We start from the raw sequence: 115,343 nt of genomic DNA, 5'->3' as shown, positions 1-115,343 counted from the left end.
GACCCGACGGACCTCCTCGGCAACGTCGAGCGGGCGCATGATGCCGATGTGGACAGGCACCTGGATGAAATCGGTAAGCCCGTTGATCTGACGAAGTGGCTTATGACACCGCAGACGGTAAATGCTTATTACCATCCAATGCTTAACGAGATCGTCTTCCCGGCAGCTATCCTTCAGCCTCCCTTCTTCAACGCAGACGCGGATGACGCTGTGAACTATGGCGGCATCGGCGCGGTGATCGGTCACGAAATCGGCCATGGTTTCGACGACCAAGGGTCCCAGTTTGATGGCAGCGGCGCGCTACGCAATTGGTGGACGGAGGACGACCGTACAGCATTCGAAGCCCTGACCGCGAAACTGGTTGCCCAGTACGACGCCCTGTCCCCGTACGCTGCGCCCGACCATAAGGTCAACGGCAAGCTGACTCTGGGCGAGAACATCGGCGACCTCGGAGGCCTCACTATTGCCTATAAGGCCTATCTCCTGAGCCTGAGCGGGGAGGAGCCGGAGGTCCTTGACGGCTTCACGGGCTTCCAGCGGTTCTTCATGTCGTGGGCTGCAGGTTGGCGCCAGGTGATCCGCACCGAAGAAGCGATCCGGAGACTGGCTACGGACCCCCACTCCCCCAACGAATTCCGCACCAACGCCATAGCCCGCAACCTTGACGCCTTCCATGAAGCGTTCGCCGTGACGGAAGCCGATGGCATGTGGATGGAACCCGGGGAACGCGTCAGCATCTGGTAGTACCCGCAAGCACAACGGCCGGCCAGTTGAACAACTGGCCGGCCGTTGCTGTGTTCTGCCCTAGGCAGGGGGCCTACTACTGGTCGATGTAGAGGGGATTCACCTGTTGGCACACGGCATCACTGGCCGTTTGATTGACAACATCCGACGGGACGGAGGCGGCACCGTACGCGGTTCCGGTGCCGAAATCCGTGCCAACGTACAACTGCACGCCCGCGACACCCGGGGCTTCCTGGACCTGGGCGGCCGGAATGCCGAACAGTGTGGCCACGTCGGCGGCCACGTCCGCAAAACCCGGTCCGTAGTAAAGCACGGTCTGATCCACAGGATTTGCCAGGTAGGACACTGTCTGCGCAAATCCGTTGCCCGTGAGCACGGTCATGAGCTCCTGTGCCCGGGTAGCGACGCCGCTGCCGTTGGCAACGGCCACCGGCTGTATCGCTTTGTCGTAGGCGGGTACGGCAGGCGTGGTGGCCGTTGGCTGAGGAGCCGGGCTTTCGCTGGGTGCTGGAGTGGACGTCGCGCCGGGTGTTGTGAGGTCGAGGTCTGCACGAAGTGCTGCGAAAAGCTGTGAAGCCTGGGGCTCGACGAGTTCCAACCTGTTGGGGTCAGCCGCCGCCGCCTGTGTTGGCACAGCCACGAACGCCACCTTGGAAACGTCGATATCCTTGAGCCGGCCGCCAATGGTCAATAGCGAAGGAACTGACGCAAGGCCCTCGTCTACTGTCAGGTTCTGCGTGACCACATCCGCGATCTGCAACAGCCGCTGCGGGTTGCCCAAAGTTCCCTCGTCCTTGAGCTTCCGGGTGAGGGATGAGAGGAAGGCCTGCTGGCCCTTGATGCGACCGAGGTCGCCTCCGTCACCGAAAGCGTGCCTGGTCCGGAGGAATGCCAAAGCCTGTTCGCCTTCCACCAGGGAATCACCCTTGGCCAGGCGGAGCCGGGAATCCGGGTCAAAGACCGGATCACTGACACAGACGTTGACGCCGCCCACAGCGTGGGAGAGCTCCTTGACGGCGTTGAAATCCGCCATCATGAAGTGGTCAATTTCCAAACCGGTCAACTGATTGACAGTATCCACGGCGCAGCCGATACCGGCCTCCGCCATGGCTTCATTGATCATCACGCCACTACGGGCGGGAAACGTCTGGTTATTGGTGCGGTCCGTGCACTGCGGCACGTCCACCAACAGGTCTCGCGGGAAACTCAGGACGTTGACGCGTTTGTTGTCCGCGGAGATATCCAGGAGCATCATGACATCGGAGTGCCCATAGCCGGTGGAGTCTTCAGTGCTGCCGTATTCGGCGTTCTTCCCATCACGGGTATCGGAGCCAAGGATCAGGATCTGCAGGCGGTCCGTCTTGTCATCGACCAGCGGATCACCGGCATTGCGTGTCTCGCCCGCACTCAAGGGAGCCTTGGTGATGTTGGTCTGCAACCGGATAAACCAAAAAGCAGCAAAGGCAACGCCTGCAACCAATGCGACGGAGACCACGCCGGTCACGATTTTCAACCACAGCGGCAGGCCTTTGGGCGCCTTCATATGGCGGGGAGTACCGTCGGCATCCTCTCCATGGCGTGCCCCACCGGGGACAGCGGTGCCGGTGCCCTGTGGGCGGGCGTCACGACGTCGCACTATTTGGTTTACCTTTCATCAAACAGCTGGATCCCCGCAATCATAGTTGGCGTTTCTGGGAAGTTCCTTATCGGCCCTGAAGCCACGCCGGATCCAGTGATGCTCATTAGAACCCGAGCTTGACCAGTTGCTTGGGATCGCGCTGCCAGTCTTTAGCTACTTTTACGTGGAGATCAAGGTAAATCCGAGTACCTAGCAGCGTTTCAATGCCCTTGCGGGCGTTGGTTCCCACCTCGCGCAAACGGCTTCCCCCCTTGCCGATAATGATGGCCTTCTGCGAAGGACGCTCGACATAAAGATTCACTCGAACATCCAACAGCGGGTTGTCCTCGGTCCGGCCTTCGCGGGGAACGATCTCCTCCACCACCACTGCCAGTGAGTGCGGAAGTTCATCACGGACTCCCTCAAGGGCCGCTTCGCGAATCAGCTCGGCGATCATCACGGCCTCAGGCTCGTCAGTCAGCTCGCCATCGGGATAAAGCGGCGGCGACGACGGCATATGGCTGATCAGCACATCTGCCACAGTTGATACCTGGAAACCATCGGCAGCAGAAACTGGCACGATGTCAGCCCAGCCTTGCTCACCCAGGACATCGCGTCCCAATGCGGCGACGGCGAGCAGTTGCTCCGTCAACGCCTGACGGTCCACAAGGTCCGTTTTAGTCACCAGCGCCACGATCGGCTTACGTCCGACGGCGGCCAGTTGCGCCGCGATGTATTTGTCGCCGGGGCCGATTTTTTCGTTCGCCGGCAGGCAGAATCCAATGGCATCGACTTCCGCCAAGGTATCTGCCACAAGCTCATTGAGACGCTTCCCCAGGAGGGTCCGGGGACGGTGGAGGCCCGGCGTGTCCACAAGGATCAGTTGGGCATCATCGCGGTGAACGATACCGCGGATCGTGTGACGTGTAGTCTGCGGCTTGGCCGAGGTGATGGCAACCTTCTGGCCAACCAATGCATTAGTCAGAGTCGACTTTCCCGCGTTGGGTCGGCCGACAAGCACCGAGAAGCCAGCGTGGAAGCCACCGAAATCGGCATCGGCATCGAATTTCTTATTTTGCTTGCTCACGTGGAACTCCCTGTTGCGTTGAGTCGGCGTCATCGAGTAGGTCTTCAAAGTCAGTGTCTTCCTTTGGCATGGCTGCCGCAATGATGTGGCTGACCCTGTTTCGGCGACCCTCCAGCCTATCTGCCCGGAGCGATATACCGTTCACTTCAACGGAACTCCCAACAATGGGAACCTGGCCAAGGGCTTTCGCGAGGAGGCCACCTACCGTATCCACTTCGTCGTCGTCGAGATCGATGTCGAACAACTCGCCAAGGTCATCGATGCTCATACGGGCGCTCACGCGGTACGTGCCATCGCCGAGGTCGACGGCTTCCTCGGCGGCGGCGTCGTATTCATCCACAATCTCGCCAACGATCTCTTCTATGAGGTCCTCAAGGGTGACCAGTCCGGCGGTGCCGCCGTACTCGTCGATCACGATCGCTACGTGTGTGGACTCCTTTTGCAGTTCCCTCAGGAGGTCGCTCACTGGCTTGGACTCCGGAACATAACGGACATCCCTTGCAAGTGAGTCAACATCATGGGCTTGCAGTCCCGGTTCGCTGCGATGCATGGCTGCGGCTACGTCCTTGAGGTAAAGAATTCCACGGATTTGATCCGTGTTCTCACCAATGACCGGGATCCTTGAATAGCCCGACCGCAGGAAAAGGCCCATTGCAGTCTCGAGGTCCGAGCCCGTACCGATGCTGACAATGTCCGTGCGGGGAACCATCACGGAACGCACCAAAGTGTCGCCGAAGTCGAAGACTGAATGAATGAGTTCGGCCTCATTGTCTTCGATCATGTCCGACTCCGCGGCTCGATCCACGAACTCACGGAACTCTTCTTCGCTGACGAAGGCGTCGTCACCGCTCGGGGCGCCGGGCGCAACTGCCTGCCCCAAGGCCACCAGCCAGCCGGGGATGGGGCCCAATATCCAGCACAGGAACCGGATCAGCGGTGCAGTGAAGCGAACGACGGGACCGGAGTGTGCCCTGCCCAACTGCCTGGGCGACACACCCACCAGAACGAAGCCAATCACCGCCATGATGCCCGTTGCTGCGAGCCCGGCGAGCCATACGTTGTCCAGCAAACTGTGCAGGACCACGGCGACGGCAACCGCTGCCGCCATCTCGAACCACACGCGCCAAAAGCGCAGGGCGCGCATGTGTGCAATCGGGTTCTTGAGAATGCCCCCCAGCGCTTTGCCCTTGCTGCGGACTATTGATTGTTCGGCCTCATGCCGGGGCAGGAAGTTGAACGCAGCCTCGGCTGCGGTCAGCAGTGCGACGAAGCTAAGGAAAACCAGCGCCATGCCGACCAGGATGATCGAGGTCACTGCATGGTCTCCATGGGGGCATCCTTGCCCAGGAATTCAGACAGCAGTTCCCGCTGCAAGCCGAACATCTCTTCCTTTTCCTCCGGCTCCGCATGGTCAAAACCAAGCAGGTGGAGGATGCCATGGGTGGTCAGGAGAAGCATCTCATCCTGTGTGGCATGCCCGGCGTTGCGTGCCTGCACCTCGGCCACCTGCGGGCAGATGGCGATGTCACCCAGCATGCCCTGGGGCGTGGGCTTGTCAGGAGTGCCCGGCGTCAATTCGTCCATCGGTACCGACAACACGTCCGTGGCACCGGGCTCGTCCATGAGTTCGATGTGCAGCTTTTCCATGGCTGGTTCGTCGACAAGGAGAATGGACAGTTCGGCCTGGGGGTGGATGTACAGACGCTCAAAGATGAAGCGCGACAACGTCACCAGCTGCGCTTCGTCCACCGCTACACCGGACTCGTTGTTTACTTCAATGCTCATTTGCGTTCTCCACGTTGGTACTGTGCGCCTGCGGCGTCGAGGCGGTGTGCGTCGTCCCATGTGCTGTAGGCAGAGACGATGTCGGCAACCAAGCGGTGCCGCACCACGTCAGCGGCCTCCAGGATGGAGAAATTGACGTCGTCAATCCCCTTCAGGATCTCCCTGACGATCCGCAGGCCCGATGTTGAACCGGAAGGCAGGTCAATCTGGGTGACATCCCCGGTGACCACCATTTTGGATCCGAAACCGAGTCGGGTCAGGAACATCTTCATCTGCTCCGGAGTGGTGTTCTGCGCCTCATCGAGAATGATGAAGGCGTCGTTCAACGTCCGCCCTCGCATGTAGGCCAAAGGAGCGACCTCGATGGTCCCCGCAGCCATCAAACGCGGGATGGATTCAGGATCCATCATGTCGTGCAAAGCGTCATACAGCGGGCGAAGATAGGGGTCGATTTTGTCGCTCAGCGTACCGGGGAGGAAGCCCAGCCTCTCCCCCGCTTCCACCGCGGGCCGGGTCAGGATGATCCGGCTGACTTCCTTCGTCTGCAGGGCCTGCACTGCTTTGGCCATTGCCAGGTACGTCTTTCCAGTACCTGCCGGACCAATTCCAAAAATCACGGTGTTGTCGTCAATGGCATCAACATAGTTCTTCTGGTTCAGCGTCTTCGGCCGTATGGTCTTACCCCTGCTGGACAGGATGTTGTGCGTCAGGACATCCGCCGGATTCTGCACGGACTGCGTCCTCAACAGGGATACGAGCTGCTGCAGGATGTCCGGAGTGACCACCGTCCCCTTCGCCACGAGCCCCCGGACTTCCTCCAAAAGACGCATGATACGAGGAATGACTGTGGATGGCCCGGTCATGGAGAGTTCGTTGCCACGGACGTGGAAATTGACGTCCTGGAACTGTTCCTCGATGTATCGCAAGGCTTCGTCGTGGCTGCCCAACGAGTGAACCATCTGGTCGGAGTTGTCGAACGTGACAACTTCCGTGCGCGTACCCGGTAGTGTGTGCGGGAACTCGGTGGGCGGCTGGTTGCCGTTTCCGGTCCTGAGCCGCCCGTTCAAAGATTCACTCATAGTGCTGGCCTTAGGGCCTTTTCTCCTCCGGTTGGGTCGTATTAACGCCATCGATTCGACATTCGTGGCCGCTGAAAGACGCCCGCCCGGATGCCGGAATGTCTTCAATCCTACGCCAGCCCGGCCCGCGGGGAACCTCGAAGGACGGCATCATCAGGGCCTGCCCCGTCATGTCATACATTTTGTCTCAACTCTGCATCAAGCCGGTATCAATCATGTTTCAGTTGGCGCTTGGCAGCCCGATCCCGGCCGACCGCCGTCGACGATGTGCCAAGCTGGCATAGCGGGTGGGATCAGCACCCTGCGGTCCGGCCCGGTGGCTGCGGCCGCCAAGAGACACGTTAAGGCAGGAAGCCCATCACGAAGCCAGTAATCGTCGGGGATGGCGCGCGCAGGCGGACGAGGTCCGTCATCGCCGTGCCAGCGATGTTTGCTGTCCTTCTGCTGACCGGTTGCATCGCCAACGGCGGCGGTAGCCAAGCAAGCGTTAGTTCGCCACCAGTCACCGTCCAGGACGCCCCTGCCAGCCACGCCCCGCTGGAAACCACTCAGGCTTCCACCAAAATCCCGGTGTACTGGATTGGACGCAGCAAAGAGGAGATTTACCTCTATCGCGAATTCAGGGACATTTCGAGCGACGAGAATCCTGTGACCACAGCGCTCCGGATCATGATGGCCGAAAAACCCTTGGATCACGACTTCTTCACGCCGTGGCAGGACCCCGGGAGTCTTGCCACGTCCATCTCGGGCAAGAATGTGATCACTGTTGATATCTCGCGGGACGCCTTCAACTCAAACCTCGACGCCGGAATGGCGCATCGCGCCGTCCAGCAATTGGTCTACACGGCTACGGCAGCAGCCTCGTCGTCCGGCCTCATAAATTCGGGCCAGCAAATCCAGGTTGTCATTTTGGTTGATGGGCACAAGGACTACATGGCGTTCGGGCAGGTGCAGCTCGGCCAACCCATGGAACGGAATGCCTCCTTGGTTGCGCCGCTCTGGATTATCGATCCCCAGGAAGAAACGTCCTTGCCGGCAGGCGTTGTCAAGTTCAACGGCCGCAGTACCGACAGCTCCAGGCCCGTCAGTTGGCAGATCCTCCAAGAGAACGGCAAGGGCGAAAAGACCGGCCTGCTCACCGGTCAAACCAAGGCGACTGGTGAACCCGGCCAATACGGACTTTTCACATTCAGCGCGACGTTGAAGACCGGAAAGTATGAGTTGCGGGTTTCACAAGTCGATGAAGCCGGCGCCACCATCGAAACGAGCACCGACACCCGCCTGTTCAACGTCGGATAGCGTACGGGGTCGGATAGCGTGCGGGGTCGGATAGCGTTCGGCTTGCTACCAGCGGCCCAGGACGTCACTGGCAAGAACGACGGCGGCAGGTCCCGCCGTCGACGACCTCAATACATGGTGGCCCAACAGGGCCGTTACGGCCCCCGCGTCGCTGAGGCGTGTCACTTCACGCGGTGAGATTCCGCCCTCCGGTCCAACGATCAAAAGGACCTCCCGCGGTGGCCCCGCGGCGTCATGTGGCAGCGCATCCGACCGTTCAAGGACAGTCCGCAAGGGGTTCTTGGCGTCTTCATGCAGGATGATGGCCAAGTCAGCGGCCGCGACAGCCTTCGCCAAGTTGGCGGTATCCACGATGGATCGCACCTCAGGAATCCAGGCCCGCCGCGCCTGTTTGGCTGCCGCAGTGACCACCGACTGCCACTTCGCGTGGGCCTTGGCGGCCCTTTCGCCCTTCCAACGCACAATTGCGCGCTCTGACTGCCATGGAATGACGGCATCAATTCCTAGTTCCGTGGCCGTTTCGATGGCAAGTTCATCGCGGTCGCCTTTAGCAAGCGCCTGAACCAGCACCAACCGGATTTCGGGCTGCTCCTCGTGGACCACCTCGGATGCCTTAACGGTCAAGGTGCTGGATCCGGCGTCGCTTACGGTGCCAATCAGCCGCACGCCCGATCCATCCGCTATGTCCACGGATTCGCCCGCGGCCAAGCGTTTGACCGTTACAGCATGCCGGGCCTCAGGACCCTCGAGCACGAAAGTGGAGCCGGGGATCACGTGGCCGAGGCTGCCCGCCGCTGTGAAGAAAACGGGGTTGCTCACCGCTACAGGTTACCGAGCTTGTCCCGCAGCTTCGCGAACATACCGCCGCTTGCCACAAGCTTTCCTTCGGTGAACTGCTCACCGCGCAGCTTGGCGAGCTGCTGCAAGAGTTCTTCCTGGGCGGGGTCGAGCTTGCTTGGCGTCTCCACGTGCAGGTGCACTTTGAGGTCGCCTCGTCCGTAACCACGGAGGTGCGTGACGCCCAGGCCGCGCAGGGTAATGACTTCGCCCGACTGAGTGCCGGCCTTCACATCGATATCCTGTGCGCCATCGAAAGTGTCCAGCTGCAGCTCCGTGCCAAGTGCTGCCGCCGTCATGGGGACGCTCAGGGTGGCATGAAGGTCGTCGCCCTCACGCATGAACATGGAATCGTTGTTGACCCGGATTTCTACATAGAGGTCACCGGCAGGACCACCTGCGGGGCCTGCTTCGCCCTGCCCGGACAACTGGATGCGCGTACCGGTTGCGACGCCTGCCGGTACCTTGATGGTGAGGGAACGGCGGCTGCGGATTCGGCCCTGTCCATTGCACTCGTTGCAGGGGTCCTTGATGACCGTGCCGAAGCCTTCGCAGGAACCACAAGGCGCGGTGGTCATGACCTGGCCGAGAATGGATCGAACAGCGCGCTGTACCTGGCCGCTGCCACCGCAAATGTCGCAGCGTTCCGGGTGGGTGCCCGGCCTGCAGCAACTGCCATCGCAGGTGGGGCAAACTACGGCGGTGTCCACTTCAAGCTTCTTGTTAACGCCGAACACGGCGTCCTTCAGGTCGATCCGCACGCTGATGAGCGCGTCTTGGCCTCGGCGGACGCGGGAGGCCGGTCCACCGTGGCCGCCACCGCCACCAAAGAAGGTGTCGAAGATGTCCTGGAACGCGAAACCCTGACCGGAGTAGCCGCCACCGAAACCGTTGTCGGTGCCGTTCTCATTGCCGGTGGCATCGTAGACCCGGCGCTTCTGGGGGTCGGACAACACTTCGTAAGCGTGGGTCACGGCCTTGAACTGTTCCGCGACATCTTCACCGGGGTTTACGTCGGGGTGCAGTTTCCGCGCCAACTTGCGGTACGCCTTTTTGATCTCTTCCCCGGTGGCTTCCGGCGAGACTCCCAAAACGTCATAGTGGCTGCTCAAAGTCGGTATCTCTTCCTTGTTGTACTGCGGATGTTTCCTCGGACCGGTTTTCAGCCGCCGAGAATGCGGGAAAGGTAACGGGCCACGGCGCGGACGGCTGCCATGGTGGTGGGGTAGTCCATGCGTGTCGGACCGAGAATCCCCACCTTGGCGCCGGAACCATAGCCGGTAGCCACGACAGACGCCTCAGCCAAGCCGTCGTAAGGATTTTCACGTCCAATGCTCACGGTGACGCCGCGAGGGTCATCCCCCATGTCGGACAACAACCGAAGCATGACAACTTGTTCCTCGAGTGCCTCCAGCACAGGACCGATGCTCAGCGGGAAGTCGACATTGGAGCGGGCAAGGTTGGCCGTTCCTGCCATGAGGATGCGCTCTTCGCGGCTGGTGTCACTGAGTGATTGCAGCCCCTGAGCCAATGTCTGCGCCAAGCTGCGGAGCTCTGGCGGACACAGGGCGACCACCGATGGAAGCACCTGCGGCAAAAGAGCCATCTGGGTGGCGGCGATACTGCCCAGGAAGCGGGACCTCAGGAGCATCAGCGCCTCGTCGCTCACGTCGGAGCCGGCGTCGATGACCTTCTGCCCCACGCTGCCCGTATCCGCAATGAGGACCACGAGCACCTGCTTGGGGGCCAACAGGACAAATTCCACGTGCCGGACCAGAGCACGATTGGAATGCGGATACTGCACCACTGCCACTTGGTTGGTCAGCTGCGACAGGAGCCTTACAGTGCGTTCCAGGATGTCATCAACATCATCCGGGCCCTCAAGCAACGAGTGGATCGCCCTGCGTTCGGCCGCCGAAAGCGGTTTGACCTGGGAAATGCGGTCAACGAATAAGCGGTAGCCCTTGTCCGTCGGGATTCGGCCGGCGCTGGTGTGGGGTGCTGCAATCAGGCCTTCCTCTTCAAGGACAGCCATGTCGTTCCTGATGGTGGCACTGGAAACGCCAAGATGGTGCCGCTCCACGAGGGCCTTCGATCCAACAGGCTCCCTGGAATGCACGTAATCCTCAACGATGGCACGCAGCACCTCTAGCTTGCGCGGCTCACTCATTGCTCCACCTCCTGACGACTGTCATGGTCCCTACGACCGGTCAACGCGGGATCTCACTCCGACCACCACACTTAGCACTCAACATGCCCAAGTGCTAACAAGTCTAGTATGAGCCACCCCGTTGCTAGCATTGAAACCTCCCGTGGCCGGCTTCCGCCCGCGCCGTAAACCAGCACAAAAGGTAGGAATTCCTTGGCTTTCGACAATTGGGGCCCGCAGGATCTGTCCGCTCCCGGCAAAAAACAGCTGCCGGAAGTGGCCGTACAGCGGGGAATGGTCCTCGAGGACGTGCAGTCGGGCTGGGTGGGAGAAGTCACCCGCGTTGAGAAATCAGGCGGAATGCACGTTGTCTCCCTTGAAGACAGGCGTGGAAAGACCAAATCATTCCAGTTGGGATACGGGTTCCTTCTGGAAGGGCAGGCAATCCGGCTGATGCCTCCTGCCGCCCGCCCTGCTGCCTCTGCCGCTCCTTCCACCCGGACAGCGTCGGGATCCGTGAGGGTACAGGGCCAACGTGCCCAGGTGGCCAAGGCAAGCCGCATCTGGGTCGAAGGAAAGCACGACGCCGAGCTCGTCGAGAAGGTCTGGGGTGACGATCTCCGCGTGGAGGGCATCGTCGTGGAGCCTTTGCACGGCGTTGACGACCTAAAATCGGCCATCGCTGCCTTCAACCCCGGTCCGGGTCGCCGGCTTGGCATCTTGGTGGACCACCTTGTCCCGGGGTCAAAAGAGTCGCGCATCGCCGCCGAGGCAATGACAGTGCCCGGAGCGGCAGGAAACGTTTTGATCGTCGGCCACCCCTATGTGGACGTCTGGCAGGCCATCCGGCCAAAGGTCCTGGGCATCGAGGCGTGGCCCGCCGTACCCCGGGGGGTCGATTGGAAGACAGGAATCCTCACGGCCTTCGGCTGGCCCCACGAGACCGCGGAGGACGTAGGCTTGGGCTGGCAGCGGCTCCTCGGGGCGGTTCGAACTTATGCCGACCTTGAAGCATCACTCTTGGGCCGCGTTGAAGAAGTCATCGATTTCCTGACAGTTCCTTGAGGCAAGGTCCTTGAAGGAACGGCAACTACCGTGTCAACGGGACGTTGGTCCCGGGAAGTACCTTGGGGCCGGTATTCTGGGACAGCAATACCGCAGCATCTTTACAGCAAAGGGAAGACACCGTGGCAGATAACGCTCCTGAAGAACCGGGTAGCGCCGCAGGCCGGCCCCAGTACCATGGCGCGCCTGCCAACGCACTCCCGTTGACGGCCAGCGAAGACCGGCAATGGGCTACATTGGCCCATTTTGGCGGCATCCTGGGATGCCTGCCATCCCTTCTGATCTACTTGATTTTTCGGGACCGCGGACCGTTCACCGCGCAGGAATCCAAGGAAGCACTGAACTTTACGCTGCCTCCCACCATCGCAGCAGTGCTGGCCAATATCCTGGTGCTGTTACCCGTTGTGGGCAACATCTTCGCCGTCATCGCCACAGCCATCTGGGTGGCCCTCACGTGCTTCTCCGTCTCGGCGGGAATCCGCGTAAACCACGGGCAACCCCACCGTTACAAGGTCAACCTGCGCTGGATTAAGTAGCCCGCCGCCCGCCCTTTCGGGCGGGCGCTGCGGTTAGTCCGGAAGAATCCTGCGGACTACGGCGTCAGCCAACAGCCGCCCCTTCAGCGTCAGGACAAGCCGTCCCTTGAACGCCTGAACGGGGTCCACCAGTTCGTCAGCAATCAGCCCGGCCATCGCATGGCGCCCGATCGCGTCCAAGGCATCCACGGACAGCCCTGTTCCGAGCCGCGCTTCGAGCATGATGCGCTCAACCTCACGGGTCTCGGCGTCGAGGGTTTCCCGGCCGGCAGCCGGCGAGCTTCCTGCAGCCAACCGTCCCGCATAGGCGGTGGGGTGCTTGACGTTCCACCACCGGACGCCTCCCACATGGGAGTGCGCTCCGGGTCCGATGCCCCACCAGTCATCCCCGCGCCAGTAGGCAAGATTGTGCCGGCAAGCCTGTTCCGGCGTTCGGGACCAATTGCTGACCTCGTACCAGTTCAATCCTGCTTGGGAGATCATTTTGTCTGCCAGCTCGTACTTGGCAGCGTGGTCGTCGTCATCGATTCCGGGTACTTCGCCGCGTCGGATCTGGGCGGCAAGTTTGGTCCCGTCTTCCACAATCAACGCGTAAGCGCTGATGTGATCAGGCTGGTATGAGAGCGCGGTTTCGAGTGACAGCTGCCAATCCGCCATGGATTCCCCGGGCGTGCCGTAGATGAGGTCCAGGCTCACTGCAAGGCCGGCTTCGCGTGCCCATTGCACGACCAGAGGCACGCGGCTGGGAGTATGGGTGCGGTCCAGCACTTTCAGAACGTGCGGGACCGCGGATTGCATGCCGAAAGAGACACGCGTAAAGCCGGCATCAGCCAGCACCTTGAGCGACTCTGGCGTCACGGAGTCGGGATTAGCCTCAGTTGTCACCTCAGCACCAGGCTCCAAGCCCCACTGATCGACGGCGGCGCGCAGGATCCGCGCCAAGTCCTCCGCCGGGAGGAGCGTGGGAGTACCACCACCAAAGAAAACAGTGCTGAGGGGACGCCGAGGCAAACCGGAAGCGTCCAAGGCCAACGCCGCGAAGTCGAGCTCAGATACCGCCGTCGTAGCGTAAGCGTCCTGCGAGGCCCCACCGCCGAGCTCGGTGGCCGTATAAGTATTGAAGTCGCAGTAGCCGCAGCGAACGGCGCAAAAAGGGATATGGACGTAGAGCCCGAAATTGCGGTGCTCGACGCCGGCCAACACCTGCGGAGGCAACATGCCATCCGCAGGTGCAGGGTCGCCCAAGGGTAGGACGCTGGGCATTTACTTCTTGGCCTTGTCCTTGGACTCGTCAGTGGTCAGGGCTGCGATGAATGCCTCTTGGGGCACTTCCACGCGGCCCACCATCTTCATACGCTTCTTGCCTTCCTTCTGCTTTTCCAGAAGTTTGCGCTTTCGGGTGATGTCACCGCCGTAGCACTTGGCAAGAACGTCCTTGCGGATGGCCCGGATGCTTTCGCGGGCAATGATGCGTGATCCGATGGCGGCCTGAATGGGCACCTCGAACTGCTGCCTGGGAATAAGCTCACGGAGCTTGCCCGTCATCATCACACCGTAGGCGTAGGCCTTGTCGCGGTGGGTGATGGCGCTGAATGCGTCCACTTGTTCACCTTGGAGCAGGATGTCCACCTTGACGAGGTCGGCCACCTGTTCGCCGTCGGCTTTCCAGTCCAGCGAGGCGTAGCCGCGTGTCTTGGACTTCAGGAGGTCGAAGAAGTCGAACACGATTTCGGCCAGGGGAATCCAGTAGCGGAGCTCCACCCGATCCTCGGACAGGTAGTCCATGCCGCGCATCTGGCCGCGTCGGCTTTGGCAGAGTTCCATGATGGAACCAACAAATTCGTTGGGTGCCAGGATGGTGGCGGACACCATGGGTTCGCGGACCTCGGAGATCTTGCCCGTGGGGTATTCGCTGGGGTTGGTGACGTGGATGACCTTCTTGTCCTCCAGGGTCACCTCGTACTCCACGTTGGGTGCCGTGGAGATAAGGTCCAGGTTGTACTCACGCTCAAGGCGCTCACGCGTGATCTCGAGGTGGAGCAGCCCAAGGAACCCTACGCGGAAACCGAAGCCCAGTGCCGCAGACGTTTCGGGCTCGTAAACCAGCGCTGCGTCGTTGAGCATCAGCTTTTCGAGGGCGTCGCGGAGTACCGGGTAATCCGTTCCGTCCAGCGGGTAGAGACCGGAGAAGACCATAGGCTTGGCGTCCGCGTAGCCGCTGAGCGACTCCGATGCCGGCTTTGCCAGGTTGGTGACCGTATCGCCAACCTTGGACTGGCGGACGTCCTTCACACCGGTGATCAGGTATCCCACCTCACCGACGCCCAAGCCCTTTGACGGTGTGGGCTCCGGGGAGCTGACACCAATTTCCAGGAGCTCGTGCGTGGCGCGGGTGGACATCATCTGGATGCGTTCGCGGGGGTGCAACATGCCGTCAACCACACGGACATAGGTGACCACGCCGCGGTAGGTGTCATAGACGGAGTCGAAGATCATGGCGCGGGCCGGAGCATTGGGATCGCCAACGGGCGCGGGGAGGTCGCGGACAATTTTGTCCAGCAGCGCTTCTACGCCCACGCCGGTTTTACCGGAAACCTTGAGTACATCATCCGGGTCGCCACCAATCAGGTTGGCAAGTTCAGCCGCGTACTTCTCGGGCTGCGCGGCCGGGAGATCGATCTTGTTCAAAACCGGAATGATAGTGAGGTTGTTTTCCATCGCCAAGTACAGGTTGGCAAGGGTCTGGGCCTCGATGCCTTGGGCAGCATCCACCAGCAGCACTGCACCTTCACAGGCCGCCAGGGAACGTGACACCTCATAGGTGAAATCGACGTGGCCAGGAGTATCGATCATATTCAGCGCGTAGCTGTTGCCATCGAGTTCCCACGGCATACGAACAGCCTGGGACTTGATGGTGATGCCGCGCTCACGTTCGATATCCATACGGTCCAGATACTGGGCCTTCATGTCGCGTTGCTTAACGACGCCGGTGTACTGCAGCATGCGGTCGGCCAGGGTGGATTTACCGTGGTCGATATGGGCAATGATGCAGAAGTTCCGGATGATGGCCGGATCTGTTGCGGCGGGCACCGGTGCGGTGCGGGCCATGGGAGACACGCAGGATCCTTACTGTCGACACTCGCGCGGTAATTCCTGCCACTGGGCAGAGACCAGCCGGAACACGCCGCGCATCTGATCCTCTAGTCTCCCATGAACCGGCGCTTCGCCGTACATTGCGTGCCGGGCATTAGCAGGAGCCAGCTGTAGCGTTGTCACATGGCTTTCGACTTGCGCCCTTTGGGCAAACTCATCATGCGGTCCCTCAAGTCGTTGGGAGGCAACAGCACTACGGCGGCCACCCCGGCAGGTGCCCCAAGGACGCAGACCCGGCGAACCGACGTCGTACATCAGCCAGGCCCCTACCCCGGCGATTTTCGCGGTTCAGTTAAGGTCAACTACTCCCCCCAGCCCGATGGTCAACCGGACCCTGGCGAAATTGTGTGGAGCTGGGTTCCCTATGAAGAAGACCATACGCAAGGCAAAGACCGACCCGTCCTTCTGGTTGGTCGGGACCGCGAGTGGCTGTTGGGCCTCATGCTGACGTCCAAGGACCACGACAACGACGCGCGGGCGGGCGAGTATGTCGACATCGGAACCGGCGCCTGGGATCGGCAAGGCAGGCCCAGTGAGATCAACGTGGGTCGCGTCATCCGGCTGAATCCCAAAGCGATCCGGCGGGAAGGCGCCGTCCTGGGAAAGGCGCAGTTCCACGAGGTAGCCCGGGCTCTGCAAGCCCGGCACTAGCCCGACCAAGCGCCTGGTTCTGCGTGACCCCGAGTTTCTGCTATCCTTTATAGCTGTGTGTCCGTGCAGGTCGACGGCCATGCATGGTTGGCTGCCATAGGCATCCCCACGCCGCTCAGTCGATGGCCAACCTGAAAACCCTCTAGACCATTTCCGCATTAAAAAGAGAGTTCATACGTGGCTAATATCAAGTCCCAGAAGAAGCGCATCCTCACCAACGAGAAGGCTCGCCTGCGTAACAACGCCGTCAAGTCCGAGCTGAAGACGGCCATCCGCGCCGTCAACACCGCCGTTGAGTCTGCCGACAAGGATGCTGCTGGAACTGCACTTGTTGCTGCCAGCCGCAAGCTGGACAAGGCTGTCAGCAAGGGCGTTATTCACAAGAACAACGCTGCAAACCGCAAGTCGGCGATCTCCAAGAAGGTCAACGCACTCTAAGGTTTTCCAGTTCGACTGAGCTGATCAAAAGGCCGGCACCCATTGGGTGCCGGCCTTTGGGTTTAAGCGGAAGCCGCGGTGAACGCGCCAGCTTCAGCGGCGGCTGGCCGACGTGGCAATAACCGTGACTGCATGCTCCACAGCGTAGACCGGATCACGCGACTCGCCCTTCACCTGGGCATCCGCCTCGGCGATGACTTGGATGGAGCGGATCAGCCCTTCCGGGGTCCAGCGGCGGACATCGCGCTGGGCCTGCTCCACGAGCCAGGGCTGCATTCCCAAGTTCTTGGCGATGGTGGCCGGCGAACCATTGGCTCCCGCAACTTTTGCCAAAGTGCGCAGCTTGGCCGCCAGCGCCGCAACCAAAGGAACCGGATCCACGCCGGTGGCCAAGGCGTGCCTCAGGGTGGACAATGCCACCGGTCCGTTGCCGGCCATGGCAGCATCGGCCACTTTGAACGCCGTAGCCTCCACCCGGCCACCGTAGTAGCGCTCCACGGTTTCGGCTGTGACAGCCGTGGTGGCGTCTGCAATCAATTGGCTACATGCCGCCGCGAGTTCCGACAGATTGGCACCCACGGCATTGACCAAGGCCTGGACGGCTTCGCCTTCAATGCGGCGTCCCCCAGATCTGAACTCGGAAACGACAAACGCCGTCTTGTCCGAGTCCTTCTTCAGGGGCTGGCAGTCAATGACGGGCCAGCCGGCAGACTTCACGGCGTCGAGCAGCTTCTTGCCACGTACTCCCCCGGCATGGCGCAGGACAAGGACAACGTCCTGGTCCGGATGCTGGAGGTAGGCCAACCCGTCTGCCAGGAAGGCGTCATTCATAGCTTCGAGGCCCTCGACCTCAATGAGCTTGCCCTCGCCAAAGAGCGACGGGGTGACAGTCATCGCCAAGGACCCGGACTCGTAGGCGCCAGCGTTCAGCCGGCTGAGCTCAACGTCCGGAGTACTGGCCCGAACTTGGGTTCGGATCCCATCCATGGCGCGAATTCCGAGGTACTCTTCCGGGCCCATGATCAGAACTACGGCGGCAGGCGCCGCGTCACGCCAGCTGACGGTGTTCGCCGCGACGCTCTTGGCCCGGGTGTTTTGGGCAGCAGCCACTGGTGGTTCCTTCCGGACGTTTATTTGCAGGCTTCAAGTCTGCCATGTCCAGCGACCGTGCGGCTGCCTCCGGCTAGGAGCCGACGACGGCGTACTCACCGTTAACTTTGTCGGCCAAACTTTCGAGGTCCAGTGTTGACGACTGGCCGCCCGCGATGTTGCTGAGGTCCACAACCATCCAGTTGGCGCCATCACCCATAGGAACAACCGGGTTGCCACTAGCTTCAGAATCGCACCCCAGGATCTCATCGACGGCGGCGTACGCCTCATCCATGGAACTGAAAGACTGCAGCTCTTTGCTTGCTGGTTGCTGCCCCGCGCACCCCGCGAGCGAGGCCGCGGGAAGTGAGATCGCTATTGCGATGCCGGCCAAACGTCTACGCTTCATCACTTTCCCCCAAGGTTAATGCTGCTAATGTCCCATCCTTGCTGGGACTCCGGGAAGCCCAATCACTGCCACCGTAGTACCATCTCCATTGCCGCGGCGCACGCTGCGGACCACTAGAGCCTAACCTTCACCCCGACTAGCGCCAGTTAGCGCGCGTCGGCAGTGGATGGCATAGGCGACATTGGCTCCACCGAATTCCACATTGCCTTGATGTGCTTGATTGTCCAGGCGACTGCTCTGGCGGCCTTCCTCATCATCTGCATCTTCCTGCTGACAGTCCGGCAGGCGGGCTGGTACATCAGTCAGCTATGGACCACGCCCGCAACAGATGCCGTACATGACGCCGACGCCCAGCACCGCAGCCGTCACCTAGTGCGGCACGTCTTTCCCGCTCGACAAGAGACGGGCCGGCAACCAGGCAGTTCAGCGCGGCCCAAGCAAATTTCACCTTCGCGGGGGGACCTTCCGCCAGGGACTCTTGGTTGACCGCCGCGGCTCATGGAACCCTCGTTGCGCTTCCTGGGTTGATCCGCGTCGGCACACGCGTTTCCCCGGCCAGCGATCGAGGAGCATCACCACCGCATCATGCAGCCCAACGATGCCTGACATGGCTTGCGTAGGGTGAAGCGCTGCCCAGACAACCAATAAAGTCATCATCGAGAAGGCCACCATGGACACAATCCCGGCCGGCCCTTCGGCCCATGGCAGGGCTGCCCCGGGCAAATGCGCGAAGAACCTGGCCACGCCGGCCACCACGCCCGCACAGGTCCCGGCGACGGCTATGGGAACTGGTGCCAACCATGGCAGACCAACTGCCAGCGGAACGGCAAGGGCCCCGGACACCGTCACCGGGGCCACCAAAATGCCGGCCACCACATTGGCGATGAACGCGTAGGGAGTGAACTGCGGTTGAAGGGCCACAATCACCGGGCCGCACAGCAACTGCGCAGACAACGGAACGGCAACTCCCGCAGCCAACCACCGTGGCACCCACATAGGGATCCACGACGCGACGCGAGTGGCCAGCAGGACAATGCCCAAGGTCGCCAGCACGGACAGCAGGAACCCGACATTCGCCGCCATACTCGGATCAAGGAGCAAGAGAACAATCGTGGCGAGGCAGAGGAATGTCAAGGATCGACCCCGCAGGCCCCCAATTGTGGCCACCAGCCCAACGGTGCCCATCACAGCAGCACGGAGCACGCTCGGTTCCGGACCCACCATCACAACAAAAGCCGCAAGACCACACGCAGCCAAAGTGCCGGCTACGGGGCGTGGCAGCCTCAGGCATCGCGCTAACAGAATGAAGCCTCCCAGCACCAAGCTGCAATTGGCTCCGCTGACCGCGGTCAGGTGTGTCATCCCGGTTGTCTTCATATCCGCCTCCAGACTTTCCGGAAGAGCGCTGGTGTCACCTGTGACCATGCCCGGCATCAGCCCGGCCGGGTCCGGCGGCAACCAACTCGATGCTGCGACGAAGTGCCTCCGCACATCAGACGCGGATTGTCGGACATCAAAAGTCGACGCGACGATAACGGGCGCGGAAGACGCCGACAAAAGAGCCGCCTGCTTTTGTCCCTCCCGCACAGCCTTTACCGTTCCCGAAGTTCTGACCCGCTGCCCGGGCCGCACGTCTTGCCAGCCATTCCCACCCACTATCACCAGGTCAGCGGAACCTTGAATGACCAAACCCTTGGAGGTGACCTCAATCAAGGCTGCATCTACCGACCACCTGTTTCCGCGGGCATGGCCCGGCACGCGGACCTCGGTAGGAGCTCCTGTGATGAGCACGTGGATAAGGACACCACTGCCCTCCGATACCGCCTCAGCGAGCGGCCCCTCTTCTCGTGTGTTTGCCACGGCAGCACAGTGAACAGCCACTGCAGCACCAAGGATGCAGGCGAGGGCAATGGTGGCGGGGATCGTCCTGGCACGGTGCAGGGCGAGCCGATGTTGCCTTCCGCCCACCAGCAGTAGACCCCCACCCACGACCAAAATGACGGCCAGGGCCGCAGACCAGGTTGCCTCCATTAATGCCCCGGCCAAGGCAACGGACCACGTCACCAGCACAGTGGGAACCAGCCTCAGATCCGTGCGTCTCGATAACTTTGAGTCGCCAGCAAGCCTTGTCACCGCCGCCGGCTTAGCCACCCTGGACCGTCACAAGGTCTTTGAGTGATTCCATGAGCTTGGGTCCTATGCCGTCAACGGCGTCAAGTTCGTCGACAGAGGCAAAAGGTCCGTGTTCATTCCGCCAATCAATTATTCCTTGAGCAGTCACCGGCCCAACTCTGGGGAGCGTTCCCAGTTCATCCAAGGACGCCGTGTTGATGTTGACCTTGGCTCCTGCGGCTGCAGGACCCGAGGCACCGCCTGAACTTCCAGCAACTGGAGCAGGCTGCGACACCTCCCCAACTACCGGCACCTGAATTTTGGCCCCGTCAGTCACCACCTCAGCAAGGTTGAGGCCGTTGAGTTCCGCATTGGAAACAACTCCCCCGGCAGCCTCAATCGCTTGGAAGACCCGGCTGCCCACCGGCAAGGAAACAACACCGGGCTTTTGCACCGCACCGGCCACGTGCACGAGCACGAGCACGCTGCCCCCAGCCTCCGTGACCTCTGACTGAGGAGGCTCTGAAGTATCCGGCATCCCGGGCCCCTTCGCCGAGGATGACGTGAGGGGCTCTGTTATTGGTTGCCCCACGGCCGATTGCCACAAGTGCCAGGCCATAATGCCAACTCCTACAACGGCAAGGAGGGCAGCAACCCGCCATGGGGTTCGCCAGCGGGTCCGCGCATAACGCATCCCGGATTCCGGGTCCGAATGTTCAGGCGCCAGGTCCGTTTCGACGGGCAACTGTAACAGCGGAACGGTCCGGGTGTCCGTACCAAGGCGGGATGCAAAACGTTGCCGGACTGCCTGCGCTGCGGCATCTGGGGAGGCATCCCGGTTCCGGCGTGGCATGAAACGAGCCTATGGCTGCCATCCCTGTTACAGCGGGGACGAGGTGCCCTATGTGGATAAGACGGGCGAAGGATCAATCTGTTGGGGTACTGCTCTCCCCCACGATGACTGCAAGAACGCCCAACCCCGCATGTGCTGCCAACACTGCCGGAAGCGCACTGATTTGGGGTGCCGGACAGTCAGGGCATTTTTCGTTCAGGCGGGCTGCCAAGGCTTCGGCCTCCAACTGGTTGCCAAAGTGGTGAACAGCCAAGCGTTGCTGGCCGGCCGGGCGGGCGGCGACGTCCGCGGCGACGATCTCCTCCAGCCGGGCCACGGCCCGCGCAGCGGAACGGACCTTTTCCAGCGGCACGATCCTGCCGCCGTCGACCGCCAGGATGGGCTTGATGGCCAAGACGGTACCGAACAGCGACGCTGCAGCCCCGATGCGCCCGCCTCGCCTCAATTGTTCGAGGCTGGGCACATAGAAGTAGACCTTGGTGCGTTCCATGCGCTTCTCAGCAAAGCCGCGGACTTCTGCCGCTCCTTGGCCATCGGCTGCTGCCACCACGGCGCTCTGGACTCCCATGCCTTGGGCCATCCCCACCGTGCGCGAGTCCACGACTTCAACAGGGATGCTGACGCGTGCAGCTGCCAACCTTGCGGCGTCAGCGGTTCCTGAGAGCTCCGAAGAAATGTGGATGGACACTACAGCCTCGAAACCGTGTCGCTGCGCAGCGAGGTACGCCTGTTCAAACTGGCCAGGCGACGGCCGTGAAGTTTTCACCGAGGCTCCGGAGGCAAGAGCCAGGGAAAGGGTTTGCGTGATGTCGTCTTCGCCTTCGCCGTAGATTTCGTTCCCAACCATGACCGGCATGGGAACAACCGCGAGGCGGCCGTCTGCGGTAAAAGCAGACACCCAGTCCGGCGGTAAGGCGGCGGCGGAATCGGTGACAACCGCAGTTTTAACGACGGCGGCCAGCGGCACGTCAGCGACAGGGACCGTAGCCGTGGGCTGCCGGAGGCGCGCCACTCTTTCCTTGAGCCATATCCATGCGGGTGGTTCTCGCTCAGGCACGCAACCTCCAAAGATGATGGCTGGCCGCCGGCAGAATGCCGGCGGCCGCACTATCCCTGCTAGGCAGGGACGATGTTCACCAGTTTAGGTGCCCGCACGATGACGGTGCGGATGCCGCGGCCGTCCAAGGCACGCTGGACGTTTTCCGAGGCCAAGGCGAGCTCACGCAGCGCGTCCTCGGTGATGTCCGGCGAAACGTCAAGACGGTCGCGAACCTTGCCCTGCACCTGGACAACGGCGGTAACGGTGTCCTGCACCAGCAGTGCATCGTCGTGCTTCGGCCAGCCTGCATTCGCAACGGAAGCCGGGTGGCCGAGCGTGTTCCAAAGGTCCTCGGCCGTATAGGGCGCAAAGAGGCTCAGGATCACGGCTACGGCTTCCACCGCTTCACGAACAGCCGGATCTGCGGCACCTGCACCCGAATCGATGGTCTTGCGCGTGGCATTGACCAACTCCATGAGGCGGGCAACCACGACGTTGAACTTGTTGTTGTCCAGCAGTTCAGCGGCATCGGCGATGGTCTTGTGCGTCACGGTGCGCAAGGCACGGTCACCAGTGGCCGGATCAACGCCCGGTGCGCTGCTGACGTCCTGGCCGAGGCGCCAGGCGCGTGCCAGGAACTTGGCCGAACCCGACGGCGAAACGTCCGCCCAGTCGACGTCGTCCTCAGGTGGGGAGGCGAAGACCATGGTGAGGCGAACGGCGTCGACACCAAACTTGTCCAACTGCTCGCCCAAATCCACGCCGTTGCCGAGGGACTTGCTCATGGCCTTGCCGCCGTTGAGCACCTGGCCCTGGTTGAGCAGCGCCGAGAACGGTTCGTTGGCTTCGATCAGGCCGATGTCCTTGATCACCTTGGTGAAGAAACGTGCGTACAGCAGGTGCAGGATGGCGTGTTCAACGCCGCCCACGTACTGCCCGACCGGCATCCAGTTGTTGATCTTTTCGGGATCGAACGGGCCTTCGGTGTAGTCCGGCGATACGAATCGCAGGAAGTACCAGGACGAGTCCACGAACGTATCCATGGTGTCAGTATCACGCTGCGCTGCACGGCCACAGTTGGGGCACTCTACGTTGACCCACTCGACGGCGGCGGCCAGTGGGGAGGTCCCCTTCGGCGACAACGCCTCACCGCGCAGGTTGTCGGGCAACCTGACGGGCAGCTGGTCATCTGGAACGGGCACTTCGCCACATTCGCCACAGTGGATGATGGGAATGGGGGTACCCCAGAAGCGCTGGCGGCTGAGCAGCCAGTCACGCAGCCGGAAGTTGACGAACTTTTCGCCGGTTCCGAGCTTCTCGAGAATCTCGATCGCTGCGGGAATGCCTTCGGACTTGGAAAGGCCGTCCAACTCACCGGAGTTCTTGAGCGTGCCTTCACCTGCAGTGGCAACGCCGGTCTCTGCGGGGTCCTCGTCACCGGTATCCAGTACCGCACGAACGGGCAGCCCGAAGGTCCTGGCAAAGTCGAGGTCGCGCTGGTCGTGTGCCGGGACGGCCATGATGGCGCCCGTGCCGTAGTCGGCCAGGACGTAGTCAGCGGCCCACACCGGGAGCTTTTCTCCGTTGAGCGGATTGATGGCGTAGCGGCCGGTGAAGACGCCGGTCTTCTCGCGCTCGGTGGACTGGCGCTCAATTTCCGAGAGTGCCTTGACCTTTTCGCGGTAGGCCATGAGTTCGTCGTGGTGTTCTGGCGTCACCAAATCCAGCGCCAGGTGAGCATCGGCAGCAACAACGAAGAAGGTTGCACCGTAGAGGGTGTCCGGCCGGGTGGTGAATACGGTGACTTCGCGCTCTGCCCGGTCCTCCGCGGCTTCGATGACAAAACGCACGTGGGCGCCCTCGGAGCGGCCGATCCAGTTTCGTTGCATGGCCAGGACGCGCTCGGGCCAGTGACCCTGCAGCTGGTCCATGTCCTCAAGGAGGCGGTCGGCGTAGTCCGTGATCTTGAAGTACCACTGGTTCAGGGACTTCTTGGTAACTGGCGTGCCGCAGCGTTCGCAGGCGCCATTGACTACCTGCTCGTTGGCGAGAACAGTCAGGTCCTTGGGGCACCAGTTGACGGGCGAGTCCTTGCGGTATGCCAGGCCACGCTCGTAGAAGCGCTTGAACAGCCACTGAGTCCACCGGTAGTACTCGGGGTCGGAGGTGTGGAGGCGGCGGGACCAGTCGGCGGAGATTGCGTAGCGTTTGAAGGACGCCGCCTGGGTGTCGATGTTGGCGTAAGTCCACTCGCTGGGATGCGCGTTACGCTTGATTGCAGCGTTCTCAGCGGGAAGTCCGAAGGAGTCCCAGCCGATGGGGTGCAGGACATCGAAGCCCTTCTGGCGCAGGTAGCGTGCCACGACGTCACCCATTGCGAAGGCTTCGGCGTGGCCCATGTGGAGGTCGCCGGAGGGGTAGGGGAACATGTCCAGCACGTAGCGGCGTTCCCGCGATCCGTCGTCGGCAGGCGTGAAGACTTTGAGGTCCTCCCAGACCTGCGGCCACTTGGCTTCCATCGCAGCGAAGCTGTAGACGCCTTCTTCGGGCGCTTCGGCTGCGGCTGTTTGTGCTGTTCCGGTCTCTGTCTCCGGCTGAACGCTCACTGCTGCCCTCTTCTGTTCTTCGATGGCGGTTTTGACTCCTGCTATGGCACCGGTAAGTCCCGGACACACAAAAGCCCCTCAACAATGGAGGGGCGGCCGCACGGCTAGTGAAAGCCGAGCGGCTAGATAAGCAGAAGGATCGCACGCATAGATCTACAATAGCGCACGATCCCCCTTCCACTCACCGGCAAATCGTGGTTGGCGACGCAGCGCGCAGCGTCGAAAAAGGGGCCGATGACTCCCCGCCATCGTGTAGCGGGTCCCCCCGTTGGGCCCCCAGCTGCGAGGGCCCACCGCGAGCTTGCGGGCGGAGGGAGCAGCTGGGGACGGGCGGGCGGGAGTCATCGGCCCCTTTTTGAACTACTTAACGTCTTCGTCGACCCAATCCATGGATTTGGTTACGGCCTTCTTCCAGAGCCGCAGCTGACGCTCCTGCTCCTCCACCGGCAGCTGCGGCTCCCAGCGCTTGTCCTCGTTCCAGTTTGCACTGAGCTCACCGAGGTCTTTCCAGAAACCGACGGCGAGGCCGGCCGCGTAGGCAGCACCGAGGGCCGTGGTTTCCACAACCTTCGGGCGAACTACAGGTACGCCCAGGATGTCTGCCTGGAACTGCATGAGTGCCTCGTTGGCCACCATGCCGCCGTCGACCTTCAACTCGGTGAGCGGAACGCCCGAGTCGGCGTTGACGGCGTCGAGAACCTCACGCGTCTGGAATGCAGTTGCTTCCAGTGCTGCGCGGGCAATATGACCCTTGTTGGCGAAGCGCGTGAGTCCGACGATTGCACCGCGTGCGTCTGCTCGCCAGTACGGTGCGAACAGGCCGGAGAAGGCCGGCACGATGTAGACGCCGCCATTGTCCTCGACGGCGGCAGCCAAGTCCTCAACCTCAGGAGCGGAGCTGATCAGGCCGAGGTTGTCACGGAGCCACTGGATCAGGGACCCGGTGACGGCGATGGAACCTTCAAGGGCGTAGTGCGGCTTGGCGTCCCCCAGCTTGTATCCAAGGGTGGTGAGCAGGCCGTTCTTTGAGTGAACGATCTCTTCGCCGGTGTTGAAGATCAGGAAGCAGCCGGTGCCGTAGGTGTTTTTGGCTTCGCCGGGCTGGAAAGCGGCCTGCCCGAAGGTTGCTGCCTGCTGGTCTCCGAGGATGCCGGCTACCGGCGTTTCGCGGAGCAGCTGCGAGGTGTGCACGTGGCCGTATACCTCGGAGGACGACTTGATGGCAGGCATCATGGAGGCCGGCACGCCGAAGATGTCCAGGATCTCCTGGTCCCACTGCAGGGTCTCGAGGTCCATGAACAAGGTGCGGGAAGCGTTGGTCACGTCAGTGACGTGCACGCCGCCGTCCACGCCGCCGGTCAGGTTCCACAGAACCCAGGCGTCAGTGTTGCCGAACAGGAGGTCGCCGGCTTCGGCTCGTTCGCGGGCGCCGTCCACGTTGTCCAGGATCCATTTGATCTTGGTCCCAGAGAAGTACGTGGCCAAAGGCAGGCCGACCTTCTGTTTGAAGCGCTCCACGCCCCCGTCTTGAGCCAGTTCATCCACGATGGACTGGGTGCGGGTGTCCTGCCAGACGATGGCGTTGTAAACGGCCTCGCCGGTGTTCTTGTCCCAGACGACCGCTGTTTCGCGTTGGTTGGTGATGCCGACGGCGGCAATGTCGTGGCGTGTCAGGTTCGCCTTGGACAGGGCGGAGCCGATCACCTCGCGGGTGTTGTTCCAGATTTCGGCGGGGTTGTGCTCCACCCAGCCGGCCTGCGGGAAGATTTGCTCATGCTCCATCTGGCCTGTGGACACGATGTTGCCCGTGTGGTCAAAAACGATGGCGCGGGAGCTGGTGGTGCCCTGATCGATGGCGATGACGTATTGATTCATGGTGACGTCCTTGTCTTTGTTGTTAGCTTCTCAAGTGTTTTATCTGCAAACGTGCGGAGAGGTGGTGCGAGGTCGTGCAGGACTAGCCGGCAAGTGCAGGCATGATGTCCGGCACCCAGAGGGCTACGAGTCCCGCAAGGGCGCCGCCAACCAACGGTCCTACGACGGGGATCCAGGAGTAGGCCCAGTCGCTGGTGCCCTTGCCCTTGATGGGAAGGATTGCGTGGGCGATGCGGGGGCCAAGGTCACGTGCAGGGTTGATGGCGTAACCGGTGGGGCCACCGAGGGAAACACCGATGCCAACAACGAGCAGTGCTACAGCCAGCGGGCCGAGGCCCGAGGGGGTCCCGCCGAAGGTCAGGATGACAAAGACCAGGACGAACGTGCCGATGATTTCCGTGATGAGGTTCCACGGGGTTGAGCGGATGGCCGGCCCGGTGGAGAAGGTGCCCAACTTGTTCGCTGCGAGCGGCTCTTCATCGAAGTGCTGCTTGTAGGCGAGCCAGCAAACAACGGCACCCAGGAAAGCGCCGAGCAGTTCAGCGCCGAAGTACGTCAGGGTGGACGCGAAATCCACGGGAACGCCGGGGGCGTATTCTGCTTTGCCGTTGACAAGCAGGCCCAGGGTGACGGCCGGGTTCAGGTGCGCACCGGACTTTGCGGCCACGAAAACGCCCGCGAAGACCGCAATACCCCAGCCCCACGTCACCATCAAGAATCCACCGTTGTTGCCCTTGGTGCCTTTGAGCGCAACGTTTGCCACGACGCCGCAACCCAGCAGGGTCAGCATCATGGTTCCGAATACTTCGGAAAGGAAAACAATTCCAAGAGACATCTTTGACTCCTCATTTTTCTGTTGTCAGCCTCCTCGCGGGTGAAGAGGCTGTTGGGACGGTTCCGTTGTCTCCGGAACCGTCCCGGTGTGGTGGTCCCCTGGCGGGCCCACCTACCCCCTTCCGCCCCTGCCGCACGCTGGGACGGTCAAGCTGTTTCCGCTGCTTGGTGTCAGGCTACGAGACTGTGCACGTCAACCTTGTGGAACCGTTGCAGTACTTCCTGGGCGTGGCGGATTTCTGCTTCGCGGGCAGCAGCATCCCAGCCGAGCGGCTCGGCCAACGCTGCTGCTATTTCATTGAGCAACTCCCCGGTGACCAGGCCACGGAACGCGAGCGATGTCCTGCGGATGAGGACATCCACCAGATGCCCGATCTGCTCGTGCTCGGCCATGAATGCCAGCTCCCGGACGCTCAATTCACGGGTTGAGCGCAATGGCGCGTCGTGTCCGGCGTTCAAATAGTCGATGACCGCATCTGCACGCGTTCCGTACCGGGTCAGCAGCACGGCTACGCGGTCAGCATCCAGCCCCGGCCCCATGTGCTTCTTGATCCATTCCTGCTCGCCTTGTTCAGTTGCAGGGAAGCCTGCGCCGCCGCCGATGGCGAGTTTCGCCGTCGAGACTTTGCGCTCCATACCCAGTTCGTGGAGGACGTCATTGGTCATGTGCTCGGCCAGGGCGCGGAATGTGGTCCACTTGCCACCCACCAAGCTGAGGACGACGGCGGCCTTACCGCCTGGCGTTGCGACGGAGTCGCTGCCGGTGCGGACGCTGCGTTCGATGCGGTAGTCGCGTGAGACGAATCCAGGCTGGGTTTCGTCGTGGCGGGGCAACGGACGGACGCCGGCGAAACTGTAGACGATCTGTTCGCGCTCCACCTTGATGGTGGGGAAGACGTGGCCGACGAGGTCGAAGAAGTAGTCGATTTCTTCTTCCGTGCACACGGCATCTTCGGACATGTCAGCGTCCACGTCCGTGGTGCCCACCAGTACCCGGTCCCCCATGGGGTAGATCAGGACGATGCGGCCGTCTGTGTGTTCGAAGAAGATTTCGCGGCCGTTGCACGCAGCCAGCAGTTCCGGGTGGTCGAGGACGATGTGCGATCCCTTGGTGCCGCCCATGAACTTACTGACGGCGCCCATGGCCTGGTTGGTGAGGTCCACCCAGGCGCCCGTGGTGTTGACGATGACGTCAGCCTGGAAGTCGAATTCCTTGCCGGTCAATTCGTCACGAAGCCGGACTCCGTCCGATCCCATGGACACGAGCGAGACATAGTTGCTGGCGCGGGCGCTGCCTCCCGGCAGTCCCCCGCCACGGCCTGCTTTCTCGCCGTCCTGCAGGACATCGAGGGTGAGTCGCTCCGGGTTATGGACCGAAGCATCAAAGTACGTAGCCGCGTACTTGATGCCGGAGTGAAGTTTCGGAAGCTCGGCCAGGGCCTTTGTCCGGCCACGGAACTGGTGGCGGGGCACGCTCCCGCCGTCGCGGGAGAAGAAGTCATACATGCTCAGACCAGCCTTGATGAGGAACGCACCGCGCTCCTTGGGCTTGCCCTGCTTGTGGGTGAGGAAGCGCATGGGTGCGGACAGGATGCCGGAGAACGTGCTGAAGATCGGGATGGTGGTCTGCAGGGGCTTCACGTAGTGCGGCGCGATCCTCAGGAGCCTGTTGCGCTCGACCACGGATTCCTGGACCAGGCGGAACTCGCCGTTTTCGAGGTAGCGGATGCCGCCATGGATCATGTGGGAGGAAGCGCCACTGGCGCCTTGGCAGTAGTCACCGCGTTCAACAAGTGCGACGTCGACACCCTGGAGGGCGAGATCGCGGAACGTTCCGACGCCATTGATGCCACCGCCGATGATGAGTACCTTGGCCGAAGGCCGCTCCTGCAGTGCAACGACGGAGTCGCGCTGTGTGTGCTGTGAGGTACCGGAAATCCTGTTGTGTCCCAAAACTGCTCCCTTGGGCTTGGTTCGTGCGCCGCGCCACTCGCTGCTGCACCGTTCACCACTAATCTGGCGAAGGTGGAAAATGGAGTCAAGCTATTTGCACAAACGTGCAGGAAGGAAATGAGATGGGACGATCACGTCACTCGGATGCGCTCCGTGCTGCACAGATGTACTACCTGCAGGACCTGACCATGGATGCGATTGCCCGGGAGCTGAGGACATCCCGGTCCACGGTATCCAGGCTGTTGTCTTCGGCGAGGGAAACGGGCCTGGTTCAGGTCCAGATTCGAAGCCCTTTCGATACCGGCCCTGAGCTGGAAAGCCAGATCCGGAACCAGTACGGCGTGGATGTCCACGTGGTTCCAGTACTGGACACGCTCAACGAAGCGGAGACCCTGGACCGCGTAGCCATGCAGGCTGCACGGACAATCGGACCCTTGGTTGACTCGAATGCCATCATCGGAGTGGCCTGGGGTGCGACGCTCAGCGCGGTCAGCAGGCACCTCACGCGCAAGGTGACACACGACAGCATCGTGGTCCAGCTCAATGGCGCCGGCAACATGCAAACCACCGGTATTACGTATGCCAGCGACATCATGCGCCGCTTCGGCAGTGCGTTCGGTGCCCGCGTGGAACAGTTCCCTGTTCCGGCGTTTTTTGATCATGCCTCCACCAAGACCGCCATGTGGAATGAGCGCAGCGTTCAACGCATCCTGGACCTGCAGGCCCGGATGAGCATCGCTATCTTCGGCGTCGGGTCTGTGGATTCGGATTACCCGAGCCATGTCTATGCCGGTGGTTACCTCGATGAGCACGACCTCACCATGTTGGCCGCCGACGATGTGGTGGGCGACGTAGCCACGGTCTTCTTCCGGAGTGATGGTTCCTCTGACGGCATCACCTTGAACGAAAGGTCAACCGGTCCCAGCCATGAACAATTGCGGCAAGTCAGGCGGCGGATCTGCGTGGTCTCCGGGGCATCGAAGATCAACGGCCTCCAAGGAGCCCTGGCTGCGGGGCTGGCGACGGACCTCATTCTGGACGAAGCCTCAGCCCGACGCCTGGTGAGTTTCAATGGCCATTCCTGAAGCAATCGTGCAAGGAATGGGTAGAGTCGTTGCTATGAGATCCCCATCCAAGCTGACATCAAACAGGCTGGCACTAAACAACGGCGTACAGATGGATCGCATGGGATACGGGCTCTATAAAGTTCCCGCCAAAGACGCAGAAGCCTTGGTTGCCACGGCTTTGGGCGAGGGCTACCGCCGGTTCGATACTGCCGCGATGTACGGGAACGAAGTCGGGGTGGGCCGGGCCCTCGGCGGTGCCATCGGTGACGCCGCGGAAGCCAACAGAGGTACCGGTGGCTCCGGCGAGTCGGTACACGCACTAGCCCGCGAGGACGTCTTCGTTACCACCAAGGTCTGGAACGATGATCAGGGCTACGACGCGACACTACGGGCGTTCGACACGTCCATAGCGAACCTTGGACTTGATTACGTGGACCTCTACCTCATCCATTGGCCGTGCGCCGGCCGGGGATTGTTCGTGGAAAGCTACAAAGCGATGGAAACCCTTTACAGGGAGGGCAAAGTCCGAGCCATAGGTGTTTCCAATTTCCAGCCAGGACACCTCGACGAGCTCATGCAAAAGGCAGAGGTTGTTCCGGCGGTGAACCAGATAGAACTGCACCCCTGGTTGCAGCAGACAAGATTGCGGACGTTGCACGAGCAACTCGGAATCCGCACCGAGGCCTGGAGCCCCCTCGGCCGCGGGCACGTCCTGGCTGACCCCGCAATCGTCTCGCTATCAGAAAAGTACGGCCGGACTCCGGCCCAGGTTATTCTGCGCTGGCATCTTCAGCTGGGGAACCTGGTCATTCCCAAAGCAAGCTCGGCGGGACGGATCAAGGAAAACATGGCCGTCTTCGATTTCGAATTGGACTCCGGGGATATGGACGGCATAGCCGCACTCGAACGCCACCATCGGACCGGGTCCCACCCGGACAACGTGAACTAGGAATAGACGAATGGACAACGTGGACACCGCGCATTCCCCGCAGGGTGTGCAGGCCCCCAGCGAATTCTTCAGCGAATCCTTGCCGGGGCGGACGCATGCCTCGGACGTTGAGGTGGATGGCAGGAAGGTGGCGTACTGGACCTATGAACCGGTCACCCGCACTCCCATGACCCGCACCATCCTGGTGATCCATGGTTTCCGGGGTGACCACCATGGCTTACTGCGCGTAGCCGACCAACTTCCCGAGATGCGGATCATCATGCCGGACTTGCCGGCCTTCGGAAGCTCGGAGCCCTTCGTCCAGGATGAACACACCGTTGAGCGCTATGGAAAGTTCATCTCCGGTTTCATGGCCGCGCTCGACTTAAATGACGAGACTGTGCTGTTGGGCCACTCCTTCGGCTCAATCGTCGCCAGCCACTTCGCCGCCACGAATCCCGGAGCCATTTATCCGCTGATCCTGATCAACCCCATTGCTGCGCCCGCGTTGGAGGGCCCCAAGGGCATCATGACCAAACTTGCGGTGCTGTACTACCAAGCGTCTGCCAAGCTTCCCCGCAAGTTTGGACTAGCCGTGCTTCGGAATCGGGTGATCGTTCGCATCATGAGCATCACCATGGCCAAAACCAAGGACAAAGCCCTGCGCCGTTTCATCCATGGCCAGCACGACGCCTATTTCAGTGCCTTCGCAGACAGAAAAAGCCTGCTCGAATCGTTCAGGGCCTCCGTCTCAGGCAACGTGGCCGAAGTCGCCGGGCAACTAACACTTCCCGTACTGCTGATCGCTGGCGAAAAAGATGAGATCGCCACTCTTCCCAACCAGCACAAACTTATGAAGCGGCTACCTGACGCACAGCTGGAAGTGATTCCCGACGTCGGGCATCTCATCCACTATGAGACGCCGGTTCCGGCCGCTGAAGCAATCCGTACCTTCCTGAAGGAACATCCCGCGTGAAAATTGTCATCGACGCCCGCTTTACCCGAACGGACCATCACGATGGCATTAGCCGCTACGGTTCCAGCCTCATCGCCGCAACGTCCAAAATCGCCGATGTCACCATGCTCATCAGCGACAAGCGCCAACTGGCCCTTCTGCCCAACGTCCCGTACGTCATGCTCAACAGCCCGCTGTCCCCCATGGAATTGTTCGTCGCCCGCAAGGTCAATCCCCTTGGTGCTGACGTGGTGGTATGTCCCATGCAGACCATGGGCACCCTGGGGCGCCGTTACGGCCTGGTGCTAACCCTCCACGACCTCATCTACTATGAACACCCGACTCCCCCGGGATTCCTGCCAGCCCCTGTGCGCCTTCTCTGGCGGCTTTACCACAAGGCGTTCTGGCCGCAGCGCGTCCTCCTTAATCGCGCGGATATCGTGGCCACCATCAGCCGTACCACTGAAGCCCTCATGGCCAAGTACCAACTCACCAAGCGTCCCGTGCGCATCGTGGGCAACGCACCCCAACCCGGCCAAACGCCCCGCGACCCTGAAGGAGGCGCAGACAAGTCCCTCCTCTACATGGGTTCGTTCATGCCCTACAAGAACGTGGAAACCATGATCCGGGGCATGTCCGAACTGCACGATTACACGTTGCATTTGCTCAGCCGGATCACCCCTGAGCGCAAAGCTGAGTTGGAGGCATTGGTCCCCAATGGAGCCAAAGTCCTGTTCCATAACGGTGTCACTGACGCCGAATACGACGAACTCCTCCTGAAGGCAACGGCTCTCATCAGCCTGTCACGGGCCGAAGGGTACGGTTTGCCTTTGGTGGAGGCCATGGCGTTGGGTACGCCAGTTATCGCAAGCGATATTCCGATTTTCCGTGAAGTGGGCGGCGAGGCCGTCAGCTACGTCCACCCTGAATCACCGACGGAATTCGCGGCCGCCGTCACGGCCCTTGGTGACGGCGCGCTTTGGCGGCATCGCTCCCGCAAATCAGTGGAACGCGCTGCTGAATTCAACTGGGACGAATCGGCGCGGCAGCTCGTGGCTGCGGCGGAAGAAGTCGTGGCCCGGCGCGCACGCAAGACCCGGGAACGCGCTTAGCGCACTCCCGGGTCCAATGGGGCGGCACCCTGTCATCCGGTAGTCGCTCTTGACGCAGGGTGGTTGGTTGCGGAGGACGCGTTCTCTTCGTAGGGCCGCAGCCGGAACAGGGCGACGGCCGCGAGGAGGACCACCACGGCCACTCCGATGTAGAGCTGGTGGGGGTTCCATCCGCTGTCGAGCAGCGCGCCGACCGCAATGGGAGCGAGAATGGCACCGGCCCGGCCGATGCCAATCCCCCAGCCCACACCTGTGGTGCGGACACCAGGCTCGTATGTCATGGGAGCCACGGTGTAGAGGCCAGCGATGCAACCGTTGACGAGCATCCCGACGACCACGCCGGACGAGAACGCCAGCAGCGGCAGGGGGCTCGTGGTGATGAACAGGACGAGGGTCACGGCCGAGAGCACGGTGAAGACCATAAGGGTCAACCGCGCGTCCCACCGGGTGGTGAGCACGCCGTAGAGCAGCGAACCGAAGGTTCCGCCCATGGTGAGCATGAGTCCCCCGATGATGCCCTGCTGCTCCGTCATCCCTGATTCCACGAGCAGCCGGGGCGTCCAGGAGTTGGCGAAGTAGAAGCCGAACATGATGACGAAGAAGGAGATCCAGAGCAGGATGCTGGCCGTGCGGTACCGCGGGCTCAGGAGCACGGCCACACTGCCCTGCTGCTTACCGGCGACCACAGGGGCAGGGCCGGGATTGACCTCGCCCTGGAGACCCAGACGGCCGGCGATGCGCTGGAGCTTCCCGGCCGCGCCTTCCGGTCGCCGGGTGCGGAGGTAATCGACGGACTCTGGCATGAGGACAACCACCAGAGCGATCGCCAAGAGAGTCAGCAGGCCGCCAACGAGGAACACGGAGCGCCACCCGAAGGCGGGGATAAGCTGGGTAGCTCCCATGCCACCGAGCGTGGCACCTACTCCATAGCCCGCGGTGAAGATGCTGACGGCCATACCGCGACGGCGGGCATTGGCGAACTCACTTGTGATCACAGTCGCGGAGGCGAGGATGCCGCCCACACCCAGTCCTGTGACGACGCGCCATAGGCCGAGCTCGAGCGCGGAGTTCGCCGTTGTGGACAGCAACAGTCCGACCGCGTTGAGCGCCAGTGCCACGATGAGGATCTTGCGCCGGCCGTAGCGGTCCGCGAAGGGCCCGAGGACGAGCGAACCCACGGCCATACCGATGAGGCCCGCGCTGAGCAGCCACCCAAGCTGGGAACCGGAGAGTCCGAACTCCTTGGTCACGGATGTGGCTGTAAAGGCCATGGCCAGCACGTCGTAGCCGTCGAGGGCGTTGAGGAAGGTGGTCACCGCGATGATGAGCCACTGGTAGGACGACATCTTGGATGCGTCGATCTGGTGTCTGATGTCCATGGTGATGATGCCTCTCAGGGAACGTCGATGGTGAGGATGGTGGGACGGGGCGTTGGGTCTGTGCCCGGTTCGGCAGCGACCACCCGCGAGACGCAGCAACACATTTTGGTGTTGGGTTCCTTCTGGCGGTCCGAGTAGAAAACGTCGCGGTGGTCGATCCGTCCGGCGAGCTCAAGGACCTTGACCTGGCACAGGCCGCACTCGCCCTTGCGGCAGTCCGACATCATGTCCACACCATCGCGCTCGAGGGCCTCCAGCACGGACTCATCGGAGCCGACATGTGTCTCTACCCCTAGCCGCGGTATCCGCACGGTGAATGGTTCTGCCTCGTACCAGCCGCTGTTGCCGAAAGTCTCGTAGCGCAGGTTCGTGGGCTCGAGCTCCCGCTCGGTCCATGCACGGCGGACAGCGTCCATGAGCCGAATGGGCCCGCACATGTAAAACTCTGCGTCCTCGGGGGCTGAGCCCACGAGGGCCCGGACGTCAAGGGAAACCCCCTCCGCGTCGATGTGCGCCTCGAAGCGGTCTCCGTGCATGGCGGCGAGGTCATCCAGGTAGGCCATCGCATCCCGGGAGCGGGCCACATAGACGAGGCGGTAGTCGGCGCCGAGGCGGCGCAGCAACGCGGCCATCCCGGCGATTGCAGTGATGCCGATGCCCCCGGCAAGCAAGACGTAGGAGGGGGCTCCGATCCGCAGCGGGAAGTTCTGCATCGACTGGGTGATCTCCAGGCTCTGCCCGGGCTGGAGAGAGTGCATGAACACGGATCCGCCCCGGGAGGTGGGGGTCCGGAAGACGCTCAGGGCGAGGTGCGTGCCATCGTCGGCGGCATTGACCACGGAGTATGAGCGGACGTGCTGCTCGCCTTCGATGGTCGTGCGGACATCCACGTGCTCGCCGGGACGAATGGCGCAGGGACGCTCCGGACGCAGGACGATACGGCGGATGTTCTCGGCCACGTCGGATACGGCGTCGACGACGGCCTGCTGCCAGAGGATGTGATGGGAATCGGCCACGGTTTTCTCCCCCTGCTCAGCTGCCCGGCAGGGCGGCGAGGCGGCCCTCGGCTTCGAGCGCACGCTCCAGGAGCCGGCGCACCCACATCCCGCCCATGTCGATGTTGAGGTTGTAGAACTCGTAGTCGGGGTTGGCGTCGATGGCCGCCTGCTGCGCAAGGAGCATGGCCTCGTCTTCGCCGAAGACCCCGTGCACGCCGTTGCGCAGCTGTGTGGTGATGAGCTGGCTCTCCAACCGGTAGTTGCGCATGAACGCCCAGAAGTAGTGGCAGGAACGTTCGGTCTCCGGAGTGATGGTGTTCATGACGTAGCCGTTCACCCCGCGGGAGCGGTCGCCCTCGGGGGCTCCGGTCCCGGCCTCGGCGACCCCGACGTCGATGCAGATGGTGGACGGGAAGTAGTAATGGATGATCTGCCAGCGGTCCACCTTTCCCTCGAAGTCCGGGAACTTGTCCCGCATGTTCTTCAGCCAAAACGGCGGCGCGTCAATGTTGCGCATCCAGCGGGTGACAGTGACGGATGACTCGTCGTGGGTCACCTCAAACTCGGACTCGGACAGTTCCTCTTGCCCGATCGAGGAACTGTGCACGAACTCCTCATGGGTGAGGTCCATGAGGTTGTCGAGAACCAGCTGGTAGTTGCACGGGGCATGGATGGTCTCGCCGTCTCCCGCCCACTCGGGGCTGTCCAACTGGTGCATGTCCGGCACCAGGCCCGGGTCGGCCTTCGTAGGGTCACCCAGCCACACCCACACGTAGCGGTAACGCTCCACCACAGGGAACGAGGGAACCGTGGCCGAAGGATTGAGTGTTTCCTGCGCAGGCATCGAGGTGCAACGGCCAGCAGCGTTGTAACGCAGCCCGTGGTACGGGCACTGGATCTCGTCGCGGCCCACGAGCTTACCCTGGGACAGCGGGGCAAGACGGTGCCAGCAAGCGTCGGCCAGTGCGACGGCGCGGCCGTCTCCTGTTCGGTAGAGGGCCAGAGGGCGGCCGGCGATGGTGCGGGCCAGAATCCCCTTGGCGGAAATCTCATGATCCCACCCCGCCACGAACCATGCGTTGAGCGGAGAGGGCAGGAGCTTGGCGGTGGATGTGGTCTTTGTTGCGGAGACGGTCATGAAGCGGTCCTCATCTTTGAGCGGGCCAGACAGAAAATAACTATCATCATAGGTATTTGGTGACGTGGCACACATACTATCTATCTCGATAGTGGTTTGCAAAGCTCTTCTGAAGCTAAGCTGTGAGGGCCCGCATTGCCGACCTGAAAGGAGTACCTGTGACCCTTCGCTCAGCCCTGCTGGCACTGCTGTCCTCAGGTCCGCTGACGGGCTACGACCTGGTGAAGCAGTTCAGCTCCTCCGTGGGCCACGTCTGGCATGCCCCCGACTCCCAGATCTACCCGGAGCTGCGTAGGATGCACGCCGAGGGCCTACTCTCCAGCAGGCCTGTACCATGGGGCACCCGCGGAGCGACAAAGACGGAGTATGCCCTCACGCCGGCAGGCGAGGCGGCTCTGATCGAGTGGCAGAATCAGCCGCTGACTTACGTCAGGGACCGGGATCCCGCCCGCCTCAGGGCCGCTTACTTCGAGTGGGCACCGTCCGGCGTGGCGGCTGCGCAGCTGCGAGCTCACATCGCCCATTACGACGAACAACGCCTCCAAACTCTGCACATGATCCAAGCCCTCGAGCAGCGCACCCATCCCACGCTTGCCCGGCGCCTCACCCTGTACTCCGAAGAGGAACGAGAGCATATTGTCCGCTTCAAGGTCTTCGCCTATGAAGGTCAGCTTGCGCATGCCGAGCAGGAAATCGCGTGGGCGAAGCGGGGCCTGCAGATACTTGAGGATATGGAGAACCCCGGAAAGTCCGGTCCGGTGGATGAACCATCAATAAGGCCTAGCCCCCCGGCCACTCGGCCCTAATCAGACGGCAAGCAACTAAAGAACGTCTACGCCATCCAAGCGCAATTGCACAGGTCCAGCGGTGCGCTTGGCGGCATTTGCTGCTTTGACGGCCCGCATGGCGCGCGTGGTTTCCGCGGCATCGGTGTAAGGAATGAAATAGAGCGTCCTGACCTCTGCATCGCTCTCAGCGGCTGACGGTTGGGCACCGCCGAACAGCTGCACGGGAGCGGGTCCGGCTTTGCGAAGTTTCGCTGCCGATGCCAGCTCGGCGTTGGCTTCCAGCGCGTCACTGAAATGCACGACGTCGGCCCTTGCGCCGGTTACGGAAGCCACCCTGACCGCTGGGGGCAGCTGGAGTTCCTTCCGAAGGGCCAGTTCCCTTGATGCGTAGCCGGAAGCGTCCCACCTCAAGAGTGCTCCCGTCGCAGCGGTATCGTCCGCGGTAATCACGACGAGTCCACCTTGGCCTGCCGGCTTCACGAGGGAGGCGGCATTGAACCACCGGCGAACAGTGTCCTCCCCCGCCCGCAGGTTCTCCCGTCGGAGCAGCGAGTTGCCGTCCAGCAGCAAGGCGGCCGCATAACCGTTTGGCGCAACCGGCTCGGCACCCACCGTAGCGACAACCAACGCGGGCGCGTCGGGGACAGTTGCCTTGACGTGTTCGCCTGAGGACGTCACCACGGCCTTACCGGGGAAGGCCCGCCCCAGCTCCTCGGCAGTCCGCATGACTCCAGCCGCACCACGGCGCAGCTTTGTCCCACTGCAGTGGGTGCAACGCCATTGGGGAGCCGGGGTAGAGCACCACCGGCATGCCGGCATCGCGGAACTGCTGGACACGGCCAGGGGTCCCTGGCAGGCGTTGCAGCGCGCCAGTTCCCGGCACGTCTCGCACACCAAGGATGGGGCGTAGCCTGCCCTGGCCACCTGAACCAGGACAGGCCCCCGTTCCAGGCCGTCCTTGGCCGCCCGCCACGCTGCACCGGGCAAACGGGCAATGCGGGCCAGCGGATCACGTTCCTGCTCGAAGCTGTCAGCCGTGTTGAGAACCCTGGGCACCGTGGCGCGGACGATAGTGCGCGGCGCTTCAATGGGCACCGCCCACTGCATTTCGACGAGGCGTTGGAGTTCGGTGCTGCGGCTATGGGCCGCCATAAGGCAGGCGGCGTTCTCCTGCTCGGCCCTCAGCAGAAGGACCTCCCTGCTGTGTGCATAGGGAGCCCTTTGTTCGATGTGCAGGTCGTCTCCATCGTCCCAGCACACCACCAAGCCAAGGTCGCGCACAGGAGCATATGCCGCCGAACGGGTGCCAATAGCAACTCCTGCGGCACCGCTGAGAAGCCGCAGGAAATTCCTGTAACGGGGGGTTTGTCCATCATCCGCCGTTAGCCGGGCAACGTCGGACGTCGGAAGGACCTTGGCCAGTGCATCCTCCAACTGTTCAAGATCCCGATAGTCCGGTACTACCACCACTGCTCCGCGCCCGGAGGCCCGCACAGTAGCTACAGCAGACGCCACGAGGGCCGGCCAACCATCAAGTCCGAAACCCTGCAGAGCCGTGAGGACAGCTTTGGGCGAACCTCCGCTGGCCAGGTGCTGCAGATAAGCCGCCCCGTTGGCGTATGAAGCCCAAGCATGGGCATCCGTGGCCGGCTTCAGGTCCGCTATGTCAGCATCAAAATCTCCAGCCAGCAGTTCCTTCTCCACCTTCGCGACCCGTGGAGGGATAGCCGTCCTGAGGACATCGCTCAACGTTCCGGCGTAACGTGCAGCGACAGTCCCTGCAAGCTCCAAAGTGGCCGGAGTCAGGACCGCCACGGGAGAAACCAGTTTATGGAGCGGAGTCAGAGGGTGGGCCACATCGGAATCCGCGCGGCGCTCAGCAATATAGCCATTCAGTTCCTGGCCGTTGAACTTCACCTTCACGCGGACGCCGGCGACCGCAGTTTCGGCGAGGTCGGCGGGAACACTGTAATCAAAGGGCCTGTCGAGGTGCGGCACGGATGACTCCAGCACCACACGGGCCACCGGATTCTCCGGCGCCAAGGGCGGTCCGTTGACGGGTGCCCGATCGGGAAATCCCTGAAGCAGCGAAGGCTGAAGCAAGGACGGTTGGGCCTCGTGTCCTACCATGCTCGTCACCTCCCAGTCATTGCACAAGCTCATTCCAAGAGAACGCTTCTACATACCTCAACGCAGGATGCCCACAGCGGGATCGACCCGCTGCGGGCATCTCTCTGGCACCAGCCAATCACGGGCCACCGACAAAACAGAGGCCAACGACAGAACAGATCAGGCGTTGAAGTATTCCTTCAGGTCGGCCACCCGGTCCAGGCGTTCCCACGTGAAGTCGGGTTCGTCGCGACCGAAGTGACCGTGCGCCGCCGTCTTTGTATAAATGGGCCGCTTGAGGTCAAGGGCATCGATAATGGCGCGGGGACGGAGGTCGAACAGTTCGTCAATGGCTTCGCTGATGCGCGCCGGGTCAACAGTTTCCGTGCCGAAGGTCTCAACGTACGTTCCAACAGGGCGTGCCTGGCCGATTGCGTAAGCAATCTGGATTTCAGCGCGCTTGGCCAGTCCCGCGGCTACCACGTTCTTGGCAACCCAGCGCATGGCGTAGGCGGCTGAGCGGTCCACCTTGGACGGATCCTTGCCGGAGAACGCGCCACCGCCGTGGCGTGAGAAGCCACCATAGGTGTCCACGATGATCTTGCGGCCGGTGAGGCCTGCGTCGCCAACCGGGCCGCCGATAACGAAGGCACCGGCAGGATTGAGGATGTTCGCCGTGCGGGCAATGTCCAAGTTGGACGCCGACATCACGGGGTCGATCACGTAGCTGGCAAGGTCTGCACGAAGCTGCTCAAGGCTTGCCTCTTCTGCGTGCTGGCTGGAAATGACCACGGTTTCCACCGAAACCGGCCGGTCGCCGTCGTACCCTACAGTAACCTGGGTCTTGCCATCCGGGCGGAGGTAAGCCAGCTCTCCGTTCTTGCGGACTTCGGTGAGGCGTTCAGACAAACGGTGTGCCAGCCAGATGGGCGTGGGCATGTACGATGCCGTCTCATCGCTGGCATAACCGAACATGATGCCCTGATCGCCTGCACCCTGGAGGTCGTAGTCGTCCTCCTGGCGGCCTTCACGGGCCTCGAGTGAGTTGAACACGCCACCGGCGATGTCGTTGGACTGCTGGCCTATGGAAACGGACACGCCACAGCGGGCACCGTCGAAGCCGTTGGCAGAAGAGTCGTATCCAATGCCGAGGATGGTCTCGCGGACAATCTGCGGAATTTCCACATAAGCGTCGGTCGTGACCTCACCCGCAACGTGCACCAGGCCGGTGGTGGCCATGGTTTCAACGGCCACGCGGGATTCGGGATCAGCTGCGAGCAGCGCATCCAGGATGGCATCGCTGATTTGGTCGCAGATCTTGTCCGGGTGTCCTTCAGTGACCGACTCGGAAGTGAAGAGCCGGAGCTTGGACGGGGTGCCATGGTGTTCATGGTGCAGCGGTAAAGTCACTCGTCCACCTTACTGGGTTGCGGGACGGCGGCATCTGCCGTGTGTCCCTTTGCTAAGAATTCGGGTGTGGGCTCAGTTACACAGCCGGGAAGACCCGCGTGAGCTCGGCACCCACCCGATCAATCACGGCGGCGGCGACGTCGGCTTTGGAGCCGGCACTGGACTGCGGTTCGGCTCCGTGGCCGGAGAGGATGACCACGGAATTGTCATCCTGGCCGAACACCCGGCCAATGCCCACCTGATTCACCACCAGGAGGTCGCAGCCCTTCCGCTTGAGCTTTGCTGCCGCGTGTTCCAGGACATCACCCTGGGCGTCGCCCGTTTCGGCCGCGAAACCAACAATCAGCTGGTGGCCGCCCCCGGCGTTGCGTCGCTCCACGAGCTCATGCAGGATGTCCGGGTTGCGGATCAACCGCACAACAGGCGCGTCCTCGCCGTCGACCTTCTTGATCTTGGTGTCCGAAACCTCTGCCGGACGGAAGTCTGCAACAGCAGCGGCCATAATGACGACGTCGGAGTCCGCCGCCGCTTTCAGCGCAGCCTCGCGCAGTTCCAACGCTGATTCAACGTGGACCAACTCGACGCCGGCGGGCGGCTCGACGTCCATGTGGGCTGCGAGGAATCTCACAGTTGCCCCGGCCGCCAGGGCTGCGGCAGCGAGAGCGACCCCCTGCTTTCCCGAGGACCGGTTGCCCAGGAAGCGGACAGGGTCCAGCGCTTCCCTGGTTCCGCCTGCGGAAATGGTGATGGTACGGCCTGCCAAGGATGCGTGCGTGGCGGGCTGTGCCTTCGCTTCGCCTTCCACAGTGGCCCCGGCCAACGCCATGGCAGCAGCAAAGATCGCTTCCGGCTCGGGCAAACGGCCGGGACCTGAGTCAGCGCCCGTCAGGCGACCCGAGGCAGGTTCGAGTACCGTGACGCCACGGCTGCGCAACGTCTCAACGTTGGCCTGGGTGGCGGCATGTCGCCACATTTCGGTGTGCATCGCAGGCGCGAAAAGAACCGGCCCATGGGCCATGAGGAGCGTGTTGGTGAGGAGGTCTCCGGCTTGTCCGGTTGCTGCCTTGGCTAAGAGGTCAGCCGTGGCAGGAGCAACCACGATCAGGTCAGCCTCATGTCCCAACCGGACATGGTTGACCTTCTCGACGTCATCGAAGACGCTATTGCTTACGGGGTTGCCGGAGAGGGCTTCCCACGTGGCCACTCCGACGAATCGGGTTGCGGCTTCGGTGGGAACGACCGTCACCTTGTGACCGGCTTCAGTAAAAAGCCGGAGGAGCGATGCAACCTTGTAGGCTGCGATCCCTCCCCCGACTCCGAGGACTATGCGCACGTGACCTCCGTCAACAGGCAGTCTTTGTTATTCGGCGGGCTCGATCGGCGTGGAAACCAGAAGGCCTTCGTTGATCTCGCGGAGTGCGATGGACAGCGACTTCTCGTTCAGCTTGGTGTCGACCAACGGGCCGACGTACTCGAACAGGCCCTCGTGCAGCTGTGCATAGTAGGCGTTGATCTGGCGGGCGCGCTTGGCGCCGAAGATGACCAGGCCGTACTTGGAATCAGCAGCCTCAAGCAGCGAATCGATCGGCGGGTTGATGATGCCTTCAAGGTTCGTGGACACGAATTCTCCAAATTTTAGCGGGCCAACAAATGCAAGCGCTTAGCGCTGGTGCGGGGTAAGCCCCATGAGTGAAACAAGCTCGTCCGCTGCCCGGCGAACGTCGTCATTGATGACGGTGTGGTCAAACTCCGGTTCAGCAGCAAGTTCCAGTTTAGCGGTTTCCAGCCTGCGCTGCTGTTCCTCGGGAGTTTCCGTGCCGCGACCCACCAGGCGACGGACCATTTCGTCCCAGCTGGGCGGTGCCAGGAACACAAAATTCGCGTCCGGAACGGCAGCTTTGACTTGTCGGGCGCCTTGGAGGTCGATCTCCAGCAACACTGACTTCCCGTCGGCGATAGCTGCGTCAACGGTACTGCGGAGCGTCCCATAGCGGTTCTGCCCGTGGACCACAGCCCACTCCAGCAATTCACCCTCAGCTACCAGGGAGTCGAACTCCTCGGCGGACTTGAAGAAGTAGTGAACGCCATCCTTTTCGCCCGGACGCGCAGCCCGGGTGGTTGCCGAGACCGAGAGCCAAACCTCTGGATAGTTGTCCCTGATGTAGGTGGATACGGTTCCCTTGCCAACGGCAGTGGGGCCTGCAAGGACAGTCAGTCCGGGTTTCTTGCTCACGGATTCCTTCGGGAGATGCGTCAAACGTTTTGCTGGGTATCCATAAAATCTACCAGCGCCCGGGCCTGATGAATTCCCAGGCCCCTGATGCGCCGGGATCCCGCGATGCCAATCTCCGCCATAATCCCTGCCGCCCTGACGGGCCCAATGCCCGGCAGGGCCTCCAGCAACTCCACCACCCGCATGCGCGCAATCGCTTCATCCGTTGAACCGGAAGAAATCAGCTCCGCAACGCTCACTTCGCCGCGCTTGAGCTTTTCCTTGGCAGCGGCACGCACGGCCCGCGCCTTGGCAGCCTTTTCAAGCGCATCGGAGCGCTCCTGCGGTGTCAGCTCTTTAAGGCCCACTGCCAAACCCCTGTCAGATCGCAATTGTGATCCAGATCACGCGGACTGATCCTGAACCTACCGGCAGGGGCCGCGTTGCGCAATGAGGGTAGCCAACTTACTCCGAGCGAAGCCCGGCCAGCGTCTCTTCCGTTGCGGCACGAAGGCCGGCCAGCGACGGCCCAGCGGCCAGGATCCCCCGGCTGGAGGTCGCCAGGACACTGGGATACGCGGCGCCGAACGTCGCTCGAAGATCCGCCGGAGTTGCGCCCTGGGCACCCAGTCCCGGGGCAAGGATCGCCCCGCGGACAGGGTCGAGGTGGATGTCCAGATCCTCAAGGGCGGAACCGATAGTGGCTCCAACAACCAAGCCAACAGACCCAAGGGAGCCCTCGTACCGCTGGTTCTCGGCTGCAGCTGCGGCCACGATCCTGCGCGCCACGGAGTCGCCTCCGCCGACATGCTGGACAGACTTTCCCTCGGGGTTCGATGTCAGTGCAAGCACAAACACGCCCCTGCCGTAGTGCGCAGCGAGATCCAAGGCGGGGCGCAGCGACTCAAAGCCAAGATAAGGGCTCAGTGTCACGGAGTCAGCAGCCAGGGACGAACCATCCCGCAGCCAGGCATCGGCATACGCAGCCATGGTGGAGCCGATGTCCCCACGCTTGGCATCAGCGATGCTGAGCACGCCTGCCTCCGAGGAGGCTGCCAGCGTGCGTTCCAGGACTGCCATGCCGGCGGAGCCGTGACGCTCATAGAGCGCCACCTGCGGCTTGACCGCGGCAGCGAGGGAAGCCACGGCCTCCACCACTGTCAGCGAAAAGCGTTCCAGTCCCGCGGCGTCGTCGTTCAATCCCCATTCGGCCAGGAGCTGCGGGTGCGGATCGATTCCAACACACAGCGGACCGCGCGAGGCCATGGCCGCTGCCAGCCGGGAGCCAAAGGACTCCCGGGCTGGCTGCTGCACTTGCTGTGGTGAAGCAGACTCAGGCATTGGCTGCTTCCATTGCGGCTGCCAGGTTTGCTGCGTGCTCCTGCAGGCTGGTCACGGACCATTCGTAGGTACGTAGCGCCTCAATGGCCTGCACTGCGGCGTTGAACTCGGCAACGGTGGTGATGCAGGGAATGCCGATGGACGTTGCCGCGGCACGGAGTTCGTATCCGTCGCTGCGGGCTTCGCCTCCGGAGGGCGTGTTGAAGACCATGTCGATCTCGCCGGCGATGACCAGATCCGCAATGGTGCCTTCGCCTTCGGCGCTGCTTCCCTCGGCCACCTTGCGGACCGGAGTCGCCTGGATGCCGTTGCGCCGCAGGACGTCAGCCGTGCCGCCGGTGGAGACGATCTCGAAGCCGAGGTCTGACAGGCGCTTGACGCCCATGATGACGGAGCGCTTGTCACGGTTGGCTACCGAGACGAAGATCTTGCCCTCGGTCGGCAACGCGTTGTTGGCAGCGGCCTGGCTCTTGGCAAAGGCGGTGTCGAAGTGCTTGTCGATGCCCATGACTTCGCCCGTGGAGCGCATTTCCGGGCCGAGCAGGGAATCTACAACCTTGCCTTCAGGAGTGCGGAAGCGGCTGAACGGAAGGACCGCTTCCTTGACGGCAACCGGGGCGTCCAACGGGAGGGTGGAACCGTCACCGGTTTCCGGCAGCATCTTGTAGGCGCCGCGCAACTGGTTGATGGTCACGCCCGTACCGATGAGGGCAGCCGCCTTGGCCATCTGCACGCCCGTTGCCTTGGAGACGAACGGAACTGTGCGGGAAGCCCGCGGGTTGGCTTCAAGGACGTACAAGACGTCGGAAGCCAGTGCGAACTGGATGTTGATGAGGCCGCGGACACCCACGCCTTCGGCAATGGCACGGGTTGCCGTGCGCACGCGCTCGATCACGTTGTTGCCCAACGTAATCGGAGGAAGCACGCAAGCGGAGTCACCGGAGTGGATACCGGCTTCTTCGATGTGTTCCATGATGCCGCCGAGGTACATGTCAGTGCCATCGAAGAGAGCGTCGACGTCGATTTCCACCGCGTCTTCGAGGAACCGGTCAATCAGCACCGGGTGGTCCGTGGTGATTTCCGTGGCGTTGGCGATGTAGCGGGAGAGGTTCGCTTCGTCGTACACGATCTCCATGCCACGGCCGCCCAGAACGTAGGACGGCCGGACCAGTACCGGGTAGCCGATTTCGTCGGCGATCTTCTTGGCGTCGTCGAAGGAAACGGCGGTGCCGTTCTTCGGGGAGGTCAGGCCGGCTTCGTCCAGGACCCGGGCGAAGGCGCCACGGTGCTCAGCGAGGTCGATTGCTTCCGGCGATGTGCCCAGGATCGGAACACCGGCGTCGGCAAGCTGCTGTGCGAGCTTCAGCGGGGTCTGGCCACCGAGCTGCACGAAGACACCCATGACGCCACCGGTGCGCTCTTCAGCGGCGATGACCTCGAGGACGTCCTCAAGGGTCAGCGGCTCGAAATAAAGGCGCGTGGAAACGTCGTAGTCCGTGGAGACGGTCTCGGGGTTGCAGTTGACCATGACGGTTTCGTAGCCGGCTTTGCGGAGCGCCATGGAGGCGTGGACGCAGGAGTAGTCGAACTCGATGCCCTGGCCAATGCGGTTGGGCCCTGAACCCAGGATGATGACGGAGGGCTTGGCGTGCAGGCCTACCTCATCTTCCTCGTCGTAGGACGAGTAGTGGTACGGGGTGTAAGCGGCAAACTCTGCGGCACAGGTGTCCACCGTCTTGTAGACCGGACGAATGCCCAAGGCCTGGCGGACGCCACGGACCACTGCCTCGTTGTTGTGCGTCAAGGCACCGATCTGCTCGTCGGAGAAGCCGTGGCGCTTGGCGTTGCGCAGCATTTCTTCGGTGAGCACGCCGGCCTTGCGGATCTCCTGCGCGGTCTCATTGAGGAGCTGCAGCTGGTCCAGGAACCAGGGGTCGATCTTGGTGGCTTCGAAAAGGTCTTCCACCGTGGCGCCACCCAGGAGCGCGCGCTGCACCTGGTGCAGGCGGTCCGTCGTGGGTCGCTTGGCCTTCTCGATGAGTTCGGCAACCTCGTATTCCGGCACGGAGCTGAAGTCCAGCTGCGAGCCCTTCTGCTCCAAGGAGCGAAGGGCCTTCTGCAGGGCTTCGGTGAAGTTGCGGCCCATGGCCATGGCTTCGCCAACGGACTTCATGGTGGTGGTCAGCGTGTTGTCGGCTGCCGGGAACTTCTCGAACGCGAAACGCGGAACCTTGACCACTACGTAGTCCAACGTGGGCTCGAAGGAGGCCGGGGTCTTCTGGGTGATGTCGTTGGGGATCTCATCCAGTGTGTAACCGAGGGAGAGCTTGGTTGCGATCTTGGCAATGGCGAAACCTGTTGCCTTGGATGCCAGCGCGGAGGAACGGGATACGCGCGGGTTCATTTCAATAACCACGACGCGGCCCGTGGCGGGGTCGATGGCGAACTGGATGTTGCAGCCACCGGTGTCCACGCCCACTTCGCGGATAACGGCGATGGAAACGTCGCGGAGCTTCTGGTATTCGCGGTCCGTGAGGGTCAGTGCCGGAGCAACCGTGATGGAGTCACCAGTGTGGACGCCCACGGGGTCGAAGTTTTCGATGGAGCAGACAACAACGACGTTATCGTTCTTGTCGCGCATCATCTCAAGCTCGTACTCCTTCCAGCCGAGGATGCTCTCTTCGAGCAGGACCTCGGTGGTGGGGCTGTACTGGAGGCCCTGGCCGACGATGCGGCGGAGGTCGTCCTCGTTGTAGGCCAAGCCTGAGCCCAGGCCACCCATGGTGAAGGACGGCCGGACCACCATGGGGTAGCCGAGGTCTTCAGCAGCAGCGAAGGCCTCTTCCATGGTGTGGATGATGTGGCTGCGTGCGGACTCCGCGCCGCAACGCTCCACCACACCTTTGAACTTTTCGCGGTCTTCCCCGAGCTCAATGGCAGCAATGTTCGCGCCAATGAGTTCCACGTTGTACTTCTCCAGCACACCGTTCTTGTCCAACGCGATGGCAGTGTTCAGGGCCGTCTGGCCACCCAAGGTGGGCAGGATGGCGTCCGGACGCTCCTTGGCGATAATCTTCTCCACCACCTCAGGGGTGATGGGCTCAACGTAGGTGGCATCTGCGAACTCGGGGTCCGTCATGATGGTGGCCGGGTTGGAGTTTACGAGGATGACCCGCAGGCCCTCTTCCTTGAGGACGCGAAGCGCCTGGGTTCCGGAGTAGTCGAACTCGGCCGCCTGGCCAATGACGATGGGGCCGGAACCGATGACAAGGACGCTCTTGAGATCTGTACGCTTGGGCATTACTTCTTGTCCTCAGTCTTGGAGTCGGTGGAGTTGGCGCCTGTGGCCTTGGACTTCGTATCGGCCATGAGGTCGATGAAGCGGTCGAAGAGGTAGGCAGCATCGTGCGGTCCGGCCGCAGCTTCGGGGTGGTACTGGACCGAGAACGCCGGGATGTCGAGGCAGGCGAGTCCCTCTACGACGTCGTCGTTCAACGAAACGTGGCTGACTTCCACGCGACCGAAGCGCTCTTCCGGCGCCACGGTGGAACCGTTCAGCGGCGCGTCAACAGCGAAGCCGTGGTTCTGCGAGGTGATTTCCACCTTGCCGGTCCGGCGGTCCATCACCGGCTGGTTGATGCCCCGGTGGCCGTAACGGAGCTTGTAGGTGCCGAAGCCCAGGGCACGTCCCAGGATCTGGTTACCGAAGCAGATGCCGAAGTACGGGAGTTTCTCGTCCAGCACCGAGCGCAGCAAGGAAACCTGGTGGTCTGCCGTGGCGGGGTCGCCGGGTCCGTTGGACATGAAGAAGCCGTCAGGCTTGACCGCGTTGACGTCCTCCAAGGTGGAAGTGGCGGGCAAGACGTGCACCCGCACGCCGCGCTCAGCGAAGCGCACCGGGGTCATTGCCTTGATGCCAAGGTCAACGGCAGCGATGGAGAAGCGCGGCTCGCCTTCCCATCCGTGGTCCTTGGGCTCCACGACGTAGGCCTCGTCAATGGAGACTTCCTCAGCCAGTGCTGCACCTTCCATGGGAGCGCTGGCCAGGACAGCGTCCAGCAGTTCCTTGTCCGTGGACTGCGCGGCCTCGCCGGAGAAAATACCTGCGCGCATGGTCTTGTGTTCGCGGAGGTGGCGGGTGATGGCGCGGGTGTCTACGCCCTGGATGCCAACGATTCCCTGCTCAACCAGTTCATCATCGAGGCTTCGTTCGGACCGCCAGTTTGAGGGACGGCGGGCGGCGTCGCGCACAATGTACCCGGCCACCCAAATGCGGCGGGACTCAGCGTCTTCGCTGTTGACGCCGGTGTTGCCGATGTGCGGCGCAGTCTGCACCACCAGCTGGCGCGCATAGGAGGGGTCGGTGATGGTCTCCTGGTAACCGGTCATGCCGGTGGCGAAGACGGCCTCACCAAGAGCGGTTCCCTGGGCTCCGTAGCTGCGGCCGCGGAACATGCGGCCGTCTTCGAGCACGAGTACTGCTGCTGAGGGGGTGGGTGTGGTGGCTGCTTTACTATCCGTCACTTTATTACTTTCCACTATCGGCATCTGCCTGAGGGGCTGCGGAGATCAAATCCTGGAGGGCTTCGAGGAGGAGCTGTTTGTCGGTTGCGTGCCTGGAACGGAATCCGGTGTCGAGTTCCCGGGCTCCAAGCTTCCAGTTGACAACCAGGAGTCCGTCCTTTTCGACGAATTTCCCGGCCATACCGTTGGCTTCGCGGCTGTCCACCAGCGCGGCTCGCGGGATGAACACAGGGGCGGCACCGGATCGGTCGAACAGCACGCCTTCTGCGTGGATGCTCAGTTCCGCATTGGTCCGGATACCCAGGCCCTGCACTGCGATCCGGTCCAGCCAGTCCCCCGCCGTGGTGGTGGCCACGTATTGGCCATCTGCGACCACCGTTGCCGGCGTCAGCTGCTCCGGTACTTCGGGAAGGCGTTCGACGTCGGCTTGTCGCCTCAGCCGGTTGCGCCATCCCAGCCAGATCATCGCCAGGACGACGACGATCAGCGGCACCGTGATGAGCACGGTCAGTGTTTGGTTATCCATTAGCTGCTGCTGACTGCCGGGTACCTGTACGGCGTGTTGAGCTGTCCGCCGAGGACGGTTGGGTGGCCCTTGAAGAAAGTAGTCACCACGGAGCCGGGCAGCTCTTTGCCCTTGAACGGTGAATTGCGGCCCATGGTTGCCATTTTATGGGGGTCAACGGTCCAACGCGCAGCCGGGTCCACCAGGATGACGTTGGCAGGCTCGCCAACCTCAAGCGGGCGGCCCTGATCGGCCACACGGCCAATGACTGCCGGCGTGAACGAGGTAACCCTGGCGAAGTCGGCCCAGGTCATGAGCCCGGTTTCGATCATGGTCTCCTGAACCACGGAGAGGGCGGTTTCAAGGCCGGTCATGCCCATGGCTGCCTGCGCCCATTCGCATTCCTTGTGCTCGCTGGGGTGCGGAGCGTGATCGGTTCCCACGACGTCGATGGTTCCGTCTGCCAAGCCCTCTCGGAGGGCTTGGACGTCGGCGTCCGTACGAAGCGGCGGGTTGACCTTGTAGACGGGGTCGTAGCTACGGACCAGCTCATCAGTGAGGAGCAGGTGGTGAGGGGTGACCTCGGCTGTGACGTTGATTCCACGCGCCTTCGCCCAGCGCACGATTTCCACGGAACCCGCCGTCGAGACGTGGCATACGTGGAGACGGGAACCAACATGCTGGGCAAGCAGGACGTCGCGGGCGATGATGCTTTCCTCGGCGACAGCCGGCCAGCCGGTGAGCCCCAGCACCGCGGAAACAGCACCTTCGTTCATCTGTGCACCAGCGGTCAGGCGCGGCTCCTGAGCATGCTGGGCCACCACGCCGTCGAACGCTTTGACGTATTCCAAGGCCCGGCGCATGAGGACGGGATCGTGGACGCAGATGCCGTCGTCGGAGAACATCCGGACCTGCGCACGGGAGTCCGCCATGGCCCCGAGCTCGGCGAGCTGCTCCCCCGCCAAGCCCACCGTCACTGCACCGACGGGGCGCACGTCAACCCAGCCGGATGCCCGGCCCAGGCTGTGGACCTGTTCGACGACGCCTGCCGTGTCAGCAACGGGGTTGCTGTTGGCCATGGCGTGGACCGCGGTGAAGCCACCAAGTGCAGCGGCCCGGGTACCGGTTTCCACAGTTTCGGCGTCTTCGCGGCCGGGTTCACGCAAGTGGGTGTGAACGTCCACCATGCCGGGCAGGGCGACGAGGCCCTGGGCGTCGATGACTGTTGCGTCGTCAGCTGACAGGTCCTTGCCGCGTGCTTCGATAACGCCGTCACGGATCAAGAGGTCTTCAGCTTCGCCGCCGAGGATGGCGGCCCCACGAATCAGGTAGGTGTTCTCGGCCATCAGTTGGTCTCCTTGCTGGACTGGCTTACGTTCGGGGCGGCTTCGCGGGAGTCCCCGGAGAGCAGCAGGTAAAGGGCGGCCATTCGGACCGAGACACCGTTCCGCACCTGCGCGAGCACGGTGGAACGCGGTGAATCTGCGGCCGCAGAAGATATCTCCAACCCCCGGTTCATGGGGCCTGGATGCATGATGATGGTGTCCTTCATGCCGAGGTCGTCCAGCATCCGGAGCCTGGCGTCATCGAAACCCCAGCGGCGCGAGTACTCGCGGGTCGAGGGGAAGAAGGAGGCGTTCATGCGCTCACCCTGGACACGCAGCATCATCATGGCGTCGATGCCTGCTTCCAACGTCTCGTCCAGGTTGTAGCTGACCTTGCAAGGCCAGTGCTCGACGCCGATGGGCAGCAGAGTAGGCGGCGCCACCAAGGTGACCTCGGCGCCAAGGGTCTTCAGCAGCCAAACGTTGGACCGGGCGACACGGGAGTGCAAGACATCCCCGGCTATTGCTACCCGCATGCCCTTGAGGTCTGCTCCCGTGGATTCGATGCCGTTGACCTGGGACCAATGCCGACGCATGGTGAACGCGTCCAGCAGTGCCTGGGTTGGGTGCTCGTGGGTGCCGTCGCCGGCGTTGATGACAGCTGCATCTATCCAATCCGTGGCAGCAAGCCGATGCGGGGCACCGGAAGCCCAGTGGCGGATGACGACGGCGTCCGCCCCCATGGCTGCGAGTGTCTGCGCAGTGTCCTTGAGGGACTCACCCTTGGAAACCGAGGACCCCTTGGCGGCGAAGTTGATGACATCGGCCGACAGGCGTTTGGCCGCGGCCTCAAAAGAGATACGGGTACGGGTGGAGTCTTCGAAGAAAAGATTAACCACGGTTCGGCCGCGGAGCGCCGGTAGTTTCTTTACTTCACGCTCGCCGACGGCAGACATTTCCTCCGCCGTGTCCAAAACACGAACGGCGTCGAAGAGACTGAGGTTTTCGGTGGAAAGGAGGTGCTTCACTTGCCAGCCTCAATTACTACCTCGTTGACGGGCACGCCGTCCACGGAGTCGATCTCCTCGAGGTGGACCCGGACTTTCTCGGATGAGGAAGTGGGCAGGTTCTTGCCCACGTGGTCTGCGCGGATGGGAAGCTCGCGGTGGCCCCGGTCCACGAGCACAGCCAAGCGGACGATCCTCGGGCGGCCAAGGTCAACCAAGGCGTCCAGTGCGGCGCGAATGGTTCGGCCCGAATAGAGAACGTCGTCGATCAAAACAACAACCTTGTTGTCGATTCCGGACAACGGGAGCCGTGTGTGGCGTGGGGGCCGCGTGGGCTGATGGGAGAGGTCGTCACGAAACATGGTGACATCCAGCTGGCCGACCATCGTCTCGGCGTTCACCGTGGGGTCGGCGGCTGCAATTTTGTTGGCAAGCCGCACTGCCAAAGGATAGCCGCGGCTGGGAATGCCCAACAGGACAAGGTCCTGGGAGCCTTTATTGGCTTCGAGGATCTCGTGGGCGATACGAGTGAGCGCACGATCAATGTCCGCCTGATTGAGAACAACCCGCGACGGCACGTGCGCTGAAGTGACTTCAGTCATCGCTCGTCTCCCCTTTCCCCGCCTCACGGGACGGAATTAAAAAAGGAATATTTGCTTTTCAAAACTACCACAGCGCCTCTTTCCCACCTCATCGGGGACGGTGGCGAAGCGTGAGTTTAAGCTCACACTCCGTGCTGTGGAATAGGCTCTTGCCCATGACCATGAACCACCACGGCCAACCCTATCCGCGGCCATATCTCGAGCCTGGTGCCAACCCCACCTGGATCGGCCGCGTGCAGCCGAGCAACTATCAGCCGGCTCCTGGTAATCCCACATCCCTCCCCCGGCAAACCTGGGCGATGCCACCCGCACCGCAAGCTCGCAGGACCTGGGGCATGCTGCCGCTACTCATTGTGGGAACCGTACTGGTCCTCGGCAGCCTGTTGCTGGTGGTGCCGTTCCTCCTGGGCAATACGGGCATTGCCGGTTTTGTGATCGGATTCATCGCCTCCCTCATTCCACTCTCCGTGGTGCTGTTGACCGTCCGCCTGATCGATCGCTGGGAACCCGAGCCAAAGAGGCTCTTGTGGTTTGCGTTCACGTGGGGCGCCGCGGTCTCCATTGCCGGCACGCTGCTCATCCAGCCGATCTTCGCGCTTGCAGCACCAACCTCCAGCGAAGAAGCTTTCACCTACTTCATGGCCACGGTCCAAGCCCCCATCGTTGAAGAGTTCACCAAGTCCCTGGGGTTGTTGGTCCTGATTCTGGGAGCACGCAAGTACTTCGACGGACCGGTCGACGGGGTCGTCTTCGCCTTCACCATTGCCGCGGGCTTCGCCTTCACGGAGAACATCCTCTACTTTGGACGCGAAATAGCCTCATCCACCGATCCAGGCACCGACTTGGTCCGGATTTTTATCCTCCGCGGCGTCATGTCACCGTTCGCCCACGCAGTGTTCACGGGGACAACCGGGCTGATCATGGGCTTCGCAGCCCGGAAATGGCACTCAGGCTATGCCGTCCTGGCGTTCTTCATCGGTTTGCTACCCGCAATATTCCTACACAACCGCTGGAACAGCATGGGGCAGAACTTCCTGGTGGAGTACTTCGTGGTCCAGGTTCCGATCTTCCTGATCGCTGCCGCAGGCATCATCCTTCTCCGTGTTGCCGAAGGAAAACTTACCCGACAACGGCTCCTGGAGTACGCCCGGGCAGGCTGGTTCACGCCAGCCGAAGTGGAGATGCTGGCCACGTCACGAGGCAGGCGGCAGGCTGTTCGTTGGGCGTCGTCGCGCGGACGCGGGAACCAGATGAAATCATTCATCAAAGGGGCCACAGCATTGGCGTTTACCCGGCAGCGGATCCTCAGTGGCCGCGACGTCCACGTTCACCAGCACGATGAACTGGAACACTTGCGCAGCATCCCCTCCCTCAGGGCGGCGGTGCTTCAGTAGCGCAACGGACCCACAGGTAAGACAAAAGGACCCGCATCCAGTGGATGCGGGTCCTTTTCCTCATGAATGCCTAAGCCAGAAGCGACGGCTTGAGCTTCTGCAAGCGGCCAAGCAGCCCGTTGATGAAAGCCGGTGACTCGTCCGTGGACATCGTCTTGGCAAGGGCCACAGCTTCGCTGACAGCTACGCCGTCCGGAACTTCATCATTGTAGAGAAGTTCCCACGCGCCGATACGAAGGATGATGCGGTCTACGGACGGCATACGCTCCAGCGTCCAGCCCTGGGCGTAGGTCTGCAGGAATTCATCGATGGTTGCCTGCATGGAAACAACACCCTCCACGATTTCCACCGTGTACGGGTTGATGACAAGATCGGTCTTCTCCCGGCGCGCTGTCATCGCGTCGAAAGCCGAAACGGAGCGCTGCTCCGCTTCGAAAAGTACTTCGAGCGCCCTGCTACGGGCTTTACCGCGTGCGCTCACTAGTCGTTGACCCGGCCCAAGTAGCTGCCATCGCGGGTGTCTACTTTGACCTTGGTGCCCTGCTCAACGAACAGCGGAACCTGGATTTCGTAGCCCGTCTCCACAGTTGCGGGCTTGGTGCCTGCCGATGAGCGGTCGCCCTGAAGGCCCGGCTCCGTGTAGGTGATTTCGAGGACAACGCTCGGGGGCAACTCGATGTACAGCGGCGTGCCTTCGTGGATGGCAATGTTGACCATCTGGTTTTCGAGCATGAAGTTGGTGGCGTCGCCTACAGTGGCACCGGACACTGTGATCTGGTCGTAGTCCTGGGTATCCATGAAGACGAAGTCTTCGCCGTCCTGGTACAGGTACTGGTAGTCACGGCGGTCAACCGTTGCGGTTTCAATCTTCAGGCCGGCGTTGAAGGTCTTGTCGACCACCTTGCCGGACATGACGTTGCGCATCTTGGTTCGGACGAAGGCACCGCCCTTGCCCGGCTTGACGTGCTGGAACTCAATGATGTTCCAGAGCTGGCCCTCGAGCTTCAGTACGGTCCCGTTCTTGATGTCGTTTGTGGTTGCCACTCGTATCCTCTGGTTTCTCTCACTGGTTCAAGCTGCCAGTTTGTCTATGCCAAGCAGGCATGCCAAACGGCCGGCCAGCGCGTATTTATCAAAAATCCAAGAACCATTCTACCGGCAAATACGGCTACGGCTTGCGAGCTGCGTTTCCCGGGCCTTCAGGAAGCCAGTTCAAGTACATTCCGGGCCCTCTGCAGGGCAACAGCCGAAGAGTAGATCAGCGCCGCATCGGCGGCCATGGCTACACGCAGGTCCAGCGCCTTTGCGAATTCCTCGGATGCTGCCAGCGCATTGCCGCTGACGAAGTACGCCCTGCCCAGGTACTGGTGCACGATCGCCTCCTTGGAGCTGCCCTGGACATCCTGCAACAGGTGCCGGAACAACTGCACCGCACGGTCCAGCCGGTTAGTTGCCCGGTGGACTTCCGCTTCAAAAATCCTCAAGCGGAAGGACTCCGGATCCTTATATCGCGCCTCGGCCAACAGCTCAGCCGCCTCGTTGGGCTGGTTGTCCAGCAGCAGGGCCATGATGCGATCCGCAGGGTCTTCCGAGGCAGCGAGGGCGGTCTCCATGGCTTCCTCATTGACAACCACAGGAAGCAAAGTGTCCGGGTTCATCCGGACTCCGGGGAAACCTGCAGTAGGCCAGTCGCTGACGCCTTCCCGAAGAGTGACGGTCATGATGCGATCTCCTGGTAGGCGGCAAACAGGAGTGAAGTGTCAGGGACCTCCAGGATGCCCGGCTTGGCAACGCCGTCGAGGACAACGAACCTCAGGAGATCGCCGCGCGACTTCTTGTCCCGGCGCATTCCATCCAAAAGACCCTGCCAGCGGTCCCTGCGGTACGTGATGGGCAGCCCAAGGCTCTCCAGGATGGTGCGGTGCCTGTCGGCATCAGCATCGGACAACCGCCCGACGCTTCGCGACAACTCGGCAGCGAACATCATTCCAACGGAAACGGCGGCGCCGTGACGCCATGAGTAGCGTTCCACGAGCTCGATCGCGTGGCCCAGCGTGTGGCCGTAGTTCAGGATTTCGCGGAGGCCGGATTCCTTGAGGTCCTGTGAAACGACTTCAGCCTTGACGGAAATCGCGCGTTCAATGAGCTCCCGGACTACGTCGGATCCCGGATCCATGACTGCGTCTGTGTTCTTTTCCACGAGGTCGAGGATTGCCGGATCAGCAATGAAGCCGCACTTGATGACCTCGGCCATCCCGGAAATGAGTTCATTCTTCGGCAGGGTCCGGAGCGTGTCCAAGTCAGCCAGGACCGCGGCCGGGGGGTGGAAGGAACCCACAAGGTTCTTGCCTTCGGCTGTGTTGATGCCGGTCTTGCCCCCCACTGAAGCATCCACCATGCCGAGCAAGCTCGTGGGCATGTGGATGACTTTGACGCCACGAAGCCAGGTGGCGGCAACGAAGCCGGCGAGGTCCGTTACAGCGCCGCCGCCAACAGCCACGATGGCGTCGGACCGCGTGAAATCGTTCTCGCCCAGCACTTGCCAACAGAACGCGGCAACCTGGATGTGCTTGCCCTCTTCAGCATCCGGGATTTCGGCTGTGAGTGCCGTGAACCCAGCAGCCTCCAGCTCGTCCCGGACGGTATCACCGGTCAGGCGGAGGGCCCGCGGGTGGATCACCAGAACCCGTCGTACGCGTTCGCCAAGCTTGGCCGGCAGGGTGTCCAACAGCCCGCGGCCCACCACGACGTCGTAGTTCTCATTAACCGACTGGCCGGTCACCTTGATGACAGTTGCTTCGTTGCTCACTTTTCAACTTCCTCTTTCAAGGCTGCATGCTGGAGCAGCCGCTCCTCCAAATGGAGGCCGATTTCTGCCACGGTTCCGGAACGGACATCCATGACGATGTCCGCGAGACGCTCATAGACGGGACGCCGGGTGGCAAACAATGCTTCCCAGCGGCTCATGGCGTCACCCTGCAGCAGTGGCCGCCCTGTGTTCCGCGCAATCCTGTCCGCGACGGTCTCCGCATCGCATTCCAAGTAGACAACGGTGCACTCCCCCAGCAACTGCTGGGTTCCGGAGTCAAGCACAGCCCCGCCGCCCAGGGAAATGATGGCCGGCTCTGCCTTGGCAGACTCGATGGCCTTCGCCACTGCCCGCGCTTCAATCTCGCGGAACGCGTGCTCTCCCCTGCCGGCGAAAATGTCTGCGATGCTGCCGTGGGCAGCTACCACCACCGCGTCAGTGTCCACGAACGGGACACGTAATTGATGGGCCAGTTGCTGGCCGATCGCCGATTTTCCGACGGCCATGGGGCCTACGAGAACAATGGGGCGGCCATCCGGGATAGCGCGAACCACTACCGGCCGACCGAGTCCAGGGTGGCCGGGATGCTCTCCAAGTAGCTCTGCAGGTTCCGTTGGGTCTCAGCGACGGAGTCGCCTCCGAATTTCTCGGCTACAGCCTCGGCGAGAACCAAAGCCACCATGGCTTCGGCCACCACGCCTGCTGCCGGAACCGCGCAGACATCCGAGCGCTGGTGGTGTGCCTTGGCAGGTTCGCCGGTGCTGACATCAATGGTGCGAAGCGCCCGTGGGACGGTCGCAATTGGTTTCATGGCAGCCCGAACACGAAGAACTTCACCGATGCTCATGCCACCTTCGATGCCACCGGCCCGGTTGGTCTGGCGAACGATCTTGCCATTCCCGTCCTTGAGGATCTCATCGTGTGCAGCAGATCCCCGGCGTGCAGCCGTAAGGAAGCCGTCGCCCACTTCCACACCCTTAATGGCCTGGATGCCCATGAGTGCGGCCGCGAGTCGTGAGTCGAGGCGACGATCCCAGTGAACGTAGCTGCCGAGCCCTGGGGGAAGCCCGTATGCCAGGACCTCTACCACGCCGCCCAAGGTTTCGCCTTCCTTGTGGGCGGCATCCACCTCGGCCACCATCGCATTGGACGTCTCGCGGTCAAAACAACGCAAGGGATCGGCGTCGAGGGCTATGACGTCCTGCGGCAACGGCAAAGGCCGGCCTTCGGGCACGGTCACGCTGGCAATGGAAACGGTGTGGCTTACCAACTCGATGCCCAGTTGCTTCAGGAACTGTGCAGCGACGGTACCAAGGGCCACGCGTGTAGCGGTCTCACGTGCGCTGGCACGCTCAAGAACCGGGCGGGCTTCGTCGAATCCATACTTCTGCATACCTGTGAAGTCGGCGTGCCCCGGGCGAGGCCGCGTCAGAGGCGCATTGCGGGCTTGGTCGGCGAGGACCGCAGGGTCCACGGGATCAGCAGACATGATCTGCTCCCATTTCGGCCACTCTGTGTTGCCGACCTGGATGGCTACAGGGCCACCTTGGGTAAGTCCATGCCGGACGCCACCCATGATGGTGACCTCGTCCTGCTCAAACTTCATGCGGGCACCACGTCCATAGCCCAGGCGGCGACGCGCCAGCGCGTCACGAATCTGCCCGCTGGTGAGTTCAACACCGGCAGGAACGCCTTCAACAATTCCGATCAGGGCCGGACCATGGGATTCACCGGCAGTCAACCAACGCAACATATAACCAATCCTGCCATGTAAGGCTTCTAGAACACTCGCCGGGGAAGCCCGACTGAGTCGCACATCACATCTATGACGGCGGCATCGACGTCACAGCCGCTGAAGCGCCTGATCTGCTCGGCCGCCTGGTACATCAACATCTCCAAGCCCGGGACTACTGCTCCCCCGTGACCATGCCACACTTCCGCGAGGCGGCTGGGCCAAGGATCGTAAGCCACGTCCAACAGGACTCCAGCCCCGGTGGCGGGCAATGCCGCAAGTTCCTCCGCCAACGAGTCGGCGGCGCGGGGTGGAAGCGTGGAGATCACCAGATCCGTGCCGGCCACGGCAGTTGCCGCTTCCGTCAGGGGCCGGATGGCCAAGGAAATTCCGACGGCGGCCGCGGCGGCCTGCGCATCGCCGGCACGTCCCGCGTCGCGAACGAAAACGTCGACGTGACGGGCACCAAGTTCCTGCACAGCGGCGACGGCCGCAGCCGAAGTCCCACCTCCACCAAGGATCGCTGCGTGGGGTGTGGCGACGACGCCCGCATAGCGGACCGCCTCCACGATACCGGCAACATCAGTGTTGTAGCCCACCCGACGGACCTGCCCGGCGTCGTGCTCGAAAACCACCGTGTTGATAACGCCCAGATGGGCGCCGGCGCCGCGGACTTCATCCACTTCCTTGACCATGGCCGACTTCAGCGGCATGGTTACCGAGAGGCCACACCAAACGTCATCTCCGCGGATCGAGTCCATGAATGAAGGAAGGAGTTCCACAGTGACGTCGATGGCCGAGTACTCGATATCCACGCCCAGTTTGGTGTAGGCAGCAGAGTGCAGTGCCGGAGATTTCGAATGCGAGATCGGGTGCCCGAGTACTGCGGCGCGACGACTCACACACACCGTCCCGCGTTGGCCTGGCACCACGCGTTGTACTGCTCAACATAGGTGTTGTGCTCAGCCAAGGTCTTGGAGAACTTGGTTTCCTTGCTGTCCAGGTTGATGGTCACCCAGTAGAGATATTCGTTCTGCGTCGGCTTGGCTGCAGCATCAATCGCTGTCTTTCCCGGCGAGCCAATAGGTCCTACCGGCAACCCGACATTGGCGTACGTGTTGTAGGCGTTGGACTTGTCGGCCTTTTCTTCCTCGGTGAGGTGGAACGACTTCTTGCCCAAGCCATAGGTCACTGTGGCATCGGACTGGATGAGTCCGCTGGTTTCCACATTGTTGGGCTTGAGCCTATTGTAAATGGCTCCGGCCACGTTCCCGTAGTCTGCCTGGCCACCTTCGGCCTGCACGATGCTGGCGATGGTTACGGTGTCGTACTGCTTGGCGGGGTCTGTAACACCCTGGGCTTTGAGTTCATCAAGGGTGGTGGTTACCAGCTTCTGGATGATGTCCTTGGCGGACGTGCCCAGCTCAAAGCGGTATTCGCCCGGGGCAAGGAAGCCTTCCAGGTTTTTGGCCTTGGCAGGAACTCCGAACTGCGCCGGCGCCTGGTTCAAGGCGTTGAGCTGCTGTATGGGGATGCCGGAACCCTTGGAAATGGCCTCCAGGGACTCATTGATGCGCAAGCCGGCACTCAGCGCGAAGTACATCACTTTGCCGGCGTCCTTGTTGACGAGGACAGCCACGGCGTCGGAATTCTTCATTTCGGTACGGAACGTGAAGTCGCCCGGAGACAGTTCCCCACCTTCACTCAGGAAGGCCTCAACAAAGGCATCGGAGTCTGCAACCACGCGGTTTTGTACGAGCTCGTTGGCTACGGCTTTGGGACCGGATCCCTCGGGCACGGTGATGGTCACCGACCCCGTTCCGGGGCCCGGGTAATCGGTAACCCTGTCCATACCCAGCAAGGGCTTCAGGAACTGCGCACCGATCGCGATGGCGGCGACGAAGACACCCAGCGTGATCAAGAGGGCCAGGACGCGACGACGGCGACGGGCCTTCTTCGCGGCGGCCTTGGACGCCGGGCTGGCAGCAGGGGCAATGAAGTCATGGTGGTGCTCATCATGCAGATGAACGTCATCGTGGAGTTCTTCATGGATGTCCAGCTGGTAGTGGTCATCATGCGCAGCGAACTCATGCTGGTCATGAACGTCGTGAATATCACCGTGATCTGCCGCGGCGTGGTCACTGTGGTCGTGTTCGTTGGTCTCGTGTTCACTGACCTCGTGTACGTGGACGTCTTCCTTGTGCAGGTCCTCGTGATGACCTTCCGGCCCACCAAGCACCTGGGCTGCGTGAACCTCAGGGTCGACAGGCTCACCGGCAGGACTTGGGGTTGCCGCGGGAGTCGGGGGGGCCACAGGCGTGGGGGGCGCGATGGGAGTCGGGGGTGCCACGGGTGTGGGGGGCGTCGCGGGCTCAGGTTGAACGGCCGGGATCGGTCGGGGCAATTCCGGCTCAACTTCCGCTGAGGGAGCCGCCTCTCCTGGAGTCGCTTCAGGAACGGGTACCACATTGTGGTTCTGCGTGGCGAGGAATCGTTCACGCGCCCGCAGCTCTTTGCGGGTTAGCGACATACCGCCGCCGGCGGTACCGCTGGAGGGGTCGTTGTTGACCGGGCTCACAGTTGCAGTCCCCTCTTAGAAGAATCGGATTCACGGCCTGAGGCAGCCCGCAGCGTTGGGGCACTGCTGGGTTTCTCGGACTGCGCCGGTGCCTGCACTCGGCGGCCAACGTCCGTTCCTCTGGCTTTTTGCATGTCGATTGCGTGCTGAAGTATTCCAGCAGCAGCAACCTGATCAACCACTTTACGGTGGTTCTTGCTGCTCATGCCAGCTTCGTGCAGGTTGCGGTGTGCCGTAACAGTGGAAAGTCGCTCATCGACGAGGTTTACGGGAACGTCCAAACCGACGCGCAGAAGCTCACTGGTAAGAAGGTCGGCGTAGTCCATGGCCATTTGCGCAGACGCGCGTTCCTCGCCCCTCATGGTCCGTGGAAGACCCACGAAAATCTGGACCGCCGGCAACTCCGCCGCGTGCTTGACCACGACGCGAACATCGGAATTCTTCTTGCTGTCCCGCCCTACCGTCTTGAACGGCGTGGCCAATATCCCGTCGGGATCACAAATGGCCAGGCCTACACGGACGGTACCGACGTCTACCCCCAGCTTGATGCCTTGGGGGTAGACGCCACTGTCAGTACTGGAATTCACCGTCAGCGCTTGGCTATCGCATCCACCACCGCTGTGAGGGCCTCGGAGACCTTCCCAGCGTCGGTGCCGCCGCCTTGGGCGACGTCGTCCTTGCCGCCACCGCCGCCACCGAGGATCCCGGCGGCCAGGCGGACAAGCACGCCGGCCTTTACGCCTGCTTCACGGGCAGCCTCGTTGGTAGCGATCAGAATGACGGGCCGGTCATTGCTCACACCCGCAACAGCCACGGTGGAGGCTTCCGAACCAAGGCGATTGCGCAGATCAAGGGCAAGGTTACGCAGATCGTCAGCTCCACCCACCTGACCGGCGTCGTGAGCTACAACCCGAACACCAGCGGCATCCTTGGCGGTACCAACAAGGTTTGCGGCCGCTGCTGCAAGCTGTTCCTTGCGGAGGCGATCGAGTTCCTTCTCCGTGGCCTTGAGCTTGTTCAGGGTGCTGGAGATGCGGTCTGCAAGTTGTCCGGACGGAACTTTCAACAGTTCCGTGAGCTCGGAAACCAGAGCGCGCTCGGCTGCCAAGTGACGGAAAGCGTCCAAACCAACAAAGGCCTCGACACGGCGGTTGCCGGAGCCAACAGACTGTTCGCCCAGCAAGGAAAGGCTGCCGATCAGTGAAGTGTTGGAAACGTGGGTGCCACCGCACAATTCGCGGGACCATGCGCCGTCGATCTCCACCACGCGGACTTCGCTGCCGTAGTTCTCACCGAACAGAGCCATGGCGCCCAGGGCCTTGGCTTCAGCGAGCCCCATCACCTTGGTATCCACCCGGAAGTTGTTCCGGATGGCGATGTTGGAGACCTCTTCGATTTCAGACCGTGTGGCAGTGCTCAAACCCTCGCCCCAGGCGAAGTCGAAGCGAAGGTAGCCGGCCTTGTTGTAGGAACCGCGCTGAGTGGCTTCCGGCCCGAGGATCTGGTGCAAGGCGGCATGCACAATGTGCGTGCCGGTGTGGGCCTGCTCGGCAGCGTGCCGACGTTCACGGTCGACGGCGGCGCGCACCAGTGCGTCGGAAGCGATCTCACCTTCACGAACAATTGCCTTGTGAACGCTCAGGCCCTTGATGGGACGCTGCACGTCCAGGACCTCCACCACGAAACCATCGCCGGTGATCAGGCCGGTGTCAGCTGACTGACCGCCGGCTTCTGCATAGAACGGGGTTTCGTTGAGGACCAACTCAATCTCGTCGCCGGTGGATGCGTGCGCTACAGCACGGCCGCCGCTGACGATACCGCGAACCTTCGCCTCGCCCTCAAGTTCGTCGTATCCCGTGAAGACGGTCTCGCCCTTGCCCAGGAGCTCCTGGTAGGCGCTGAGGTCGGCGTGGCCGCCCTTCTTGCCCTTGGCATCGGCCTGGGCACGCTGGCGCTGCTCAAGCATGAGCGCACGGAAGCCTGCCTCGTCCACCTTGAGCCCGGCCTCTTCTGCCATTTCCAAGGTCAGGTCAATCGGGAAGCCGTAAGTGTCGTGCAAGGCGAAAGCGTCCGCGCCGGACAGGGGAACGCCGGCAGCCTTCGATTCGGCTACTGCATCCTCCAGGCGGGCCGTGCCGGAAGCAATAGTGCGCAAGAACGCCTTTTCTTCGGCGTAGGCAATACGGCTGATGCGGGCAAAGTCAGTCTCCACCACCGGGTAGACACCCTTCATGGCGTCGCGGGAGGCGGGAAGGAGGTCGGGCAGGCAAGCTTTTTCAACGCCGAGCAGGCGCATGGCGCGTACAGCGCGGCGGATAAGCCGGCGCAGCACGTAGCCGCGGCCCTCATTGGAGGGTGCGACGCCGTCAGCGATGAGCATCAAAGCAGAACGAATGTGGTCCCCAACGACGCGCATGCGGACATCGTCCGTGTGGTGCGGGTCTTCCGGAGATTCAGCCGAGGTGTACTCGCGCCCGGACAATTCAGCAGCTTTGTCGATGACCGGACGGACCTGATCGGTCTCATACATGTTTTCGACGCCCTGGAGGATCATCGCGAGACGTTCCATGCCCAAGCCCGTGTCTATGTTCTTCTGCGGCAGTTCGCCAACGATGTCGAAGTCCACCTTGGAGCGGACGTTCTCAATCTGGTACTGCATGAACACGAGGTTCCAGATTTCGATGTAACGGGTCTCGTCGGCCAGCGGGCCGCCTTCGATTCCGTAAGCAGGGCCGCGGTCGTAGTAGATCTCCGAGCAGGGGCCGGCCGGGCCCGGCTGGCCTGTAGACCAGTAGTTGTCAGCCTTGCCCATGCGCTGGATGCGCTCGGCGGGAATTCCGGTGTTCTTGAGCCACAGTTCCTTGGCTTCGTCGTCCTCTTCGTAGACAGTCACCCAGAGAAGTTCGGCCGGTAGTCCGTAGCCGCCGTCGTCAACGCTGGTGGTGAGCAGTTCGAAAGCGAACTTGATGGCGTCTTCCTTGAAGTAATCACCAAAGGAGAAGTTGCCGCACATCTGGAAGAACGTGCCGTGGCGGGCGGTCTTGCCCACTTCCTCGATGTCTCCGGTGCGGATGCACTTTTGGACGCTCGTTGCACGGCTGTAGGGAGGCTCTTCGCGCGCGGTCAGGTAAGGAATGAAAGGTACCATTCCGGCCACAGTGAAGAGAAGTGACGGGTCGCTGGAAACGAGCGACGCGGAGGGAACGGCGGTGTGGCCCTTGTTGACAAAAAAGTCCACCCAGCGCTTGGTGATCTCCTGCGACTTCATTAGCTGATTACTTACCCTTCTCAATTCACTGCACACGATGTGCGCGGTACCGGCTGGTGCCGTTCCGCAGCTTTCCATTCTGCCCTGTTGAGGGCGTGGGGGCGAACCGCTCCCGCTAGCGCCGGGTGGCTCCGGCGTCGTCGATCCCCAACGCTGCCCGCAAATCCTCTTCGCGTTGGTGCATCCCCGTACGCACGGCGTCTGCAAAGTCGAACAGTCCGTCAGCCATCCGGCCGACGGCGCGGTTTAGGCCCTCCGGCCCCAGGTTTGCTTGGGCTTCGGTGATCTTACGGAAGGCAATGACGCCGATGGCGACGCCGATGCCCATCCAGACAATTCTCTTCATAAGGTTCCAGTCTCCCTGTAATTCAGCAGTTGGCTTGGTCAGCGGCTGACGTGGTCAACGGCTGCGGCGGCCGGAGGAAGGCGTACGGCGTCCAGCGAAGGCAGAACGGACGCCATAGCTGAAGGCAGCCACCTTAATCAGCGGCGAGCCTACCGTGGCTGCAACGAGCGAGGACAACGCGGAGATGTTGGCCGACGCATCGGAGACGTTGGAGGCGATGCCGTCAACCTTCTTCAACTGCTGGTTGGTGGTGGTGACGGTTGCAGTCACCTCATCCATCAGGGGCGTGGCGCCATCGCTGATGGAACGGATTGAGGTCCGCACCTCGTCAAAGACGCCGCCAAGCTTCAAAATGGGCACGGCCAAAAGCAAGACGAGGAGCGCGAAGACTCCTGCTGCGATGAGGCCGGCGATGTCGCCACCAGACATAGAACTCTTCTCCTTGGATCGTTTCGCTGCCTCGCACCAGCCGGTTCACGGCTTTGGCCGAAGCCTCCCCAAGTACCTTACCTATATTGGACCGGTACCTTACAGACAAAGAAGCCCGCGGCGTGTGCCACGGGCTTCCTTGTATGCGCTGCTTGAATTTAGCGAGCGTAGAATTCGACGACGAGCTGCTCTTCGCAGATCACGGGGACCTCGGAGCGCTTCGGGCGACGAACCAGGCGGGCCTGAAGGGCGTCGATCTTGACGTCCAGGTACGCCGGCACGTTGTTGAGGACGTGCGCGCCAGCGGCTGCCACCTGGAACGGGGGCATAACCTCGGAGCGGCTGTGAACGTGAATGAGCTGGCCTTCGCCAACGCGGAAGGACGGGCGGTCCACGCGGATGCCGTCAACCATGATGTGGCGGTGCACAACCAGCTGGCGGGCCTGTGCGATGGTGCGGGCGAAGCCTGCACGGAGCACGAGGGCGTCCAAACGCATTTCGAGCAGCTCAACCAGGTTTTCACCGGTGAGGCCCTTGGTGCGGCGTGCTTCTTCGAAGGCGCGGGTCATCTGGGCTTCGCGGATGCCGTACTGGGCGCGCAGACGCTGCTTTTCGCGCAGACGTACAGCGTAGTCGGAGTCCTGCTTCTTGCGGGCACGGCCATGCTCACCGGGGCCGTAAGGGCGGCGCTCCATGTACTTGGCTGCCTTGGGGGTCAGAGCAATGCCGAGTGCACGCGAAAGGCGTGCGGTACGGCGAGCACGAGTGTTGTTAGCCACTTGTGTCCTTCCAATTACTGCGGTGTGTCAGTGTTACTGGCCTCCATCAGGGAGAGCATCGGCCAACCGCTGCCTCTTGCTACTAGCCCGGGCGCACAGCACTATTGAAGAAATCTTCAGAGGGATTGTGCGTCGGGCCATGCCAGACAAGCAACTATCCTACCACGCGCAGGGCCCGGTGCCGGAGCTGGCATGATCGTGCCGGCTACTCCCCGCGTACGATCTTGCGGAGCCGTTCCAGCCTGGCGGCAATATCCCGTTCAGCGCCGTTATTGGTTGGCTGGTAATAGTCCTTACCCACAAGGTCATCCGGCGGATATTGCTGGGTTGCCACACCGTGCGGTTCGTCGTGTGCGTACTTGTAGCTCTTGCCGTGGCCCAACTGCTTGGCGCCGGGGTAGTGCGCGTCACGCAAATGCATGGGAATGCCGCCACCAAAACCGGCACGAACATCGGCCACCGCTTTGTTCAAACCCATGTAGGCGGCATTGGACTTGGGCGCTGTGGCCAGGTGGACCACGGCTTCGGCTAAAACAATGCGCCCCTCCGGCATGCCGATCAACTGCACTGCTTGCGCCGCAGCCACTGCGGTCTGCAACGCCGAGGGATCGGCCATGCCGATATCCTCGGCTGCGGAGATCACGATCCGCCTCGCCACGAACCTCGGGTCCTCCCCGGCCTCGAGCATGCGTGCCAAATAGTGCAAGGCAGCATCCACGTCGGAACCCCGGATGGACTTGATGAACGCACTGGCCACATCGTAGTGCTGGTCGCCGGCACGGTCGTAGCGAACGGCGGCAGCATCCAATGCGCGCTCGGTGTGACGGAGTTCCACCAGCACCGGCGCGTCAGGCGGGCCATCGTTCGCGAGTCCGGGTTCGCCGTCGTCAGCGCCTTTTTCCCCCTCGACTGCTGTTGGGGCGTCGACCGAAGTATCGACGGCGGCAGAGTCACCGAAGGCGACTCCGGCAGCTGCTTCCAGTGCTGTCAGCGCCCGTCGGGCATCACCTCCGGATAGCCGAACCAAGTGGTCCAATGCCTCAGGACTAAGCTCCACACGACCGGCCAGGCCGCGGGCGTCGGCCACTGCCCTCTGGAGCAGACCCGAAATGTCGTCATCGGTGAGCGGCTTGAGGGTGAGAAGGAGTGAGCGTGACAGGAGCGGCGACACTACGGAGAAGGACGGATTTTCCGTGGTTGCAGCTACCAGTACAACCCAGCGGTTCTCGACACCGGGCAGCAGTGCATCCTGTTGGGCCTTGTTAAAGCGATGAATCTCGTCGAGGAAGAGAACCGTGGTTTTCTTGTACAGGTCCCGGGCCGTCAAGGCCTCGTCCATGACGCGCCGAACGTCCTTGACCCCGGCGGTGATTGCCGACAACTCAACGAACTTACGCCCGGGTCCTCGCGCGATCACGTGGGCGAGCGTGGTCTTCCCTGTTCCGGGAGGCCCCCAAAGGATCACCGAGCTGGGACCCGCCGGGCCGGCAGCCTCAGCACCCGCTGCCAGTTGCCGCAAAGGTGAACCTTGCCCCAGCAGATGCTGCTGCCCCACCACCTCGTCCAGCGACCGGGGACGCATTCTTACCGCCAGTGGACTGCGTTGGGAAGCCATCCAATGAGCATCGGAGGGGCCCCCTGACGCGGACAGATCCTCCGACTCGTCGTCGTCAACTGCACCCGCACCAAAGAGATCTTCCACATGGATAGGCTACTCATAGTTTCAGCAAAGGAGACATTGACGTGGATCGCCGAGCATCTGCCCCGCACCAGCCTTCCGGCAGGCGGACTGCTTTGGTGCCCGCAGCCAGGTTGCAGGGTTGGGCCGACCGGTTCGCGGCCAGCCACGGCGCCGTTGTTGAAGACCTCGACGACGGTGGGCTGCTCCTGCGGGCAGCCGACGGTGCGACTGCAACGTTGAAGGCCCCTTGGCCGGCTGACGGACGTCCGGGACGGGGAGGAACGGAGCTGGAACGCCTGGCTTCGCTTGCGAACCAGGAACGGGGGCTTGGCTTGCTCCTTGTTCGCAGGGGCGGCTACGCCATAGCTGCTGCCAGCGGTTCCACGATCCTGGCTTCGAAGAGTGGCAGTCGCTTCCTCGAAGCCAAGGCCACAGCAGAACAGGCCTTCCGAATCTTCAACGAACACCGAATCGAGTACATCGTCCCTGGCGGCGACCGCGTCCTGGTGGATCAGCTTCTTGCCCAGCCGTTACTCAAAGCCGTAGCAGGACGAACCCGCTTAGCCTTCCTGGACATTCAAGGGCCCAAGACTGCCGTGCTGGCGAAGGCGGCTGCCGACGCCTGCTCCGTGCGCATCACAGTGACTGATCCGCCCTCCTAGCAGCCGCTGGACGCACGTCTCAGGGGTGCCTGCCGATACAGGTAAGTGCCGTAGTCGGCGAAGCCAGCTTGTGAGTAAAGTAGCTGCGCTCCACGATTGGCCTCAGTGACAAGTAGCCAGAATCCCTTGAGATCCCGCTGGGTCCCGGCATTCAACAATGCAGTCAGCGCCGCCGTGCCGTATCCGCGCCTGCGGTGCCCGGCCGACGTCGCCATGCTGTAGATGCCGCCCCAACCGTCCACCAAGGCGAGACGCCCGACGGCGGCGGGCACGCCGTCGTCGTCCCTCACCATTGCGTACAGGGCCGGACAGCCGGTGAGGATCCTGCGAGCTACGGACTGCTCCGCGTCACCACCACGGCCGTCCACGGACCACCACACGTCCAGCCATTCTTGGGAGGGTTCCCCAGCCATCTCAACGTTCCGGCCCGAACTGCGGGCCGGCAGCCCGTCCATGCCGCGGACCATGATCCTTGTTGCCGATTGCCTCGTGAAGCGTTGCTCATCCAGGACAGCATTGAGTCCCGAGCTGCGGGAGTCATCGAACACCTGGAAGATTACGGGAAGGCGACGAAGGCGATACCACTGCGCCGCTGCACGCACGGATCGCGGCATGCCCGGGGTGCCGTGCGGGCCGCCCGAATTCCTGGGCCACACGGAATTGGCCCTCTGGGTCACTCCGCCCGAAGCACGGAGGACCCACTCCCCCGCATGTCCCAAGTCAAGGTTTTCGCGCTCAAGCGCAGGCCAGGCCTTGTCCATGAGCGATTCCAGAAGTGCTTGCTCCATCATTCGCGGCTCCTTTTGTGGCTGGAACGCAAAAAGCTCCCCACCTTAGTGAGGAGCCTTTTGGGCAGAAACTTATTCGGACGTCGTTTCCGGCTTGGCTGCGGGCTTGACCTCCGGTTTGAAGTCGACTCCCGCTTCCTTGCGCTGCTGCGGCGTGATCGGTGCCGGCGCCGCGGTCAGGGGGTCGTAGCCGTTGCCCGACTTAGGGAAGGCAATGACGTCGCGGATCGACTCGACGCCGGCCAACAAAGCAACAACACGGTCCCAGCCCAGTGCCATTCCGCCGTGCGGAGGTGCGCCGTACTTGAAACCTTCGAGCAGGAAGCCGAACTTGGTTTCGGCATCTTCCTTATCCAGGCCCATGAGCTGGAAGACGCGTTCCTGTACTTCGCGCTCATGGATACGGATTGAACCGCCGCCGATTTCGTTGCCGTTGCAGACGATGTCGTAGGCGTATGACAGCGCCGATTCGGGGTCCTTGTCGAAGGTGTCCAGGAACTCGGGCTTCGGCGAGGTGAAGGCGTGATGCACAGCCGTCCATTGCCCACCGCCCACTGCAACGTCACCGGAGGCGACAGCCGCGGCCGCGGGTTCGAACATGGGAGCGTCCACAATCCAGACGAAAGCCCAGTCCTTGGGGTCGATCAGGCCGGTGCGGTGACCGATTTCAACGCGGGCAGCACCGAGCAGGGCGCGGGCTGCGGACTTCTCGCCGGCAGCGAAGAAGATGCAGTCGCCGGGCTTGGCGCCAACAGCGTCCGCCAAGCCTTCGCGCTCGGCTTCTGTAAGGTTCTTGGCCACCGGGCCAGCCAACTCGCCGTCTTCCTTGAAGAGGACATAGGCCAGGCCCTTGTGACCGCGCTGCTTGGCAAATTCCTGCCACCCGTCCAAGGTACGGCGCGGCTGTGAAGCTCCACCGGGCATCACGACGGCACCCACGTACGGCGCCTTGAAGACACCGAAGTTGGTGTCCTTGAAGAACTCGGTGAGCTCAGTAAGTTCAACACCGAAACGCAGGTCCGGCTTGTCCGAGCCGTACTTGGCCATGGCGTCCAAGTACGTCATGCGACGGATCGGAGTGGGGATCTCGACGTCGATCAGCTGCCACAAGGCCTTGACGATCGCCTCGCCGAGCTCGATGACGTCATCCTGGTCCACGAAGCTGGCTTCGATGTCCAGCTGCGTGAATTCGGGCTGGCGGTCCGCGCGGAAATCCTCATCGCGGTAGCAGCGGGCAATCTGGTAGTACTTCTCGAAGCCGCCCACTTGGAGGAGCTGCTTGAAAAGCTGCGGCGACTGCGGGAGGGCGTACCAGGAACCGGGCGCCAGACGGGCCGGGACCACGAAGTCACGGGCGCCTTCCGGCGTCGAACGCGTCAGCGTGGGGGTTTCGATTTCGACGTAGCCCCGCTGGTGCAGAAGTTCGCGTGCCACACGGTTCGCCTCGGAGCGCAGGCGCATGTTGCGGGCGGGGCCGGGGCGGCGGAGGTCAAGGTAGCGGTGCTTAAGACGGGCTTCCTCGCCAACCTCCACGTGTTCGTCGATCTGGAACGGCAGGGGTTCGGAGGTGTTGAGGATGACCACCTTGTCCGCGATGACCTCGATCTCGCCCGTAGCTAACGCAGGGTTCTCATTGCCTTCAGGACGCTTGTTGACAGTACCTGTCACCTGCAGGACGTACTCGTTCCGCAAGCCGTGGAAGACCTCTTCCTCACGGACTACCACCTGGGCTACACCGGACGCATCGCGCAGGTCGACGAATGCAACGCCACCGTGATCACGGCGGCGCCCCACCCAGCCGGCCAGGGTAACGGTTTGTCCAATGTGCTCGGAGCGAAGAGATCCGAGGTCATGTGTGCGCAGCACAGCATTCCTTTCAGCATGAAATATAAGGGGACCGTTGCAAAGACGATCCCGTCCGAGTTTACCCGCCCTGGCCACAGCTCATGCGACGAGGACGGAACAATAGATGGTGCTTAGCCCGCGGTGGTGACGCGGACGTACAAATCCTCTTCAGCGGGCGTCCAGCTGGCGGGATCGGCGTCAACCTGCTCGCCTGAACGGATGTCCTTGACCTGGTGATTGCCGTCGTCGTCGGTGAACCATACGAAGGGGATGCCACGGCGATCAGCGAACTTGATCTGCTTTCCGAACTTCTCGGCCTTGGCCGCCACTTCCGTGGCAATCCCCCGGCCCCGCAACTGGGCTGCGATGTCCTGCGCCGCGGACCAGCTGTCGTCAGAGTTCAGGGCAACCAGGACCGCCGTGGGCACGGAACGCGACGCTGTGGCCAGTTCCTGGCTGAGGATGCGGGAAACAAGCCGCGTCACGCCAATGGAAAGTCCGACGCCGGGGAACTTGCGGTTGCCTTTGCTGGCCAGTGCGTCGTAGCGGCCACCGGAACAAATGGAACCCAGCTGCTCGTGTCCAACCAGCACCGTCTCAACAACAGTCCCCGTGTAGTAATCCAGGCCGCGGGCGATGCTGAGGTCTGCCACTACCTTGCCGGGAGCGCGCTGGACTGCCGCCTGAATGACCTGCTCGAGCTCATTGAGGCCCTCTTCAAGGAGATCATCCTTCACTCCGAGTGCGCGGACCTGGTCCACGAATGAAGTGTCTTCCGTACGGATGGTGGCCAATTCAAGGGCGAGGCCGGCCTGTTCATCAGTAGCCCCAAGCTCGCTCTTCAACAGACCGGCCACCTTCGCGGCGCCGATCTTTTCCAGTTTGTCGATGCTACGCAGCACACCGGCCGTGTCCGTCAGTCCAATGCCGCGATAGAAGCCCTCGGCCAGCTTGCGGTTGTTGATCCGCAGCCTGAAGTCCGGGATCGGCAGGGCGCTGAGGGCTTCAGCGATGACCAGCGCGATTTCGACGTCGTAACGGAACGGCAGTTCGCCGTCTCCCACAACATCGATGTCTGCCTGGGTGAACTCACGTGCCCGGCCTTCCTGCGGCCGCTCGCCCCGCCAGACTTTCTGGATCTGGTACCGGCGGAAGGGAAATGCCAGGTAGCCGGCGTTTTCCACTACGTAGCGGGCGAACGGGACAGTCAGGTCAAAGTGGAGGGCCAAGGCGTTCGGGTCAGCCTTGTCGGGTTGGGTCTGCTTCTCAGCCTCGCCCTCATCGTCCTGGAGCCTGCTCAGGCCATAGACCTCTTTGTCTATTTCTCCCTTGCGGAGCAACTGGCCCACTGTTTCAACGGCGCGGGTCTCAATGGAAGAAAAACCGTGCAGTTCAAAGGTCTTCCGGAGCGTATCCAGAACATGGAGCTCCACCAACCGCTCCTGGGGAAGCCACTCGGGGAATCCGGACAGGGAGGCGGTACGTGCCATGGTGGAAAAGTCTCCTCGAAGAAAGCTGACGCTGGCATTGCACCGCAGCTTTAAACACCCTTTCGGCGTTTACAGGGCGGGCGTCCAGCCGGTCATGCATAAACTATGTGCGGCAGCCAGTTTATGCTTTCCGCGCGTGCACATCTAATGCAGCATGCCCGGTTCCTGTCGGCAGCCACCGAAAGTGGACACAATCAGGAGGACTCTTGGCAACAAGGTCGCGGGATGACCGTGAAGCGAAACGGCGCATCAGGCAGATGGAAGCCAAGCGTGCCCTGCGGCAGGAACAGGGCAAGCGACGCAAACGTGACAACACCATCGCCGTGAGTGCAGCTGCCGCAGCCGTGGTTCTGGCCGCCGTGCTGCAACTAACGGTCTTTGGCTCCAACCCCACCGAGGCCGAGTTCGCAGCCGCGGAGGCGGGGCTCAGTTCGCCGTCGGCGTCCCCATCCGCCTCCAACAGCGCCGACATTCCCAGCCCGGACACGGCCGCTGGAAAGACGTTCACTGGCGAGCTCGCGCTGAACAGCGGCGTTGTTGGCGTAGAGCTCAACGGAACTGCCGCCCCACAAGCTGCTGCCGTCTTCAAGTCCCTGAGCGACGCCGGCTACTACAACGGAGCATTCTGCCACCGGCTGACAACGTCCGAAACGTTTGGGCTCCTCCAATGCGGAGCCAAATCCGAAGACGGCTCGGACGACGCAAATTATCGGTGGGGGCCGCTGGAAAATACCCCTGCAGACAACAAGTACCCTGCGGGAACGATTGCAGTTGCCCGCACCGGCAACGATGCCTACGGCAACGGCCACCAATTTTTCATCGTCTACAAAGACACCACCATTCCGGCTGATACCGCAGGCGGATACACCGTGGTGGGCAAGGTGACCAGTGGTCTGGACGTGGTCGCCAAGATCGCCGCGGCAGGCCTTAAACCCGGTGAAAACGCCAGCGACGGCGCCCCTGTGGCACCTGTCACGATAGACTCGTTTTCTCTGAAGTAACCAGCTCCAGGCCCGGCCTGCGGTGCATTACCTGAGCAGTTCCCTCCAAGCGAAAGACTTTTAGCGGTGACAGACAGTCAGAAATCCGACGAAACAGCAGTAGTGGCCAACCAAGACGCAGTCGAGGAAACCGGCACCAACGGTACCGAGGCACCAACTCCGGCCGAGCCCACTCCAGCCAACGAAGCAACTCCGGCTGCCGAATCAGGCCCGGTGGAAGCCACCCCAGCCGCCGACACAGCTACGGCTGCCGCGGAAACACCGGAAGAATCACCGTCAGCAGCGCCCGCAGCACCGGCCGCTCCTCGTCCGACGCCGTCCGCAGCGCCATCCCCCGCAGCCTTCGCGGCCCGCCCCAAGGCCCCTGCCGCCGTCGTACCTGCGGCCCCGGCGGTCTCCGCTGCCTCACTCGCCGAGGCAGCCAAATGGGGACGCGCTGAAGGTGATGGCCACGTCTTCCTGACGTTGGATGGTGAAGAGATCCCTGTGGGTCAGTACCCGGGTGTCAGCGCCGACGAGGCACTTGGCTACTTTGCCCGTAAGTTCGACGACATCATCGCGCAGGTGGTTCTCCTGGAACACCGCGTGGAGTCCAAGGCTCCTGCCACGGACATGCAGAAGACGGTCACGCACCTCCGTGAGCAACTCGCGGAGCGCAACATGGTGGGTGACATCCGTGCTGCTGAGGCCCGCTTGGACGTCCTGTCAGCCCAGATTGTAGAACTCGAGAAGTCCGAGAAGGCTGCCCACGAGGCGGTGCGCGCCAACGAACTCGCGGCGCGCGAAGCAATCGTTGCTGAAGCTGAGACCATTGCCGGCCAGGACCCCGCTCAGATTCAGTGGAAGACCTCAAGCGCGCGCATGAACGAGTTGTTTGAAACGTGGAAGGCCGCACAAAAGAGCGGGGTCAGGCTTGGCCGCAGCAACGAAGACGCACTCTGGAAGCGTTTCCGCTCTGCACGGACGGTTTTTGATCGTCACCGCCGCGCGTACTTCTCGCAGCTTGACAGCAACAACTCCGCTGCAAAGTCAGCCAAGGAGGCTTTGATCGCGGAGGCCGAGGCGCTTTCAACGTCTACCGACTGGGGATTCGCGGCCGGCGAGTACCGCAGGCTGATGGACCAGTGGAAGACAACTCCACGTGCAAGCCGCAAGGACGATGACGCACTCTGGGGCCGGTTCCGTGCCGCCCAGGACGTCTTCTTCAGCAACCGCCAGGCCGCCAACGAGCAAATCGACCAGGAGTACACTGCGAACCTGGCCGTCAAGGAACAGTTGGTGGCTGAGGCGCAGGCGCTCCTGCCCATCAACGATCTCAGCGCCGCCAAGAAGGCCCTTCAGTCCATCAGGGACCGTTGGGAAGATGCCGGCAAGGTTCCCCGCGCCGACATGGGCCGGATTGAGGCCGGGCTTCGCAAGGTCGAAGATGCGGTTCGTGAAGCCGAGGAAGAGAAGTGGCGCCGGAGCAACCCGGAAACCAAGGCCCGCACCAACAGCGCCTTGTCACAGCTTGAATCGGCCATTGCAGGTCTCAAGGACGATCTCGAGAAAGCCGAGAAGGCCGGCGACCAGCGCCGTATCAAGGCTGCCCGCGAGGCGCTGGAGGCCCGTCAGGCATGGCTTGACCAGATCCAGCGCTCGGCAAGCGACCTCGCCTAGAGACCCTGGCCAAGATCATTCTTGCAGGCTCCGTTCCGGTTATCCACATAACCGGAACGGAGCCTGTACTCGTAGGGCGGCCGCACGGAATGATCGATGAATGGTCCCCGCTGTCAACGCCCCGCATTTGCTGGAGCCGGTCATCTCCGAGCTCTACTCCCCGAGTCGCATCTTTACGTGGAACGAACTGCAAAGTATGGCGTTCGACGGCATCCTGCTGCCCCTGTACGGGAAGAGTTATGCCTCCCCCGGTGTGGCTGTTACCCACCGACTGAGAGCGCGCGCAGCGGCCCTCACCGTCCCGGAAAGAATCCGGACCAAGGTGGTCGCCGGCAGGCTCACAGCAGCATGGATCTACGGTTGCGCCAATCCGCCCGAGCACCTGTCCCTGCTCGTCGATTCAAAACATCGCATATCCAGCCTGCGGGGATCCACGCCATGCAGCCTTCATGAGGTCCGGCTGGGTCAGATGGATGTCGTCAGCCTCGGAGGAATGCTCGTCAGCAGCCCACTACGTACCGCGGCGGACATCGCCCTCCATGTCGAAGCCGATCGCGCTTTGCCGGCGTTGAAGCGACTTCTGGAACGCGAAGAACTTGGCATCAGGTTGCGGCTGCTCACCCTGGCCGTGGAGTCGGCTCCCCGGGTGCCACACAAGAAACGCGCCTTGGCAACACTGGGCCAGCTGGCTTCCCCACATCCGGGCTAGCTGCGGCGGCGGTTGCCAGTAGTCCTATACACGTCAAAGACGCCATCAATTCGGCGAACCGCGTTCAAGACGTGATGCAGGTACTTCGGATCGCCCATTTCGAAGGCAAACTTCGAGATCGCCACCCTGTCACTCGACGTATGAACCGACGCGGCCAGGATGTTCACGTGGTTCTCGGACAGGATACGGGTCACGTCGGACAGCAAGGACTTCCTGTCCAAAGCTTCCACCTGAATCTCCACGAGGAACACACTCGACTGGGTGGGTGCCCACTCAACCTCAACAATTCTGTCCGGCTGGTCACGAAGACCCGAGACATTGGTGCAGTCCGTCCGGTGGACGGAAACTCCTGATCCACGCGTTACGAAGCCCAGGATGGGGTCCGGGGGTACCGGGGTGCAGCACCGGGCCAGCTTGACCCAGACATCGCCGACGCCGCGCACAATGACACCCGAATCCGAGAACTTCGACTTCGCAACCTGGGTAGGAATACTGACTTCATCGAGGTCTTCATCGGGTGTTTCATGACCGCCCAAGTGCTCCACGAGCTTTTCCATGACGGACTGGGCCGAGGTGTGCCCATCGCCAACGCCCGCGTACAGCCCCGAGATGTCTACGTAGTGGAAGTCCTCCGCCACGGCAGACAAGGCGTCGTGCGTCATGAGCCGCTGCAAAGGCAGGTTCTGCTTCCGCATAGCCCGGGTCAACATGTCCTTGCCACGTTCAATGGCTTCTTCGCGGCGTTCCTTGGTGAACCATTGGCGGATCTTATTGCGTGCCCGCGCCGACTTGACGAAGTGCTGCCAGTCCTGGCTCGGGCCGGCGCCTTCCGCCTTGGAGGTGAAGATCTCTACCCAGTCGCCATGGTTCAGCTCGCTGTTGAGCGGAACCAACTTGCCATTGACGCGGGCACCTATGGTTCGGTGGCCCACCTCCGTGTGCACGGCGTACGCGAAGTCCACGGGGGTTGATCCGGCCGGAAGGGCCATGACTTCACCCTTGGGAGTGAAAACAAACACTTCCCGGGCATTGATCTCGTAGCGGAGCGAATCCAGGAACTCTCCGGGATCCGAGGTTTCCTGCTGCCAGTCCACCAGCGACCGCAGCCAGCCCATGTCCCCGTCACGCGGGCTGCCTGGGCCTTGTGCCGTCCGGTTGGGCTGGTCCTTGTACTTCCAGTGGGCTGCCACACCGTATTCTGCACGTCGATGCATTTCGTGGGTGCGGATCTGAATTTCCACAGGTTTACCGCCAGGGCCAATCACTGTTGTATGCAGGGATTGGTACATGTTGAACTTGGGCATCGCGATGTAGTCCTTGAACCTCCCCGGAAGGGGGTTCCACCGTGAATGCAACGTCCCCAAGGCTGCGTAACAGTCACGAACCGAATCAACCAGGACACGCACGCCCATGAGGTCGTTGATGTCGTCGAAGTCTTTATCCCGGACGATCATCTTCTGATAAATCGAGTAGTAGTGCTTGGGCCGTCCAGTGATGGTCGCCTTGATTCGTGCTGTACGAAGGTCATCCGCTATCTGGTTGCGGATGACGCTCAGGCTCTTTTCCCGCTCCGGGGTGCGGTCGCCCACCATGCGCACGATTTCCTCGTACACCTTGGGGTACAGCGCGGCGAAGGAGAGATCTTCCAGTTCCCACTTGATGGTGTTCATACCCAGGCGATGCGCCAACGGTGCGAAGATCTCCAGCGTTTCACGGGCCTTGCGTGATGACGATTCCGCGGAAACGAACCGCCAAGTGCGCGCGTTGTGGAGGCGGTCTGCCAGCTTGATCATCAGGACACGGATGTCCTTGGCCATCGCGACCACCATCTTGCGGACGGTTTCCGACTGCGCAGCTTCACCGAAACTGACTTTATCCAGCTTGGTGACACCATCCACCAACATGGCGACTTCGGGTCCAAAGTCGCGCGTCAGGTCAGCCAGCGTGTAGGGGGTGTCCTCAACGGTGTCGTGAAGCAACGCTGCTGCCAGGGTAGTCCCGGTCATGCCGAGTTCAGCCAGGATGGTGGCCACGGCCACGGGATGGGTGATGTACGGATCACCGCTCTTGCGCTTCTGCCCCTGGTGGCTCTGCTCCGCCACTGCGAAGGCGCGTTGAATCAGGTCGAAGTCCTCTTTGGGATTGTTCGCCCGAACCGTCCGCAACAGTGGCTCGAGAATCGGCGAGTACGGGGCGATGCCCCTTCCCGTCAGGCGGGCAAGCCGGGAACGTGTCCGCTCCCGCCGTCCCGGGAAGGTGGGACGCGCACCGGGAGCATCGACCGGAACCGCAGCCGCAGTTCGTCCGGGCACACTCGTTGCCGGAACTGCCACAGTCTTGCGGCCGTCATCCCCGCCCGCCGGTGGTGCCGACGTCGCACGTTCTTCCACAGAAGTACCCCTCACAACCGATTTAATTCTCCCAGTCTATTCCCGCAGGTGAATGCTTCTGCAACCGGGCAGCACATGACGATGACGCAGGCAAGTCAAAGAGCCGGCCTCCGCAGTGGTGCGGAGGCCGGCTCCCGGCGAAACAACGGTACTGAACAGCCCTAGACCGTGGCTTCAGTCCTGCGGTGGGCAACCTTCTTGGCTTGCTTCACCAGATCAGGCTCGCTCTGGCGGAGCCACGCGTACAGCGGCGCCGCAATGAAGATCGTAGCCGCGGTACCGATGAGGATCCCCACGAACAACGCCAGGGAAAGATCGCGAAGAGTGCCCGCGCCCAGAAGCCCGGCACCAATGAAGAGGATTGCCGCAACCGGTAGGACGGCCACCATCATGGTGTTGATGGAGCGGACCAAGGTTTGGTTGACGGCCAGGTTGACCTCTTCACTGAACGTGCGGCGGGTGGACGTGGAGATGTCCGAGGTGTTTTCACGAATCTTGTCGAAGACCACCACGGTGTCGTACAACGAGTAGCTGAGGACCGTCAGGAAGCCAATGATTGCCGAGGGCGTGACTTCAAAGTCGCTCAGGGCGTAGACGCCCGCTGTGGTGAACATGGTGACCAGCATGCCGACGAGTGCCGACAAAGACATCTTCCAGGTCCTGAAGTACAGCGCCATCAGGACAGCTGCCAAGGCAACGAAGACCACCAGGCCGATGAGGGCCTGGCGAGTGACGTCCTGGCCCCAGGTTGGGCCAACGAAGTTGGACGTCACTTCGTTCTCCGTGACCCCGTAGGCGCTGGTGAGGCCATCCTTGATCCGGTTGGTTTCGTCATCGGTCAGCTGGTCCGTCTGGATCCGCATGGTGTTGCCTGCCACGTTGGCTACACGGGGAATGGCATCGGGCACGACGTCGTGGACAGCCTTTTCCCCCAGGCTTGCATCAGTGGTGCTCACATTTGAAACAGTGAACTCGGAGCCGCCACGGAATTCGATTCCGAGGTTGAAACCGCCCTTGACCACCGGAATCAGGATGGAGAGTGCCACGGCGACCGCCGCTATGATGAACCAAATTTTTTTGGAATTGACGAAGTTGTACGAGCGCTTGCCCGTGTAGAGCTCGTGGCCGAAGGTTGCGAAGCTCGTGGTCATTACTTCTCCTCCTTGGTGCCGTTGGAAGTACCAGTGAGCTGGCCCTTCTCGGCAAGACGCCTCTCGGCGATGGTCATGCGTCGTTCAGCTTCGGCTGCCGCGCCGGTGTTGCGCGCGCGCACCACGGCAGGCTTTTCCTCAGGCGTACGGACGCGGCCCGCGCCCCGGTAAAGGGGAACTGCGCCGAGACGGTCAGGGGAAAGCCCTGAGAAACGGTGCCCCTCGCCAAAGAACTTGGTGCGGGCAAGGATCTGCAGCATCGGATGGGTAAACATGAACACCACCAGCAGGTCAGCCAGGGCCGTCAGGCCGAGGGTGAAGGCAAAGCCACGTACGTTGCCGACGGCTACGAAGTAGAGAACCAGGGCAGCAAGGAGGTTGACGGCCTTGGAAGCCAGCACGGTGCGCTTTGCCCGCTTCCAACCATTCTCGACGGCGGACACCAGGCCACGGCCCTCGCGCAGCTCATCCCTGATGCGCTCGAAGTAGACGATAAACGAGTCAGCAGTCTGGCCAATGGCCACGATCAGACCCGCCACGCCTGCCAGCGAGAGACGATAGTTTTCCGTCCATCCAAGGATGGCAATGGCGAGATAGGTCAGCACACCAGCCACCACAAGTGAGGCGATGGTGACAAGGCCCAACGCGCGGTACTGGAACAGGGAGTACACAACCACGAGCAACAGACCGATCATGCCTGCCAGCAAGCCGAGGCGAAGTTGGTCGCCACCGAGAGTGGCCGAAATCTGCTCTTGTGATTGGATCTCGAAACTGATGGGCAGTGCGCCATAGCGCAACTGGTCCGACAAAGCCTTCGCAGACGCCTGGGTGAAGTTACCCGTGATCTGCGGCTTGCCATCAGTGATGACAGCAAGGGCTCGCGGGGCGGAAAGTACTTTGTCGTCCAGGACGATCGCAAACTGAGACTTGGGATCGTCAGTACCCTGGGCCTGCGCTGCAGCATAGAACTGGTTGAGGCGTTCGGTTACGGCCTTGAACTTTGCCGTTGCATCCGAGTTGAAGACGATGTTCACGCCCCAGGAGTTCGTCACGGAGCCCTGGGCACCCTGGACCTGGGTAAAGGTGGAATCGCTGATGTCCTGGCCTTTGACCTCAACGGGCCCGAGGATGTACTTGATCGCAGGAGTCGTGGCAGTGGCCGCCTCGCAGGTTACCAGCGGTTTGGCAGGATCCGACCGGTCGCGCTTTTCCGGTGACGGATTCACACAATCGAGCGCTTCAAATTCCTTCTGGACTTCCGGGGTAATCCAGTTGACATCACTCGCGTTGGCCGGCTCCGCTGTCGGCTTGTTCAGCTGATCCTCAGGGGTGCGCTGCTCGGCCGGGATAGCCGCAGGATCGCCGTAAGTGATCACCGGGCGGAAGTTCATGTCGGCCGAAGCCTGGATCAGGTCGCGGGTTTCCTTCGACGGTGTTCCCGGAAGGCTGACCACCACGTTGCGGCCGGACTGCGTGCTGATTTCGGCTTCAGCAACACCGGAGCCATCGACTCGCTGCCGAATGATGGCAACTGCCTGGTTGAGTTGCTCCTCATTGATCTCGCTGGAACCCTCCACCCGGGGTGCCAGGATCATCTGGGTTCCGCCTTCAAGGTCCAGAGCAAGCTTCGGAGCCCAACTGGCGTTGCCAGTCACCACTCCGCCAGCAAGGACAGCGGTTAATACAACGAAAATTGCGCCAAGCCAGGTCAGCACCCTGCGGGCTGAGTTTTTGGGGCCGGTCCGTGCCATTATCGATCTTCCTGTTATCGCCGGACAGCCGCCGGCCGACGCTGGTGAGCGTCTGCCGGCGGCTCTCCGCTGCCGTAGAAGTTGCCTTGCGCGGTGTCGCCGCGACTGACGGTGCTAGTTGTCCTTCTTGTCCTCTTTGTTGAGGCGCGCGATGGTTTCTTCCGGTGTCTCGACGGCGGCAGGAGCCTCAGTCTCCGCGGCTGTCAGGGAAGAAGCGTCATCCGGGACAACCGGTGCTTCCTCGGGGGTGGTTTCGACCACCTTGGTGACTGCCTGGCGGTGAACCGTTGCCTGGTTACCCGGGGAAAGTTCGATGACGACCTTGTTCTCAGCTTCGTCGATGGACACGATGCGGCCAAAGAGACCGAAGCTGGTCATGACGTCGACACCAGGAGCGAACTTGGACTGCATTTCAGCCTGCTGCTGCTGGGTCTTCTTGTTGCGGCGGAACATCATGAAGACAAAGAGTCCAAGCATGACGAACAGCAATATGGTCATTGGATCCACAGGGAAGTTCCGTTCTGTACTTACGTTTTGGTTCACGGCAACGTCCCTGGCAGATCCGCTGAGCGGGCATGGATCAAGGACTCGAACGTGCCGAGCGTCATACCAGTCTAGTGGGAAAAGCTGAACAGAGCGTGTTAACCGACCGTATCTATGCTTTCGGCGTGGTTTTCGTCCTCACCGAACAAGGCGAGGGTCTCTTGACCAAACACTCCGGCCGGTACGGCGAAGCCGAGGTGGGTCCAAGCGGACGCCATCGCGATTCGACCCCGTGGAGTACGTCCCAAAAGTCCCTCGCGTACCAGGAACGGTTCAGCCACGGTCTCCACCGTTTCGGGTTCCTCACCGACGGCAATGGCCAACGTGGACAAGCCAACAGGGCCACCATTGAACTTGGTTATCAGGGCTTCAAGAACGGATCTGTCCAGCCTGTCCAAGCCACGCTCGTCTACTTCGTACATATCCAAGGCAGCTGACGCTGAACGAGCATCGATTTGCTCGATGCCATGAACAAGCGCCCAGTCACGGACACGGCGCAGCAGCCGGTTGGCGATACGCGGTGTTCCCCGGGAGCGGCCGGCGATCTCGGTGAAACCTGCGGAGTTAACCTTCAAGTCCAGAAGCCCGGCAGAACGGCGGAGGACAAGTTCGAGTTCGGCCACCGAATAAAACTCCAGGTGCCCGGTGAAACCGAACCGGTCCCGCAGGGGGCCCGGCAGAAGTCCTGCGCGCGTGGTGGCACCTACCAGGGTGAAGGGCGGGAGCTCGAGGGGGATTGCAGTTGCGCCGGCTCCTTTGCCCACGACGATGTCCACGCGGAAATCCTCCATGGCCATGTACAGCATTTCTTCTGCCGGCCTGGACATGCGGTGGATTTCGTCAAGGAACAGGACCTCGCCCTCCGAGAGCGAGGAAAGGATGGCTGCGAGGTCCCCGGCATGCTGGATGGCCGGTCCGCTGCTGATACGCAATGGTGCGTTCATTTCCGCGGCAATGATCATGGCAAGGGTGGTCTTGCCGAGTCCCGGAGGCCCGGACATCAGCACGTGGTCGGCGCTGCGGCCACGCATCTTCGAGGCCTCAAGCACCAAGGCCAACTGCTTGCGGACCCGATGCTGTCCTACGAAGTCGTGCAGGTTCTTGGGGCGGAGAGCGGCCTCAATGACCCGCTCTTCCGGTTCCTCTCCCCCGCTGACGAGTGACTGCTCAGCCACGGCTGCCTACGCGGTTGCCTGCGCGTGCCCCGTCCTGACCAAGCCACCGCAGTGTAGCCCGAAGTATTTGGGCTACGTTTCCTGCGTCCACGAGTTCCGGCGAGTCCGCCATGGCTTTGTCGATACTGCCGTTGGCGTCCTTCTCGGACCATCCCAAGCTTGTCATGGCTGCGACTACCTGCGGCTTCCATTCTGCGTTCGGGGCTGCGGCTGGAGCGCTCCCAGTACCGGTTCCGTGCGGAACCAACTTCCCGGCCAGCTCGAGGACAATACGGCCGGCCACCTTGGGACCAATGCCCGGCACCTTGGTGAATGCCTTGCTGTCACCAGTGTGGGCCGCCACCCGGATGGCTTCCGGTTCGTGCACGGCCAGGACGGCCAAGGCTAAACGGGGGCCAACCCCGCTGACACTGAGCAGGACGTCGAAGACTTCACGTTCGTCGTCGTCGGCAAATCCGAACAGCGTGAGTGAATCTTCACGGACGATCATGGAAGTGAAGAGCTTGGCTTCTGTTCCTGTTTTGAGGTGGCTCAAGGTCTGCGGTGTGGCGAAGACACTCATACCCGCACCGTTGAGGTCAATAACAGCGGTGGACAAACCAACGTGGGCTACCGTTCCACGGAGAAAACTGATCAAGACCCGGCTCCTGAATTACTGCCTGCTCCGTTACCGTGAAAACTGCGGCCAAAGCGGACTATCCGAACATATCTACGAATACCCTAGCAAGGGCGGCTGACAATCATCGTTTGCGGCGCGCTTTTGCTTCGGCTTCGGCCCACGCTTTCTGCGCGGGGGTGAGGCCGCCCTTTCCGTTGGCGCCCCCCACGGACCCCATGCCACTGCCTGCGCGCCACGCGTGGGTGAGGGCCAGGGCGAGGGCGTCGGCAGCATCAGCCGGCTTGGGCGGAGCATCCAGGCGCAGAATCTTGGTCACCAATTTGGTGACCGCATCCTTGTTTGCGGTGCCGCTGCCGGTCACCGCGGCTTTCACCTCGGAAGGCGTATGCAATGCGACCGGTATCCCACGGCGTGCTGCCGCCACAATGACGACGCCCGACGCTTGGGCTACGCCCATCACCGTGCTCACGTTCATCTGCGAGAAAACACGTTCGACGGCGACGACATCCGGCTTGTGCAGATCCAGCCACTCGTCAATGGCCTGGGCAATGACCAGCAAACGCTTGTCCAAAGTCAGCTCGGCGGACGTGCCCACCACACCGACGGCCACCATGGTGGCCCGGCGGTTCCGCTCAATGTCCACCACACCGATGCCGCAACGGGTAAGGCCCGGATCGACTCCCAATACACGAAGAGTCAAGTCCGGGCCTTCCTGATGGCTGTAAACCTGCTGGTTGTCAAAGTTGTTGCGCTGCGCCCCACCCGACTACTCGGCGTCGAGGGCAGCCTGCACTTCCTCGCTGAGGTCCGCATTGCTGTAGACGTTCTGGACATCGTCCAGGTCTTCCAGTGCATCCACGAGCTTCATGAACTTCTTGGCGCCGTCAACGTCCAGCTCAACCTGCATGGACGGAACGAATTCGGCTTCGTCGGTTTCGTAGTCGATGCCGGCTTCCTTCAAGGCGTCACGGATGGCCTGGAGGTCGGAGGGCTCGGAGTGGATTTCCCAGTTTTCACCACTGTCCTTGACTTCCTCGGCTCCGGCCTCAAGGACAGCCATCAGAATGTCGTCTTCGCTGAGGCCGTTCTTGGGCAGGACAACAACACCCTTGCGAGCGAAGAGGTAACTCACGGAACCGGGATCGGCGATGGTGCCTCCGTTGCGCGAGATCGCCAGACGCACCTCGGAAGCGGCACGGTTCTTGTTGTCGGTCAGACATTCAATCAACAGAGCCGAACCCTGGGGACCGCGGGCTTCATACATGATCTCGGTGTAGTCCACCACTTCACCGGTGAGGCCCGCACCACGCTTGATGGCACGGTCGATGTTGTCGTTGGGTACTGAAGTTTTTTTCGCCTTCGTGACTGCGAGTTCAAGGCCCGGGTTGCCGGCAAGGTCCGGTCCACCCATGCGGGCAGCAACTTCAATGTTCTTGATCAGTTTCGCGAACGACTTTGCACGCCTGCCGTCAATGATGGCTTTCTTGTGCTTGGTGGTCGCCCATTTGGAGTGGCCTGACATGCTTTACGCTTCTCCTCTGATCATTCGAATAAAGAGTTCATGCACGCGTTTCTCTCCCGTCACTTCCGGGTGGAAGGAGGTGGCCAGCAGTTGGCCGGAACGCACTGCAACAATTCTAGCCACTCCATGCAAAGTCGCCGTGTGGCTGGCGTGGTCGGGATCAACCTGGGCAAGGACCTCCACGTCCGGACCAACACGTTCCACCCAGGGGCCGCGGATGAATACCGCGTGAACGGGATCCACACCGGAATCCCCTGCACTGAAATCCAAGCCCTTGAAATCGAGGTCGGTTTCAAAGGATTCGCGTTGCCGTCCGAAGGCGTTACGGCGGACCGTAATATCCAGGCCGCCAAAGGTCTGTTGGGGATTTCCGTCCAGGTCCGTAGCCGGGTCCGCAATTTCATTGGCCAGCAGGATCATGCCGGCGCAGGAGCCATATACGGGAAGGCCGTCCGCGATGCGCTTTTGAAGGGGGTCGCGGACTTCGAAGATCCGGGAAAGCTTGTCTATGGTGGTGGATTCGCCGCCGGGGATAATCAGGCCGTCGATGTCGTCGAGCTCTGACGGGCGGCGAATACCCACGCCGGTGGCTCCAGCGGCCTCAACAGCGTGGATATGCTCACGGAAGTCGCCCTGGAGAGCCAGCACGCCGATTCGGAGTCCTGAACCCACGCGTGACGAAGCGTCGGAAAGGGGGTTGGTCATTCGTCCATCATAGTGGCCCAAGACCTCAGCAACCTTGCCTCCGACCGCGGGGCGCCGCCGCCAGTCAGGGTTCCATGCCCTGACTGGGATATATTACAGAGCATGCTTTCCTTCAGTGTTCCCCTCGGCAAGCTGGTCCGCACACTGTCCCGGCTCCGGGGCGGAGGCTCAGCTTTTCCCGGCCTGGTGGTCGAAAAAATCGACCCCGGCTTCATGCAGCGAACGCTGGCATCGCTCCCCCTCGGTGTAGCCGTGGTCAGTGGCACCAACGGTAAAACCACGACCACCAAGATGGTGGTGGAACTCCTTGAAAGCCAAGGCCTGAAGGTCTTCACCAACCGCAGCGGCAGCAACTTCACCCGAGGCGTGGCAGCCTCGCTCCTGGGCGATGTGGATTGGCGTGGGCGACTCGACGCCGACATCGCCATTCTGGAACTTGACGAAGCCCACGCCGTGCACTTCGTCAATAAGGTGGAGCCACGCTTCAGCCTCCTGCTGAATGTCCTGCGCGACCAATTGGACCGCTTCGGTGAAATCGACAAGACAGCCCGCTTGCTGGAGCACATCGCCTCCAAGACGACAGACACCGTGGTCCTCAACCGCGAAGACCCCCGTGTAGCCCGGATTGCCGCTGCCCTCAACACCCTCGACGCCGTTCACCACCCCGAAATCAGGTACTTCGGACTCGACGAATCGTTGCGCAGCACTTTCCCGAACGACGACGAAATGCGCACAACGGGCATCGGTCCATCCCCGTCAGGCACCTCTGTTGCCGCAGAAACCGGTGACGACGTAGACCTGCCGGCTGCCGACGTCGTACTCCGCCGGGTAGGTGCCCAGGACGCCGACTTTGAGTTCGACGACGAAACCGTCACCACATCGATGAAATTGCGTGGTGTCTACAACATCTTCAATGCCGCGGCAGCTTTGTCGCTGGCGCGGGCCATCCTGGGAACCGGGCCGGTCGACACGCCCAAACTCGTGAAGGCCTTGGGAGAAGTTGCTCCCGCGTTCGGCCGCGGCGAAAGCCTCACGGTGGACGGCCAGCCCCTGGAACTGGTGCTCGTGAAGAATCCCAGCGGTTTCCGACTCGGGCTGAAGTCCTTCCCTGCCGGTGGATACGCCACCATGATTGCCATCAACGACAACTACGCCGATGGCAGGGACATGTCATGGCTCTGGGACGTTGAGTTCGATTCCTTGCGGGAAGACGGCGTGGAAGTCCTCACTGGAGTCCGCGCCTACGACATGGCGCTCCGTCTCCAGTACGACGATGTGCCCTTCGGAGTCGTCGAACCGGACATCACCGCAGCACTGCGGACGTTCATTGACGGCTCTCGAGGCAAGCCCAAGCGCATTTTCTGCACTTACACCTCCATGCTCGCCATTCGCCGTGAACTGGCCAAAATCACCATAGTTGAGGTGGTCTCATGACCTCGGAAACACAGCCCCACCCGGAAGCGCAGTCCCACCCGGAAGCACAGCCCAGCAAGGGAACACTCCGCGTGCTCCAGCTCTACCCTCGGGAAATGAACATCTACGGCGACTGGGGAAACGCCCTGGTCCTGAAGCAACGCATCAAGTGGCACGGCTATACACCGGAGTTGCTCGAATACAACGTGGGCGACGAGTTCCCGGACGACGTCGACATTATTGTGGGCGGAGGCGGGCAGGACAGCGGTCAACTGGTCATCCAGGACGATCTCCAGGCGCGTGCTGCGCAGTTGAAGCAGCTCGCGGATGAAGGCGCCCCCATGTTGGTGATTTGTGGGCTGTACCAGCTTTTCGGCAAGTTCTTCAAGACCAGCACCGGGCCCATCATTCCCGGCATCGGCATTCTTGACGTCGAAACCCACGGAACGGACGAGCGACTCATCGGCAACGTAACCATGAAATCTGCCGAGTTCGGCGACATCCTGGGCTACGAAAACCACAGCGGGCAGACCACCTTGGGTCCCGGCGTCGAGCCCCTCGGCACCGTCACGAAGGGCGCTGGCAACAACAGCAAGGACGGGCACGAGGGCGCTCGCTACAACAACGTCGTAGCGAGCTACTTGCACGGTTCATTGCTGCCGAAGAACCCGGCCATTGCGGACTTCCTGATCCGAACGGCAGCCGAACGCAAGTTTGGTACGTTCGTGCCGGGAACTCCCGACGACGGTTATGCCCGCCTTGCGCGCGAGCACGCCGCACGCCGACCGCGGTAGGCGCTACTTTTCCTTGGTGATCAGCAGTTCATGCGCGCCTGCCGTTGCTGCGCCCATGGACTCAACCACCGCTTTGGTTCGCTGGTAGGTCTCAGCATCGGCCGCGGGGGTAGCGCAGACTCCCTGCGGTGCATCGCTGGCCACGGAGCACCAGCGATAGGGATCCCGGACGATCACCGACGGAGCCCAAGCGAGGTCCGAGGCAGTCCAGACACCTGCGGCGTTCTGGCTGAACTGTGCCCTGACCAGCAGCCCTTCATTGTTCAGGACGTACCAGGGGGACAGTTCGGTGACACCGTTGCCCAGCCCGTACACGATCCAGGTGCCTTTGTAACTCTCGATCGGCAGTACCGAGTGGGTATGGTGCCCGTAGATCATGGTGAACTGGCCGCTGTCCACTAATGCGTGAGCAACCTCCTGCTGCTGGGCATTGGCTTCGCTGGCGTACTCGTCACCGGCGTGCATGACGCCCAGGACAATGTCGGCTCCCAACGCCTTCGCCTGTGTTGCCTTCGCAATCATGGCCGCGGGATCCAGCTCGTCAACCAACCACGGGTATTCAGGGATCTGCCCGTTATGGCCATACGTTCCAATGATGACCGCAACTTTGGCAGCGTCCGTTTGGAGCATGAGTATCTCTTTGGACTCGGCCTCCGTCCGGTAGGAACCCGTGTGCTTCAGGCCCGCCGCGTCCAACGCATCCAGCGTTCGGAGCAAACCTTCGGTACCGCGATCAATAGTGTGGTTGCTTGCCGTTGTGCAGGCCTGGTAGCCAACGTCCTTGGATGCTGTGATGATCTGCGGTGGCACGTTGAAGGACGGATAGGCCGAGAAAGGCCCTTCCGGGGTAGCAACGGGGGTTTCCTGGTGGCATATGGCGAGGTCGCTGTGACGAATGTAGCGACGCTGCCCCTCGAGAAGCGGAACAAACGTATAGCCGGGCTGACCAGCTGCCGCAGCGTCCGTCCTCGCTTGTTGCCAGAGCTGGGTATGCACCAACATGTCGCCCGTCACCACGATGGAGGTGCAGCGCAACTCGGGGCAGGCGGGCCCCTTGCCTGGAGTGGGGTTCGGTGCGGGTGTTCGGGTGGGGCTTGGGCTCTCGATGGCCGGGGCGGAAGTGGCGCTCCCGCGGTTCGAGTCATCATTTTCCGCGATGACACCGCAAGCATTAGCCAAGAGGGACATGGCCACGGCACTCACTATCAGTGCCGCCCTGCGGGGACGGAACCATCTCCCGGAAAATGTGATTTTGCCCATGGCTTTCATCCTACGGCGGAAGCTTTGAGGAAGCCGGGCGTGCCGCTCTTGAGGACACGATTCTTACGTGAAAGAGTCACTTCATGACTAATCCACTCCTGAGCCCCAGCCACCTGCCCTATGGGCTGCCGTCCTTCGCCGGCATCTCAGCAGAGCACTACGCGGAGGCCATCGAGGAGGGTTTGGCATCGCACCTCCAGGAAATCTCCCGGATCGTGGCCACTCAAGAGCCAGCTACGTTGGAGAATACGGCAATGGCCATGGAGCGGTCAGGGCTTCTCCTCAACAGGGCGGCTGCGGCATTCTTCACGCTGGTTTCCGCGGATGCTTCCGACGCCATCAAGGCGCTGGAGACGGAGTTGTCACCGAAGTTCTCAGCGCATCAAGATGCTGTTTACATGAACCGTGCGCTCTACCACCGGTTCGCCGACATTGACACAACCGGCCTGGATGAAGAATCGTCCCGACTGGTGCAGGAATACCTCAAGGAGTTCCGGCAGTCCGGAATTCACCTGGATGACATCGGGCAACAACGCTTGCGTGAAGTTAACGCCGAGCTGTCCCGATTGGGCACCGAATTTGGCCAGCGCGTCAAGGAGGCCATGAAGTCGGCCGCCCTGCTTCTTGACGACGCCGGTGATCTTGCCGGGCTGCAGCCCGAAGTGGTCACCGGCGCCGCGGAAGCAGCCAAGCTTGCCGGGCATGACGGCAAGTACTTACTGACCTTGATCCAACCCAGCAACCAACCCGCCATGGCGTCCTTGGAAAACCGGACCATCCGCCGTCGCCTGTTCGAAGCGTCCGTGGCGCGCGGCACCGATGGCGGCGACCTGGATGTCCGTGACCTGGTGAAGGCTACCGCACGTTTGCGGGCCGAGAAAGCAACTCTCCTGGGGTTTGCCAACTTCGCTGAGTTGGTCGTGGACCAACAGACTGCGCCCGGTTTCAGCGAAGTACAGGCCATGCTGGGCCGGTTGGCACCCGCTGCTGTGCGTAACGCCCGGAAGGAGGCAGACGCCTTAGCGGAATCCGCCGGACACCAACTCGAGCCGTGGGATTGGGCCTACTACTCTGCACTTGTCCGAAAGGAAAAGTTCGAGGTGGACGAGCAGGCACTCCTGCCCTACTTCAGCCTTGAAACCGTGCTCAAGGACGGTGTCTTCCATGCGGCAACGCAGCTTTACGGGGTCACTTTCCATGAGCGCGAAGACTTGGACGGCTATCACCCCGACGTCCGAATCTGGGAGGTCCGGAATGAAGACGGCAGCGGCCTCGGCCTCTTCCTGGGCGACTACTACACGCGGGAATCAAAGCGCGGAGGTGCCTGGATGAATTCCCTGGTTGAACAGTCCAGCCTCCTGGGAACGCGCTCCGTGGTCATCAACAACCTCAACATCACCAAGCCGGCGCCCGGCGAGCCTACACTGTTGTCCTTGGACGAGGTCCGTACTGTTTTCCATGAATTCGGCCACGCCCTGCACGGCCTCTTTTCCGATGTCACCTATCCGCGGTTCTCCGGCACGTCCGTGCCGCGCGACTTCGTGGAGTACCCCTCCCAGGTCAACGAAATGTGGATCATGTGGCCGGAGGTACTGGCCAACTACGCACGTCACTACTCCACCGGGGAAGCTCTCCCCCAGGACACGGTGGACAAACTCAATGAGTCGTTGTTGTGGGGAGAAGGTTTCGCAACCACCGAATACCTCGGCGCGGCCCTCCTTGACCTGGCGTGGCACGTGCTGTCCGAGTCCCAAGTTCCGGACGACATTCCCGCCTTCGAATCCAAGGCTTTGGCCGACGCGGGAGTCGCGCACCCACTGATCCCGCCGCGGTATCGGACCGGCTACTTCCAGCACATCTTCGCCGGCGCGGGCTACGCAGCCGGCTATTACTCCTACATCTGGAGCGAGGTGCTGGACGCGGACACCGTGGAGTGGTTCAGGGAAAACGGCGGCCTTACCCGCTCCAACGGGGACCGGTTCAGATCCGAGCTGCTATCGAAGGGTAACAGCCGCGATCCGCTGGAATCCTTCCGCTCATTCCGAGGCCGCGACGCCGAGCTGGACCCCCTGCTAAAGCGCCGCGGCCTCAACTAACTCACACACCCCAAAAAAACGAAACGGTGGGCGCTGATCCGGCAGTGTGCGTAAAAGGGCCCCCGCCTCGGCCACCGCCAAAGTGGCGGCGGCGGAAGCGGGGAATAGCACACAGAGGATCAGCGCCCACCGGGCGCAATGAGACCTACCAGCCGCGTTCTGCGAGGCGGTGGGGCTGCGGGATGTCGTCGACGTTGATGCCGACCATGGCTTCACCGAGGCCGCGGGAGACCTTGGCGATGACGTCGGGGTCATCGTGGAACGTGGTGGCCTTGACGACGGCGGCGGCGCGCTCTGCCGGGTTGCCGGACTTGAAGATCCCCGAACCAACGAACACGCCGTCGGCGCCGAGCTGCATCATCATCGCAGCGTCAGCCGGGGTCGCGATGCCACCGGCGGTGAACAGCACCACGGGGAGCTTACCGGTCGCGGCGACTTCCTTGACCAGCTCGTACGGGGCCTGCAACTCCTTGGCCGCAACGTACAGCTCGTCCTCCGGCAGTGCTGCGAGCTTGGCAATCTCAGAGCGGATCTTGCGCATGTGCCCGGTGGCGTTGGAAACATCACCGGTACCGGCCTCGCCCTTGGAACGGATCATCGCCGCGCCCTCGTTGATGCGGCGCAGCGCCTCACCAAGGTTGGTGGCACCACAGACGAAGGGAACGGTGAAGTTCCACTTATCAATGTGGTTGATGTAGTCGGCCGGGGTCAGGACCTCGGACTCGTCGATGTAGTCAACACCGAGGGACTGCAGGACCTGGGCTTCGACGAAGTGACCGATGCGCGCCTTGGCCATGACCGGGATGGACACGGCAGCGATGATCGCATCGATCATGTCCGGATCGGACATGCGGGACACCCCGCCCTGGGCGCGGATATCGGCCGGGACGCGCTCGAGCGCCATGACGGCAACGGCACCGGCATCCTCGGCGATGCGGGCCTGCTCGACGTTAACGACGTCCATGATGACGCCGCCCTTGAGCATCTCCGCCATGCCCCGCTTAACACGGCTGCTGCCCGTGACGCTGTTCGCGGACGAACCGGCTTCGTTGCTTACATCTGGTGTAGACACAAAAACCCCTATGGGTAGATAAACGACCTTCTTGCCGGAGGCGCGCGCAGCCACACGACCGCAATCAGCGCACACCGGGTTTCAGGTCAAGGTGACCAAGTACTAGTAATAGTAGTCGCACCTTGCGTGCTGGCAGTACATTCATTACCGCATCGGCAGGCAACAAAGCGGGCTGTAGTAGGGCAGGTGCACAACCATGAACGAGCCATTTTGGTCGCTTGCCAGTTCCACTGGCAAGTATTGCCTGCTGGTCCTTTACGCTGCGGCGGTTCCATCAGCTTCAGCCATGGCTTGCCGACGCACTGCGGACATTCGCTGGACGATCGTCACCAGGCTGGCCAGGGCAAGAAGGATCAGGGTCCCGAACAACACAACCGGCGGGAGCCCCAATCCCGTGAGCCCCGTAATAAGCAGCACCGAAGCCAAGCGTTCTGCTCGCTCTGCGATCCCCACGCTGGCCTGGTAGCCCAAGGACTCCGCTTTGGCCCGCGCATAGGAAACAACCATGCCAAGAACAAGGCAGACGACGGCGGCGGCGCCGATTGCCGGATCCTCGCCTCCGGTGAAAAACCAGATAGTGAGGCCGGCAAAAATCGCGCCATCGGCAAGACGGTCCAAGGTGGAGTCCAGGAAATTACCCCAACCACCGCTCCGCCCCTGCAGCCTTGCCATGATTCCGTCTACGACATCCGAGAACGCAAAAAGGGCGACCACGACTGAACCCCACCATAAGAAGCCCAGCGGGTAGAGGATGAGTCCCCCCAGAATGACGCCGACGGTCCCTGCAATGGTCACGGCGTCCGGGGACACGCCGATCTTGAGGAGCCAACGCGCTAGAGGAGTAAAAAGTGAAGTAAAAAAGCCGCGCGCATGCCTATTGAGCATTCGACTCCCCCGGCCAGGCTTCGGCCACAAGCTTGCGGACCTCGTCGAGGGTCTGCGTAATGGCCTTGGTCTGGGCGATGATCGGGAAGAAGTTTCCATCCCCGCCCCAGCGCGGAACCACGTGCTGATGGAGATGCGCGGCGATGCCTGCACCGCCGGTAACGCCCTGGTTCATTCCCAGGTTGAAGCCGCTCGGATTCGAAACCTTCCGCAGCACCCGCATTGCGGTCTGGGTAAGATCGGCGAACTCTGCCGTTTCCTCCACTGTGATGTCCGTGTAGTCGGGAACGTGCCGGTAGGGACAGATCAACAGATGGCCGGGGTTGTATGGGAACAAATTCAGGACCACGTAGCAGGTCCTGCCCCTGTGGACGATGAGGGATTCCTCATCCGAGCGCGTGGGTCCTACACAGAACGGGCAGTCGTCCTTGTTCTTGAATTGATCCTGCCCGCCCTTGATGTAGGCCATACGGTGCGGAGTCCACAGGCGCTGAAACGCGTCCGGTACGCCCGCCAATCCGAAGTCATCGGTTACGCCTGCGTCGCCCGGAAGGTCAGCTGCCGCGCCTGGGTTCTCCTGCACCGTCAATGTGTCCGTTCCGTCAGCTCTCGCGGTTCTTGACGGCGTCTACGATCCTGCGGACCGCTTCGGCCACGGGAACCCCGTTATCCTGGCTGCCGTCCCGGAAGCGGAACGACACCGCACCGGCTTCTGCGTCCTCACCACCGGCAATCAGGACGAAGGGGATCTTGTCTTTGCTGGCCGTACGGATCTTCTTCGGGAACCGGTCCGAGGAGATATCAACCTCGGCGCGGATTCCCGCAGCTTTGAGCTGGCCAACGACGTCGAACATGTAGTCGTTGAATGTCTCGGCCACAGGAATTCCCACCACTTGGACAGGAGCGAGCCAGGCCGGGAACGCCCCGGCGTAGTGTTCGGTGAGTACACCCATGAAGCGTTCCACGGAACCGAAAAGGGCTCGGTGGATCATGACCGGCCGCTGGCGTGTGCCGTCAGCTGCCTGGTACTCCAGTTCGAAACGCTCAGGCAGGTTGAAGTCCAGCTGGATGGTGGACATCTGCCAGGTCCTGCCGAGTGCGTCCTTTGCCTGGACGGAGATTTTAGGTCCGTAGAATGCTGCTCCACCCGGGTCCGGTACCAGCTCCAAACCGGAAGCCGCAGCAACCTCGGACAGAGTGCGGGTGGCTTCCTCCCACGCGGCATCGTCACCGACGAACTTCTCTTCGTTCTTAGTTGAGAGTTCCAGGTAGAAGTCGTCCAGGCCGTAATCCTTGAGCAGGCCCAGGACGAAGTTCAGCGTGGTGGTGAGCTCGTCCTTCATCTGTTCGCGGGTGCAGTAGATGTGGGCGTCGTCCTGTGTCATTCCACGGACGCGGGTCAGACCGTGCACAACCCCGGATTTTTCGTAGCGGTACACAGAGCCGAATTCGAAGAGGCGCAGCGGAAGTTCGCGGTAGGACCGGCCCCGGGAGCGGAAGATCAGGTTGTGCATGGGGCAGTTCATCGGCTTCAGGTAGTAATCCTGCGCCGGCTTACGCACGCTGCCGTCTTCGTTGAATTCGGCGTCCACCTGCATCGCCGGGAACATGCCGTCCTTGTACCAGTCAAGGTGTCCGGAGACCTCGTAGAGGTGTCCCTTGGTGATGTGCGGGGTGTAGACGAACTCGTAGCCTGCGTCCACGTGGCGCTGGCGCGAGTAATCCTCCATCGCCTTGCGGATGATGCCGCCCTTGGGGTGGAACACAGGGAGGCCTGAGCCCAGTTCATCGGGGAAGGAGAAGAGGTCAAGTTCGACGCCCAGCTTGCGATGATCGCGGCGCTCAGCTTCAGCGATGCGCTCCTGGTAGGCCTTGAGGGCTTCCTTGGTGGGCCACGCGGTGCCGTAAATGCGCTGCAACTGCTGGTTGTTCTGGTTGCCGAGCCAGTATGCGGCGGACGAGCGGGTCAACGCGAAGGCGTTGGAGATGATTTTGGTGTTCTGCAGGTGGGGACCACGGCAAAGATCGCACCAGATGCTCTCGCCGCTCTTTCGATCCACATTGTCGTAGATCGTGATGTCGCCAGCGCCTACCTCGACGTTGACGCCTTCCGCCGCGTCGCTTGAGTCGTTCTTCTTGCCCAGCAGCTCCAGCTTGTAGGGCTCGTTGGCCATCGCTTCGCGGGCTTCTTCTTCGGTGACCACACGGCGAACGAATTTCTGGTTCTGGTTGATGATCTTTTGCATCATCTTTTCCAGCGTGCGGAGGTCTTCCGGGGTGAACGGCTCAGCGACGTCGAAGTCGAAGTAGAAGCCGTCAGTGATGTACGGGCCGATGCCCAGCTTGGCATCGGGGCGCAACTGCTGGACAGCCTGTGCCATGACGTGGGCTGTTGAGTGGCGGAGAACGTTAAGCCCATCAGGGGAATCGATGGTGACGCCCTCGACGTCTGCGCCCTCGGTGAGCACCTGGTCAAGGTCCTTCAGCACACCATTGACACGGGCTACAACGACGTCGCGGCGCTCGAAGAAGAGTTCCGCGCCGGTAGTCCCTTCCGTCACCTTGGTCTCTTCGCCATCGACGATGAGGGTGATCTGTTGGGCATCTGACACGGGTGTCTCCTATTCATAGTTAAGGCTTCATAGCTTGTGGCGTACGGGGACCACAGCCAGCCACCGACAATCGTATCCGCTTCAGCGAAGGCGGCCAAAGCAGCGCGCCGGGACCGAGTTGGGCTGGCCGGGGCAGGATTCTGCCGCAGGTTCAGCTTCCCAGACCAGTGATGGCAAGGTTCCTGGAGATGCCGTGGAGCGGCCCATGGTGGGTGTATCCCTCCGGTAGCCCGACTTCGGCAGGCAGGAGTTCGGCATATGGCAACGCTTCGGGCCGGCTGAGGTCCCAGGCTTTGCTGGCGCTCAGGCTGATTCCCTTGGGACCGGTCCTTCTGGTGGTTCCACGGATCAGCAGCAGGCGGGTACCAAACAGCAGTGGCCCGGATTCTTGCTGCGCTTCATGGAAGAAGACCGAATCCACACAACCGGTTCCGTCGTCGATGCTGATGAAGACGACGCGCCGCCCGCCTCGCATGGGTGGGGTCTGCGTCGCAATCCGGACCCCTGCCACCAGGACTTCGGTCCCATTGCGCAAGCCCAGGAGTTTGTCAGCCGTTGTAACTCCCAGTTTGTCCAACAGCGGCCTGTGGCTATCCATCAAGTGCTCGCTGACATCAACAGCCATGAGATCAAGCTCCGCCCTGACGTTATCCACCATGGAAGGCTCGGGAAGTTCAGGGGCGAGGTTCCTCAACTCAATATCACCCAGGGCAAATGACAATTGACCATCAATGACATCCGCAGCTTTCTTTGAGGGGCTGCTTTGGAGCGCCTGCAAATGGTGCACGAGGTCAGCCCGGTTAGCTTTTCCGCCGGAGTCTTTATGCAAAGCATCGAAGGCGCCAAGTTGGGCAAGTCTTTTGATATTTGGTTTGCTCACCCTTGCCCGCGCCCGTAGGTCCGCCAGGGAATCATAAGGTTGCCCGGCCACGATCCGCTTCAGTTCCGCGCCTGAAAGTCCGTAGATTCCTGTAAGGCTCAAGCGGATGCCGAGCTTGCCCTGATCGGGGCCCTGCTGGATTTTCTCCACCCTGTATTCTGCTTGGCTCCTGTTGATATCCAAAGGAAGGATGGGTATGCCGAGCCGGCGGGCTTCAGCTACCAGCAGGCGTTTGGGATACATCCCGGGGTCGTGTTCCCACAGACCGGCCAGAAAGGCCTCAGGATGATGGGCCTTAAGCCAGGCAGACTGATAAGTGGGCACCGCAAAGGCAGCACCGTGGGCTTTGCAAAAACCAAAGCTGCCGAAGGCTTTTAAGGTTCCCCAGACCTTGTCCACCACTTCTGGAGAGTAATTCTTGATTGCTTCCTTGCGGAAATACTTCTCCACTCCTGGCTCACGCACTTCGTCGCCCAAAGCTCTGCGGAACTCATCAGCCCTGTCCAAGCCGCAGTTGGTCATGACATGGAAGGTCTTCAGGATCTGTTCATGGAAAACTGTCACCCCGTGAGTTTCTTCCAAGACCGGTTTGAGGTCCTGATGGGGATAGATCTCAGGAGCAAAGCCATGCCGGTGTTCCAGGAAGGGCCGCACCATATCGGATTTCATGGGTCCGGGCCTGAAAAGTGAGATATCGATGATGAGGTCGTTGAATTCCCGGGGAGCCATCTTTCCAATGAGCTCACGCTGCCCCGGTGATTCAATCTGGAAGCAACCAAGTGTGTGGGTGCTGCGGATCAGCTCATAGGTGGGCTCGTCGTCGAAGGGTACGGCGTTGAGGTCAATCCTGCCGTCAGGGGCGATGTAGTCGGGACCTGCACCACCTGGCTCCACTGGATGCCGCCCGGCTGCAACAACTTCAGCTTTGGAAGGATGCAGCCTGATTACCTCCCGAACCGCGAAGGCCATGGCGCTTTGCATGCGTACTCCCAGGACATCCAGTTTGAGCATGCCCATGGGGTCCATGTCGTGTTTGTCGAACTGGCTCATGGGAAGGCCCAAGCCGCTGGGCTGAACGGGGGTTCGGTCCAGGAGTGTGGCATCTCCCAAAATCACTCCACAGGGATGCATGGAGATATGCCGGGGCAGCCGATCCAGCCTTTCGGTAAGATCCACCAACAAATCCAACTGCTGGTTCTCCTCCATGGCACCGCGTTCCACGCGCCCGGCAAAATCGCGCAACTCGGGCTTCTCCACCAGGGCTTCGCGGAATTTGCGTGCAGAGAATCTCCACAGTTGCTTGGCGATCTCACCCACTTCTTCGTCGGGCATCCCCAAGGCCATACCGGCATCACGTACTGCACCACGTGCCCTGTAACCGTTTTGCATGCTCATCAGGGTGACGCGTTCGGCACCGAAGCGGTCGAAAATCTTTCGATAGACGGTGTGCCTTTCAGCACTTTCCACATCAATATCAATGTCAGGAAGCGTGGACCTACGGCCGGAGAGGAAGCGCTCGAAGATGAGGTCATGGCGGATCGGGTCAACCTGGCTGATATCGATCAAGTAATTGACAAGGCTCGAGGCACCGGATCCCCTCGCAGCTACCCTGACCCCCATATCAAGGATCATTCTTGAGACTTCTGCAACTGTCAGGAAGTACGAGGCAAAGCCGAGCCTGCCGATGATTCCAAGCTCGTGCTCCAGCCGCGTGCGCAGATGTTCTCCTGCATCTCCCTTGATGCCCGGGAACCGTCTGTTGATTCCGGCTTCGCAGCGTTGGGTGAGCTCAATCATGGGGTCAGCGTCGATGCCGATGATGGAGGCCTCGGGAACTACCGGCTTTTTCCATCCCATATCCAGGACGGGGTCGATGCGGCATTTATCTGCGAGCGCTTCTGTGTTTGTGAGGAGTTTGGTGAGGTCGGCTTTTCCCAGGCCCGCTGCGTTCATGATTTCTTTGCTGAGTTGGAGCATCTGGTGCGGGGTCTTTAGCCAGCCCTGGCCTGTTGGTTGGAGCGTTCCTGTTGGTTGGAGCAAGGGTGCCGTTGAGAGTTCAGGGAGGGATTTGAGGGTTCGTGCGGAGTCGAGGACGTCTGCGGTGGCGGCGCCGTCCTGGGCGCAGTAGCGGACCGCGTTGCTGAGGATTGCCGGAATGTTGTATTCGAGTGCGAGCTTGAGCATGCGCACGGCATGGGCTGTGCTTAGCGGTTCTCCGGGGGCGCTGAGGTGGGAGACGACTTCAGCGACCATGGTGCCCGGTGGCATGGCGTCGATCCATTGCTTGAAGAGGGTTCTGGGCCTGAGGTATTTGCGGCCTCCCATGGCTTGGCCGACGTCCGAGTCGGGCCCTATGAGCACGGTCAGGACTGGTTTGAGGGTTTTGGGGTCCAGGGTTCTTGAGGCGAGTTCGCCGCGGGTGACTGCAGCGGGGATTGCTCCCCCGGCTTTCCCTGACGTGCGTGCATGGGCGTCGGAGATAAGGCGGCACAGTGCCCTGTACCCGGCGCCGTTGTTGTTTCCGTGGGCGAGTACGACGACGCGGCCCGCGACTTGGGTGCGGTGGTCGCCGTCGTCGTCGAATACCGCCAGGTCCACCCCTACGATGGGGTCGATGCCTGCGTCCATGCATGCTTTGAGGTGTTTTATGGTGCCGTAAAGGCCATCCCGGTCTGTGCAGGCGAGCGCTGTGGCTCCGCCTGCTGCGGCTGTTTTAGCTAGCTCCTCCGGCCAGGAGACGCCATAGTGTGCGCTGAAGGCTGTGGAGACGTGCAGGTGGGTGAAGCTCAATGTTTAGGCCGCTTCTTCGGGTTCCACGGCGCGTGCTGGTGCGGCGTCGTGGATGCGCAGGAGTCTCCAGCGTCCGCTTCCTACGTGCCGGACCAGGTCGAGGGTGATGGGGTGGCTGGTTTCCGCGTCAGCTGAGGTTGGCAGGAGTTGTACACGCCAGATCTCGTGGTCAACCAGGCCAGCTCCGCTTCCAAGGGGGGCGCGGCTTTCTTCAAGCCACCATTGGCGCCGTTCGTACCATCGAACAGGTTCGTTGGTGACCGTGTACCGGGTGCCTTTCCATTGGACTTCCCGCGGGTGGCCTGTGTCAGTGCAGATAACTCCGACAGATTCACTGAACAGCCCCATGCCCTCACCTCTTACGCCAGGAAACCATATTCGAAAGTATGTTCGAATAAATCCAGTTTACGCCGACGCTCCGACAAAACCTACTTCGAAGTTCCAGCCCTCTCCCGGGTTCCCGCCACTCGTTTACCTACCTGCTTCAGCAAGGCGTCACGCCACGGTTGCGCACCTTGGGCGAGCGCAACCCTCCCCATGGCCGAAGATGCCAGGCGGAGTAATTGGGTGCGCATGACCCGCTTCCTGGTATAGGTGGCGAGCGCTTTGTCCATGGGTTGCTCGTTCAGCAGTTTGCCCAGGGTTACGGCATCGATGAGCGCCTCGCAGGCGCCGCGCCCCAGGTTTGGGGTCATGGCGTGTGCGGCATCTCCCACCAGCACGACACCCCTGCCCGCGTAAATGCCCAAGGGCGGGGTGGTCCAAATGCGTTGCGCCAGGGACGTATCCGCGGTGGCCAGGTCGAGTACATCCCGCACTGAGGACGAGTAGTTGGCATAGCGTCGACGTGTCACCTCGAGCGCCCCTGCAACGTCCACTTTGTCCGGGCCCAGCTCCGAGCGGAAGGAGGCGTACCAATTGCTTCCACCTATGGCAGGGGCCAAGCCGAAGATTTCACCGCGTCCCCAGTATTCTCCAACGTCCCCAGGGGACGGGGTTGCGGGAACGACTCCCCGTACTGCCAGGAACGGCGTGGGCCTGGCCGCGCTTCGCTTGCCCCAAGTGCCCCGCCGAACGATGCTGTTGACTCCATCGGCACCCACGGTCAATGCAGCTGCGCCGGAAAGGTGATCCACCCTCCCCACCATCCGGCGCACGGAGGCTGGCACCGCAGTGTCCAGCAGCCTCAGGAGTTCGGGTCGGGATACTCCCAATAACCCCTCGCCTTCAATAGCCAGCAGGGCTTCTCCCGAGGGGCGTCGAAGTGCGCCGGCCTTGATGATGGCCCCACGGTTCCGCACGGCCCCGAGAATCCCCAGCCTGGATAATGCCTGCTGGGCTTTGGGCCACATGGCCAGGGTTGTGCCGACTGCCGGAAGCTCGGTCCTCTGCTCAAAAACAGTGACGTCAAACCTTTCGGGGTCGAGCATTCCCGCGAGCGCCAGCCCGGCGATTCCTCCACCAATGATGTCCACTTTTTCCATGGCCACACTGTACTACTACATTTGTAGTGCAGGTAGGGGTTGAAGCTAGACTTTCGCCATGCCGGACCGCCGAACAGAACTTGCCGACGCAGCGCTCGCAGTCGTTGCTGCCAAGGGCCTTAAGGGACTGACTCACCGGGCCGTCGACGCCCAAGCAGGCGTCGCCGTCGGAACGACCTCCAACTATTTCCGCAACCGTGCAGCACTGATGGCGGCCGCCGTCGACCGCGTTGAAGAACGGGACCGCCTCCTGCTCCAGCAGGGTGGACTGGAAATCCCGACGTCGGTAGCCACCCTGGCCGAGCAGATCGCCGGAGCGGTCATGGGACTCGCGCATGAGAACGCGGAACTGACCCTGGCCCGTTTCGCCTTCGCCCTTGACCAGCCCGATGTTGTGGCTGCCGGGCACGAGCGGCTGGTATCGGCTTTGGCGCAACTGCTTGAAGCCATGGGCATACCTGAAGCAAGGGCCCGGGCCGAAGCCGTTTCCGATTACAGCGACGGCTTGGCCATGCACCTGCTGACCGCCCGCAAAGGCCAGGACATGGACAGGGCTACGGTGTCACGGAGCGTCCGGCGCCTCCTGGAGGGATAAGGGCGAGGATGACGCCCAAGGGGTGGACGGCAGCCGGTCCACAGAGCAGGATTGTGGCATGAGCACCAATGACGCACTCCTGAAGCAGGTCAGCATCTCCGCCGAAGACGACAACCTCGTGGCACGGTTCGAAATCGATGGCAACATACCAGGCTCCGGCGCTTACGTCGTGGGCCTTGTTGCTGCCAGCGAGGACTATTCCTCACAGCGCAGGCTCGGCATCGAGTTCATGAACGGCGAGGCAATCTCGTTCTACTCGTTCAACCACTCCCTCAGCGCCGAGGAGAACTACGACATCAAGGGCGTGGAGCATTCCGGCAACGTCATCACGGGGAACTTCCCGATGTCAGCCATCCACGGCCTCAGCAAAGGCCATGTCATGACGGGCTTCAGCGAAGCCGATGGCCGTGAGTTCCAATCCGGCGTGCCGGTGAACGAAGCCCTCTGACTCCTAAAAGAGACCTTCCACCGGTTCGATGAGTTCCGGTGAGTTGTTGCGGACGTTACCCACCGCGGCCCCCACCGGGTCCAGCGTCCAAGCTGCGGCGGCGTCGTGTGCCCGGGACCGGACCATGTCCACCAACCCCTGGGCGTCCTTCTCCCGCGGATCCAACCACGCTTCCATCGTCTCAGTGCTCATGGGCAACGGAACCCGGTCATGGAGGGCAGTCAGTTCGTCAAACACCGAAGCGCTGCGCCGGGTCCGCGCCTCATCCACCGTCGGGGTGTCGGCGGTCAGGATGGACATCGACAGCAACCAGCGGCCCGGATCATCAGGGGAAGCTGACTGGTCCCGCCACCACTCGTACAACCCCGCAAAAACCAGGCCATGGCCGTCCGCAGGATGCACATAATACGGTTGTTTGTTCTTGCCCTCGCCCTTCTTCCACTCGTAGTAGCCATCCGCCGGAACCGCACAACGCCTCGCCACAGCGGCTTTCTTGAAGGAAGGCTTCTCCAACAACGTTTCGCTGCGGGCGTTGATAAGCCTGGCACCACCCTTGGGATCCTTCGCCCATGAAGGCACCAGCCCCCACTTCGCGACGTGAAGCTGCCGCCTAACGTCGTCGTCAATCAACCTCTCCAACACAATGGGAACAGCATCCGTCGGAGCCACATTCCACGATTTCTCAAGGGCAATCTCGTTCTCAAGCTCGGCATCAAAATCGGCAAGCAGGTCCCCCACCGCACGGGCCATCACATAACGTCCACACATGGCAAACAGTCTGCCCCCTCCCCGCCGAACGCACCAGCGCAGGCATGTGACGTAACCCGGCTTCGCCACCGAACGGGAATTATTCGGACGCGGGTTACCGTTGATAACAACGAACCATCCCGTGCAAACGATTAATTACTGAGGAGAGCTCTGTGGACTTCACTCCCGACTCCGGCACCATCACCATGTTCTCGACCACCTGGTGCGGCTACTGCAACCGCCTGAAGAAGCAGCTGGACGCCAAAGGAATCGGCTACACCGAGATCAACATCGAAGAAGTAGATGGCACTGCCGAACTCGTCGAGCAGCTCAACGGAGGCAACCGAACAGTCCCCACCGTGCTGTTCCCCGACGGAACCGCGGCCACCAACCCCTCGGCCTCCGAAGTCGAAAACCGCCTGGCTGCCTAAGCTTCCTCCGCTCGGCTACTGCCTGGGCCCGCACGGAACAATCCACACACTGTCTGTCACCTGTGATAGACAGAATGGAAATCCGTAGCGGGCCCTGCTGCATTAATGGGCCTGCTCTCCGAGAGCCCGAAGGGAACATCTCCATGGTCCACGCAGTCAAAGGTGTCGTCGTCCGCTCCAAAGGCGCACCCGCAACCCTAGAAACCATCCTGGTTCCCGAGCCCGGTCCGGGAGAAGCGCTGGTGGACATCCTCACCAGCGGCGTCTGCCACACCGACCTCCACTACAAACTGGGCGGCATCAGCGACGATTTTCCCTTCCTGCTCGGCCACGAAGCCACCGGCGTCGTCAGCGCAGTAGGCCCCGACGTCACCGATGTAGCCCCTGGCGACCGCGTCGTCCTGAACTGGCGCGCAGTCTGCGGTAACTGTCGCGCTTGCAACCGAGGCCAAGCCCAGTACTGCTTCAACACCCACAATGCCACGCAAAAAATGACCCTCGAAGACGGCACGGAACTCTCGCCCGCCCTGGGCATCGGCGCGTTCACCGAAAAGACCCTGGTCGCCGCCGGACAATGCACCAAGGTAGACCCCGACGCCGATGCCGCCGCTGTAGGGCTGCTCGGCTGCGGCGTCATGGCAGGATTGGGTGCGGCACTGAACACCGGCGGCGTCAAACGAGGCGACTCGGTGGCCGTCATTGGTTGCGGCGGCGTGGGCGTAGCAGCCATCGCCGGTGCCGCGCTCGCAGGCGCCACCACCATCATCGCCGTCGACATCGACGCAAAGAAGCTCGAGCGCGCCAAAGAACTCGGCGCGACACACACCGTGGATTCATCCGCGGGAGACCCCGTCGAAGAAATCCGCGCCCTGACAGGCGGCTTCGGCGCAGACGTGGTGATTGACGCCGTCGGACGTCCCGAAACCTATAAGCAGGCGTTCTACGCCCGCGACCTCGCAGGCACCGTGGTCTTGGTTGGTGTCCCCACTCCGGAGATGACCCTGGAACTGCCACTTCTGGACGTCTTCGGCCGCGGCGGAGCACTCAAGTCATCCTGGTATGGCGACTGCCTGCCCTCCCGGGACTTCCCCATGCTCGTGGACCTCTACAAGCAGGGCAAGCTGGACCTGGACGCGTTCGTCACCGAGCGCATCACCATCAACCAAGTCGAAGAAGCGTTCGACAAGATGCATCAAGGTGCCGTCCTGCGATCGGTGGTTGAGCTGTGAGCGCCGGCAACCTCTCAATCGATCACGTCGTTACTTCCGGGACATTCTCCTTGGACGGCGGAACCTGGGACGTGGACAACAACGTCTGGATCATCGGCGACGACTCCGAATGCATCGTCATCGACCCCGCCCACAACCCCGAAGCGATTCGTGAGGCCGTGGGCGGCCGCACTGTCAAAGCCATCTTGCTGACGCACGGCCATGACGACCACATCAGTTCCGCCGGTGCGTTTTGGGAGCTCGTCAAAGCTCCCATCCACCTGCACCAGGACGACTGGATGCTATGGCGGGCAGTGTTCCCCGAACTTGATCCCGATGTGGCAATCGTGGACGGCGACGAGTTCACCGTTGCCGGTGCAACACTGAAAGCGATCCACACTCCCGGACACTCGCCCGGGTCTGTCTCGTTCCACCTGCCCAGCGAAGAAACACTCTTCAGCGGGGACACACTCTTCCAAGGCGGACCCGGTGCGACGGGACGCTCATACAGCGACTTCCCGACCATCATCGAGTCCATCCGGACCAAGCTCCTCCCCCTGCCTGAGGCAACCGTGGTCCGCACCGGACACGGCGATTCCACCACCATCGGCGCGGAGAAGCCGCACCTGGATGAATGGATCGCAAGGGGTCACTAGCTCCAGTGCGAGCCAGCCCGGCGGCATTCGTTCGCGTCAGCCGGCTGCCGACCCGTATACCGGGGCGGCAGCCGGCTCAAGCCTGATAATCACCGACTTCGAGGCCGGAGTATTACTCTCCTCCGCCGTCGAATCCAACGGCACCAGGACGTTCGCCTCCGGATAGTAAGCAGCTGCGCATCCCCGCGCACTGGGGTACGCGACCAAACGCAACTGAGGCAGGACACGGTCAACGCCGTCGTCGGCCTCGCTGTGTACGTCCACGTAGCCCCCGTCCTCGAAACCCAACCCGGCCAGGTCCGACGGATTCACCAGGAGGACCATGCGGCCTTTCTTTATGCCCCGGTACCGGTCGTTCATGGCGTACATGGTGGTGTTGAACTGATCATGTGACCGGATCGTCTGGAGAAGCAGGCGGCCTTGGGGAATCGTCATTGTCTCAAGCCCGTTCACGGAGAACATGGCCTTGCCCGTTGCTGTGGGGAATGTCCTGCTGTCCCTTGGCCCGTGAGGCAAGACGAAGCCATCCTCCTCGCGGATGCGGGCATTGAAATCCTCAAACCCCGGCACGACGCGGGATATGTGATCCCGGATGCCGTCATAGTTGCGTCCCAGCCCGGCCCAGTCAACCGGCACTTTATCGCCCAGGACAGCTTGGGCCATGCGGCTGACGATGGCCACCTCGGACAACACGTTCGGGGCTATTGGCTCAAGCGGACCCACAGAGCGATGTACCGCGCAGACTGTGTCCTCCACGGTGACAAACTGCGCCACGCCGCCCTGCCTGTCTATCTCCGTCCGTCCCAACGTCGGCAAGATCAGGGCCTGCTCACCTACCACCACATGGGAACGGTTGAGTTTGGTTGAGATTTGTACAGACAGACGCGTCTTCCGTACCGCCGCTTCAGCAACCTTGGTGTCTGAAATCGCGTGGACCAGGTTACCGCCCAACGCGATCAGGACTTTGATCCTGCCATCCCGCATTCCCCTCACGCTGTCCACCGCATCGACGCCGGGATTCCGTGGCGGGGCGAAGCCGAACTCCCGCCTGATTGCCTCCAGGAACCGTGGCGGCATCTTCTCCCAAATACCCATGGTCCGGTCACCTTGGACGTTGCTGTGTCCACGGATCGGGCACGGCCCTGCGCCGGGCTTTCCGATGTTGCCGCGTAACAGGAGCAGGTTGATGATCTCCTTGATGGTGGGCACGGCCTTCTTATGCTGCGTAATACCCATGGCCCACGTGATGATGACTTTTTCGGCACGGAGGTACCTCGCGGCCAGTTCATCAATGTCCGCGCTGCTGAGCCCCGTGGCAGTGAGGACATCGCGTTCATTCAATGTGGCGAGGTGGGCTGCAAAACCGACGAAGCCCTGGCAATGCTCATCTATGAACGTACGGTCCAGCACCGTTCCGGGGGCTGCGCTCTCCGCATCGAGGACCCGCTGTGAAAGTGCCTGCAGCAATGCCATATCCCCGGCAATGCGGATTTGCAGGAACTGGTCTGCCAGATCCGTGCCCTTACCTACCAATCCCCGAGGCCGTTGCGGGTTCCGGAAATTGATCAAACCAGCCTCGGGTAACGGATTCACGGCAACAATCTCCGCGCCCGCTTCTTTCGCTTCCTCGAGGGCCGTAAGCATCCGCGGATGGCAAGTTCCCGGGTTCTGGCCCATGATGATGATCAGGTCGGCCTTGGCAAAGTCCGCATAGGTGATGGCAGACTTCCCCACCCCGATGGTTTCCCCCATCGCAACCCCTGTGGATTCGTGGCACATGTTGGAACAGTCAGGGAGGTTGTTGGTTCCGAATGCCCGCACGAAGAGTTGATAGAGGAACGCTGCCTCGTTGCTTGTGCGTCCGCTGGTGTAGAACGTCGCTTGGTCCGGGGTCCCAAGCCCGTTCAGCTCGTGGGCGATGACCTCAAACGCCCGGTCCCAAGTAACAGGTTCATAATGGTCAGAGCCCGCAGCCTTAAGGACGGGTTCCACCAGCCTTCCCTGCTGTCCCAGCCAGTACTCGGACTTGGACTCCAAGGAGCCCAGGTCATTGGCAGCCCAAAAATCCGTTGGGATCCGCAACGGCTCCGCCTCCCACCCGATTGCCTTGGCGCCGTTCTCGCAGAATTCAGCAGCCTTACGTTCCGGCGGGTCAGGCCAGGCGCAACTCATGCAATCGAAACCGTCCTTTTGGTTGACGGCCCGTAGTGTCTTCCACGCCCGGGACGGGCCCATGTCGGCCATGGCATGCGGGAGTGTTTCGCTCAGACTGGGCAAACCCGCAGCGGATCTCCTGGGTGCGCTGACGCTGATGTCTACGTCAGAATCCTCAATAGGGTGCTTCTTCCGGCCCATTGCTCCACCGCGATCCGCGTGCTTGGGTAACCTGTCTACCTCAGACTAAACCCCGGTACACGCAGGCTCAACGGCGTGGTCCGCTAGCCCAGCAAAGTCTGGAAATCGCCGTCGATGATGTCTGCATAACCGCGGTAAGCCTCAATCACGGCGCCTTCCACCGTTGCTACGTCCACATGGGGCAGCAAGTCATTCGCAGCCCCGGCGGTGGCGGTGTCCCACTCAAGGCCGAGCGCAGCGTAACTCGCCGTCAGGACCTCGCGAATAGGTTGGGAGTCCTCCACCACGATCACGGAGCTGAACAGCCAACCTCCGGAGACGACGCGCTGGGCCGTGCCGATGAGCTTGATGCGGTGTGCAGGAAAATCAGGGTCCTCGCCGTGAACACTGAACTCCCCCGGACAGTACTCCCCCGGAATTTCGCCGACGGCGGCATGGACGCCGACACTGCGAAGCGCCCCGGCCAGCAGCTCACCAAACTCCGAGAAACGGGCTTTGGCACGCACGATCGCGTCGGGATGCGGCTCAATGTGATCTATCACCAAGGTCCCTTGGTGATACGCCGCGGCGCGGCCTCCGGCCTTTCGTATCAGGGGCTCGAAACCGAGTTCCCGGCACGCCTCCTCCGCTGCGTGAAAACCAGGAAGGTTTGCGTCGCGCTGGCCGAAAGCCACGGTAGGCTGCGGACGATACAGGCGGAGAGAGGGGCCAAGCTTGCCGTTGCGGGCACGCTGAAGCAGCTCCAAGGCGAAATCGAGGTCTCCCGCCGCGCCCATTGACTCCTTCTGGCGATAAACCGTGAGCTGGCGTGCTCCTGCTTCCGAGCCGACCATCAGCTCTTCCTCAACGTCAGGATCTGTTCGGCCCGTCCGAAAGGTCCGTTGACGTCATGGAGCACAGTGGATGTCAGGCCGATGCCGTCGGCTCCGAAAGAGACCTTGTTGTCCAAGCCCAACCATTCACCCGCCGGAGCACGATACATGTGAATCTGAAGATCGACGTTGGGAAAAATGTAGCTGTTTTCGCCCGGCGGAACGCGGGCCGCGATGCCGTTCGCGGTATCCACCAAGCCCATGAGGCGGGCAAGATCGGTACTGTCGCGTTGGTCCGTGAGCGGGTGGGACGTTCGGATCCACACCTTGCCGGATCCTGGACGGTGGTCCTCGGCAATGCGCATCTCCAAGGACCGGATGTAACCCCCGGGCCACACGCTGGCGCCATCCCATGGCTTGCATTCGTCGGGGGCCGGCATCACCTCATCTTCCACTGCGGCTACAGCGCTTGTGTCGCTGGTGACCATGCGCCAGGCGGCAGCACGGATGGCCACGCGGCCTCCCGCCGAAAGCTCTGCCTGGATAAGTTCGATGGTCCTTCCCGGCCTCAACGTCGAGGTGGCGACCTGGAACTCGCCGCCTGGTATCAGCCCGAGGATTTCGTAGCTGATCCGCGCCATGCGGACGTCGTCCCGTGGCTCATGGCGCGCCAGGGCATCGGCAATGATGCCCGAGGCGGGGGCCATGTGTTGTTCGTGGGGATTCCATGCGCCTTGGGCATGGATGGTGGACCGGTAGCGGCCCTCGCCCAACGATTCGTAGTAAAAATCGCCGTCCGCCAGTTCCGGTAATGCAGTAGTCAACCCAGGCCTTTCGCCGATCCAGCTGTAGAACTCAAACCACTGTATCCGCTGATTTGGCCCTGGCCCGACGCCGACGGAACACGACAACCCAGACGACGATGGCCGTCAAAGCTGCTACTCCCACCGCAGCACCAACTGGCGACGCTGCCGCTACCGCAAGCCACGCCTCCAAAGCAGCGAGACCAATGGTTGCGTAAAGCAATGCCCAGATGACAGAACCTGCCACAGCAGCGGGCAAGTACCGACGGAGCGGCATGCGGGCAGCGCCCGCTGCCAGGTTGATAGCCGTTTGGAGGCCGACGGTTAGAAAAGAGAGTACGACGGCGTAAGGACCCCACCGCTGGATCAGGGCCTGGGCACGGGCTGCTTTCGGCCGCTCCAAAGAACTGCTAAAGCGGGTGTGCGCGAGTCCGGCAACGGCTCCCCGCCCAATCCAGTAGGTGGCATTGACACGGATCATGACAATCGCGAAGAGCGCCGCAAGTGCGATGCCGAAAGGCAAACTCATGATCTGGTCCACTCGACTTAGGCTACCCTAAGCAGCGCACCAATGAAGACATCGGTCTCATGGGCTGCCCAGCAAACCCTCTGACGAATCCACAACCCTAGGATGGGTGCATGGACCTCCGCGACGCTGCCCACGAGCTGTATGCCGTGACTCCCCGTGATTTCACTGCGGAACGAACTGCGCTGGTCGGCAAAGCGAAGGATGCCGGCAAAAAGGACCTGGCCAAGGAGATTGGCAGCCTCCCAAAGCCAGCCGCCGGCGCCTGGGCCATCAACATGCTGGCCCTTCATAGGCCGGAGGTGATTGACGGCGTCGTGCGCTTTGGCGTTTCGCTTCGAACCGCCCAAGAGGAAGGCGACGCAGAAGCGTTCCGCGATCTCGGGCAGCAGCGCCAAGGCCAACTGACATCTGCCGTGCATGCGGCCAAGGATCTCGCATCCGAGCTGGGCGCTCCACTTAGCGCTGCCGCAGCAGCCGACGTTGAGCAGACATTCAGGGCAGCAATGGCCGACGTCGGGGCCGCTGGCGCTGTAGGAACGGGCCGGCTGGTGCGAGGGCTCAGCGGCAGCGGCTTCGAGGCAGTGGACCTTACAGGTGCCATCGCTGCGCCAGGTCCGGACGACGAGGCTGGTCCGGACGACGAGGCTGGTCCGGACGACGAGGCTGGTCCGGAAACCGGGAAGGCCCCTGTGAAGCGTGCGGCCAAGACGGAACCGGCGTCACCTCCCAAGCCCGCCACGACCTCCAAAGAGAAGCAGTCCAAAGAGAAGACACCCAAGGACGAAGCGACGTCCCTGGCCGAACGGCGCGCAGCCAAGCAACAAGCAGCACTGGAAGGGGCCCGCCGCGACTTCGAAGCCGCCGACAAGGAGGCCAGGGAAGCAGAATTGGCAGCATCCGACGCGTGGGAAACCGTCAAAGAGCTGGCCGACCGAAGAACCAACCTCAAATCCGAGATCGACGACATCAAAAAGCGTCTGGCCGCCCTTGAAGCCGAACTCATTGGGACCACCCGTGACGCGGAATCCGCGGAATCAGACAAGAAGCGCGCCGTGCGGGCCGCAACCCAGCAACGACGCGCCGCGGACCAAGCCCAGCGACGCGTTCAACGGCTGAGCTAGTCCTTTTTCTTGACCGGCGACTTCTGCAGGTGATGCGTGGCCGGGCCTTCGAGATACTTTCCCTCCGGGGTGAAGCGCGAACCGTGCAAGGGGCAGTCCCACGATTTTTCAGCGTCGTTCCAGGTCAACAATCCGCCCAAATGCGCGCAGCTGGCGGACACCATGCAGACCTTCCCGTCCACGGTGGACACCGCCGCGGGCTCGCCCTTGTAGAGCCCGACGACGCCACTGCCTTCCTGCGGCTGCGTTTCGTCAGTGATTTCAGGGTTGCTCCTGACCTTGGCTTTGTCCTCGATCATCCGTTTGGCAGTGCTCGCATTGAGGCGAATGGCTTGGATGGCACCTTGGGGTGATGTGACCCGGTGATGGATCGCCGTGGCCCAGTCGGACTGGCCACCCAGGATATCCGAGGTGATGGACAGCGCAGCGGCCACCCCGTTGCTCATCCCCCATTTGTTGTAGCCGGTGCCGAAGAAGATCCGTCCGTGGCCACGGGGAAGCTTGCCGAAGAACGGCATGAGGTTTGTGGCTTGATAGTCCTGCGCCGACCAGGTGTGGGTCACCTCGGCGCCGGGGTAGTGCTCATTGGCCCATCCCAGCAGGTCATTCAGATGCTGTTGCGGCGAAGTGGCCCGGCCACCGGTATGCCCGTAGCCGCCAACCAAGAGCAACTCGCCCTCGGGAGTGGGATAGGTCCGCTGGGATCGGGTTGGCGCGTCGATGGAGAGGTACATTCCTTTCGGAATGTCCCCTGCCACGCGAAGGGCGGCGGCGTAGGAACGGTTCGGTTCGAGCTTCGCGAAGTACAGGCCGCGGTCCAGGATGGGCGTTCCTGTGGCAACCACCACGGTGTCCGCGGTGAACGTTCCTTTGCGGGTGGCCACTTCCAACGGCAGTTCTGAGCCCACGTTCTGGACCTGCACGCCCTCAACGATCAGGCCGCCGTGTTCCCGGGTGTCGCTGGCGAGGGTCTCAAGGACATCCATGGGGTGAATCTGCGCTTGGTCTTCCAGTTCCAAAGCTTCCGCAACAGGGAACGGTAATCCGGGGTCCCGGCTGAAATGGACGTCCAAACCTGCGTCCCGGGAAACTGCAGCTTCCTTGCGGAGCCGCTGGCCGCCGTCGTCCGTGGTTGCGAAGGTGACCGCGGTCCTGCGCTGGAAGGGGACGCCTTGCTGCTCCATGTACTGCGCAAGCCAGGCCTGTCCGGTCTTGTTGGCTTCCACATAAGCCTGGACCACCTTCAGCGAGTACTGGCTGCGCAACGCGGAAAGCACACCGCCCTGCAGAAGGCTCAGCTTGCCAGTGGTGTTTCCCGTAGTCACAGCGCCTAGTGTTCGGGCCTCGAAAACCACCACGCGCTGGCCGGAGCGGGACAAGAGCAAGGCTGCGACCATTCCGGTGAGGCCGGCGCCCACCACAATCGTGTCAAAGTGCTGCTCAGCGGGGATTGCGTCAGACGTGAAGTGAGATTTGCGGTCAAGCCATAGCGATTTCATCGAACGATCTGCCTCTCAAACTCACTGGCATGTGTTGAGGGAAACGCTAGGCGGGTCGCCGATCCTTATCAAGGGGTGGCGGAGCCTGTCGCCAGGGCCGCTGCATGCTGTAGTTCGGGGTCCGGATCAGTCGCCCAACGTTCCAGGACGCGTTCTGCGCGTTCCTTCGCGAGTCCCTCCAGCCGCGCAACTAAAGGCCGCACAACGTCAGCAGCCAGAGGATCCACCAGCTCCCGGGTGCCGGCCCGCCTGATGAAGCCTTCGATACGGGTGAGGTCGGTGTTGACCAGGACGCCTACCTTGGTCTGAAGCAAAACCACCGCTGCGAGGCGGCGTTCGAAGACCGGCTCCTCCCACAGTTCCGAGCTTAGGGCGGTGATGTCGTCATGGTGGAGATTCTTGTACCGCTTCAGCGCGTCCCGGACTGTGCCACGCACCGCGCCCACGGACGCGCCATACACCTTCAAGGCCTCGCCGAGACGCTCGCTGGCCTCATCGGCCTTCTCCCAGGACGACTCACGCTGCAGCGTGTAGTCCACGAATTCTCCGGCTTCACTCACCCGTCTATTTTGTCAGTGCGTCCCCATAGCGTCATGCCAACAGCAATCGACAGGAGACACATGCCGTCCCAAGAGCTCGCAACTGAAGCTTCGTTCCCGGGCGTCCCGGCTGCTTCATCCATGCCCGAGTGGTACCCCACCCTCCTCAGCACTGTTGCCCAGCAGGTCCGGACCGGCCGGACCAGGGCGGTGGCTGCTGCCAACAGCGAACTTCTCAATTCCTACTGGAGCATCGGCCGGGAACTCGCCCAGCGGGAGTCCGAGCAAGGCTGGGGCGCCAAAGTGGTCACCCGTTTGTCCGCCGACATCCGCACACGGTTCCCGGAAGCAAAAGGCTTCTCCCCCAGGAATCTGAGGTACATGAAGAGCTTCGCTCAGGCCTGGCCGGACTTTCCAATGTTGCAAGCGCCGCTTGCAACATTGCCCTGGTACCACCAGATCGCACTGCTGGAAAAGCTCGACGACGCCGCCACGCGCCTTTGGTACGCAGCGGCGGCTGCCCAACACGGATGGTCGCGCAACGTTCTGGCCCACCAGATCTCAACGCGCTTGCACGAGCGCTCAGGGCAGGCCATCACCAACTTCAAAACCACCATGGTCCCTGCCGATTCGGACCTCGCGCAGCAGGCAACCAAGGACCCCTACGTCTTTGACTTTCTGTCCATGAGTGATCGGCATACCGAACGGGACCTGGAGCTGCAGTTGGTGAAGCACGTGGAGAAATTCCTGCTGGAGCTAGGCCAGGGTTTCGCCTTCGTTGGTGAGCAGGTGCGGCTGGAGATTGCCGGGGACGAGTTCTTCGCAGATCTGCTGTTCTACCATCTCAAGTTGCGCTGCTATATGGTCATCGAACTCAAGGCCGTGAAGTTCGAACCTGGGTTCCTCGGACAATTGGGGATGTACATGGCCGCCGTAGACGACCTCATGGCGCACCCCGACGATAAGCCCACCATCGGCCTGCTGTTGTGCAAAGAGAAGAACAGCGTGGTGGCCGAGTACGCCTTGCGTGGGTTCAACGCTCCTGTGGGCATCGCGGAGTGGAAAACCTCCCTTGCTGACTCCTTGCCTGATGAGTTGGTGGCGAGCCTGCCGAGTATCGAGACCTTGGAGGCCGAGCTGGCGAGCGAGGCTGCACGGTTGCAGGGCTAGGGGTGTTTAGACGTTGTCCTTGAACCATGTCAGGGTGTCGTTCCAAGCTGCCGTCGCCTGGGCTTCCACGTAGCGCTCACCTGTGTCATTGTGGAACGCGTGGTCCACGCCGGGGTACACCTTGAGCTGGTGCTTGACGCTGGTTTTATCCAGTGCCTCTTGGAGTTGGGGCATAGGGCCGGTGATGCGGGCATCGTTCTCGGCGTAGACGCCAAAGACCGCCGCCTTGATGGTGGGGACCTTGGCAAGGTCAGGCGCGGGGCCGTAGAAAGCGGACGTTGCTTTGAGTCCTTGGATCTCGGTGCTTGCCTGCCATGTGATGCCGCCGCCGAAGCAGAAACCCACCATGGCGATCCGGCCCTCTTCGACGAATTCCTGGCCGTTGAGGTACTCGAAGGCGGCTTTGAAATCGTCCACGTGCCTTTGAGCGCCAGCCTGCGTCAGAGCGCCAGGGACAGCGTCCGGATCCATAGTCGCTGTGCCGCCCTCCCTGCTCACGAGGTCCAGTGCCAGCGCCGCGTACCCTTCCTTGGCGAAGCGCCGGGCGACGTCCTGGATGTGCGGGGTGAGGCCTCGGTTTTCGTGGCAGATCAAGACACCAGGACCTTTTTGGCTCCCCTCGGGCCTGGCCAGGTAAGCGCTGATCTCCGTCCCGTTTGCGGGGAACGTCACTGTTGCCGTCGTCAGGCCCGCAGCACCTTCCGGGACAGATAACGGACTCTTGGCGTTGGGAACTGCAGTAGTCGCGGTCCCTGTCCTTGCCGCCTGGGATGTCGGCGAAGGCGTGGGCATGGGATCGGTGGTTTGGGGAACCTCGTCCGGCGTACAGCCCACCAAAGTCATGGCCGCCGCAGCCGCCGTCATACTTCCCATGATGAACGCCACCCGCCTGGTGAACGTCTTGTGCGACATGTCCCCCGACCGGAAGTCGTCGTAGAACTCTTCGATCAAGTACTTTTCGAATTTCTCAAGCTGCACCATGGCGAACCTCCCGACGATGTGGAATATCTTCCCCTGATATGAAGACGCGGGACAAGGGCGGGATGGTTCAATCTCAGTCCCGAATGAACCGTCTAATAATGTCAGTGCCTCCTGCGAGAGTAGGGACATGGAGCAGATCCGGGAAAGGCAAACGAAGACAGCGGTGTCCGCTGCGCCTCTTCTTGCCATTTCCCGCGACGTGTCTCAGCCAGGCGGGGTTTCGGCCGGCTCCGTGAGTGGGGACCTGATCGAGCAGTTGCGGGTTTTGGAGGAGATGAAGTCGGCCATTACGGCTTTGCAGGCGCGGGTTGCTGTGGCTTTTGATCTTGCCCAGCGTGCCGAGCAGGCCGAGGCGGGTGTTCCTGTTTCGGAGCGTGGCAGTGGGGTGGGTGCTCAGGTGGCGTTGGCCCGGCGGGAGTCGCCGAATCGTGGGTCCCGGTTGCTGGGTTTGGCGAAGGCCCTGGTGCTGGAGATGCCGCGGACGTTGGCTGCCCTGAAGTCGGGGCAGTTGAATGAGTGGCGGGGC

General features: G+C 61.9%; 103 protein-coding genes and 1 pseudogene (1 of these 104 running past the window's edge). 27 read left to right on the top strand and 77 right to left on the bottom strand.

Annotation, left to right across the window (positions count from 1 at the left end):
- On the top strand, positions 1 to 744 hold the 3' portion of the coding sequence (locus A477_RS0103235) for a M13 family metallopeptidase (RefSeq protein ID WP_026005319.1). 1,209 nt of this gene lie to the left of the window's left edge; only the last 744 of its 1,953 coding nucleotides appear in the window; its start codon lies beyond the left edge, outside the window; it ends in the stop codon at positions 742 to 744.
- A gap of 76 nt (positions 745 to 820) precedes the next feature.
- On the opposite strand, the gene A477_RS0103230 is transcribed toward A477_RS0103235, so the two are convergent.
- The 5 genes from A477_RS0103230 to A477_RS0103210 all read right to left on the bottom strand — a co-directional run bounded on the left by A477_RS0103230 (position 821) and on the right by A477_RS0103210 (position 6,313).
- Positions 821 to 2,380 carry an LCP family protein gene (locus A477_RS0103230; RefSeq protein ID WP_017197590.1) on the bottom strand — a complete coding sequence of 520 codons (1,560 nt, stop codon included), beginning with the start codon at positions 2,378 to 2,380 and terminating at the stop codon, positions 821 to 823.
- 106 nt (positions 2,381 to 2,486) lie between these two features.
- Positions 2,487 to 3,449 (bottom strand): GTPase Era, encoded by a 963-nt coding sequence (era, locus tag A477_RS0103225; protein ID WP_017197589.1) that lies wholly within the window; start codon positions 3,447 to 3,449, stop codon positions 2,487 to 2,489.
- Complete coding sequence (locus A477_RS0103220; RefSeq protein WP_011774914.1) at positions 3,433 to 4,764, bottom strand: hemolysin family protein; 1,332 nt, start codon at positions 4,762 to 4,764, stop codon at positions 3,433 to 3,435. The genes era and A477_RS0103220 overlap by 17 nt, the downstream gene beginning before the upstream one ends.
- A complete protein-coding gene (gene ybeY, locus A477_RS0103215) occupies positions 4,761 to 5,234 on the bottom strand; it encodes an rRNA maturation RNase YbeY (protein ID WP_017197588.1) in 474 nt (157 codons plus the stop codon). The genes A477_RS0103220 and ybeY overlap by 4 nt, the downstream gene beginning before the upstream one ends.
- The gene (locus tag A477_RS0103210) at positions 5,231 to 6,313 is read right to left on the bottom strand and encodes a PhoH family protein (protein WP_044568176.1); all 1,083 of its coding nucleotides are present in this window, start codon (positions 6,311 to 6,313) and stop codon (positions 5,231 to 5,233) included. Before A477_RS0103210 ends, ybeY begins: the two co-directional genes overlap by 4 nt.
- A 426-nt stretch (positions 6,314 to 6,739) precedes the next feature.
- Here A477_RS0103210 and A477_RS0103205 point away from each other — a divergent pair, with 426 nt between their 5' ends.
- A complete protein-coding gene (locus tag A477_RS0103205) occupies positions 6,740 to 7,612 on the top strand; it encodes a GerMN domain-containing protein (RefSeq protein ID WP_017197586.1) in 873 nt (290 codons plus the stop codon).
- A 45-nt stretch (positions 7,613 to 7,657) separates the two neighbouring features.
- Here the strand turns inward: A477_RS0103205 and A477_RS0103200 are convergent, their stop codons facing one another.
- The 3 genes from A477_RS0103200 to hrcA are packed head-to-tail and all read right to left on the bottom strand — an operon-like array spanning position 7,658 to position 10,619.
- The gene (locus tag A477_RS0103200; protein WP_017197585.1) at positions 7,658 to 8,431 is read right to left on the bottom strand and encodes a 16S rRNA (uracil(1498)-N(3))-methyltransferase; all 774 of its coding nucleotides are present in this window, start codon (positions 8,429 to 8,431) and stop codon (positions 7,658 to 7,660) included.
- Positions 8,432 to 8,433: 2 nt separating this feature from the next.
- Entirely contained in the window at positions 8,434 to 9,561 is a 1,128-nt protein-coding gene (gene dnaJ, locus A477_RS0103195) for a molecular chaperone DnaJ (RefSeq protein ID WP_017197584.1), read from the bottom strand.
- A 50-nt stretch (positions 9,562 to 9,611) separates the two neighbouring features.
- Positions 9,612 to 10,619, bottom strand: a complete 1,008-nt coding sequence (hrcA, locus tag A477_RS0103190) for a heat-inducible transcriptional repressor HrcA (RefSeq protein ID WP_017197583.1) — start codon at positions 10,617 to 10,619, stop codon at positions 9,612 to 9,614.
- A 192-nt stretch (positions 10,620 to 10,811) separates the two neighbouring features.
- Between hrcA and A477_RS0103185 the strand changes: the two genes are divergently transcribed.
- Both A477_RS0103185 and A477_RS0103180 read left to right on the top strand, forming a co-directional pair.
- Entirely contained in the window at positions 10,812 to 11,663 is an 852-nt protein-coding gene (locus A477_RS0103185; protein ID WP_017197582.1) for a DUF3097 domain-containing protein, read from the top strand.
- A gap of 122 nt (positions 11,664 to 11,785) precedes the next feature.
- Positions 11,786 to 12,199 (top strand): DUF4870 domain-containing protein, encoded by a 414-nt coding sequence (locus A477_RS0103180; RefSeq protein WP_026005318.1) that lies wholly within the window; start codon positions 11,786 to 11,788, stop codon positions 12,197 to 12,199.
- A gap of 33 nt (positions 12,200 to 12,232) precedes the next feature.
- On the opposite strand, the gene hemW is transcribed toward A477_RS0103180, so the two are convergent.
- A complete protein-coding gene (gene hemW, locus A477_RS0103175; RefSeq protein ID WP_017197581.1) occupies positions 12,233 to 13,462 on the bottom strand; it encodes a radical SAM family heme chaperone HemW in 1,230 nt (409 codons plus the stop codon).
- A complete protein-coding gene (gene lepA / locus A477_RS0103170; protein WP_026005317.1) occupies positions 13,463 to 15,316 on the bottom strand; it encodes a translation elongation factor 4 in 1,854 nt (617 codons plus the stop codon).
- Between the two features lie 159 nt (positions 15,317 to 15,475).
- On the opposite strand from lepA, the gene A477_RS0103165 reads away from it, so the two are divergent.
- Together A477_RS0103165 and rpsT are read left to right on the top strand one after the other, a co-directional pair.
- Positions 15,476 to 16,003 carry a type II toxin-antitoxin system PemK/MazF family toxin gene (locus tag A477_RS0103165; protein WP_017197579.1) on the top strand — a complete coding sequence of 176 codons (528 nt, stop codon included), beginning with the start codon at positions 15,476 to 15,478 and terminating at the stop codon, positions 16,001 to 16,003.
- Between the two features lie 177 nt (positions 16,004 to 16,180).
- Positions 16,181 to 16,441 (top strand): 30S ribosomal protein S20, encoded by a 261-nt coding sequence (gene rpsT, locus A477_RS0103160; protein WP_011774926.1) that lies wholly within the window; start codon positions 16,181 to 16,183, stop codon positions 16,439 to 16,441.
- 93 nt (positions 16,442 to 16,534) lie between these two features.
- On the opposite strand, the gene holA is transcribed toward rpsT, so the two are convergent.
- From holA to A477_RS0103110, 9 genes are all read right to left on the bottom strand, one after another.
- The gene (gene holA, locus A477_RS0103155) at positions 16,535 to 17,551 is read right to left on the bottom strand and encodes a DNA polymerase III subunit delta (RefSeq protein ID WP_017197578.1); all 1,017 of its coding nucleotides are present in this window, start codon (positions 17,549 to 17,551) and stop codon (positions 16,535 to 16,537) included.
- 73 nt (positions 17,552 to 17,624) lie between these two features.
- Complete coding sequence (locus A477_RS23240; RefSeq protein WP_017197577.1) at positions 17,625 to 17,939, bottom strand: hypothetical protein; 315 nt, start codon at positions 17,937 to 17,939, stop codon at positions 17,625 to 17,627.
- A gap of 444 nt (positions 17,940 to 18,383) precedes the next feature.
- Entirely contained in the window at positions 18,384 to 20,003 is a 1,620-nt protein-coding gene (locus A477_RS21930; protein ID WP_237715706.1) for a ComEC/Rec2 family competence protein, read from the bottom strand.
- A 79-nt stretch (positions 20,004 to 20,082) separates the two neighbouring features.
- Positions 20,083 to 20,904: a helix-hairpin-helix domain-containing protein gene (locus A477_RS0103135; RefSeq protein ID WP_026005316.1), complete on the bottom strand. Its 822-nt coding sequence runs from the start codon at positions 20,902 to 20,904 to the stop codon at positions 20,083 to 20,085.
- Between the two features lie 73 nt (positions 20,905 to 20,977).
- Positions 20,978 to 21,961, bottom strand: a complete 984-nt coding sequence (locus A477_RS0103130; protein ID WP_237715705.1) for a DegV family protein — start codon at positions 21,959 to 21,961, stop codon at positions 20,978 to 20,980.
- Positions 21,962 to 22,020: 59 nt separating this feature from the next.
- A complete protein-coding gene (gene leuS / locus A477_RS0103125) occupies positions 22,021 to 24,549 on the bottom strand; it encodes a leucine--tRNA ligase (RefSeq protein ID WP_026005315.1) in 2,529 nt (842 codons plus the stop codon).
- 360 nt (positions 24,550 to 24,909) lie between these two features.
- On the bottom strand, positions 24,910 to 26,424 hold the full coding sequence (glpK, locus tag A477_RS0103120; RefSeq protein ID WP_026005314.1) for a glycerol kinase GlpK: 1,515 nt from the start codon (positions 26,422 to 26,424) through the stop codon (positions 24,910 to 24,912).
- A gap of 82 nt (positions 26,425 to 26,506) precedes the next feature.
- Positions 26,507 to 27,259, bottom strand: coding sequence for an MIP/aquaporin family protein (locus A477_RS0103115; RefSeq protein ID WP_017197572.1), 753 nt, complete (start codon positions 27,257 to 27,259; stop codon positions 26,507 to 26,509).
- 170 nt (positions 27,260 to 27,429) lie between these two features.
- A complete protein-coding gene (locus A477_RS0103110; RefSeq protein ID WP_017197571.1) occupies positions 27,430 to 29,211 on the bottom strand; it encodes a glycerol-3-phosphate dehydrogenase/oxidase in 1,782 nt (593 codons plus the stop codon).
- 122 nt (positions 29,212 to 29,333) lie between these two features.
- Here A477_RS0103110 and A477_RS0103105 point away from each other — a divergent pair, with 122 nt between their 5' ends.
- The 4 genes from A477_RS0103105 to A477_RS0103090 are packed head-to-tail and all read left to right on the top strand — an operon-like array spanning position 29,334 to position 33,273.
- Positions 29,334 to 30,296, top strand: a complete 963-nt coding sequence (locus A477_RS0103105) for a sugar-binding transcriptional regulator (RefSeq protein ID WP_017197570.1) — start codon at positions 29,334 to 29,336, stop codon at positions 30,294 to 30,296.
- Positions 30,297 to 30,330: 34 nt separating this feature from the next.
- A complete protein-coding gene (locus tag A477_RS0103100) occupies positions 30,331 to 31,227 on the top strand; it encodes an aldo/keto reductase (RefSeq protein WP_026005313.1) in 897 nt (298 codons plus the stop codon).
- A 10-nt stretch (positions 31,228 to 31,237) separates the two neighbouring features.
- Entirely contained in the window at positions 31,238 to 32,182 is a 945-nt protein-coding gene (locus tag A477_RS0103095; RefSeq protein WP_017197568.1) for an alpha/beta fold hydrolase, read from the top strand.
- Positions 32,179 to 33,273, top strand: a complete 1,095-nt coding sequence (locus tag A477_RS0103090; RefSeq protein ID WP_017197567.1) for a glycosyltransferase family 4 protein — start codon at positions 32,179 to 32,181, stop codon at positions 33,271 to 33,273. The genes A477_RS0103095 and A477_RS0103090 overlap by 4 nt, the downstream gene beginning before the upstream one ends.
- 32 nt (positions 33,274 to 33,305) lie before the next feature.
- On the opposite strand, the gene A477_RS0103085 is transcribed toward A477_RS0103090, so the two are convergent.
- The 3 genes from A477_RS0103085 to A477_RS0103075 are packed head-to-tail and all read right to left on the bottom strand — an operon-like array spanning position 33,306 to position 36,788.
- A complete protein-coding gene (locus tag A477_RS0103085; protein WP_017197566.1) occupies positions 33,306 to 34,652 on the bottom strand; it encodes an MFS transporter in 1,347 nt (448 codons plus the stop codon).
- Between the two features lie 14 nt (positions 34,653 to 34,666).
- Positions 34,667 to 35,668, bottom strand: coding sequence for a PDR/VanB family oxidoreductase (locus A477_RS0103080; RefSeq protein ID WP_026005312.1), 1,002 nt, complete (start codon positions 35,666 to 35,668; stop codon positions 34,667 to 34,669).
- A 16-nt stretch (positions 35,669 to 35,684) separates the two neighbouring features.
- Complete coding sequence (locus A477_RS0103075; RefSeq protein WP_017197564.1) at positions 35,685 to 36,788, bottom strand: aromatic ring-hydroxylating oxygenase subunit alpha; 1,104 nt, start codon at positions 36,786 to 36,788, stop codon at positions 35,685 to 35,687.
- Between the two features lie 158 nt (positions 36,789 to 36,946).
- Here A477_RS0103075 and A477_RS0103070 point away from each other — a divergent pair, with 158 nt between their 5' ends.
- Positions 36,947 to 37,594, top strand: a complete 648-nt coding sequence (locus tag A477_RS0103070; RefSeq protein WP_017197563.1) for a PadR family transcriptional regulator — start codon at positions 36,947 to 36,949, stop codon at positions 37,592 to 37,594.
- Between the two features lie 15 nt (positions 37,595 to 37,609).
- Here the strand turns inward: A477_RS0103070 and A477_RS0103065 are convergent, their stop codons facing one another.
- From A477_RS0103065 to pyrR, 13 genes are all read right to left on the bottom strand, one after another.
- Positions 37,610 to 39,706 carry a primosomal protein N' gene (locus A477_RS0103065; RefSeq protein ID WP_017197562.1) on the bottom strand — a complete coding sequence of 699 codons (2,097 nt, stop codon included), beginning with the start codon at positions 39,704 to 39,706 and terminating at the stop codon, positions 37,610 to 37,612.
- A 159-nt stretch (positions 39,707 to 39,865) separates the two neighbouring features.
- Positions 39,866 to 41,095: a methionine adenosyltransferase gene (gene metK, locus A477_RS0103060; RefSeq protein ID WP_017197561.1), complete on the bottom strand. Its 1,230-nt coding sequence runs from the start codon at positions 41,093 to 41,095 to the stop codon at positions 39,866 to 39,868.
- A 76-nt stretch (positions 41,096 to 41,171) separates the two neighbouring features.
- Positions 41,172 to 42,428 carry a bifunctional phosphopantothenoylcysteine decarboxylase/phosphopantothenate--cysteine ligase CoaBC gene (gene coaBC / locus A477_RS0103055; protein WP_017197560.1) on the bottom strand — a complete coding sequence of 419 codons (1,257 nt, stop codon included), beginning with the start codon at positions 42,426 to 42,428 and terminating at the stop codon, positions 41,172 to 41,174.
- A gap of 27 nt (positions 42,429 to 42,455) precedes the next feature.
- Positions 42,456 to 42,716, bottom strand: coding sequence for a DNA-directed RNA polymerase subunit omega (gene rpoZ / locus A477_RS0103050; RefSeq protein ID WP_017197559.1), 261 nt, complete (start codon positions 42,714 to 42,716; stop codon positions 42,456 to 42,458).
- 39 nt (positions 42,717 to 42,755) lie between these two features.
- Positions 42,756 to 43,328, bottom strand: coding sequence for a guanylate kinase (gene gmk, locus A477_RS0103045; protein WP_011774946.1), 573 nt, complete (start codon positions 43,326 to 43,328; stop codon positions 42,756 to 42,758).
- A 20-nt stretch (positions 43,329 to 43,348) separates the two neighbouring features.
- Positions 43,349 to 43,675 (bottom strand): integration host factor, actinobacterial type, encoded by a 327-nt coding sequence (mihF, locus tag A477_RS0103040; RefSeq protein WP_017197558.1) that lies wholly within the window; start codon positions 43,673 to 43,675, stop codon positions 43,349 to 43,351.
- 97 nt (positions 43,676 to 43,772) lie between these two features.
- A complete protein-coding gene (gene pyrF, locus A477_RS0103035) occupies positions 43,773 to 44,648 on the bottom strand; it encodes an orotidine-5'-phosphate decarboxylase (protein WP_017197557.1) in 876 nt (291 codons plus the stop codon).
- Positions 44,641 to 47,949, bottom strand: a complete 3,309-nt coding sequence (carB, locus tag A477_RS0103030) for a carbamoyl-phosphate synthase large subunit (RefSeq protein WP_017197556.1) — start codon at positions 47,947 to 47,949, stop codon at positions 44,641 to 44,643. The genes pyrF and carB overlap by 8 nt, the downstream gene beginning before the upstream one ends.
- Positions 47,949 to 49,196, bottom strand: coding sequence for a glutamine-hydrolyzing carbamoyl-phosphate synthase small subunit (carA, locus tag A477_RS0103025; RefSeq protein WP_017197555.1), 1,248 nt, complete (start codon positions 49,194 to 49,196; stop codon positions 47,949 to 47,951). The genes carB and carA overlap by 1 nt, the downstream gene beginning before the upstream one ends.
- Entirely contained in the window at positions 49,177 to 49,698 is a 522-nt protein-coding gene (locus tag A477_RS0103020; RefSeq protein ID WP_017197611.1) for a PH-like domain-containing protein, read from the bottom strand. The genes carA and A477_RS0103020 overlap by 20 nt, the downstream gene beginning before the upstream one ends.
- Positions 49,698 to 51,023, bottom strand: a complete 1,326-nt coding sequence (locus A477_RS0103015; protein ID WP_017197554.1) for a dihydroorotase — start codon at positions 51,021 to 51,023, stop codon at positions 49,698 to 49,700. Before A477_RS0103015 ends, A477_RS0103020 begins: the two co-directional genes overlap by 1 nt.
- Positions 51,023 to 52,030, bottom strand: a complete 1,008-nt coding sequence (locus tag A477_RS0103010; RefSeq protein ID WP_017197553.1) for an aspartate carbamoyltransferase catalytic subunit — start codon at positions 52,028 to 52,030, stop codon at positions 51,023 to 51,025. The genes A477_RS0103015 and A477_RS0103010 overlap by 1 nt, the downstream gene beginning before the upstream one ends.
- On the bottom strand, positions 52,027 to 52,611 hold the full coding sequence (gene pyrR, locus A477_RS0103005) for a bifunctional pyr operon transcriptional regulator/uracil phosphoribosyltransferase PyrR (protein WP_014921974.1): 585 nt from the start codon (positions 52,609 to 52,611) through the stop codon (positions 52,027 to 52,029). Before pyrR ends, A477_RS0103010 begins: the two co-directional genes overlap by 4 nt.
- A 110-nt stretch (positions 52,612 to 52,721) precedes the next feature.
- Between pyrR and A477_RS0103000 the strand changes: the two genes are divergently transcribed.
- Positions 52,722 to 54,005, top strand: coding sequence for a PrsW family intramembrane metalloprotease (locus tag A477_RS0103000; protein WP_017197552.1), 1,284 nt, complete (start codon positions 52,722 to 52,724; stop codon positions 54,003 to 54,005).
- Positions 54,006 to 54,075: 70 nt separating this feature from the next.
- Here the strand turns inward: A477_RS0103000 and nusB are convergent, their stop codons facing one another.
- The 14 genes from nusB to A477_RS0102930 form a co-directional block, all read right to left on the bottom strand.
- The gene (nusB, locus tag A477_RS0102995) at positions 54,076 to 54,486 is read right to left on the bottom strand and encodes a transcription antitermination factor NusB (protein WP_011774956.1); all 411 of its coding nucleotides are present in this window, start codon (positions 54,484 to 54,486) and stop codon (positions 54,076 to 54,078) included.
- Positions 54,486 to 55,049, bottom strand: a complete 564-nt coding sequence (efp, locus tag A477_RS0102990) for an elongation factor P (RefSeq protein WP_011774957.1) — start codon at positions 55,047 to 55,049, stop codon at positions 54,486 to 54,488. Before efp ends, nusB begins: the two co-directional genes overlap by 1 nt.
- Before the next feature lie 155 nt (positions 55,050 to 55,204).
- A complete protein-coding gene (locus A477_RS0102985; protein WP_017197551.1) occupies positions 55,205 to 55,726 on the bottom strand; it encodes a tetratricopeptide repeat protein in 522 nt (173 codons plus the stop codon).
- Complete coding sequence (gene aroB / locus A477_RS0102980; protein ID WP_017197550.1) at positions 55,723 to 56,814, bottom strand: 3-dehydroquinate synthase; 1,092 nt, start codon at positions 56,812 to 56,814, stop codon at positions 55,723 to 55,725. The genes A477_RS0102985 and aroB overlap by 4 nt, the downstream gene beginning before the upstream one ends.
- Entirely contained in the window at positions 56,811 to 57,368 is a 558-nt protein-coding gene (locus tag A477_RS0102975) for a shikimate kinase (protein WP_017197549.1), read from the bottom strand. The genes aroB and A477_RS0102975 overlap by 4 nt, the downstream gene beginning before the upstream one ends.
- Entirely contained in the window at positions 57,368 to 58,567 is a 1,200-nt protein-coding gene (gene aroC, locus A477_RS0102970) for a chorismate synthase (protein ID WP_017197548.1), read from the bottom strand. The genes A477_RS0102975 and aroC overlap by 1 nt, the downstream gene beginning before the upstream one ends.
- A gap of 26 nt (positions 58,568 to 58,593) precedes the next feature.
- On the bottom strand, positions 58,594 to 59,448 hold the full coding sequence (locus A477_RS0102965; RefSeq protein WP_017197547.1) for a shikimate dehydrogenase family protein: 855 nt from the start codon (positions 59,446 to 59,448) through the stop codon (positions 58,594 to 58,596).
- Entirely contained in the window at positions 59,445 to 61,124 is a 1,680-nt protein-coding gene (gene mltG, locus A477_RS0102960) for an endolytic transglycosylase MltG (protein ID WP_026005311.1), read from the bottom strand. Before mltG ends, A477_RS0102965 begins: the two co-directional genes overlap by 4 nt.
- On the bottom strand, positions 61,121 to 61,711 hold the full coding sequence (gene ruvX / locus A477_RS0102955; protein ID WP_017197544.1) for a Holliday junction resolvase RuvX: 591 nt from the start codon (positions 61,709 to 61,711) through the stop codon (positions 61,121 to 61,123). Before ruvX ends, mltG begins: the two co-directional genes overlap by 4 nt.
- 2 nt (positions 61,712 to 61,713) lie before the next feature.
- Positions 61,714 to 64,392, bottom strand: a complete 2,679-nt coding sequence (gene alaS / locus A477_RS0102950; RefSeq protein ID WP_026005310.1) for an alanine--tRNA ligase — start codon at positions 64,390 to 64,392, stop codon at positions 61,714 to 61,716.
- Between the two features lie 115 nt (positions 64,393 to 64,507).
- Entirely contained in the window at positions 64,508 to 64,738 is a 231-nt protein-coding gene (locus tag A477_RS0102945) for a hypothetical protein (protein ID WP_017197542.1), read from the bottom strand.
- A gap of 54 nt (positions 64,739 to 64,792) precedes the next feature.
- Positions 64,793 to 65,167 carry a DUF948 domain-containing protein gene (locus A477_RS0102940; RefSeq protein ID WP_017197541.1) on the bottom strand — a complete coding sequence of 125 codons (375 nt, stop codon included), beginning with the start codon at positions 65,165 to 65,167 and terminating at the stop codon, positions 64,793 to 64,795.
- 158 nt (positions 65,168 to 65,325) lie between these two features.
- A complete protein-coding gene (gene rpsD / locus A477_RS0102935) occupies positions 65,326 to 65,946 on the bottom strand; it encodes a 30S ribosomal protein S4 (protein WP_011774968.1) in 621 nt (206 codons plus the stop codon).
- 205 nt (positions 65,947 to 66,151) lie between these two features.
- Positions 66,152 to 67,648: a replication-associated recombination protein A gene (locus A477_RS0102930; protein WP_017197540.1), complete on the bottom strand. Its 1,497-nt coding sequence runs from the start codon at positions 67,646 to 67,648 to the stop codon at positions 66,152 to 66,154.
- 41 nt (positions 67,649 to 67,689) lie between these two features.
- Between A477_RS0102930 and A477_RS0102925 the strand changes: the two genes are divergently transcribed.
- The gene (locus tag A477_RS0102925) at positions 67,690 to 68,289 is read left to right on the top strand and encodes a Vms1/Ankzf1 family peptidyl-tRNA hydrolase (protein WP_017197539.1); all 600 of its coding nucleotides are present in this window, start codon (positions 67,690 to 67,692) and stop codon (positions 68,287 to 68,289) included.
- Here A477_RS0102925 and A477_RS0102920 read toward each other — a convergent pair.
- The 3 genes from A477_RS0102920 to hisS all read right to left on the bottom strand — a co-directional run bounded on the left by A477_RS0102920 (position 68,286) and on the right by hisS (position 72,412).
- Positions 68,286 to 69,080 carry a GNAT family N-acetyltransferase gene (locus tag A477_RS0102920; protein ID WP_017197538.1) on the bottom strand — a complete coding sequence of 265 codons (795 nt, stop codon included), beginning with the start codon at positions 69,078 to 69,080 and terminating at the stop codon, positions 68,286 to 68,288. The two genes, A477_RS0102925 and A477_RS0102920, sit on opposite strands and share 4 nt — an antisense overlap.
- Positions 69,081 to 69,149: 69 nt before the next feature.
- On the bottom strand, positions 69,150 to 70,943 hold the full coding sequence (gene aspS / locus A477_RS0102915; protein ID WP_026005309.1) for an aspartate--tRNA ligase: 1,794 nt from the start codon (positions 70,941 to 70,943) through the stop codon (positions 69,150 to 69,152).
- A 110-nt stretch (positions 70,944 to 71,053) separates the two neighbouring features.
- Positions 71,054 to 72,412: a histidine--tRNA ligase gene (hisS, locus tag A477_RS0102910; RefSeq protein WP_017197536.1), complete on the bottom strand. Its 1,359-nt coding sequence runs from the start codon at positions 72,410 to 72,412 to the stop codon at positions 71,054 to 71,056.
- A gap of 206 nt (positions 72,413 to 72,618) precedes the next feature.
- Here hisS and A477_RS0102905 point away from each other — a divergent pair, with 206 nt between their 5' ends.
- From A477_RS0102905 to A477_RS0102895, 3 genes are all read left to right on the top strand, one after another.
- A complete protein-coding gene (locus A477_RS0102905; RefSeq protein WP_026005308.1) occupies positions 72,619 to 73,413 on the top strand; it encodes a peptidylprolyl isomerase in 795 nt (264 codons plus the stop codon).
- A 66-nt stretch (positions 73,414 to 73,479) separates the two neighbouring features.
- Entirely contained in the window at positions 73,480 to 75,072 is a 1,593-nt protein-coding gene (locus tag A477_RS0102900; protein ID WP_017197535.1) for a DUF349 domain-containing protein, read from the top strand.
- Positions 75,073 to 75,172: 100 nt separating this feature from the next.
- Entirely contained in the window at positions 75,173 to 75,781 is a 609-nt protein-coding gene (locus tag A477_RS0102895) for a hypothetical protein (RefSeq protein ID WP_026005307.1), read from the top strand.
- Here the strand turns inward: A477_RS0102895 and A477_RS0102890 are convergent.
- From A477_RS0102890 to pdxT, 9 genes are all read right to left on the bottom strand, one after another.
- Complete coding sequence (locus tag A477_RS0102890; protein ID WP_017197534.1) at positions 75,778 to 78,171, bottom strand: RelA/SpoT family protein; 2,394 nt, start codon at positions 78,169 to 78,171, stop codon at positions 75,778 to 75,780. The genes A477_RS0102895 and A477_RS0102890 overlap by 4 nt on opposite strands.
- Positions 78,172 to 78,332: 161 nt before the next feature.
- Positions 78,333 to 79,322: a protein translocase subunit SecF gene (gene secF / locus A477_RS0102885; RefSeq protein WP_017197533.1), complete on the bottom strand. Its 990-nt coding sequence runs from the start codon at positions 79,320 to 79,322 to the stop codon at positions 78,333 to 78,335.
- Positions 79,322 to 81,073 (bottom strand): protein translocase subunit SecD, encoded by a 1,752-nt coding sequence (gene secD / locus A477_RS0102880; RefSeq protein ID WP_017197532.1) that lies wholly within the window; start codon positions 81,071 to 81,073, stop codon positions 79,322 to 79,324. The genes secF and secD overlap by 1 nt, the downstream gene beginning before the upstream one ends.
- Positions 81,074 to 81,187: 114 nt before the next feature.
- Positions 81,188 to 81,571, bottom strand: a complete 384-nt coding sequence (gene yajC / locus A477_RS0102875; RefSeq protein ID WP_026005306.1) for a preprotein translocase subunit YajC — start codon at positions 81,569 to 81,571, stop codon at positions 81,188 to 81,190.
- A 143-nt stretch (positions 81,572 to 81,714) separates the two neighbouring features.
- Complete coding sequence (ruvB, locus tag A477_RS0102870; protein WP_017197530.1) at positions 81,715 to 82,791, bottom strand: Holliday junction branch migration DNA helicase RuvB; 1,077 nt, start codon at positions 82,789 to 82,791, stop codon at positions 81,715 to 81,717.
- Positions 82,784 to 83,428 carry a Holliday junction branch migration protein RuvA gene (ruvA, locus tag A477_RS0102865; protein ID WP_017197529.1) on the bottom strand — a complete coding sequence of 215 codons (645 nt, stop codon included), beginning with the start codon at positions 83,426 to 83,428 and terminating at the stop codon, positions 82,784 to 82,786. The genes ruvB and ruvA overlap by 8 nt, the downstream gene beginning before the upstream one ends.
- A 103-nt stretch (positions 83,429 to 83,531) precedes the next feature.
- A complete protein-coding gene (gene ruvC / locus A477_RS0102860) occupies positions 83,532 to 84,110 on the bottom strand; it encodes a crossover junction endodeoxyribonuclease RuvC (RefSeq protein ID WP_026005305.1) in 579 nt (192 codons plus the stop codon).
- Positions 84,111 to 84,176: 66 nt separating this feature from the next.
- Positions 84,177 to 84,932 (bottom strand): YebC/PmpR family DNA-binding transcriptional regulator, encoded by a 756-nt coding sequence (locus A477_RS0102855; protein ID WP_017197527.1) that lies wholly within the window; start codon positions 84,930 to 84,932, stop codon positions 84,177 to 84,179.
- Between the two features lie 3 nt (positions 84,933 to 84,935).
- A complete protein-coding gene (gene pdxT, locus A477_RS0102850; RefSeq protein ID WP_017197526.1) occupies positions 84,936 to 85,637 on the bottom strand; it encodes a pyridoxal 5'-phosphate synthase glutaminase subunit PdxT in 702 nt (233 codons plus the stop codon).
- 102 nt (positions 85,638 to 85,739) lie between these two features.
- Between pdxT and A477_RS0102845 the strand changes: the two genes are divergently transcribed.
- Positions 85,740 to 87,071, top strand: a complete 1,332-nt coding sequence (locus A477_RS0102845) for a Mur ligase family protein (protein ID WP_026005304.1) — start codon at positions 85,740 to 85,742, stop codon at positions 87,069 to 87,071.
- Positions 87,068 to 87,844, top strand: a complete 777-nt coding sequence (locus tag A477_RS0102840) for a type 1 glutamine amidotransferase (protein WP_017197524.1) — start codon at positions 87,068 to 87,070, stop codon at positions 87,842 to 87,844. The genes A477_RS0102845 and A477_RS0102840 overlap by 4 nt, the downstream gene beginning before the upstream one ends.
- A gap of 3 nt (positions 87,845 to 87,847) precedes the next feature.
- On the opposite strand, the gene A477_RS0102835 is transcribed toward A477_RS0102840, so the two are convergent.
- Positions 87,848 to 89,113: a CapA family protein gene (locus A477_RS0102835; protein WP_017197523.1), complete on the bottom strand. Its 1,266-nt coding sequence runs from the start codon at positions 89,111 to 89,113 to the stop codon at positions 87,848 to 87,850.
- Positions 89,114 to 89,187: 74 nt separating this feature from the next.
- On the opposite strand from A477_RS0102835, the gene A477_RS0102830 reads away from it, so the two are divergent.
- Positions 89,188 to 91,200: a M3 family metallopeptidase gene (locus A477_RS0102830; RefSeq protein ID WP_017197522.1), complete on the top strand. Its 2,013-nt coding sequence runs from the start codon at positions 89,188 to 89,190 to the stop codon at positions 91,198 to 91,200.
- 145 nt (positions 91,201 to 91,345) lie between these two features.
- Here the strand turns inward: A477_RS0102830 and pdxS are convergent, their stop codons facing one another.
- From pdxS to A477_RS0102795, 7 genes are all read right to left on the bottom strand, one after another.
- The gene (gene pdxS / locus A477_RS0102825) at positions 91,346 to 92,272 is read right to left on the bottom strand and encodes a pyridoxal 5'-phosphate synthase lyase subunit PdxS (RefSeq protein WP_017197521.1); all 927 of its coding nucleotides are present in this window, start codon (positions 92,270 to 92,272) and stop codon (positions 91,346 to 91,348) included.
- Between the two features lie 255 nt (positions 92,273 to 92,527).
- The gene (gene pgsA, locus A477_RS0102820; protein WP_026005303.1) at positions 92,528 to 93,157 is read right to left on the bottom strand and encodes a phosphatidylinositol phosphate synthase; all 630 of its coding nucleotides are present in this window, start codon (positions 93,155 to 93,157) and stop codon (positions 92,528 to 92,530) included.
- Entirely contained in the window at positions 93,147 to 93,740 is a 594-nt protein-coding gene (locus tag A477_RS0102815) for an HIT family protein (RefSeq protein WP_026005302.1), read from the bottom strand. Before A477_RS0102815 ends, pgsA begins: the two co-directional genes overlap by 11 nt.
- Before the next feature lie 19 nt (positions 93,741 to 93,759).
- A complete protein-coding gene (gene thrS, locus A477_RS0102810) occupies positions 93,760 to 95,769 on the bottom strand; it encodes a threonine--tRNA ligase (protein WP_017197518.1) in 2,010 nt (669 codons plus the stop codon).
- Positions 95,770 to 95,920: 151 nt separating this feature from the next.
- Entirely contained in the window at positions 95,921 to 99,439 is a 3,519-nt protein-coding gene (locus A477_RS0102805; RefSeq protein ID WP_017197517.1) for a DNA polymerase III subunit alpha, read from the bottom strand.
- A 3-nt stretch (positions 99,440 to 99,442) separates the two neighbouring features.
- Positions 99,443 to 99,787: a DUF6504 family protein gene (locus tag A477_RS0102800; protein WP_017197516.1), complete on the bottom strand. Its 345-nt coding sequence runs from the start codon at positions 99,785 to 99,787 to the stop codon at positions 99,443 to 99,445.
- A gap of 80 nt (positions 99,788 to 99,867) precedes the next feature.
- Positions 99,868 to 100,929, bottom strand: a complete 1,062-nt coding sequence (locus A477_RS0102795) for an FAD-dependent monooxygenase (RefSeq protein WP_017197515.1) — start codon at positions 100,927 to 100,929, stop codon at positions 99,868 to 99,870.
- A gap of 52 nt (positions 100,930 to 100,981) precedes the next feature.
- Here A477_RS0102795 and A477_RS0102790 point away from each other — a divergent pair, with 52 nt between their 5' ends.
- Together A477_RS0102790 and A477_RS0102785 are read left to right on the top strand one after the other, a co-directional pair.
- A complete protein-coding gene (locus tag A477_RS0102790; protein WP_017197514.1) occupies positions 100,982 to 101,518 on the top strand; it encodes a TetR/AcrR family transcriptional regulator in 537 nt (178 codons plus the stop codon).
- 58 nt (positions 101,519 to 101,576) lie between these two features.
- Positions 101,577 to 101,966, top strand: coding sequence for a hypothetical protein (locus A477_RS0102785; protein ID WP_017197513.1), 390 nt, complete (start codon positions 101,577 to 101,579; stop codon positions 101,964 to 101,966).
- 3 nt (positions 101,967 to 101,969) lie between these two features.
- Here A477_RS0102785 and A477_RS0102780 read toward each other — a convergent pair whose 3' ends face one another.
- On the bottom strand, positions 101,970 to 102,716 hold the full coding sequence (locus A477_RS0102780; protein ID WP_026005301.1) for an SOS response-associated peptidase: 747 nt from the start codon (positions 102,714 to 102,716) through the stop codon (positions 101,970 to 101,972).
- A 170-nt stretch (positions 102,717 to 102,886) separates the two neighbouring features.
- Between A477_RS0102780 and A477_RS0102775 the strand changes: the two genes are divergently transcribed.
- The 3 genes from A477_RS0102775 (at position 102,887) to A477_RS0102765 (ending at position 105,008) form a co-directional block, all read left to right on the top strand.
- Positions 102,887 to 103,144 carry a mycoredoxin gene (locus A477_RS0102775; RefSeq protein ID WP_017197512.1) on the top strand — a complete coding sequence of 86 codons (258 nt, stop codon included), beginning with the start codon at positions 102,887 to 102,889 and terminating at the stop codon, positions 103,142 to 103,144.
- A gap of 143 nt (positions 103,145 to 103,287) precedes the next feature.
- On the top strand, positions 103,288 to 104,373 hold the full coding sequence (locus A477_RS0102770) for an S-(hydroxymethyl)mycothiol dehydrogenase (RefSeq protein ID WP_026005300.1): 1,086 nt from the start codon (positions 103,288 to 103,290) through the stop codon (positions 104,371 to 104,373).
- Entirely contained in the window at positions 104,370 to 105,008 is a 639-nt protein-coding gene (locus tag A477_RS0102765) for an MBL fold metallo-hydrolase (protein WP_017197510.1), read from the top strand. Before A477_RS0102770 ends, A477_RS0102765 begins: the two co-directional genes overlap by 4 nt.
- 36 nt (positions 105,009 to 105,044) lie before the next feature.
- On the opposite strand, the gene A477_RS0102760 is transcribed toward A477_RS0102765, so the two are convergent.
- The 4 genes from A477_RS0102760 to A477_RS0102745 form a co-directional block, all read right to left on the bottom strand.
- Positions 105,045 to 107,363: an FdhF/YdeP family oxidoreductase gene (locus tag A477_RS0102760; protein ID WP_017197509.1), complete on the bottom strand. Its 2,319-nt coding sequence runs from the start codon at positions 107,361 to 107,363 to the stop codon at positions 105,045 to 105,047.
- An 83-nt stretch (positions 107,364 to 107,446) separates the two neighbouring features.
- Complete coding sequence (locus A477_RS0102755; protein WP_017197508.1) at positions 107,447 to 108,196, bottom strand: lipoate--protein ligase family protein; 750 nt, start codon at positions 108,194 to 108,196, stop codon at positions 107,447 to 107,449.
- A complete protein-coding gene (locus A477_RS0102750; protein ID WP_017197507.1) occupies positions 108,196 to 108,999 on the bottom strand; it encodes a thioesterase family protein in 804 nt (267 codons plus the stop codon). Before A477_RS0102750 ends, A477_RS0102755 begins: the two co-directional genes overlap by 1 nt.
- 31 nt (positions 109,000 to 109,030) lie before the next feature.
- On the bottom strand, positions 109,031 to 109,519 hold the full coding sequence (locus tag A477_RS0102745; protein WP_017197506.1) for a DedA family protein: 489 nt from the start codon (positions 109,517 to 109,519) through the stop codon (positions 109,031 to 109,033).
- 98 nt (positions 109,520 to 109,617) lie between these two features.
- Here A477_RS0102745 and A477_RS0102740 point away from each other — a divergent pair, with 98 nt between their 5' ends.
- Positions 109,618 to 110,628 (top strand): hypothetical protein, encoded by a 1,011-nt coding sequence (locus A477_RS0102740; RefSeq protein ID WP_017197505.1) that lies wholly within the window; start codon positions 109,618 to 109,620, stop codon positions 110,626 to 110,628.
- On the opposite strand, the gene A477_RS0102735 is transcribed toward A477_RS0102740, so the two are convergent.
- Both A477_RS0102735 and A477_RS0102730 read right to left on the bottom strand, forming a co-directional pair.
- Positions 110,625 to 112,127 (bottom strand): FAD-dependent oxidoreductase, encoded by a 1,503-nt coding sequence (locus A477_RS0102735; RefSeq protein WP_017197504.1) that lies wholly within the window; start codon positions 112,125 to 112,127, stop codon positions 110,625 to 110,627. The genes A477_RS0102740 and A477_RS0102735 overlap by 4 nt on opposite strands.
- Before the next feature lie 68 nt (positions 112,128 to 112,195).
- Positions 112,196 to 112,687: a DNA alkylation repair protein gene (locus A477_RS0102730; RefSeq protein ID WP_017197503.1), complete on the bottom strand. Its 492-nt coding sequence runs from the start codon at positions 112,685 to 112,687 to the stop codon at positions 112,196 to 112,198.
- A gap of 60 nt (positions 112,688 to 112,747) precedes the next feature.
- On the opposite strand from A477_RS0102730, the gene A477_RS0102725 reads away from it, so the two are divergent.
- On the top strand, positions 112,748 to 113,836 hold the full coding sequence (locus tag A477_RS0102725; protein ID WP_017197502.1) for a PDDEXK nuclease domain-containing protein: 1,089 nt from the start codon (positions 112,748 to 112,750) through the stop codon (positions 113,834 to 113,836).
- Positions 113,837 to 113,842: 6 nt separating this feature from the next.
- Here the strand turns inward: A477_RS0102725 and A477_RS0102720 are convergent, their stop codons facing one another.
- Positions 113,843 to 114,817: a dienelactone hydrolase family protein gene (locus A477_RS0102720; protein ID WP_017197501.1), complete on the bottom strand. Its 975-nt coding sequence runs from the start codon at positions 114,815 to 114,817 to the stop codon at positions 113,843 to 113,845.
- 127 nt (positions 114,818 to 114,944) lie between these two features.
- On the opposite strand from A477_RS0102720, the pseudogene A477_RS21925 reads away from it, so the two are divergent.
- Positions 114,945 to 115,343: pseudogene (locus A477_RS21925) on the top strand (HNH endonuclease); the annotation flags it as partial.

Origin of the sequence: Arthrobacter sp. M2012083, assembly GCF_000281065.1 — a bacterium.
Lineage (GTDB): Bacteria > Actinomycetota > Actinomycetes > Actinomycetales > Micrococcaceae > Arthrobacter.
This window is presented reverse-complemented; position numbering and strand designations above follow the sequence as displayed.

Coding starts and splice junctions, on each gene's coding strand:
- A477_RS0102720 (WP_017197501.1), bottom strand. CDS start 114,817: ATGGTGCAGCTTGAGAAATTCGAAAAGTACTTGATCGAAGAGTTCTAC.
- A477_RS0102895 (WP_026005307.1), top strand. CDS start 75,173: ATGGTCCCCGCTGTCAACGCCCCGCATTTGCTGGAGCCGGTCATCTCC.
- A477_RS0102770 (WP_026005300.1), top strand. CDS start 103,288: ATGGTCCACGCAGTCAAAGGTGTCGTCGTCCGCTCCAAAGGCGCACCC.
- pgsA (WP_026005303.1), bottom strand. CDS start 93,157: ATGCTCAATAGGCATGCGCGCGGCTTTTTTACTTCACTTTTTACTCCT.
- A477_RS0102840 (WP_017197524.1), top strand. CDS start 87,068: ATGACCTCGGAAACACAGCCCCACCCGGAAGCGCAGTCCCACCCGGAA.
- A477_RS0103085 (WP_017197566.1), bottom strand. CDS start 34,652: ATGGACATCAGACACCAGATCGACGCATCCAAGATGTCGTCCTACCAG.
- A477_RS23240 (WP_017197577.1), bottom strand. CDS start 17,939: ATGAAGCGTAGACGTTTGGCCGGCATCGCAATAGCGATCTCACTTCCC.
- A477_RS0102830 (WP_017197522.1), top strand. CDS start 89,188: ATGACTAATCCACTCCTGAGCCCCAGCCACCTGCCCTATGGGCTGCCG.
- A477_RS0102760 (WP_017197509.1), bottom strand. CDS start 107,363: ATGGGCCGGAAGAAGCACCCTATTGAGGATTCTGACGTAGACATCAGC.
- A477_RS0102735 (WP_017197504.1), bottom strand. CDS start 112,127: ATGAAATCGCTATGGCTTGACCGCAAATCTCACTTCACGTCTGACGCA.
- A477_RS0102785 (WP_017197513.1), top strand. CDS start 101,577: ATGAGCACCAATGACGCACTCCTGAAGCAGGTCAGCATCTCCGCCGAA.
- A477_RS0103115 (WP_017197572.1), bottom strand. CDS start 27,259: ATGTCTCTTGGAATTGTTTTCCTTTCCGAAGTATTCGGAACCATGATG.
- A477_RS0102985 (WP_017197551.1), bottom strand. CDS start 55,726: ATGACCGTCACTCTTCGGGAAGGCGTCAGCGACTGGCCTACTGCAGGT.
- A477_RS0102855 (WP_017197527.1), bottom strand. CDS start 84,932: ATGTCAGGCCACTCCAAATGGGCGACCACCAAGCACAAGAAAGCCATC.
- hisS (WP_017197536.1), bottom strand. CDS start 72,412: ATGGCACGTACCGCCTCCCTGTCCGGATTCCCCGAGTGGCTTCCCCAG.
- A477_RS0103165 (WP_017197579.1), top strand. CDS start 15,476: ATGGCTTTCGACTTGCGCCCTTTGGGCAAACTCATCATGCGGTCCCTC.
- hemW (WP_017197581.1), bottom strand. CDS start 13,462: ATGCCCAGCGTCCTACCCTTGGGCGACCCTGCACCTGCGGATGGCATG.
- A477_RS0103020 (WP_017197611.1), bottom strand. CDS start 49,698: ATGGATAACCAAACACTGACCGTGCTCATCACGGTGCCGCTGATCGTC.
- A477_RS0102755 (WP_017197508.1), bottom strand. CDS start 108,196: ATGGTCGGCTCGGAAGCAGGAGCACGCCAGCTCACGGTTTATCGCCAG.
- A477_RS0103100 (WP_026005313.1), top strand. CDS start 30,331: ATGAGATCCCCATCCAAGCTGACATCAAACAGGCTGGCACTAAACAAC.
- A477_RS0103095 (WP_017197568.1), top strand. CDS start 31,238: ATGGACAACGTGGACACCGCGCATTCCCCGCAGGGTGTGCAGGCCCCC.
- yajC (WP_026005306.1), bottom strand. CDS start 81,571: ATGACCATATTGCTGTTCGTCATGCTTGGACTCTTTGTCTTCATGATG.
- A477_RS0102920 (WP_017197538.1), bottom strand. CDS start 69,080: ATGATGGAGCAAGCACTTCTGGAATCGCTCATGGACAAGGCCTGGCCT.
- A477_RS0103205 (WP_017197586.1), top strand. CDS start 6,740: ATGTTTGCTGTCCTTCTGCTGACCGGTTGCATCGCCAACGGCGGCGGT.
- A477_RS0102780 (WP_026005301.1), bottom strand. CDS start 102,716: ATGGCCCGTGCGGTGGGGGACCTGCTTGCCGATTTTGATGCCGAGCTT.
- carB (WP_017197556.1), bottom strand. CDS start 47,949: ATGCCCAAGCGTACAGATCTCAAGAGCGTCCTTGTCATCGGTTCCGGC.
- A477_RS0103015 (WP_017197554.1), bottom strand. CDS start 51,023: ATGGCCGAGAACACCTACCTGATTCGTGGGGCCGCCATCCTCGGCGGC.
- A477_RS0102725 (WP_017197502.1), top strand. CDS start 112,748: ATGCCGTCCCAAGAGCTCGCAACTGAAGCTTCGTTCCCGGGCGTCCCG.
- A477_RS0102940 (WP_017197541.1), bottom strand. CDS start 65,167: ATGTCTGGTGGCGACATCGCCGGCCTCATCGCAGCAGGAGTCTTCGCG.
- secF (WP_017197533.1), bottom strand. CDS start 79,322: ATGACCACGAGCTTCGCAACCTTCGGCCACGAGCTCTACACGGGCAAG.
- hrcA (WP_017197583.1), bottom strand. CDS start 10,619: ATGAGTGAGCCGCGCAAGCTAGAGGTGCTGCGTGCCATCGTTGAGGAT.
- A477_RS0102740 (WP_017197505.1), top strand. CDS start 109,618: ATGGACCTCCGCGACGCTGCCCACGAGCTGTATGCCGTGACTCCCCGT.
- A477_RS0103135 (WP_026005316.1), bottom strand. CDS start 20,904: ATGCCACGCCGGAACCGGGATGCCTCCCCAGATGCCGCAGCGCAGGCA.
- pdxT (WP_017197526.1), bottom strand. CDS start 85,637: ATGACCAACCCCCTTTCCGACGCTTCGTCACGCGTGGGTTCAGGACTC.
- alaS (WP_026005310.1), bottom strand. CDS start 64,392: ATGAAGTCGCAGGAGATCACCAAGCGCTGGGTGGACTTTTTTGTCAAC.
- A477_RS0103105 (WP_017197570.1), top strand. CDS start 29,334: ATGGGACGATCACGTCACTCGGATGCGCTCCGTGCTGCACAGATGTAC.
- A477_RS0102800 (WP_017197516.1), bottom strand. CDS start 99,787: ATGGGGCTGTTCAGTGAATCTGTCGGAGTTATCTGCACTGACACAGGC.
- A477_RS0102845 (WP_026005304.1), top strand. CDS start 85,740: ATGCTTTCCTTCAGTGTTCCCCTCGGCAAGCTGGTCCGCACACTGTCC.
- glpK (WP_026005314.1), bottom strand. CDS start 26,424: ATGAATCAATACGTCATCGCCATCGATCAGGGCACCACCAGCTCCCGC.
- A477_RS0102835 (WP_017197523.1), bottom strand. CDS start 89,113: ATGAAAGCCATGGGCAAAATCACATTTTCCGGGAGATGGTTCCGTCCC.
- pyrR (WP_014921974.1), bottom strand. CDS start 52,611: ATGACTGAAGTCACTTCAGCGCACGTGCCGTCGCGGGTTGTTCTCAAT.
- A477_RS0103075 (WP_017197564.1), bottom strand. CDS start 36,788: ATGACCGTCTCCGCAACAAAGACCACATCCACCGCCAAGCTCCTGCCC.
- A477_RS0102790 (WP_017197514.1), top strand. CDS start 100,982: ATGCCGGACCGCCGAACAGAACTTGCCGACGCAGCGCTCGCAGTCGTT.
- ybeY (WP_017197588.1), bottom strand. CDS start 5,234: ATGAGCATTGAAGTAAACAACGAGTCCGGTGTAGCGGTGGACGAAGCG.
- secD (WP_017197532.1), bottom strand. CDS start 81,073: ATGGCACGGACCGGCCCCAAAAACTCAGCCCGCAGGGTGCTGACCTGG.
- carA (WP_017197555.1), bottom strand. CDS start 49,196: ATGCCGATAGTGGAAAGTAATAAAGTGACGGATAGTAAAGCAGCCACC.
- pyrF (WP_017197557.1), bottom strand. CDS start 44,648: ATGCCTGAGTCTGCTTCACCACAGCAAGTGCAGCAGCCAGCCCGGGAG.
- A477_RS0103065 (WP_017197562.1), bottom strand. CDS start 39,706: ATGGTAGGACACGAGGCCCAACCGTCCTTGCTTCAGCCTTCGCTGCTT.
- aroC (WP_017197548.1), bottom strand. CDS start 58,567: ATGTTGCGTTGGTTGACTGCCGGTGAATCCCATGGTCCGGCCCTGATC.
- A477_RS0102945 (WP_017197542.1), bottom strand. CDS start 64,738: ATGAAGAGAATTGTCTGGATGGGCATCGGCGTCGCCATCGGCGTCATT.
- A477_RS0103210 (WP_044568176.1), bottom strand. CDS start 6,313: ATGAGTGAATCTTTGAACGGGCGGCTCAGGACCGGAAACGGCAACCAG.